The 115,343-nt window shown below is 41.2% G+C and carries 99 protein-coding genes and 1 tRNA gene (2 of these 100 cut by a window edge); 43 read left to right on the forward strand and 57 right to left on the reverse strand.

Features of this window, described 5'->3' with window-relative positions:
* Positions 1–287, forward strand: partial view of a formylglycine-generating enzyme family protein gene (locus LA313_RS14210; RefSeq protein WP_228916142.1) — the end only. Its footprint begins 493 nt before the window's first position; only the last 287 of its 780 coding nucleotides appear in the window; its start codon lies beyond the left edge, outside the window; the stop codon is at positions 285–287.
* Between the two features lie 2 nt (positions 288–289).
* The gene (locus LA313_RS14215; RefSeq protein WP_228916387.1) at positions 290–910 is read left to right on the forward strand and encodes an SCO family protein; all 621 of its coding nucleotides are present in this window, start codon (positions 290–292) and stop codon (positions 908–910) included.
* A 53-nt stretch (positions 911–963) separates the two neighbouring features.
* Here LA313_RS14215 and LA313_RS14220 read toward each other — a convergent pair whose 3' ends face one another.
* The 6 genes from LA313_RS14220 to LA313_RS14245 form a co-directional block, all read right to left on the reverse strand.
* Positions 964–3,660 (reverse strand): cation-translocating P-type ATPase, encoded by a 2,697-nt coding sequence (locus tag LA313_RS14220; RefSeq protein WP_228916144.1) that lies wholly within the window; start codon positions 3,658–3,660, stop codon positions 964–966.
* The gene (locus LA313_RS14225) at positions 3,651–3,926 is read right to left on the reverse strand and encodes a hypothetical protein (protein ID WP_228916146.1); all 276 of its coding nucleotides are present in this window, start codon (positions 3,924–3,926) and stop codon (positions 3,651–3,653) included. The genes LA313_RS14220 and LA313_RS14225 overlap by 10 nt, the downstream gene beginning before the upstream one ends.
* 379 nt (positions 3,927–4,305) lie before the next feature.
* Entirely contained in the window at positions 4,306–4,533 is a 228-nt protein-coding gene (locus LA313_RS14230; protein ID WP_228916147.1) for a hypothetical protein, read from the reverse strand.
* Between the two features lie 407 nt (positions 4,534–4,940).
* Entirely contained in the window at positions 4,941–7,310 is a 2,370-nt protein-coding gene (locus tag LA313_RS14235) for a heavy metal translocating P-type ATPase (protein ID WP_228916149.1), read from the reverse strand.
* A gap of 131 nt (positions 7,311–7,441) precedes the next feature.
* Positions 7,442–8,335 (reverse strand): YihY/virulence factor BrkB family protein, encoded by an 894-nt coding sequence (locus LA313_RS14240; protein ID WP_228916151.1) that lies wholly within the window; start codon positions 8,333–8,335, stop codon positions 7,442–7,444.
* Between the two features lie 95 nt (positions 8,336–8,430).
* Entirely contained in the window at positions 8,431–9,681 is a 1,251-nt protein-coding gene (locus LA313_RS14245) for a cation:proton antiporter (protein WP_228916153.1), read from the reverse strand.
* 141 nt (positions 9,682–9,822) lie between these two features.
* On the opposite strand from LA313_RS14245, the gene LA313_RS14250 reads away from it, so the two are divergent.
* Positions 9,823–10,590 (forward strand): XRE family transcriptional regulator, encoded by a 768-nt coding sequence (locus tag LA313_RS14250; RefSeq protein ID WP_228916155.1) that lies wholly within the window; start codon positions 9,823–9,825, stop codon positions 10,588–10,590.
* A 92-nt stretch (positions 10,591–10,682) separates the two neighbouring features.
* On the opposite strand, the gene LA313_RS14255 is transcribed toward LA313_RS14250, so the two are convergent.
* The 6 genes from LA313_RS14255 to LA313_RS14280 all read right to left on the reverse strand — a co-directional run bounded on the left by LA313_RS14255 (position 10,683) and on the right by LA313_RS14280 (position 14,911).
* Positions 10,683–10,853 (reverse strand): hypothetical protein, encoded by a 171-nt coding sequence (locus tag LA313_RS14255; protein WP_228916157.1) that lies wholly within the window; start codon positions 10,851–10,853, stop codon positions 10,683–10,685.
* Positions 10,854–10,968: 115 nt separating this feature from the next.
* On the reverse strand, positions 10,969–11,205 hold the full coding sequence (locus LA313_RS14260; RefSeq protein ID WP_228916158.1) for a hypothetical protein: 237 nt from the start codon (positions 11,203–11,205) through the stop codon (positions 10,969–10,971).
* Positions 11,206–11,400: 195 nt separating this feature from the next.
* The gene (locus LA313_RS14265; protein ID WP_228916160.1) at positions 11,401–12,015 is read right to left on the reverse strand and encodes a penta-EF hand family protein; all 615 of its coding nucleotides are present in this window, start codon (positions 12,013–12,015) and stop codon (positions 11,401–11,403) included.
* A gap of 71 nt (positions 12,016–12,086) precedes the next feature.
* Positions 12,087–13,778 carry a hypothetical protein gene (locus LA313_RS14270; protein ID WP_228916162.1) on the reverse strand — a complete coding sequence of 564 codons (1,692 nt, stop codon included), beginning with the start codon at positions 13,776–13,778 and terminating at the stop codon, positions 12,087–12,089.
* Positions 13,779–13,912: 134 nt separating this feature from the next.
* On the reverse strand, positions 13,913–14,308 hold the full coding sequence (locus LA313_RS14275) for a response regulator (protein WP_228916163.1): 396 nt from the start codon (positions 14,306–14,308) through the stop codon (positions 13,913–13,915).
* A gap of 105 nt (positions 14,309–14,413) precedes the next feature.
* A complete protein-coding gene (locus LA313_RS14280) occupies positions 14,414–14,911 on the reverse strand; it encodes a DUF456 domain-containing protein (protein WP_228916164.1) in 498 nt (165 codons plus the stop codon).
* Positions 14,912–15,019: 108 nt separating this feature from the next.
* Here LA313_RS14280 and LA313_RS14285 point away from each other — a divergent pair, with 108 nt between their 5' ends.
* The 3 genes from LA313_RS14285 (at position 15,020) to LA313_RS14295 (ending at position 17,572) form a co-directional block, all read left to right on the forward strand.
* Positions 15,020–15,379 carry a BlaI/MecI/CopY family transcriptional regulator gene (locus LA313_RS14285; protein ID WP_228916165.1) on the forward strand — a complete coding sequence of 120 codons (360 nt, stop codon included), beginning with the start codon at positions 15,020–15,022 and terminating at the stop codon, positions 15,377–15,379.
* 2 nt (positions 15,380–15,381) lie between these two features.
* Positions 15,382–16,752 (forward strand): M56 family metallopeptidase, encoded by a 1,371-nt coding sequence (locus LA313_RS14290; RefSeq protein ID WP_228916167.1) that lies wholly within the window; start codon positions 15,382–15,384, stop codon positions 16,750–16,752.
* Positions 16,753–17,092: 340 nt separating this feature from the next.
* On the forward strand, positions 17,093–17,572 hold the full coding sequence (locus LA313_RS14295; RefSeq protein WP_228916169.1) for a hypothetical protein: 480 nt from the start codon (positions 17,093–17,095) through the stop codon (positions 17,570–17,572).
* A 59-nt stretch (positions 17,573–17,631) separates the two neighbouring features.
* On the opposite strand, the gene LA313_RS14300 is transcribed toward LA313_RS14295, so the two are convergent.
* From LA313_RS14300 to LA313_RS14310, 3 genes are read right to left on the reverse strand one after another with little or no spacing between them, the layout of a single operon-like run.
* Entirely contained in the window at positions 17,632–18,504 is an 873-nt protein-coding gene (locus LA313_RS14300; RefSeq protein ID WP_228916171.1) for a hypothetical protein, read from the reverse strand.
* A 54-nt stretch (positions 18,505–18,558) separates the two neighbouring features.
* Entirely contained in the window at positions 18,559–19,686 is a 1,128-nt protein-coding gene (locus LA313_RS14305) for a glycosyltransferase (protein WP_228916173.1), read from the reverse strand.
* Entirely contained in the window at positions 19,683–20,651 is a 969-nt protein-coding gene (locus LA313_RS14310) for a hypothetical protein (RefSeq protein ID WP_228916175.1), read from the reverse strand. Before LA313_RS14310 ends, LA313_RS14305 begins: the two co-directional genes overlap by 4 nt.
* A 76-nt stretch (positions 20,652–20,727) precedes the next feature.
* Here LA313_RS14310 and ruvC point away from each other — a divergent pair, with 76 nt between their 5' ends.
* The 3 genes from ruvC to hemW all read left to right on the forward strand — a co-directional run bounded on the left by ruvC (position 20,728) and on the right by hemW (position 22,892).
* The gene (gene ruvC / locus LA313_RS14315; RefSeq protein WP_228916177.1) at positions 20,728–21,285 is read left to right on the forward strand and encodes a crossover junction endodeoxyribonuclease RuvC; all 558 of its coding nucleotides are present in this window, start codon (positions 20,728–20,730) and stop codon (positions 21,283–21,285) included.
* Positions 21,286–21,314: 29 nt separating this feature from the next.
* Positions 21,315–21,620 (forward strand): four helix bundle protein, encoded by a 306-nt coding sequence (locus tag LA313_RS14320; RefSeq protein ID WP_228916179.1) that lies wholly within the window; start codon positions 21,315–21,317, stop codon positions 21,618–21,620.
* Positions 21,621–21,770: 150 nt separating this feature from the next.
* Complete coding sequence (hemW, locus tag LA313_RS14325; RefSeq protein WP_228916181.1) at positions 21,771–22,892, forward strand: radical SAM family heme chaperone HemW; 1,122 nt, start codon at positions 21,771–21,773, stop codon at positions 22,890–22,892.
* Here hemW and LA313_RS14330 read toward each other — a convergent pair.
* Together LA313_RS14330 and LA313_RS14335 are read right to left on the reverse strand one after the other, a co-directional pair.
* Positions 22,889–23,200, reverse strand: coding sequence for a type II toxin-antitoxin system RelE/ParE family toxin (locus LA313_RS14330; protein WP_228916182.1), 312 nt, complete (start codon positions 23,198–23,200; stop codon positions 22,889–22,891). The genes hemW and LA313_RS14330 overlap by 4 nt on opposite strands.
* The gene (locus LA313_RS14335) at positions 23,188–23,376 is read right to left on the reverse strand and encodes a hypothetical protein (RefSeq protein ID WP_228916184.1); all 189 of its coding nucleotides are present in this window, start codon (positions 23,374–23,376) and stop codon (positions 23,188–23,190) included. Before LA313_RS14335 ends, LA313_RS14330 begins: the two co-directional genes overlap by 13 nt.
* Positions 23,377–23,591: 215 nt before the next feature.
* Between LA313_RS14335 and LA313_RS14340 the strand changes: the two genes are divergently transcribed.
* From LA313_RS14340 to LA313_RS14375, 8 genes are all read left to right on the forward strand, one after another.
* Positions 23,592–24,344, forward strand: a complete 753-nt coding sequence (locus LA313_RS14340; RefSeq protein WP_228916186.1) for a cyclase family protein — start codon at positions 23,592–23,594, stop codon at positions 24,342–24,344.
* Complete coding sequence (locus tag LA313_RS14345; RefSeq protein ID WP_228916188.1) at positions 24,341–24,730, forward strand: DUF4260 domain-containing protein; 390 nt, start codon at positions 24,341–24,343, stop codon at positions 24,728–24,730. Before LA313_RS14340 ends, LA313_RS14345 begins: the two co-directional genes overlap by 4 nt.
* Before the next feature lie 18 nt (positions 24,731–24,748).
* Entirely contained in the window at positions 24,749–25,105 is a 357-nt protein-coding gene (locus tag LA313_RS14350; protein ID WP_228916190.1) for an MmcQ/YjbR family DNA-binding protein, read from the forward strand.
* A 6-nt stretch (positions 25,106–25,111) separates the two neighbouring features.
* Positions 25,112–26,884, forward strand: a complete 1,773-nt coding sequence (locus LA313_RS14355; protein ID WP_228916192.1) for a MutS-related protein — start codon at positions 25,112–25,114, stop codon at positions 26,882–26,884.
* Positions 26,885–27,084: 200 nt separating this feature from the next.
* Complete coding sequence (locus LA313_RS14360; RefSeq protein WP_228916195.1) at positions 27,085–28,086, forward strand: metal-dependent hydrolase; 1,002 nt, start codon at positions 27,085–27,087, stop codon at positions 28,084–28,086.
* 55 nt (positions 28,087–28,141) lie between these two features.
* The gene (locus tag LA313_RS14365; protein ID WP_228916197.1) at positions 28,142–29,854 is read left to right on the forward strand and encodes a DUF885 domain-containing protein; all 1,713 of its coding nucleotides are present in this window, start codon (positions 28,142–28,144) and stop codon (positions 29,852–29,854) included.
* A 541-nt stretch (positions 29,855–30,395) separates the two neighbouring features.
* Positions 30,396–31,295, forward strand: coding sequence for a DMT family transporter (locus tag LA313_RS14370; protein ID WP_228916199.1), 900 nt, complete (start codon positions 30,396–30,398; stop codon positions 31,293–31,295).
* A gap of 188 nt (positions 31,296–31,483) precedes the next feature.
* Positions 31,484–32,059 (forward strand): PhnA domain-containing protein, encoded by a 576-nt coding sequence (locus tag LA313_RS14375; protein ID WP_228916201.1) that lies wholly within the window; start codon positions 31,484–31,486, stop codon positions 32,057–32,059.
* A gap of 125 nt (positions 32,060–32,184) precedes the next feature.
* Here the strand turns inward: LA313_RS14375 and LA313_RS16390 are convergent, their stop codons facing one another.
* The 3 genes from LA313_RS16390 to LA313_RS14390 form a co-directional block, all read right to left on the reverse strand.
* A complete protein-coding gene (locus tag LA313_RS16390) occupies positions 32,185–33,711 on the reverse strand; it encodes a M56 family metallopeptidase (protein WP_270049264.1) in 1,527 nt (508 codons plus the stop codon).
* 2 nt (positions 33,712–33,713) lie between these two features.
* Complete coding sequence (locus tag LA313_RS14385; protein WP_228916203.1) at positions 33,714–34,079, reverse strand: BlaI/MecI/CopY family transcriptional regulator; 366 nt, start codon at positions 34,077–34,079, stop codon at positions 33,714–33,716.
* Between the two features lie 293 nt (positions 34,080–34,372).
* Positions 34,373–35,770 carry a dipeptidase gene (locus tag LA313_RS14390; RefSeq protein WP_228916205.1) on the reverse strand — a complete coding sequence of 466 codons (1,398 nt, stop codon included), beginning with the start codon at positions 35,768–35,770 and terminating at the stop codon, positions 34,373–34,375.
* Positions 35,771–35,988: 218 nt separating this feature from the next.
* On the opposite strand from LA313_RS14390, the gene LA313_RS14395 reads away from it, so the two are divergent.
* The 5 genes from LA313_RS14395 (at position 35,989) to LA313_RS14415 (ending at position 46,976) form a co-directional block, all read left to right on the forward strand.
* Positions 35,989–36,070 (forward strand) — tRNA-Leu (locus tag LA313_RS14395).
* A gap of 385 nt (positions 36,071–36,455) precedes the next feature.
* Complete coding sequence (locus LA313_RS14400) at positions 36,456–37,616, forward strand: helix-turn-helix transcriptional regulator (protein WP_228916207.1); 1,161 nt, start codon at positions 36,456–36,458, stop codon at positions 37,614–37,616.
* A gap of 236 nt (positions 37,617–37,852) precedes the next feature.
* Positions 37,853–38,398, forward strand: coding sequence for a hypothetical protein (locus LA313_RS14405; RefSeq protein ID WP_228916209.1), 546 nt, complete (start codon positions 37,853–37,855; stop codon positions 38,396–38,398).
* Between the two features lie 355 nt (positions 38,399–38,753).
* Positions 38,754–46,049, forward strand: coding sequence for an FG-GAP-like repeat-containing protein (locus LA313_RS14410; protein ID WP_228916211.1), 7,296 nt, complete (start codon positions 38,754–38,756; stop codon positions 46,047–46,049).
* 39 nt (positions 46,050–46,088) lie between these two features.
* A complete protein-coding gene (locus tag LA313_RS14415) occupies positions 46,089–46,976 on the forward strand; it encodes an outer membrane beta-barrel protein (protein ID WP_228916213.1) in 888 nt (295 codons plus the stop codon).
* 199 nt (positions 46,977–47,175) lie between these two features.
* Here LA313_RS14415 and LA313_RS14420 read toward each other — a convergent pair whose 3' ends face one another.
* Positions 47,176–49,176: a TonB-dependent receptor plug domain-containing protein gene (locus tag LA313_RS14420; protein ID WP_228916215.1), complete on the reverse strand. Its 2,001-nt coding sequence runs from the start codon at positions 49,174–49,176 to the stop codon at positions 47,176–47,178.
* A gap of 69 nt (positions 49,177–49,245) precedes the next feature.
* Entirely contained in the window at positions 49,246–50,088 is an 843-nt protein-coding gene (locus LA313_RS14425) for a FixH family protein (RefSeq protein WP_228916216.1), read from the reverse strand.
* Positions 50,089–50,707: 619 nt separating this feature from the next.
* Here LA313_RS14425 and LA313_RS14430 point away from each other — a divergent pair.
* Entirely contained in the window at positions 50,708–51,370 is a 663-nt protein-coding gene (locus LA313_RS14430; protein WP_228916218.1) for a spermidine synthase, read from the forward strand.
* Positions 51,371–51,828: 458 nt separating this feature from the next.
* Here LA313_RS14430 and LA313_RS14435 read toward each other — a convergent pair whose 3' ends face one another.
* The 11 genes from LA313_RS14435 to LA313_RS14485 form a co-directional block, all read right to left on the reverse strand.
* A complete protein-coding gene (locus LA313_RS14435) occupies positions 51,829–52,470 on the reverse strand; it encodes a hypothetical protein (protein ID WP_228916220.1) in 642 nt (213 codons plus the stop codon).
* Between the two features lie 124 nt (positions 52,471–52,594).
* A complete protein-coding gene (locus LA313_RS14440; protein WP_228916222.1) occupies positions 52,595–52,996 on the reverse strand; it encodes a hypothetical protein in 402 nt (133 codons plus the stop codon).
* A gap of 261 nt (positions 52,997–53,257) precedes the next feature.
* Positions 53,258–54,376, reverse strand: a complete 1,119-nt coding sequence (locus LA313_RS14445; RefSeq protein ID WP_228916224.1) for a DUF6544 family protein — start codon at positions 54,374–54,376, stop codon at positions 53,258–53,260.
* Between the two features lie 225 nt (positions 54,377–54,601).
* Entirely contained in the window at positions 54,602–55,642 is a 1,041-nt protein-coding gene (locus LA313_RS14450) for a Tll0287-like domain-containing protein (RefSeq protein WP_228916226.1), read from the reverse strand.
* A gap of 95 nt (positions 55,643–55,737) precedes the next feature.
* Positions 55,738–55,962 carry a YgaP family membrane protein gene (locus LA313_RS14455; RefSeq protein ID WP_228916228.1) on the reverse strand — a complete coding sequence of 75 codons (225 nt, stop codon included), beginning with the start codon at positions 55,960–55,962 and terminating at the stop codon, positions 55,738–55,740.
* A 46-nt stretch (positions 55,963–56,008) separates the two neighbouring features.
* Entirely contained in the window at positions 56,009–56,314 is a 306-nt protein-coding gene (locus LA313_RS14460) for a hypothetical protein (RefSeq protein ID WP_228916389.1), read from the reverse strand.
* A 401-nt stretch (positions 56,315–56,715) separates the two neighbouring features.
* Complete coding sequence (locus LA313_RS14465) at positions 56,716–59,961, reverse strand: efflux RND transporter permease subunit (protein WP_228916230.1); 3,246 nt, start codon at positions 59,959–59,961, stop codon at positions 56,716–56,718.
* A gap of 120 nt (positions 59,962–60,081) precedes the next feature.
* Entirely contained in the window at positions 60,082–61,164 is a 1,083-nt protein-coding gene (locus LA313_RS14470) for an efflux RND transporter periplasmic adaptor subunit (protein ID WP_228916232.1), read from the reverse strand.
* A 237-nt stretch (positions 61,165–61,401) separates the two neighbouring features.
* Positions 61,402–62,718 (reverse strand): TolC family protein, encoded by a 1,317-nt coding sequence (locus LA313_RS14475; RefSeq protein ID WP_228916234.1) that lies wholly within the window; start codon positions 62,716–62,718, stop codon positions 61,402–61,404.
* Between the two features lie 556 nt (positions 62,719–63,274).
* Positions 63,275–65,197, reverse strand: a complete 1,923-nt coding sequence (locus LA313_RS14480; protein WP_228916236.1) for a UvrD-helicase domain-containing protein — start codon at positions 65,195–65,197, stop codon at positions 63,275–63,277.
* The gene (locus LA313_RS14485) at positions 65,179–67,257 is read right to left on the reverse strand and encodes an ATP-dependent nuclease (RefSeq protein WP_228916242.1); all 2,079 of its coding nucleotides are present in this window, start codon (positions 67,255–67,257) and stop codon (positions 65,179–65,181) included. The genes LA313_RS14480 and LA313_RS14485 overlap by 19 nt, the downstream gene beginning before the upstream one ends.
* A 778-nt stretch (positions 67,258–68,035) precedes the next feature.
* On the opposite strand from LA313_RS14485, the gene LA313_RS14490 reads away from it, so the two are divergent.
* Positions 68,036–69,091, forward strand: coding sequence for an NAD(P)-dependent alcohol dehydrogenase (locus tag LA313_RS14490; RefSeq protein WP_228916244.1), 1,056 nt, complete (start codon positions 68,036–68,038; stop codon positions 69,089–69,091).
* Between the two features lie 378 nt (positions 69,092–69,469).
* Complete coding sequence (locus LA313_RS14495) at positions 69,470–70,093, forward strand: DUF6448 family protein (RefSeq protein ID WP_228916246.1); 624 nt, start codon at positions 69,470–69,472, stop codon at positions 70,091–70,093.
* Positions 70,094–71,053: 960 nt separating this feature from the next.
* Here the strand turns inward: LA313_RS14495 and LA313_RS14500 are convergent.
* From LA313_RS14500 to LA313_RS14550, 11 genes are all read right to left on the reverse strand, one after another.
* A complete protein-coding gene (locus LA313_RS14500; protein WP_228916248.1) occupies positions 71,054–71,533 on the reverse strand; it encodes a hemerythrin domain-containing protein in 480 nt (159 codons plus the stop codon).
* Between the two features lie 433 nt (positions 71,534–71,966).
* Positions 71,967–72,533: a GNAT family N-acetyltransferase gene (locus LA313_RS14505; protein ID WP_228916249.1), complete on the reverse strand. Its 567-nt coding sequence runs from the start codon at positions 72,531–72,533 to the stop codon at positions 71,967–71,969.
* Between the two features lie 436 nt (positions 72,534–72,969).
* Entirely contained in the window at positions 72,970–73,878 is a 909-nt protein-coding gene (locus tag LA313_RS14510; RefSeq protein WP_228916251.1) for a DMT family transporter, read from the reverse strand.
* A gap of 86 nt (positions 73,879–73,964) precedes the next feature.
* Positions 73,965–74,978, reverse strand: coding sequence for a glycosyltransferase family 2 protein (locus LA313_RS14515; RefSeq protein ID WP_228916252.1), 1,014 nt, complete (start codon positions 74,976–74,978; stop codon positions 73,965–73,967).
* Positions 74,979–75,154: 176 nt separating this feature from the next.
* Entirely contained in the window at positions 75,155–75,628 is a 474-nt protein-coding gene (locus LA313_RS14520; RefSeq protein WP_228916253.1) for a hypothetical protein, read from the reverse strand.
* A gap of 192 nt (positions 75,629–75,820) precedes the next feature.
* Positions 75,821–76,810: a hypothetical protein gene (locus LA313_RS14525; protein WP_228916254.1), complete on the reverse strand. Its 990-nt coding sequence runs from the start codon at positions 76,808–76,810 to the stop codon at positions 75,821–75,823.
* A 366-nt stretch (positions 76,811–77,176) separates the two neighbouring features.
* On the reverse strand, positions 77,177–77,584 hold the full coding sequence (locus LA313_RS14530) for a hypothetical protein (protein WP_228916255.1): 408 nt from the start codon (positions 77,582–77,584) through the stop codon (positions 77,177–77,179).
* An 18-nt stretch (positions 77,585–77,602) separates the two neighbouring features.
* Positions 77,603–78,244 (reverse strand): DUF6064 family protein, encoded by a 642-nt coding sequence (locus LA313_RS14535; RefSeq protein ID WP_228916256.1) that lies wholly within the window; start codon positions 78,242–78,244, stop codon positions 77,603–77,605.
* A gap of 255 nt (positions 78,245–78,499) precedes the next feature.
* Positions 78,500–78,667 (reverse strand): hypothetical protein, encoded by a 168-nt coding sequence (locus LA313_RS14540; RefSeq protein WP_228916257.1) that lies wholly within the window; start codon positions 78,665–78,667, stop codon positions 78,500–78,502.
* Between the two features lie 4 nt (positions 78,668–78,671).
* A complete protein-coding gene (locus LA313_RS14545) occupies positions 78,672–80,141 on the reverse strand; it encodes a serine hydrolase (protein WP_228916258.1) in 1,470 nt (489 codons plus the stop codon).
* A gap of 385 nt (positions 80,142–80,526) precedes the next feature.
* Positions 80,527–80,871, reverse strand: a complete 345-nt coding sequence (locus tag LA313_RS14550) for a hypothetical protein (RefSeq protein WP_228916261.1) — start codon at positions 80,869–80,871, stop codon at positions 80,527–80,529.
* A 489-nt stretch (positions 80,872–81,360) separates the two neighbouring features.
* Between LA313_RS14550 and nrfH the strand changes: the two genes are divergently transcribed.
* The 3 genes from nrfH (at position 81,361) to ccsA (ending at position 86,932) form a co-directional block, all read left to right on the forward strand.
* Positions 81,361–82,023, forward strand: coding sequence for a cytochrome c nitrite reductase small subunit (gene nrfH, locus LA313_RS14555; RefSeq protein ID WP_228916264.1), 663 nt, complete (start codon positions 81,361–81,363; stop codon positions 82,021–82,023).
* A gap of 42 nt (positions 82,024–82,065) precedes the next feature.
* Positions 82,066–83,562: an ammonia-forming cytochrome c nitrite reductase gene (nrfA, locus tag LA313_RS14560; RefSeq protein ID WP_228916266.1), complete on the forward strand. Its 1,497-nt coding sequence runs from the start codon at positions 82,066–82,068 to the stop codon at positions 83,560–83,562.
* A 127-nt stretch (positions 83,563–83,689) separates the two neighbouring features.
* Positions 83,690–86,932 (forward strand): cytochrome c biogenesis protein CcsA, encoded by a 3,243-nt coding sequence (ccsA, locus tag LA313_RS14565; protein WP_228916268.1) that lies wholly within the window; start codon positions 83,690–83,692, stop codon positions 86,930–86,932.
* Between the two features lie 315 nt (positions 86,933–87,247).
* Here the strand turns inward: ccsA and LA313_RS14570 are convergent, their stop codons facing one another.
* Positions 87,248–87,643 (reverse strand): hypothetical protein, encoded by a 396-nt coding sequence (locus LA313_RS14570; RefSeq protein ID WP_228916270.1) that lies wholly within the window; start codon positions 87,641–87,643, stop codon positions 87,248–87,250.
* Between the two features lie 178 nt (positions 87,644–87,821).
* Between LA313_RS14570 and LA313_RS14575 the strand changes: the two genes are divergently transcribed.
* The 6 genes from LA313_RS14575 (at position 87,822) to LA313_RS14600 (ending at position 96,877) form a co-directional block, all read left to right on the forward strand.
* Positions 87,822–89,117: an L-lactate MFS transporter gene (locus LA313_RS14575; protein WP_228916272.1), complete on the forward strand. Its 1,296-nt coding sequence runs from the start codon at positions 87,822–87,824 to the stop codon at positions 89,115–89,117.
* Between the two features lie 288 nt (positions 89,118–89,405).
* A complete protein-coding gene (gene pflB, locus LA313_RS14580) occupies positions 89,406–91,643 on the forward strand; it encodes a formate C-acetyltransferase (RefSeq protein WP_228916274.1) in 2,238 nt (745 codons plus the stop codon).
* A 107-nt stretch (positions 91,644–91,750) separates the two neighbouring features.
* Positions 91,751–92,539, forward strand: a complete 789-nt coding sequence (gene pflA, locus LA313_RS14585) for a pyruvate formate-lyase-activating protein (RefSeq protein WP_228916276.1) — start codon at positions 91,751–91,753, stop codon at positions 92,537–92,539.
* Positions 92,540–92,787: 248 nt separating this feature from the next.
* On the forward strand, positions 92,788–94,410 hold the full coding sequence (locus tag LA313_RS14590) for an aspartate:alanine exchanger family transporter (protein ID WP_228916278.1): 1,623 nt from the start codon (positions 92,788–92,790) through the stop codon (positions 94,408–94,410).
* A 150-nt stretch (positions 94,411–94,560) separates the two neighbouring features.
* On the forward strand, positions 94,561–95,907 hold the full coding sequence (locus LA313_RS14595) for a serine hydrolase domain-containing protein (protein ID WP_228916280.1): 1,347 nt from the start codon (positions 94,561–94,563) through the stop codon (positions 95,905–95,907).
* Between the two features lie 199 nt (positions 95,908–96,106).
* On the forward strand, positions 96,107–96,877 hold the full coding sequence (locus LA313_RS14600) for a PepSY-like domain-containing protein (RefSeq protein ID WP_228916282.1): 771 nt from the start codon (positions 96,107–96,109) through the stop codon (positions 96,875–96,877).
* Positions 96,878–97,016: 139 nt separating this feature from the next.
* On the opposite strand, the gene LA313_RS14605 is transcribed toward LA313_RS14600, so the two are convergent.
* From LA313_RS14605 to LA313_RS14635, 7 genes are all read right to left on the reverse strand, one after another.
* A complete protein-coding gene (locus tag LA313_RS14605; protein WP_228916283.1) occupies positions 97,017–97,541 on the reverse strand; it encodes a nuclear transport factor 2 family protein in 525 nt (174 codons plus the stop codon).
* Positions 97,498–97,938: a hypothetical protein gene (locus LA313_RS14610; RefSeq protein WP_228916285.1), complete on the reverse strand. Its 441-nt coding sequence runs from the start codon at positions 97,936–97,938 to the stop codon at positions 97,498–97,500. Before LA313_RS14610 ends, LA313_RS14605 begins: the two co-directional genes overlap by 44 nt.
* A gap of 561 nt (positions 97,939–98,499) precedes the next feature.
* Complete coding sequence (locus tag LA313_RS14615) at positions 98,500–99,081, reverse strand: DUF1989 domain-containing protein (protein WP_228916287.1); 582 nt, start codon at positions 99,079–99,081, stop codon at positions 98,500–98,502.
* Complete coding sequence (locus LA313_RS14620; RefSeq protein WP_228916289.1) at positions 99,065–99,676, reverse strand: FMN-binding negative transcriptional regulator; 612 nt, start codon at positions 99,674–99,676, stop codon at positions 99,065–99,067. The genes LA313_RS14615 and LA313_RS14620 overlap by 17 nt, the downstream gene beginning before the upstream one ends.
* Positions 99,677–99,679: 3 nt before the next feature.
* Positions 99,680–100,363 (reverse strand): guanitoxin biosynthesis heme-dependent pre-guanitoxin N-hydroxylase GntA, encoded by a 684-nt coding sequence (gene gntA, locus LA313_RS14625; protein WP_228916291.1) that lies wholly within the window; start codon positions 100,361–100,363, stop codon positions 99,680–99,682.
* Between the two features lie 105 nt (positions 100,364–100,468).
* The gene (locus LA313_RS14630) at positions 100,469–100,735 is read right to left on the reverse strand and encodes a SemiSWEET family sugar transporter (protein ID WP_228916293.1); all 267 of its coding nucleotides are present in this window, start codon (positions 100,733–100,735) and stop codon (positions 100,469–100,471) included.
* Positions 100,735–101,592, reverse strand: a complete 858-nt coding sequence (locus LA313_RS14635) for an SDR family oxidoreductase (protein ID WP_228916295.1) — start codon at positions 101,590–101,592, stop codon at positions 100,735–100,737. Before LA313_RS14635 ends, LA313_RS14630 begins: the two co-directional genes overlap by 1 nt.
* Positions 101,593–101,718: 126 nt before the next feature.
* On the opposite strand from LA313_RS14635, the gene LA313_RS14640 reads away from it, so the two are divergent.
* Entirely contained in the window at positions 101,719–102,954 is a 1,236-nt protein-coding gene (locus tag LA313_RS14640; RefSeq protein WP_228916297.1) for a BaiN/RdsA family NAD(P)/FAD-dependent oxidoreductase, read from the forward strand.
* Here LA313_RS14640 and LA313_RS14645 read toward each other — a convergent pair.
* The gene (locus tag LA313_RS14645) at positions 102,935–103,750 is read right to left on the reverse strand and encodes an SDR family oxidoreductase (RefSeq protein WP_228916299.1); all 816 of its coding nucleotides are present in this window, start codon (positions 103,748–103,750) and stop codon (positions 102,935–102,937) included. The two genes, LA313_RS14640 and LA313_RS14645, sit on opposite strands and share 20 nt — an antisense overlap.
* An 87-nt stretch (positions 103,751–103,837) precedes the next feature.
* Here LA313_RS14645 and LA313_RS14650 point away from each other — a divergent pair, with 87 nt between their 5' ends.
* The 7 genes from LA313_RS14650 (at position 103,838) to LA313_RS14680 (ending at position 112,007) form a co-directional block, all read left to right on the forward strand.
* Positions 103,838–104,923 (forward strand): diphosphomevalonate/mevalonate 3,5-bisphosphate decarboxylase family protein, encoded by a 1,086-nt coding sequence (locus tag LA313_RS14650; RefSeq protein WP_228916301.1) that lies wholly within the window; start codon positions 103,838–103,840, stop codon positions 104,921–104,923.
* Between the two features lie 235 nt (positions 104,924–105,158).
* On the forward strand, positions 105,159–106,097 hold the full coding sequence (locus LA313_RS14655; protein ID WP_228916303.1) for a mevalonate kinase family protein: 939 nt from the start codon (positions 105,159–105,161) through the stop codon (positions 106,095–106,097).
* Between the two features lie 8 nt (positions 106,098–106,105).
* Positions 106,106–107,011: a geranylgeranylglycerol-phosphate geranylgeranyltransferase gene (locus LA313_RS14660; protein ID WP_228916305.1), complete on the forward strand. Its 906-nt coding sequence runs from the start codon at positions 106,106–106,108 to the stop codon at positions 107,009–107,011.
* 532 nt (positions 107,012–107,543) lie between these two features.
* On the forward strand, positions 107,544–108,449 hold the full coding sequence (locus LA313_RS14665) for a pseudouridine synthase (protein ID WP_228916307.1): 906 nt from the start codon (positions 107,544–107,546) through the stop codon (positions 108,447–108,449).
* A 262-nt stretch (positions 108,450–108,711) separates the two neighbouring features.
* Positions 108,712–110,109, forward strand: coding sequence for an arginine decarboxylase (locus LA313_RS14670; RefSeq protein ID WP_228916309.1), 1,398 nt, complete (start codon positions 108,712–108,714; stop codon positions 110,107–110,109).
* Positions 110,110–110,167: 58 nt separating this feature from the next.
* Positions 110,168–111,043 carry an agmatinase gene (gene speB, locus LA313_RS14675; protein WP_228916311.1) on the forward strand — a complete coding sequence of 292 codons (876 nt, stop codon included), beginning with the start codon at positions 110,168–110,170 and terminating at the stop codon, positions 111,041–111,043.
* Positions 111,036–112,007 (forward strand): deoxyhypusine synthase family protein, encoded by a 972-nt coding sequence (locus LA313_RS14680; RefSeq protein ID WP_228916313.1) that lies wholly within the window; start codon positions 111,036–111,038, stop codon positions 112,005–112,007. The genes speB and LA313_RS14680 overlap by 8 nt, the downstream gene beginning before the upstream one ends.
* 144 nt (positions 112,008–112,151) lie before the next feature.
* Here LA313_RS14680 and LA313_RS14685 read toward each other — a convergent pair whose 3' ends face one another.
* On the reverse strand, positions 112,152–113,333 hold the full coding sequence (locus LA313_RS14685) for a glycosyltransferase 87 family protein (protein ID WP_228916315.1): 1,182 nt from the start codon (positions 113,331–113,333) through the stop codon (positions 112,152–112,154).
* 15 nt (positions 113,334–113,348) lie between these two features.
* Here LA313_RS14685 and LA313_RS14690 point away from each other — a divergent pair, with 15 nt between their 5' ends.
* A complete protein-coding gene (locus LA313_RS14690; RefSeq protein ID WP_228916317.1) occupies positions 113,349–113,495 on the forward strand; it encodes a hypothetical protein in 147 nt (48 codons plus the stop codon).
* 103 nt (positions 113,496–113,598) lie between these two features.
* Here LA313_RS14690 and LA313_RS14695 read toward each other — a convergent pair whose 3' ends face one another.
* The 3 genes in view from LA313_RS14695 to LA313_RS14705 are tightly spaced (at most 56 nt apart) and all read right to left on the reverse strand, a layout consistent with a single transcriptional unit that may run on beyond the window.
* A complete protein-coding gene (locus tag LA313_RS14695) occupies positions 113,599–113,922 on the reverse strand; it encodes a type II toxin-antitoxin system PemK/MazF family toxin (RefSeq protein ID WP_228916318.1) in 324 nt (107 codons plus the stop codon).
* Positions 113,913–114,158, reverse strand: coding sequence for an AbrB/MazE/SpoVT family DNA-binding domain-containing protein (locus LA313_RS14700; RefSeq protein ID WP_228916319.1), 246 nt, complete (start codon positions 114,156–114,158; stop codon positions 113,913–113,915). The genes LA313_RS14695 and LA313_RS14700 overlap by 10 nt, the downstream gene beginning before the upstream one ends.
* A 56-nt stretch (positions 114,159–114,214) precedes the next feature.
* A protein-coding gene (locus tag LA313_RS14705) for a cellulose synthase family protein (RefSeq protein WP_228916320.1) crosses the window boundary here: on the reverse strand, positions 114,215–115,343 show its 3' portion. Its footprint extends 383 nt past the window's final position; the window shows 1,129 of its 1,512 coding nt (coding positions 384–1,512); its start codon lies off the right edge, out of view — the gene reads right to left on this strand; the stop codon is at positions 114,215–114,217.

Below are 115,343 nucleotides of genomic sequence, written 5' to 3' on the forward strand. Positions count from 1 at the left end.
ACACTATAGGTAATACCTTTAGGAACTATTGGGGAGTGTCCGACCTTCACGGGTTGGTATGGGAGTGGACATCAGATTTTAACTCTGTGATGATTGGTGGGGAATCCCGACAGGATAGTACGGGAGATAATAACCTCTTTTGCGGAGGGGCCGCAGTTGGCGCCACAGATCTTATGAACTATGCAGCTTTTATGCGCTATGCCTTCCGCGGAAGTATGAAAGCAAAGTACTCAATCAAGAACCTTGGGTTTAGATGTGTACAGGATATTGAAAAATCAGAACTATGATCATGAAAAAAGTTGTTTTTATAATGCTTTCAGTTTTACTTTTTGCAGCGTGCAACGATGCCGGAAAGAAAGAAACTGATGCTAAAGAAGAAGTCGCAGTGAATACAGAGGAAATCAAGGGAGAAATTCCGGAACTTTCAATCTACAATCTGCCCTCCACCTGGACCACCCAGGATAATGAGAATATTCAGCTGGAAGACCTTCGGGGGAATGTTCTGGTCATGGTAATGATCTACACTTCCTGTAAAGCCGCCTGTCCCCGACTTATCGCAGATATGCGGAATATTGAAAAGCAGGTGCCGGAGGAGTATCTCGACAAAACAAAGTTTATCATGGTGAGCATAGATCCTGAAACCGATACACCCCAACGTCTTAATTCCTTTGCTAAAGAAAATGTGATGGAAGATGATCATTGGATGTTCCTTCGCGGTACGCCCGAAGATACCAGGGAATTTGCAACCGTACTCGCAGTGAGTTATAAGCAGATCTCTCCCATTGATTTTTCCCACTCCAACATCATTAGCGTATTTGATGAAGATGGAGTACTGGTCCACCAGCAGGAAGGCCTTGGTGTAGATAATACGGAAACAGTTGAAGCCATTAAAACCGAAGTTTCGAATTAAGAAGATTTCATGTCAGATAGAAAAAGGCTGCTGTTTAGCAGCCTTTCTTGTTTCTATACTATTGTGCCCCGGCCATTGAAGGTTCGCTGCTTTTCAACTTCTTTTTTAGCAACTAACAATTTAAATAATTCCATCGCCACCAGTATCAAAGAAGCAGAGAGAAAAAGGTACAGCCAGTGCCTTGATGGCAGGGGATTGAGGCTTAATAATGTTTGCATAAAAGGGACCTGCAAAGCCAAGATATGAAGACTTTGAGCTCCTAATACTCCAAAAAGTAAAAACAGGTTCTTTTTAACCGGAATTCTAAATGCAGATCTGGTCTCCGACCGGCAATTAAAGGTGTGGAAGTTCTGAAGTAAAACCATTAGCATTAGCACCGCATTTCTTGCAGGTTGTTCCTCCCAATGAAGTTGGTTAAGCAAGTGATACCACAAGCCAAAAGCCAGCAATGCTATCACTGCAGCAGAGAGCAGGGTTTGTTTTATCATGAGGGGGTCAAAAATGGGCTCATCTGGTTTTCTGGGAGGTTGAAGCATAACTCTCTTCTCTCCTGCTTCAAAGGCCAGGGCAACATCCTGTATCCCGTTAGTGACCAGATTAAGCCACAATAACTGTACGGGGAGGAAAGGCAAAGGTAACAGGAAAGCCAGGGAAAGACCAATAGTCAATAATTCGGCCGCCCCTGTTGAGATGAGCAGATAAATGATTTTCCTTAAATTACTATAGGTATAACGCCCTTCCTCAATACCTGCAGCGATAGATGCAAAGTTGTTATCGCTAATAATTATAGATGCGGTGTCTTTTGCCACATCTGTTCCATAGCCCATTGCGACTCCTATATTTGCCGTTTTTAGTGCCGGGGCATCATTTACTCCGTCTCCGGTTACCGCAATCAGATGTCCGGAATCTCTTATGGATTCCACTATCATTTGTTTCTGTTGCGGTGTGACCCTTGCGAAAACCCGCTTTGTCCGGAGGATATCGGTTAACTTTTCGGGAGTTTTCTCGATATTACTTAATTCAGCTCCGGTAATGACTTGCTCCTGCATGTTTGCAATGCCTACTTCTTTAGCTATGGCAAGGGAAGTTGCAGGATGATCTCCCGTAACCATTGCGACCTGCACTCCTGCGGCATGGCATTGTTTCACTGCAGGTGCTGCTTCGGGACGTAATGGATCTAAAAGGGCAATAAACCCTAACAGTTCCAGGTGAGGGAGCTCTCCTGCAGGTAATACTTTATCTGCAGTTCCTCCCGCAACTGCGATTATACGATAGCCAGTTTCAGCATGTTTGGCGGCCTCTTCCAAAAGAGGTGCATATTTTTCACCGTCAATATGCTCTTTAATTTTCTCAACAGCTCCTTTGACTGCAATTTGGAGCTCCTTAGTTCCCTCCTGTTCATAATACACTGCAGCAAATTGTCGGGCCGATTCAAATGGTACCTCTTTCACCTTTTTAATTTGAGCCTGAAATTTTCCCGGGGATGTTCCGGCTTTGAAAGGAAGACCTAATAAAGCCACATCTATGGGATCTCCGGAAAATGACCAGTTGTCATCAATATAATTCAGGTTGCCTTCATTACATATGGATACGGCCTGAAGTAGGTTTTGAAGATCGATCGATTGATCTAAAATTACTTCGTCACCACCCCGTGAAACAATTTTCCCTTCGCCATTATAACCTTCACCTGTGACCTTGAGTGCTGTTGGCCCTGGCAATATTAATATTCTTGCTGTTTGCTGGTCAACAGTAAGTGTTCCTGTTTTATCTGTAGCAATGAAGGTGCAGCTGCCAAGGCCCTCCACGGCAGTGAGTTTTCGAATGATCACATTTCTTTTTGCCATCCTTGATCCACCTATGGAAAGCGCAACTGTCATGGCAATAGGTAAACCTTCCGGAATGGCCGATACTGCCACGGCCACTACAAAAAAGAAGATCTCTTTTACAGGAATGCCAAAGTAATATCCCATAATTCCCAGAACTATACTGGCAGCAAGAACGATATAGGTTATTTTACGCGTAAAGATCTCCATTCTCTTTACCAGTGGCGCTTTGCCTGTCTCAAGTTCCTGAAGCGAAGATGCAATCTTCCCGATTTCGGTTCCAGTTCCTGTAGAGACAACTATTCCGGTACCTCTTCCGGTTGTTATGGTGGTGCCTGCAAACAGCATGTTGGTTTGATCGGGCACTCCAACATCTTCTTTTTTGATAGCGCTGCTGTCCTTCTCTATGGCTTTTGACTCCCCGGTGAGAATAGCTTCTTCTACAGTTAAATTGTTGTAATCGATCACCCTGATGTCTGCCGGTACCTTGTTCCCCGATTCCATCAAAACAACATCACCGGGCACTAGATCTTCACTGTCAATCACACTAATTTGGTTGTTCCTCTTTATTTTGACGCGCAGCTTGATAAGGTTTTCCAGGGCAGATGCTTTTTCTTCTGCCTTCCACTCCTGGAAAGTTCCTATGCCCGCATTAACCAGCAGGACCAAAAAAATAAAGATAGCATCTGAAAATTCTCCCAGTACCAGAGCAACAAAAGCTGCTGCCATTAAAACATATATAAGGGCGTTGAGGAACTGGGCGAAAAACAGTTTGATGAGGGTTATTTTCTTTTTTTTTGGCAGTAGGTTTTTCCCATATTCCTGTTGCCTGCTACCGTGTTGGGTAGTTGACAAGCCATTGGGGGAGGTGTCAAGTTTCTTCATTACCTCCTCGGAATTCATTTGGTACCAGGAATTCATTTCCATTTTTCCTGATTTTTTAAAAGGCTGCCTAAGAAATCATGATGCAAAATTTCCCTTTGCTCTAACGTGGTGCCAGATCTAATTAAATTTAGAAAATCGGTGCGTGTAAAATAATGATATTTAGCACCTTTGATAAATTTAGGATTAGTTGGTAATAGGTGCAACTTCATCTGGCAAAGGTCAAAACCCGGCGCCAAGAAAATCTTTCGTAAAATGCCTTTTTTGAAAGCCCGTTTATAAAATTTTTCTGCTTGGCGGGTTGTCCTCACTACGATCTTTTTCGCAACGGGTTCTTTGTGAATTTCTTAGATCCTAAAAAACGTAAGCTCCTTTTGAATTTCCAGTCTTTGAAACGCAGGGTGAGCTCCTGTCAAATTTCCCGAATCGAATCCAAACTTCTGTCCTCCGGAAGCAAGAATGCAGCCCGGTCCTTCTTCAACATTAGATGCTGTGCTCCATTTTCCAAATGCTCCTCAACGTACTTTACTTCGGAAGGCTGTAAATTTACCGTGAGAGATTAAGTACCTGTTCCCTATCCTGTTCTTTGGTCTTCTTAATGCTGAATAAATCCCTTCCGCAGGATTTCTGAATGCACTTCTTCACCCACTTTATTAGTTTTCCTGAAGTTTAAACGCTCCAGTGAAGTGATCATCCTGAAATTTTTCCGAGAGGTAACCCCCAGTGAATGCTTTCCCCATTGAGACAATCATTTTCAATCCTGTGAAGCATCGCTGCAGCTTCGGTTCCATTTTGGGCGTGTTTTCCGTCGTAGAAGGAGATAATGAGAATTTCCGAAAGTTCTTCAGGCTTAATCCTTCTGCGAAGGATCTCTTCAGAAGCTATTTTTGGATACTCGGGGTAAGGAGGTTTTTTCATGGGTCGTCAAAAATGTCATTTTTGGAACCTCTTGTTTTAAAACCTGTTTTCTTTTCTTCCTATTCCAAAAAGCAGAACAAATCCGCCGCCAATAAGTCCGCCTAAGATGAAGGGAGAGAAAGCAGATTCAAAATTAGAAAACCGTAAGACTATTCCGCCAATTATAAATAAAAGACCGGTTAGTTTCAATAAAAGATTCTTTCTAAAAAGCATGGCGGGAGGAAACGTTTGGAGGTGAAACAACAAGAAGCAAGTAGGGGTTGCTTACTCGTTGGCTCTCCCTGCAAAAGCAGGGAAACAAATAATTTAATCACAGTCCCAATTTACCCGATTTTCCTTTTTATCTCCAACTTTTTTATAAGAATTTTTTCAGAGTGAAAAGGGATAAGAATTTTGACGGGAATATTCTAAATCCTGCGGCCAATGAAATTAGTGCATACTGTAGTGAAAGCAATGATACTTATTGAACTTAAAGGCATAAGAATAGCCGCGATAATTGGGGATAATTGCCCAGTAACCGCAAAATAAAGACCCACAACATTATAGAGGAAGGACAGAAGCATGCTTATCTTGATCACCTTCATTGCCGACTTTGAAGCTTTAATGAACTTAAAGAGACTGTCAAACCTGCTTGCATCAAGAATAGCATCACAGGCGGGGGAGAAGACATTTACATTTTCTGAAATTGCTATTCCCACCTCACTTTTTGCCAGGGCACCGGCATCATTAAGACCATCGCCCACCATGATGGTTTTTCTTCCCTTTTGTTGAAGAGAGGCGATGTAGTCAAGTTTATTCTCAGGTTTTTGGTTGAAGAACATTTCAGTATTTTCCGGTAACAGATTTTCAAGTCTCTCCTTTTCTCCTTCATTATCGCCCGATAGAATTGAAAGGTGGTAATGTGGGGCCAGTTCAGAAAAGAGATCTCTTACCCCTTCGCGGTATTCATTGAAAAAGACGTACCTGCCTTTGTATTCATTGTTCGAGCTAATATGTACCGAAGTGTTAAGGGTTGGTGCTACCACAGTACTCCCCACAAATTCAGCCGATCCCACTTTCATCGCCTGCTTTTGGTGTACGGCTTCAATTCCTTTCCCTGTGACTTCCCGAAATTCTTCGGGCGCAGTAATATCATATTCGGCCAGCATATCATATAATTTACGGCTCAAAGGATGATTTGAGGCGCGAAGCGTATTCTTCAGGAGAGATTCTTCTTCAGCAGTAAGGGTGATCCCTTCATAACTAATGCTGCTTTTTTTATTTGAAGTGATGGTTCCTGTTTTGTCAAAGATCAAAGTGTCGGCTTTTGCTAGTTGCTCGATCACACCGGCATTTTTCAGATAAAACTTTTTGTTGCCAAAGATCCTCAGGAGATTTCCGAGGGTGAACGGGGTGGACATTGCAAGCGCACAGGGACAGGCAATAATTAATACTGCTGTAAAGACATTGATCGCGGTGGCAAAATCCAAAAATGCCCACCAGGCCGTTGCCGTAAAAGCGATTAAAAGCAAAACAATAGTGAAATACTTGCTTATATGGTTGATGAAAGAGGTGAAGGAGTCTTCCTTTTTAACCTGAAAAACATCATTGCTCCATAGTTTTGTAAGATAGCTTTGAGAGACCGATTTAAGAGCTTCCATCTCGATCATGCCCGAAACCTGCCGCCCTCCTGCATATAATTTATCTCCGGATTCCTTCTGCACAGCTTCAGATTCTCCTGTTACAAAACTGTAATCAATACGCGCATTGCCATTGATAAGAATACCATCCACTGGTATAAGTTCTTCGTTCCTTATTAAGATCCTGTCGCCCTTTACAATATCGTGCACATGTATACTCTCCTCTTTCCCGTCGGGATTTATACGGGTGATACCAATGGGGAAATATGATTTGTAATCCCTCTCAAAAGAGAGGAAATTGTAAGTCTTTTGCTGAAAAAATTTCCCCAGAGTAAGGAAAAATACAAGACCTGTAAGACTGTCAAAGAAGCCCGAGCCCCAGTCAAAAATTATTTCTAATGTGCTGCGTACAAAGAGAACCAGTACCCCCAGAGCGAGCGGCACATCAATGTTTAAAATTTTTGCACGCAACCCTTTGTAGGCAGAGATAAAGTAATCCTGTGCGACATAAAAAACTACCGGGAGCGAAAAGGCAAACATTAGCCATCTAAAAAGGCCTTTATACTGTTCCAGCCAGTATTCATTGACATCAAAATATTCAGGAAAGGAGAGGAACATTACATTTCCAAAGGCAAAACCTGCAACCCCCAGCTTATAAATGATGCTGCGGTTGATCTCCTTTTTTCCGGTTTCACTGTCATCAAGACTTATGTAAGGCTCGTACCCAATACTGCTGATAAACAGGATCAGATCTTTTAAACTTAATTTTTCTGAATTATAGGTAATGCGAAGACTTTTCTTCGGGAAATCCACCTGTGATGCGGTGATCTCCGGTTTCAGCTTGTTGAGGTTCTCGAGGATCCAAATGCAGGAACTGCAATGGATATGAGGAATGTACAGGGAGATAACCTGTATGTTCCCGTCATTGAACTCCAGCAGCTTATCTGCAATTTTTTCATTGCTAAGGAAATCATATTTCCCTTCAAACTGTGCCGGTGCCGCACCGGGTGTGGCTTCCATGTCGTAATAGGAAGAAAGCCCGTTTTCTGAAAATATTTCATAAACGGTCTTACAGCCATTGCAGCAAAAAGACTTATCATCAAAGCTAACACATGACTTAATCGTATCACCACAGTGATAACAAGAAAGTTCCTCCATAAAAATTGCTCGTTTCGTACCGGGTACAAAGGTTGAAAATGAGCGGATTGGAAAATATGACGTAGGTCATATTCTCGAAATGCTTTTCAAAAATGACATTTTTGGAACTCTTCTACCATAGAAAATGGGAATTAAGGCTTTTCTCGCCCGACACCTGAGTATTTTTCAATTTCAGAATTTAATTCGGCGCCAATAAGAATGATAAAACTAGTAAGGAATAACCATAACAGCATAACAACTACTGCCGAAATAGAGCCGTATACTTCCCCATAACTTCCGAAGTTTTGAACATAAAAGGAAAAGCCCCAGGAAGCGATTAACCACAAAAGCGTGGCCAGGAGCGCTCCGGGAAATACCCATTTGTAGGCCGGTGTTCTTCTATCGGGAGCATAACGATACATCGCAGCCAGGAAAAATACTACTATGGCGGCCAGGAGTACCCATCTTAGCCAGGTGATCAAGATTTCCAGACTGGAAGGAAGGGAAATAAAATTAACAATGGCAGGCCAGACTACAATAAGACCGAGACTAATGATGACCAGGATGATGGTACCAAGTGTAAAGAGCAGGGTAAGGGCATTTTGCTTTATGAAGCCCCGGTCATTATTGGTGTCGTAAGCGACATCCAATCCTGTGAACATTGATTTCGTCCCTTTGTTGGCACTCCAAAGACTAAATAGGATCCCAATAATTAAACTCCAGCTTAAGGCGCTTCCCGATGTGGAAACTACATCCTCAAGCTGGGATTCTATGATATTGAAAGCCTGTTGTGGCATTACTTGAGAGATAGTTTGTAGTTGATCCTGAAGGCTCTGCGGGTCCATCGCCAGGCCGTAAATGGAAACTAAGGCCCCAATGGCAGGAAAAACTGCAAGAAATGCATAGAACGCAACTCCGGCAGAAATGATGGAAACATTATTTTCACCAATTTCATCTTTGACACCAAGTCCTATAGATTTCCATCCTGAAAAAGGGATCTTTGATGGTTTTTCCATTTTTCGTGGAGGATTGTAACCTTTGCTCATTACTTTTATTTTTGAGTTATCTTTCTTAAAATAAGAAATTCATAAAGCAGAGCTTAAGACTACAGCTATAAACATTTGTTAATCCTGCGGGATGCTCAGCTTTTTTGCTTCACCCTGTCTCTTTTTTTAAAATGCCCAATCACAGAAGGAGCTGTAAAACCATGTATGATTATGGAGATCAAAATAATGTAGGCGGTAATTGCATATAATTCATTTTTGTGGTCAAAATAATCAAAGGTGACAAAAGCCCAGGATAAATAGAAGATAGACCCTATCCCCCGTATCCCAAAGAAGCTCACCGCCAGTTTGCTCTTGAAACTTCCTTTCACTCCAAGTAACCCAATTAAACCTGCAACTGGCCTAATTATTAGCACAAAGAGAAAAGCGAATACTACTCCTTTCCAATCGGTCAAAGTGAGCATTCCGTTCATGATGGATCCACCGAATAACAAAATATAGATCACCATGAACAGGTGCTCCATTTCCTGGACGAAATCGTGAAGTTTTTTCTTGTATTTCTGATCGACTTTTTCATAATATCTAAGGCTGAAACCGGCAAAGAAAACCGCCAGAAAGCCATACCCATGCAGTAGTTCTGTAACACCGTAAGTCATAAAGGTAAGCGAGAGGGCAAGGAAACCAACAAAAGTTTTTACCCCGGCATATTTATGGATCCTATCCATTAAGTGTCCTATTAACCACCCAAGGAATAATCCGCAAATTACTCCAATGACCACCTTGAGAAGTAATTTATCCCAAAGCCAGTCTGTAAAATTAAATGCGGCCCAGCTTCCCGCCTGTGCTACCAGGACTGCCAGGTATGAGAAGGGATATGCAATACCATCATTAAGACCTGCTTCGGCAGTGAGGGTGAATCTAATATCATTTGCGAGTTCTTCTTCCTCCATAGGGTCATCCAGTTGCACCTCGGCTGCGAGAACAGGATCTGTAGGAGCCAGTACTGCGGCCAGTAAAAGGCTGGACGGTAAACTGAGTAACAGGAAGTATTGTCCCAATAAAAAAGCCGAGATCATACAAATGGGCATGGTGACAAAAACCAAAAGGAGAGGCTTTCGCCAGGCACGGAGACTGTAATTTGCACCTATTTTAAGACCGGCGCCCATGAGGGAAATGATAACAAGGGCTTCGGAAAAGTACATAAGATGTTGGTCCTTCCATAGAGGATCTGGCCAGTTTAAAGGCAGTCCCACAGCAAAAAGCCCAAAACCAATTAATAAAAGTACGATTGGAGAGCTTATTTTTAGCTTTTTGGAAAAAGCGGGCAGCCACGCCATTATTATGGTAGCAAATCCAAGGCCGGCAAGGATCAGGTAATGTTCTTCCATTACGGGAAAATAGGATTTATTCTTTCTTTCCCTTCATAAAAGAATGTTACTTCTTTATAACCATACCAAAAAACGTAGTTTTTTAGGATTTTATCCAATGCACAAGTAGGATATTTTCCAAAAAGGATTAAATTTGTTAGTATGGGAACAGATGTATCACAAGAAATCAAACGGTTCAAAGAGGTAAGGGATGAAAATAACTTTACCCAAACCGAATTTGCCCAGCTGCTGGGCATTAAGAATTCTACAGCCGATATTGAAAGAGGCCGCACAAAACTTTCTGGTAAGGTAGTGGCCGAACTGCTTCGGCAATTCGCGATCAATCCTTTGTGGTTGTTTGGGGAAAGCAATCAAAAATACCTGCAGTTGACTAAGGGAGATATAAGTCCTAAAGTAGTAAGTCTTAATAGTGCAGAGGAAGAAAACATTGTACTGGTAAATGTAAAGGCAGCGGCGGGATATCCACAAAACGTGCAGGATGTGGAATGGTACCAGCAGCTTCCGGCTTTTGATATTCCTTTGCCCGAATATCGCAATGCGACCCACCGGGGCTTCCAGGTAGAAGGAGACAGTATGTTACCAAACTTCAGGCCGGGCGAATGGGTTCTGGGAAAAGCAGTTCCCACCATTGAGGAAGCCAGCAATAACAGGATTTACGTGGTAGTGTTATATGATTCAGTCCTTGTAAAAAAACTTCAGAAGTTACCCGATCCTTCCAAACTTCTTCTCATCTCTCTTAATGAAGAGTATTTACCTATTGAAGTGAGGGTAAACGATATCCAGGAGTTATGGCAGGTGAATTCCAAGCTTACTTTTAATCTCGACGCACCTTCAGAAAGCGGTTTGCTAAAGCAACTCCAGCAGTCTATGGAGGATCTAAAAAGTGAGTTTAAAACCCTTAAACATTAAAAAACGGCCTGAGAACTTCAGGCCGTTTTCCAGGATCTAAAGATCCTGTGGTTGTTGGTTAGTTGTATTAAATTATATTTCTTAATACAAGATTAGACATCATCGTCCATCTCATCATATGCTTCCTCTACTTCATCACCTCTTTCTTCAAGTTCGTCAGTAGCTTCTTCGATTCTATCTCCTCTGTCCGGCTCATCACGACACGATATGAAAGATGAGCTTACCGTGAAGAGTAGGGAAAAGATTAAAATAAACTTTTTCATGGTTGTGTTTTTAAGATTAGTTCTAACAAATTTATAGAAACCTGCTCATAATAAGCATTTTGCTTGCTAAACTTTTCTTAAAACAGCCTTAAAAGCCGTATTTTAGTGCATATTTCTAGTTATCATCTCCTATTTTGTCGATTTCCTCGTTAATCTCTTCATTAACTTCCTGGTCAACTTTTTTACCGGTTCTTTCAATGATTCCTTCATTGTCCTCTTCCACCTCGACTTCTTCTCTTTCTACTTCCACCTCTGTTTCACGAACAACTTCTCTTTCTGTAACAGTATCACGGCAGGAAGTGAACAAAATAGTTCCCATAGCCATTATTGCGAAAAAACTTTTAATCTTCATAATTCAATATTTAATGTTTGAAGGAGCCAATGTATAAAACCCGTTCACGTCATTGTCACAATTTTTCAATAATTTAATATAATGTTTAAAAATAGTTCTAAAAATGATGCTGTAAAACATCATTTTTAGAACTTATTTTAAATATCAAAGCCATCCGAAAAGGATGGCTTTAATTAATCTGACCGAACTCAGGGATTACATTTCCCTGGTTGTACCGGTAAAGTTGTTATATTCATTTTCGTCAAGAAAACCATCGTCATTGGCGTCCCAATCGTCAAACAACCCCGAATTCCATTCATTGTTATCTACAAAACGGTCATCATTCTCGTCAAAGTCATTAAACCAGTTGGAATTCGCAAAGCCTTCATTCCATTCGTCACTACTTAAAAAACCGTCTTTATCTGTGTCAAACAGGTCCCAGTCTTCTTCACCGGCATAATCTGTATACCAGTTGTTTCTACCTTCATTCCATTCGTTCTCGTCAATCATGTCATCATCGTTGACATCTGCCACTCCAAATGTTGATTCGTAGAACTCTTCATCATCAAAAGTAGAACTGTCGTCTTCATCCCATTCAGAAAAAACGGTGTTGTTTGCCTCTCCAAATTCATTCTCATCAAGCATTGAATTATCATCGGCGTCATAAGCTCCAAAACCTTCGTCCATTACTTCATCCTCTTCGTAAACCTCAGTTTCAAGTTCTTCTTCTATCACCTCTATTTCATCTGCTTCCCTTTCGGCATCTTTACAAGCCATAAAGGAGGTGCTCACTGTAAATAAAAAAGTGAATACTAAAATTAATCGTTTCATAATATCAAATTTTAATTCGATTTGTTTAAAAGCTGCGGAAGGATTTTCCTTATGCAGGTATCTTTAAGCTACTATAGAATTCCTTCAAGTGCAAGCATACCACCAACTGCCGATGCAACGGCGGAAACTATTCCGGTAGCAACCAGCCACCATGCAGCGGTTGCGGCTGCTTTTCTGGATTCTTCGGCTGCAATAAGAGCCTTCTCCCTGGCTTCGGCTATTTTCTCATTCACCTTGATCTGTACTTCATAAGCCTTTTCCAGAACGGAATCTCTTGCGCTTACAATTTTATCAGCGATAGGTTCTGCTTCGCTTCGGCTAAGGGAGGTTCGGTCGGTGATCATTATGATCATTTCTTCCTTGTTATAATGTTCAAGTTTATATTTAAGATCGGGACCGGCTCCTGAATCCTGAAAAATAGCAGTGAAATCTGAATAAATCCTGTTAAGGTCATTTGTCCCGCCGGAGAACATGGCTTTTACTTTTGCCTGCAGGTCACCTTTTTTCTGTTGTAATTCACCTTTTTTCGCCTGTGCATTATCCTGTCCGTCACTAAAGTAAGCCTGCACCTTATTCAGGACCTTTTCTGCCTGGGAGATCCTTTTATCTGCTTCTCTTTCATCCATGTCCTGAGACGCAAGAAGTTTTACAAGGGTCTCTCTGTCTATTGCACTTGCTTTTGCTTTAGCAATATTGGTCGCTTGTTTTGGTTCATTGAGAATCTTCTTAAGGTCTTGCTCCAGTTGGTCTGGTTGTAATTCTTTCTTGTTGGTGTTTTGAAGAGCACCTTTAATTTGATCCTGATATTTATTGATCTGCTCTCTGTCGGCAGGAGTTAGATCTTCAATTCCGGCCTTAGCTTTATCCTCGGGAGAGGCATCGCTTTGAGCAATATTTTTAATGCTGTTCACATGGTTTTTAACAGCCTCTTTATCTTCTTTGGAAAGAGTGCTTTTGTCGGCTTCTTCCAGAATCAATTTTTTTACTGAATTTGGATAATCAAAATCGGCTTTTTCTGTTACCTGTAAGTCGGTGATAAGATCCTTGATCTGTTTTTTCAGGTTTTGAATATCTACGCGCTGTGGCTTAAGCTGTTTAACGTAGTCATCTACTTTCTTATCTACATCGTGTGTAGAGAAAAGTTTTTCAAACTGCTTACGCATATCTTTTGCTTCAAATTTCGCCTTTGTTTTTGCGACATCTTTGGCCACGCCTGCATCTGATTTCTGAAAGACAGAACCTGCAGATGAAAGACTATTTTTAACTGTAGATGCCAGTCCACCTACGAGTGAGGTTACCATATTGATCTCAAGGTATGTAACCACCATAAAAAAAGCTGCCCAAATTACCAGTCCAAGAGTGGCTCCGATAAAGTTTGCACCTATAAATCCTAATTTTACGGCCAGAAGACTTGCAAAGAACAGGGCGATGGAAGTGGTGATCATTGTCCATGCACCAAGACCTGTAGAAACTTTTTGACCCACATTCATACCATCGTCATCGTCATCATGGTCTTCATTTGCTTTTTGCCTGTCTTTGGTGGAATCACTGTGGCCTTTCTTTCGAATGTTACCTACTGCAGTAATTCCTCCGGCAACAGAAATTGACGTTAATAATAGCTGAAATCCCAAAGCGAGTAGTACCCCTGCAACTACTGCAATGAAGAAATTTGTCTCCTCAAGCAGAACGGCTGCTCCCATTCCTTCCTGAGCAAATAAATTCAAAGGGAATAATGCACATAATAATAAAGTATACCTCTTCATAGTTGATTTTTAATTGGTTATACACCTAAATTAAAGTTTTAAGAAGGGTATTTTTTTAAATTAATCTTAAATCCGGGTTCTTTTAAGGAGAACTTAGTGTTTAGAACGGGAACCGTATGGAAATGATAAAATAATTAAGAATTCAGCAAAGGAAGAAGTTTAATATAGATATCCTCACAGTCCTGTTTTGAAAGGGGTTTCTCACGAAAACCAATAACCTGGGGAAATCCTGCAGCTCTTTTTCGGTCACTTTCATTAATTGAGGAGGTGACCATTACTACATAAATTTTATCTGCTTTTGGTAAACGCGCCACTTGCTCAAGGAATTCCCAGCCGGTGCATTGTGGCATATTAATATCCAGCAATATTAATAGTGGCTTGGTAGGGGGATGATTGCTTAAAAATTCCAGTGCTTCCCGGGCATGGAGAAAATCCAAAACATTGGATGGTAACTTACTTTTTTTGATAAGCACCTTGTGCAGGAATAGGACGACTGCATCGTCATCAATAACAACAAGGTCTAAGTTCATATAATAAGTAAATCAAAGTAGCGGAGCAACCGGGAATTTTAATAGGAAATGAATTCTTTAAACAGGGGCAAAGATATGAAAATAAGTTATCCCTTGATTCACAATTTAAAGGAGCACTGTCCTGAACTCCCATACTTTATAAATATAAAGCAGAAGAAAAATTGCAGTTACCACAAACTCCATAAATGTAGATGCCAGTAACCCTATAAATGAACCCGATGCTGCCTTGAGGGCGGTTTTTGAATCGGCCTTGTTCAGGATCTCTCCAATATAGGCGCCAGCGAATGGAGCAATAAGAATAGCAAAGGGGATGGGGATAAAAATTCCCGCAAATAGACCTATTGTCGCTCCCATCATTCCCTGTTTACTGCCTCCAAGGTATTTTGTGCCCAAAGCCGGTATGGCATATTGAAGTGCAAAAATAATGATGGTTATGATTAAAGTAATCCCCAGGTAAGCGTAATCCATGGGTATGGCAGATGTTAGATGCAATAATAGTAAACCCGCCCAGCTAACCGGGATACCGGGTAACATCGGGAGAAAACTTCCAAGAATTCCTACCAACATAAGAATGCCTGCAAGTACTATAAAAATAAGATCCATAAAACTAATTTTTGGCTAAGATAGAGAAAGAGCAGACATAAAAAACAACTAAAAGATTAGTTTAAACTAAATAATTAGTTATATATTAGCGATAACAAAGAAAGAATTATGAAGCAATTGACCAAAGCCGAAGAAGAGATCATGCAGATCCTTTGGAATTTAAAGGAAGCCAACGTCGCCCTAATAATAGAGGAGATGAAGGAGCCGAAACCGGCTTATAATACAGTTTCCACTATTGTTCGCATCCTGGAAAGCAAAAAGTTCGTAGACCATCGAAAAAAGGGAAAAGGATATATCTATTTTCCGCTGGTAGATAAGGAGACCTATACTAATCAAAGTATGAATAAACTCATTGATGGATACTTTAACGGCTCCTTTAAAAGTATGGTTTCCTTCTTTATGAAAGAGAATAAAATGGACACCAAAGAATTGGAATCGATCCTTAAAGAGATCAACAAAAAGCAATAGTTATGTTCCACTACATTATACAGGTTGTCGCTTTTCAGCTCTTATTTTTAATAGGTTTCGAGCTGTTTTTAAAGAAAGAGACCTTTTTCAATTATAATCGTGCTTATCTTTTGATAACTCCGGTACTGGCAATGCTTTTACCATTGCTAAAGATACCCTTCCTTCAGGCTGCAATTCCTACGGAAGACTTTGTGATGCTGCCGGAAGTATTAATAGGTGCAAGCAGTGAATCACCTGTAACTTTAAATTCTGAAACTCCTGAAGCTGTTCAAACCATCAATTGGTGGCTTCTGGCTTACAGCGGCGGATTTATTTTTAGCCTCGGGATTTTCTTCAATAAGTTCAGAGTTTTAAAACAGCTTTTTACTCATAAACCAGTTCGCCAAAACCACGGGATGAAGATCGTGGAGGTGCCCCAATCAAAAATTGCCTGTACTTTTTATAAAACTATATTTCTGGGAGCCGAACTTTCAGAAAAAGAGCGGGAACAGATCCTTTCTCACGAACTGGTTCATGTGAAACAAAAACATACGCTGGATCTTTTACTGTTTGAATTTTTGAAGATCATTTTCTGGTTCAATCCGCTTATCTACATCTATCAATCAAAAATTTCAGCCATACATGAATATATCGCTGATGCCGGGGTAGTAAAAAATGTCAAAAAACAGGATTATTTCCAGCAGCTCCTCAATTCAGCTTTTAATACCGAGGATATTTCATTTGTCAATCAATTTTTTAATCATTCAATCATCAAAAAACGAATAGTTATGTTACAAAAAAACAGATCAAGATCAATTTCAAAGTTTAAATTTTTAATCATTCTGCCGCTTATGGCAGTAATGCTGACTTATGTTTCCTGTAGTTCGACACAATCTCCGAATAGAGAAGTTGCAGCCCCGGAAACTCCGCAACCGCCATCAACTCCTCCTTCAGCAGTGGTTACAGAAAAACAAAAGGACAATGATCCAGGCCTGGCCATTCCATTTGCGGTGGTTGAACAGGTTCCCGTTTTTCCGGGGTGCGAAGGATTGGAAACAATGGAGGAACAAAAAGAATGTATGGCCAGGAATATAAACATGCATGTCAATAGAAATTTCAATGTAGGTTTAGGGAAAGAATTAGGATTAACAGGTATCAACAGGGTTTACGTTCAATTTAAGGTTTCGAAAAAAGGAGAAGTTACCGAGGTAAGATCGAGAGCACCACATCCCGAGCTGGGTGCAGAGGCCGAAAGAGTAGTAAACGATTTACCAGATATGGAACCGGCCATTCATGGTGGAAAAGAGGTAGCAGTACTTTATTCTCTTCCTATAACATTTCAGGTTGCCGAGCCTGAACCTACAGAAGAAGGGAAGGAAGAAGATCAGAATTAAAATTTAAACAAAAAATTCATTTTATTTAATATTATTTTCAGCCACTAAAGCCGAAGCTCAGCCTTCGGCTTTATCTATTCTGGAGTAAATTTTTCCGAAGCCATTGATAGTATTTCAACAGTCCGAAACATCAAAATTTATGCTTTGAGTGAAAGAGAAATAAAACGAGAGGGAGAAAATGAATTTTTTGAAAGCCCATGACAGATCTTTCCTTTTTAATTTGATTAGGGCTGTCCTAAATTAGGTTAAGATCGTAATGACTTAATTATGTCATATCCACGGGAGAAAACTTTTCCTCAAACTCCTTAAATTCACTATTTTTGAAAAGTTTCTGTCCCGAATGAAGAAAATTCTACTCTTACTGCTGTTGCCTTTTCTGTTTGTCTCCTGTGAGGAGTTTCAGACGCGAAAGATATCTTCGGAAGAAATACTTTCAGAAGAGACCCGCGATTTTAACTGGCATGAGGTAGATCAATATCCGGCCTTTGAGGAATGCCGGAATATTATGGAAGTTGAAGCTGCAAAAGCCTGTTTTGGCAATAAAGTCGCACAATACTTCTATTCCAGGCTCGAAGCCAAACAACCTGTTGTGACCGAAGCTTTGAATGATACCCTTTACCTCTACTTAAAAATTTCTGAAAAAGGAAAACCGGCCATAGACTCCATGGAAATAGACTCCCTGGTGCTGGACCAGCTGCCCGGGATAAAGAACTGGCTTTCCCAAAGTGTGGATTCCCTGCCAAAGATCTATCCGGCCACTAAACGCGGTATTCCGGTGAAAACTACCTTTAGAATGCCGGTGGTTATTAAGGCGGAGTAGTGGTCAGTGATCGGTGAGAAAAATGGATGCAGTACGCCGCCGGATTCCAGCCAGTCCAATTAAAGATTGTACTTATATCCCACGGTAAAATCAACAGGAAACCTGCCGTTACTGTCAAGAACAATGGCAAAAATGTCATTATACCCAACAGTGATAAAACTGTTAGGGGTGACCTTAATGTCGCTGCCTATTCCAAAACTTAAGGGTGCAGTAAAGGTGAAGCCGCTGTCATCTTTTACGGCGACTACTTCCCCTGTATCATTGGTGATTGTAATGGTCTCTTCGGAATAGAACAAACTTGCCAGCCGGGCGTCCACATGGATGTCAAAATATTTTAAATAAAGCGCCTTGAATCGGTAATTAATGGACAACTGAGTAGAGGTGTAGCGGTAATCATTCCCTTTGAAGCTATGCCGCAACTGGAGAAATGCAGAGTGACGCGGCGCCAGATTAGGATCATAAAATTCATATTCCAGGCCTGCCACCGGCACAAGAATATTTTCAGGATTATCGGTGTAAATATTATTGGAAAATCCCGCAAAAAAGGCAATTCTCTGTTTGATGTTTTTGGTGGATTCATTCTTTACATAATCCTCCTGGACCAGGGAATTATAGGTGTTAGTAAAATGCCGCAGGCTGTAAAGTACAAATAGAACATCTTGCGTCCTTATTTTCGCATCTGTAGTTAATTGAAGAAGCTGTTCTTTATATTTCCCGTTCCCATTAGGGTTGAGCAATTCTACCATGCGATTGCCCTTTTGCATAAAGTACCTGTAGTTATGATCTTCTTCTGACCAAAAGAGGCTAAGAGGTCCTTTAACTTCCCGGTTAAGTTGCAGCGTATCATTATTAATAATATAGGTTTCCTGCGCAGCCATGGGGAGTGCGAGACAAAAGAATAAACCGAATAAGAAGGCTTTTATTTGTTGCATTTTAAGGGAAAACAATAAAATTAAAGATAAGAAAAAATCGGGTGTGCCTTATTTTTAAAAGTTGCGGCCTTTCCATTTATAACCGGAGAATAAAGAAAATATTGCCACAGCACTGCTAAAGAAGGGATAAAGTAAGCTGCTTAACACATAGGTTTTCATGGCTCTTTCCCGGTTAAAGAACTTTGCGCTGCTGTAAATGAGATAAAAATCAACATTAAACTTGAGCAGGAAACAAATGAGCAGCAATATAGGTTGTATAAGGCCCAAAAGCACAAGAATGCTAAAGGTGACAATTAATAGATTCATTAGGAACACAAGCATACCCAGGCCCCTGGAGAAAAAACTTTTATAGGCAGTAGTTTTTGAAGCCCATCTTACCCGTTGGAAGAATAGTTCTGTCCAGGAGCCGGTTGAGGTCGTCAATACCACTGCTTCCCGGGATCTTAAAAATGCGGTTTTTAAACCTGATTCTTGAAATTTCTCCAGCAGGAAAACATCATCGCCACTCGCCACCTCTCTATTTCCTTCGAAACCATTCACCTTCAAGAATGCCTCTTTTGAGTAGCAAAAGTTAGCGCCGTTGCACATAAATGGGAGGTCTACGCCAAATCCTCCAATGGTGGCAGCCTGCAAACTAAAAATATCCAACTCCTGAAAGTGGTCCAAAAATGTCATTTTTGACCCTTCAGTCTTTAAAGCGACCGGGGCGGCAATGGCAGCTGCACTGGACTCTATGATCAGGGAATTGTATTCCTTAAGCCATTCCTGCGGCACCTCACAATCGGCATCTGTGGTTAAGATGTATTCATTTCCTGAAGTCGAAATCGCCAGCTCAATCCCATCTTTTTTGGGACTGCCAGATTTCCGGATATTCTCCAATAACCCGATGTTGAGTTGAGGGTGCTCCTTCAGGAATTCCTGCCATAATTCTGCTGAATTATCTTCGGAAGCATCATTGACTGCGATGATCTCAAACAGTTCCGGGGGATAATTCAGCTTCAGAAGAGATTTAAATAACAGCGGAAGATTTTCAGATTCATTGCGGTAAACTATGACAATTGAAAAAGTGGTTTCTGGAGCTGAATCTTTTCCGGAGAAATTTGGCACATGAGTGAAACCGTACAGGAGAAACAACATGGTTAGGACGTAGAGTAGCGTGATAACTACAACTCCCGCGATCATGCTATGGCGTGCTTGGACTTTTTGTACCTAAGGATGTAGTAACTTCCGGCAAGACCGGGCAGGCCAAAATTGAGGATCCACACGGTAAGAACTATCGTAAACACAATGATTTGTGGCACTTGCAATAATCCGAAGATCCACACCGCAAATCCACCTTTTATAAAGGCATCAAAAATGATCATGGTGGGAATGATGGAAGCCAGAATATAGGTGCTGAATACAGCCGAAATTAGTAATGGATAAGAGACATCAACCTTAAATTGCAGCAGCAGGAAATAGAACTGGTGGGTAAATATCAGGAATCTTATGCTGGCAAAAATGAGGGTGTTCCACCGAATTTTTTCAGAAACATTGTGAAAAGATTCTTCCAGTCTTTGAATGGAATAGCCTTTGATCCGAATCCTGAATTTCTTCATAACCACATATAGAATAAATGGCGCAAACAACAAACCCGTTACCAGGATGATATTGAACACGGGAAGGGCAAGATGATCCAGCGAAGTGATGAGAAACAGAAGTCCTGCAATTCCAAAGAAATAAGTAGCGAAAAGTTGAGCGGTATTCCCAAGAAAGTTGAGAAATATGATCTTCCTCCAGGACGAGCGGGTATAGTAAAGACACTTAGCCCCGTACTCCCCTATGCGGCTGGGGGTAAAAATAGCAGCAGTGAAAGAAGCCAGACTTTCGCGTGTGGCAGCTTTAAATGAATTCTCCCGCACATGGGAGCTTAAATTTTGCCATTTCAGGATCTCGAAGTACCAGTTAAGTACGGTGAGAATTATCAAAACCATTATATTGGTAAAGGAAAATATCCTGTAATCATTGAGTATATCAACAAAACTGTCAAAATCCATGGCCTCATCATTGGTCACTTTATACCAGATGAACGATACTGCTGCCAGGACCACCAGGATCTTGATTACTAGTGAGAAGAATTGATTAGCTTTGTGCGAGGTTATTCGCATGGATTTATTTAAGAACCGGTTGAATTTCCCGGCATTTCATCACCGGCAGGTTTGATCTTGCAATATTACGAAGCTTTTGAATACCGAAAAAATCATTTTAGGCATTGATCCCGGAACCACGATCATGGGCTTTGGGCTAATTAAGGTTGTGAACCGCAAAATGTCTTTCCTGCAACTTAACGAACTGCACCTGCAAAAGTATGATGATCCTTATATCAAGCTGAAGCTCATCTTTGAGCGAACAGTAGAACTTATTGACACCTGGCATCCCGATGAAATTGCTATTGAAGCCCCTTTCTTCGGAAAAAATGTACAATCCATGCTCAAGCTGGGGCGGGCACAGGGAGTCGCCATGGCAGCGGGATTGAGTAGGGAAGTGCCGGTAACCGAATATTCTCCGAAAAAGATAAAAATGGCCATCACCGGAAACGGAAATGCCAGCAAGGAACAAGTCGCCGGAATGCTGCAGAGCCTTCTTTCACTTAAATCCCTCCCCAAGAACCTCGATGCCACCGACGGACTCGCAGCTGCGGTCTGCCACTTCTATAACTCCGGAAAAGTGGAGATCGGAAAAAATTATTCGGGTTGGGCGGCTTTTGTAAAGCAGAATCCGGATAAACTCAATAAACAATGATCAATTAGCAATAATCAGAAAGTTTTGCAATGGAAAGAAAAGAAAATGTTCTGGATGAGAAATCCTTTGAATTTGCGGTTAAAACCGTGAAGCTCTATAAGAAGATCATTAAGGAAGAAAAAGAATACGTTCTGCCTAAGCAATTTCTGAGATCGGGGACATCAATTGGTGCAAATGTAGCCGAAGCGAATGGAGCAATATTAACTGCAGATTTTTCTTCAAAAGTATCCATAGCTTACAAAGAAAGTCTGGAGACCAAATTCTGGCTAAGGTTGTTCGAAGCTACAGATTACATTGAACGTACAGAATTTGAGGAAATGTTCGGGAAAAGCTGATGAACTCTCCAGGATAATGTACAGTATTTTGAAATAGACCAGAATGAACAAGTAAGTTATTAAATGATAACTGAAATACTTCAACTGGTTGTTGTTAATTGCTAATTGGCTCCTGATAATTGGTTATTGTTAATTGTTAATTGTTAATTGATGTATATACACATTCCATTTTGTAAACAAGCCTGTCACTACTGTGATTTTCATTTCTCGACTTCCGTAAAAAAGAAACCGGAAATGGTGGAGGCCATTTGCAAAGAACTTCAGCTGCGAAAAAGTGAAATTTCGGACGAGGTGGAGACGATCTATTTTGGAGGGGGAACTCCGTCGTTACTTTCTGCTGAAGAATTGCAGCAGATCTTCACTGTTATTCATGACCAGTTTAAGGTCACTAAAGATCCGGAAATCACTTTGGAAGCTAACCCCGATGATCTCTCAGAAGAAAAATTAAAGATGCTGGCAGCTTCTCCTGTGAACCGGCTGAGTATTGGAGTGCAGTCATTTTTTGAAGCAGACCTGAAACTGATGAACCGGGCACGTAATTCAGCTGAAGCTTTGGAGTCGATTAAGATGGCAAAAAGGTATTTTGAGAATATCTCCATTGATCTCATTTACGGTATCCCCGGGATGAGCAACGATCGCTGGAGGGAAAATCTCAATATTGCCCTTGAGCTTGGAGTTCCACATATTTCCAGTTATGCCCTCACCGTTGAACCGCGAACGGCATTGAAAAGCATGATCGAAAAAGGGAAGGTCGCTCCGGTAGAGGAAGAGGCTGCAAAAGAGCAGTACGAGATCATGATCGACATCTTATCTGCTGCCGGCTTCGACAATTATGAATTCTCCAACTTCGGAAAACCCGGCTACTTTTCCCGGAACAATACCGCATACTGGTTTGGGAAACCTTATCTGGGGATAGGGCCTTCGGCACACTCTTTTGATGGATTTCACAGAAAATGGAATGTTAGTAATAACACACTCTACATCAAGGCGCTTCAAAAAGGGGAAATTCCGGCAGAGGTTGAGAAACTTTCTGTTTCAGACCGGTACAACGAACTTGTTATGACCCGCCTGCGAACCAGGTGGGGGATTTTAGTAGATGAGGTGGAAAGGAGCTTTGGGAAAAAATATAAAGATTACCTGCTTCGGGAAGCTGCCGCTTTAGTTGATAGCGGAATGCTGGAGTGGGATCAGGAAAGGCTGCAGGTTTCCAAAAAAGGGAAATTTTTGAGTGATGGTATTGCCTCGGAGCTATTTTGGGTGGAGGAGAACTAAATCTTCTTTAAAAACCGGAGTAATTTTGCAGGATCCTTTCTGTTATCCCAAAAACCGGTAATAAAAATTTTAGGCAGATTAATTTTGTAAATGATACTGTAATGCCTCAAAATTAAGACGCGGGAATAGGGAAAACTAGTTGGCTTACCTACCTCCGGATTTGATCTAAGAATTTCAAGCCTTTCCCTTATTGCGAGGTTTAATTTTCGGGAATAGTTGGTATTTTCATTTCTCTCGTTCCAGTACTGAAAGACTTCATCTCTCTGTGCTTTAGCCGTAAAAGTCCAGAGGATTTCTATTTCATCCATTCGTCGTCCTGTTTCATCAAATCTTTTTCAGAAATAAGTCTATCCTCTTTGATGTCCACTTCACTCATTTGAAGCATCTCAATTTGTTCAGAAGTTAAATTTATCTCTTCCTTCTCCTGAGTAGCGCTAAAAAGAACTTCAATGGCATTTAATAGCTGTTCATTTTCGCTTACCATAATCCGATCGATCAGTCTACTTTTTATTTTTTGAATTGTATCCATTGCCTTCTCTAATTAATTCCGCCTAGTAAAGATAATAATTATTAAAGGTTTAAACTTTAAATACTATTGATTGAGACTTCTATCCCTAGGAAAGATTGTTCTTTGGAATAGTAAATATTGATAATCAGAAAAACGTTCTATTTTTACAACATCCCAAAGTAACATTTTCAATGCAGGCAAGCATTCAGTACAACAATCAAAACTACCAAGTCAACCTCTCCAAACCCCTGGATATCTCCCTGAGTTTACGGGGAGACGACAAAAATCCCGTTGTCTGGTATCTAAAAGCACCAAAAATTGCACCTGTACAGGAAGGAAACTGGATTGGGAAAGTGAGCAAAGGTGGATCTGTCAACTTCAATAATATTTATTTCAATCCCCACGGGCATACTACCCACACCGAATGCGTGGGGCATATCACCCCCGAATTCCACAGCATCAACGAAAGTCTCAAAACCTTCTTTTTTGCTGCTAAACTGGTCTCAGTGGAGCCTGTTAAGATTAACGGGGATGAGGTGATAACTAAAGAGCAAATAAAAGCACATTTTAGTAAAGGGGAAGCCCAGGCGCTTATCATTCGTACGCTCCCTAACAGCATTGCCAAGCGCAGTAAACACTATTCCCATACCAACTGGCCTTACTTGCAGGAAGAAGCGGCAATTTACATCCGGGAATGCGGCGTGGAGCATTTATTGATCGATCTGCCTTCTGTTGACAGGGAAGAAGACGGCGGAAAGCTGCTGGCGCATAAAGCCTTTTGGAATTATCCAAAAAATGTCCGACTTAATGCGACTATAACAGAGCTTGTTTACGCTCCTTCAAGAATTGAGGACGGATTCTATTTCCTCAACCTCCAACCCGCATCTTTTGAAAATGATGCTGCACCTTCCAAACCAGTACTTTATAAACCTGAATTAATATGAAAGCAACTATAAAACTTGAGGAGCTTGCAATGCTCCTTCTGGGAATCTATGCCTTCGGATTTCTGCATTACGAATGGTGGTGGTTTTTGGTATTGTTCCTGGGGCCAGATCTCGGGATGATTGGTTATGCCTTTGGGAATAAAGCCGGAGCCGTTTTATACAATCTTTTTCATCACAGAGGATTGGCTATTATGATCTACCTCGCGGGTGCCTTTTTTCTTATTCCGGTGTTGCAGTTGGCTGGTGTCATTTTGTTCTCCCACGCTGCTTTTGACAGAATGCTGGGCTACGGACTTAAGTACAAAAAAGGCTTTAAATATACACACCTGGGGGAAATTGGAAAAGAGAAAATGACAAAGAAGGAACAGGGTCCTCAACTGTCCTGAAGTTCTTATCTTTGGGCTATGGATATTGAGGCCGTTAGAACTTATTGTTTAGCTAAAAGGGGCGTGACCGAAGAATTGCCTTTTGGTCCCGATGTTCTTGTATTCAAAGTGGCGGGGAAAATGTTTGCACTGGCAGCCCTGGAGACGATTCCTTTTCGGGTAAGTCTTAAATGTGATCCCGAAAAAGCGCTCTCACTTAGGGATGAATATCCAGATCATATTGAAGGCGCCTATCACATGAGTAAAAAGCATTGGAATAGCCTACAAACAGAGAGCCTTCCGCCAAAATTAGTCAAAGAACTTATTGATCATTCATATTCGCTGGTGGTCTCCGGTCTTTCAAATAAACTTCAGCAGGAATTACAAAATTTATAGATTTAGATGCAGGATCCCGCCATTTTTTATAATACCCAGATAGAGAAATATCGTAGTCAGCTTCATGCTGCTTCCCGCAAACTAGGTTTATCCAGTTTATTGCGACTCCTTATATTTTTGGCGGTGGCCTATGCTGTTTACGCCTTTTGGGGAAATTCTACTGCTGTTATTGCTTCCATTCTTGTTGGGATCGCAATCTTCATACTTCTTGTTTCCCGGCATTCCGATCTGCGGTACGAGCGGGATAAGTTCCGGGAGTTAATAAGGATCAATGAGACCGAGCTGGAGGTCCTTAAGAGGAATTTTCATCAATTACCCACAGGAACTGAGTTCGCCGATCCATTACATCCATACAGTCAGGATATTGATCTCTTCGGAAAAGGTTCCTTTTTTCAGTATTTGAATCGTACCACGCTTTTGGAAGGAAAGGATAAACTTGCGCAACTGCTGATTTCAAATGATATTGATAATATCAACCTGAAGCAGGATGCTGTAAAAGAGCTGGCTGAAAAAGCCGACTGGCGACAGAATTTCTCTGCCCTGGCCACGCTTGTAAAAACTGAATCAAGAACAGCTGTAATAACGGGCTGGCTTAACAACTACAAAGGTTTTGTTCCCGGCCTTATGAAGTGGCTTCCTTTACTTTTCTCTACCATTTCGGGGATTGTCATAGCTGCTTATTTTCTTGATTTGATTGGGGGAATTGAACTGGCGTTATGGTTTTTTGCAGGCCTGCTCATCACAGGATTTTTCCTAAAGCGCATTAACCTGCTCTCTTCCAGTGTAAGCAAGGTGCAGGATACTTTTCACCAGTATTACCAATTGCTCGGCCTTATTGAGAACACCACTTTTGAATCTGAATTGCTACGGAAGAACAAGGATGAGATAGCTTCCGAAAAACAGAAGGCTTCTGCCATCCTTAAGAAATTTTCCAAAGCTATAGATTCTTTGGACCAACGCAACAACATGATCTTTGGAGTTCTTGGGAATGGTTTTTTGCTGTGGGACCTGTGTTATTCCTGGAAACTGGAAAAGTGGATCCAGGAACATGGACAGGTGGTCCAAAAATGGTTCCGCGCGATAGAATTTCTGGATGCCTATAATTCCCTTGGGAATTTTGCCTTCAATCATCCCGCTTATGTTTTTCCCGAACTGCATCACGACTCCCATATTTCTGATGCCACTCAACTCGCACATCCTCTTTTAGATCCCCAAAAGCGGATTGCCAATAACTTTTCTATAGAAAAAGAACAATTTTTCATCATCACGGGTGCGAACATGGCCGGGAAAAGCACCTTTTTAAGAACCGTAAGCCTGCAGATCCTCATGGGGAATGTTGGCCTTCCGGTTTGTGCCACTTCCTGTCATTACACACCTATAAAGCTTATCACCAGTATGCGTACAACAGACTCGCTTACAGATGATGAATCCTATTTCTTTTCTGAATTAAAGCGACTGAAGTTTGTAGTGGACGAGATCAAAACCGATAAATATTTCATTATTCTCGATGAGATCCTGAAGGGAACTAACAGCACGGATAAGGCAATCGGCTCGAGAAAATTCATTGAAAAGCTCGTTCGCTCCAATTCCACCGGAATTATCGCTACTCATGATCTTAGCCTTTGTGAAGTGACAGAAGAGCTGCCGCAGGTAAAAAACTACTATTTTGATGCCGAGATCATCAACGACGAATTAAATTTCGACTACCGCTTTAAGGAAGGCGTTTGCCAAAATATGAATGCTTCTTTCCTGCTGAAAAAGATGGAAATTGTGGACTGAAGTTAGACTTTAGAAGTACGATTTTAGAAGGGAAATTTATATAAACCTCACAGGTTTCCAAAACCTGTGAGGTTTGATTGAATAGCGGAGAATACAATGGTGTGGACTTGAAATCCGTGCCGCCTAATTTTGTCAGGTCGAGCGAAGTCGAGACCTCTGGAATAATTTTGAACCTTGAATTTTGAATCTTGAATTAAAAGATGGATAGTTTAACTCAAATAGTACTCGGTGCGGCAGTAGGCGAAGCAGTTCTTGGACGTAAAGTGGGGAATAAAGCGATGTTGTATGGAGCCATTGCCGGTACCATCCCCGATCTCGATGCACTTGCAGGAAATTTTACAGACACTATTACTGCGATCGAGGTCCATAGAGGATTTTCACATTCCATAGTTTTTGCAGTACTGGCAGCACCTGTTTTTGGTTACCTTATCTCCAGGATCGAAAGGAAGAGCGGCTTAGGCTGGAAAGACTGGTCATGGCTTATGTTCTGGGGACTGTTCACACACCCTATTCTCGATTCATTCACGACCTGGGGAACGCAGCTATTCTGGCCGCTGGACATAAGGCTTGCATTTAAAAGCATCTTTGTAATTGACCCTTTATATACCCTTCCCTTTCTTACTTTTCTCATTCTGGCCATGCGCAGGAAAAAAGAGGATCCAAAAAGGGCAAAATTCAATCGTTTTGGTTTAATAGTAAGTACGGGTTATTTAATGCTTACCCTGGTTTTAAAATTCACGGCTCATCAACAGTTTAAAGAAAGCCTGGAGCAGCAGGGAATGTTTTATTCCCGGCTTGATACACGTCCCACGCCTCTTAATACCATTTTATGGGCGGCCAATGCCGAAGCAGAGAACGATTTTCTCATTGGCTATTATTCTTTTTTTGATGAGGAGATGATAAGGTTTGAGGCGGTGCCAAAGAACTGGCATTATCTTGGGAGTCTCAAAAAGGATAAAAATGTGCAACGTTTAATTGAAATCTCAAAAGGCTGGTACACCATTTCAGAAAAGGACGGATTTTTATATTTTAATGACCTGCGTTTCGGAAAGCTGAATCCTTCAGACGAAGATTCGAACTTCGCCTTTAGCTATAAGCTAATTCCGGAGGGAGGGACCATAAGGGCTGAAGAAGAGCCGAAAAGTCCTGGCGATGGAAAACAGATCCTTCTTGATCTTTGGGAAAGGATCAAGGGTAATTAAATTTAAGTAACTGCAAATGCAATAGGCTGTATTTAATCTTCTAAAAAATTTGATTATGAAATACCCTTTTTGGAGCCTCATACTTTTTGTCTTTTTAAATTTTCAGGTCTTTAGTCAGAATTTTTCCAAAGCCCTTGACCAGGTGATCGAAAAGGTGGATGGACACGAGGGTTATGATCAAAAAGCTTATCCCTTGGGCCTGTATACTGAAGAATATTATAAGAATGAAGCAGAATTTGCGCAGGAGAGGCTAAAAGAGCTGGAGAAGATCAATAGAGAGGAATTATCTGAAACCGAAAATATCTCTGCTGAACTCTTGAGGTACAAGCTTCAGGAAACTGTGGATTTTTATGAGTATGAGGCGTATTTAAATCCACTTTTATCAGATGCCGGGTTTCATGTGAGCTTACCTTATCATGTGAGGGATTTCAGTAATTATAAGCAGGTGAAAGAATACCTGGATAAGCTAAATGCAATTCCTGCTTACGTAGATCAACATCTTGTGTTGCTTAGAAAAGGGATCAAAAAAGGTATTTTGCAGCCAGCTGTAATATTTAAGGGTTATGAATCAACTTACAACGACCAGCTCGTTGATGATCCCAAAGAAAGCTATTATTATTCACCATTTCTAAACCTTCCGTCAATTCTTACGCAGAAACAAAAGGATTCAGTTTTAGCTGCGGCTGAAAAAGCAGTTGCAACGAATGTGATCCCACAATTCAGGCGCATAAAGACCTTTTTTGAGACTGAATATCTTCCGGCAGGAAGAAAGAGTATAGGTGTTTCAGAAGCTCCTCGCGGCAGGGAATATTATCAAAATCGCCTGAACTATTATACTACCCTGGATCTTTCCGCAGAAGAGATCCACCAGATGGGTCTTGAAGAAGTGACCAGGATCAATGCCGAAATGAAGAAGATCATTGCCGAAGTTAGTTTTGAAGGCAGTTTTGAGGATTTTATCCACTATCTACGGACAGATGAACAGTTCTATGCAGAGACAGGAGAAGAGCTGCTTAAGGAAGCCAGAGACATTTCAAAACGAATTGACGCCCAGCTCCCCGCTTTCTTTAACACGCTCCCCAGAAGACCTTACGGAGTGGCGCCGGTGCCCGATGCTATTGCACCAAAATATACTACCGGGCGTTATATTGGCGGGGGAGATGATACACAACCCGGGTATTATTGGGTGAATACTTATAACCTCCAGAACCGGCCGCTATACGTGCTTCCGGCATTGACAGCGCATGAAGCAGTACCCGGTCACCATCTTCAAATATCACTCAACAAGGAACTGGGGGATAGTATTCCAAAATTCAGAAGGAACTTCTATTTATCGGCTTTTGGAGAAGGTTGGGGTTTATATTCTGAAGCTTTAGCCGAGGAAATGGGTATTTATAGAACTCCGTATGAACGTTTTGGCAAACTCACTTACGAACAATGGCGCGCCGGCCGACTAGTAGTGGACACCGGAATTCATGCTTTAGGCTGGACCAGGGAGCAAGCGGTGGAATTCCTTCGCTCAAACACAGCCCTTTCCATGCACAACATCAATACAGAAGTGGACCGTTATATCTCCTGGCCGGGACAGGCAGTTTCTTATAAGATTGGTGAAATGAAAATAAGGGAGCTGAGAAAAAGGGCTGAAGCAGCTTTGGGACCTGACTTCAATATCAGGGAATTTCATGAAGTGATCCTGGAGCAGGGAACTGTTACTTTACCTATTATGGAAGAAAGGGTTGAGGCTTATATTGAGAGAAGTTTAAAATAGTTAAGACAGGAGATCGCTGCGCTGCTAGAATCAAGAACCAAGACTAAAAATTCACGCTATCAAAATTTGGAAACAGAGCTGGCGCGGATCTGTGATCCGTGACGAGTTTTATTCTTTTTTTGTACTCAGCACGGATTGCAAATCTGCGCTATCAAAATTTGGAAACAGAGCTGGCGCGGATCTGCGATCCGTGACGTGATTTCAATTGAGTTAACTCAGCACGGATTGCAAATCCGCGCTATCGAAATTTGGAAACAGAGTTGGCGCAGATCTGTGATCCGTGACGTGATTTTAATTGAGTTAACTCAGCACGGATTACAAATCCGCGCTATCGTAATTTGAGAATGGGTTGGCGCAGATCTGTGATCCGTGACGGTTATGCTATCCAAAATTTTACAGGCAAATAACATTTATAAAAATCTTTTTCCACTTTGCTAAAATAGCCTACTTTTGCACCCGCAAAAAAAAATTGCTATACACTGGTTTTTCCAGATACTTCCAATCCTTAAAATCACTTGCAGACCTACTGCAATCTCTATTTATGAATAACTCTTTACTTAAAGGCAGCCTTTTTGTTGCACTTGGGGCGATTAGCTATGGAATGCTTACCACTTTCGTTAAACTGGCCTATGCCGAAGGATATACCTCTCATGAGATCACTTTTTCACAAATGGCACTGGGCCTTGTGGGATTAGTTATCATAAACTTTTTTATCGGCAAAAACAAAGATGCGGCTCCTGTTCAAAATAAGTCAAAAAGCATCTTAAAGCTTATGGCCGCAGGCACTTCGCTGGGGCTTACCAGTACTTTTTACTATCTGGCCGCCAAATACATCCCGGTTTCCATTGGTATTGTGCTGTTAATGCAAAGCGTTTGGATGGGGGTAGTACTGGAGGCAATTCTCGACAAGAAAACTCCTGGGGCTAAAAAAATATTTGCAGTAGTTGCCATTCTTGCTGGAACCGTGCTGGCTACCAATCTTATGGCCGATTCTTTCCAGCTGGACTGGAGAGGAATGGGGTGGGGACTGCTTGCTGCCATGTCCTATACTGTGACTATTTACACTTCCAATACTGTTTCATTGCACCTGCATCCTTTAAGGAGGAGTCTGTGGATGATGGTTGGGGGTACTCTAATTGTCGGGATCATTTCCTTCCCTTTCCTAATAGAACAGTTTGATTTGACGATATTTCAGAAATGGGGATTGATCCTTGCCCTTTTTGGAACCATTCTCCCCCCCATTCTCTACACCCGGGGAATGCCCATCACAGGGGTGGGGCTGGGAGCCATTGTTTCCTCCATTGAATTGCCTGCAGCGGTACTCATGGCCTATTTCCTTTTAAGTGAAAGAGTGGATGTTTTTCAATGGGCAGGTATTGTCTTGATCCTCATAGCCGTAATCCAGATGAATTTGCGAGGTTTTAGACAAAAAGAAGAGTAAGAGCTTCTGAATAGGTGGAGGTATGGAGGTTTCTAAATAGTTTTTACTTCGGAAGCCTGGGGTCTATTTAATTTTTCAACAATCTTTTTTCCTGAATTTTTCAGCAGAACAAAAAGGAAGTTTCAATAAACCTGAAGCTGCCTTATTACGCAGGGAAAACAGTACCTTTGGCTTAAAATTTTCTTAAAATGAGCTTGGAGCAGGATTTATTTCAAAGAAGCGGATCCCAGTGTGAACTTTGCGGTTCAAAAGATGATCTACAAGTATACGCAGTTCCGGATTCTCCCGATGGTGTAGAAAATCACATCCTTATTTGCGGTATCTGCAAAGAACAGATAGAAGATCCTGAAAAAACAAACCCCAATCACTGGCGTTGCCTTAATGATAGTATGTGGAGCCCTGTGCCGGCAGTACAGGTGATGGCGTGGAGAATGCTCAACAGGTTAAAAGCCGAAGGATGGCCGCAGGACCTGCTGAACATGATGTATATTGGAGAGGATCAATTGACATGGGCCAAAGCGGGACAGGCAACCGGAGAAACATCCGGGGGAGTGGAGCACAAAGATAGCAATGGTGTTACAATTGAAGCAGGGGATACTGTTGTTTTGATAAAAGATCTTCCGGTGCGGGGTTCCAGCCTTGTAGCCAAAAGAGGAACTTCGGTGAGAAGGGTTTCTCTGGTGCACGACAATCCGGAGCAGATAGAAGGGAAAGTTGAGGGTCAACAGATCGTTATCCTTACGAAGTACGTCAAAAAGGTATAATGTAGCAATGCGGGATTCCGCAGCTCTAATTGTGAAGAAGATATAAAAACAGAGGCGCGGAATATCCGCGCCTTTACTACTAACAGGACCTCACATGTCTCCGACATCTGTGAGGTCTGTCTTTTTTATCTTTTTTTATCTGATAATCTTACTATTTTTCCTGAAGCATTTTCTTCCACCTGTACGCTCAGATTTTTACCATTACTTTCTTTTACTACCTCAAGTGCCGTTTCGCCGGTGACTTTCTTTCCGTTGAGGTAAAATTCAGCTCCCTCTTCCATCCAGGTTTTCATAGACTCTATGGGAGAAGGCGGAGGTGGCGGCGGCATAGGCACATCAATATTTTGTGGAACCGAAGGTGGGGACGGAGGAAGAGGTGTTTCGATCTCCTTTGGAGTAGGGGGAGCAGGTGGTGCCGGGGGTGGAGGTACCTGCCTTTGTCTTTCTCTTCTTTCGACCTGCATTTCACGGCGTTCAGTCTTTTCAACTTCCCGTTCTTCTCTTTGTTCTTTTCTTTCTTTGCGAATGACCTCCCTTTCCTGTCTTACTGCAGCCCGATTTTTATCACTGTCTTTATTTTCCACAACAGTTAGAATTTGTTGTGGATTTAAAGAAGGAAATTCTTCAGCTCCTTTTCTTTGGTCAGGAGTCATGATTCTATAGATATATTTCATTCTATCCCAGACCTTTTTTTGAATCAGAGCATCTTCATTATTGCTATAATGCTTTGCCCATTTATTGTATTCGGCTAACATTTTGGGGGTCGCTTTTTCCTGAAATAATTCCTCGTTCGGCTTATTATCTTCTAACACTACTGTTTCGCGGCTACTAAAGCTGTAGAGAAGCACGGCCAGAAGGGGCAGGAAAATAAATGTCCGCACCAAAATGGCTTTTTGAGAGGGTTGTTTTTTCATAACTGTAAATCGTTTTTTGATTGATTGATAATTAATTGAATTGACAAGTTCATTCTGCTCCTGCGATGAGAATGAAAGCAGGATCTGTTGATAAAGGCCGATATTTTCTGTTTTACGCAATGCTGCGCTATCGGCTAAAAATTCATGATTTAGTTTAACAGCCTTTTTTAGCAGGTATATTAAAGGGAGGAACCAAAATAGGACCTGCAGTATCTCCATAAACAGAATATCGGCGGTATGTTTTTGCCTTACGTGGGCCAGTTCGTGGTCCATAACTTCCTGTGGAATTTGTTTTTCCACAAACTTCTTCTTGTTGAGGTATATGTAGCTCCAGAAGGTATGAGGAATGACTTGCTCTTTTAAAAGTACATGAGTTGCCCCGGTAGCTTCTACTTTAGGATTATTTCTGGCCCGCTTCAATAGAGATCTCAGGTTAATTACAAACCTGCTTCCGAAAAAAAGAATTCCAAAAATGTAAATGCTGCTCACCAGGGTTTCAAAAAGGGGAAATTCATCTGCTGTTTCAGAGACTGAAATCGAATTGAAGGTGGCTGTGCCTTCAGAAGTAACTGTAATATATTCAGGAAAACTAATGACCGGAATTCCGAAAGAAATCATCGGTACGGCGAGCAGATAGAATCTTTTTAGCACATGCATATTCTCTTTCTCCAGCAGCAGCTTATAAAAGAGCAGTAAAAATGACATACAGGCGGCCGATTTCAACAGGTACATTTCCATAATTATTTATTTTCTATTTCACGGTCTATAAGACTTCGCAATTCCTCCAGTTCCTCCTTACTCAGGTTTGTTTCCCTGGTAAAGAAAGAGGCGAATTGCGAAGCAGAATCGTTGAAAAAATTCTTGATCATGCCATTTACTTGCTTTGAGAAGTAATCTTTCTTTTTCACAAGCGGAAAATATTCCCGTGACCTGCCGTATTGTTTGTAATCGACAAAGTTTTTATCCTGCATCCGCTTCAGCAGTGTTGCAACAGTGGTTTGGGCAGGTTTTGGATCGGGATATGCGTCGATGAGATCTTTCATAAATGCTTTATCCTTCTTCCAGAGGATCTGCATGAGTTGTTCTTCGGCCTTTGATAACTGCATTTGTTCTACAACTTTAGATGGATATCTACAAATGTAGAATAAATATTTAATTCTACAAACATAGAAGGTGAAATTTTCGAAGAATGATCTGCGATATTTTCCTGGTCTAATGTTTATCAGGCTGTAACACAAAGCCCTGAAGGCTTAAATAAGATCTTGCAGGTGAGGAATGAAAAAAAATAGAAACCCTGTCAGCGGCTTTATGCCCTGACAGGGTTATTTTAATCAATAAAAAAACCTAACAGGTCTCCCAGACCTGTTAGGTTTGAATTTAGTTTTTATAAAACTGATTACTATTTTTCAGCTTGTTTTAGCTTTGTAAAATGCTTGTAGAAAAGTGGAATGGTCTCAATTCCCCTTAAATAATTCCATATTCCGAAGTGCTCATTTGGAGAGTGAATGGCATCTGTATCCAGTCCGAAGCCCATTAGAATGGTCTTGCTCTTTAATTCCTTTTCAAAAAGGGCAACTATGGGAATGCTTCCGCCACTGTGCTGCGGAATTGGATCTTTCCCAAAGGCTTCAGCATAAGCGTCATTTGCAGCCTGATATTCCAGGGTGTCAATAGGAGTTACATAAGCCTGACCGCCATGGTGTGTATTCACCTCGACTTTTACACTTTTTGGAGCGATATTTTCAAAATGTGCTTTAAACAGAGCGCTGATCTCTTTCCAGTCCTGATCTGAAACCAGTCTCATGGAAATTTTTGCATAAGCTTTTGAAGGTAACACTGTTTTGGCTCCTTCGCCGGTATAGCCGCCCCAGATCCCGTTTACATCAAGAGTTGGACGAATAGAAGCACGTTCCAGAGTGGAGTAGCCGGCCTCGCCATGAACATCATCAATATTCAGTTTTTCTTTATATTCCTTAAGGTCAAAAGGTGCTTCGGCCATTTTGTTGCGCTCCTCTTCACTATACTCCCGTACTTTATCATAAAACCCGGGAATGGTGATGCGGTTGTTCTCATCCTGCAGGGAGGCGATCATCTTCGCAAGCACGTTTATAGGATTGGCAACGGCTCCTCCGTAAAGTCCGCTATGAAGATCCCGGTTAGGTCCGGTAACTGCCACTTCCATATAACTTAATCCTCGTAATCCTGTAGTAATAGAAGGAGTGTCTTTGGCGATCATCCCGGTATCGCTAATGAGAATTACATCATTCTGCAGCTTTTTCCTGTTCTTTTCTATGAACCAGCCCAGGTTTTCACTGCCCACTTCTTCTTCCCCTTCGATCATGAACTTCACGTTGCACGGAAGCTTATCGTTTTTTGTCATATACTCCAGGGCTTTGACGTGCATGTACATCTGGCCTTTGTCGTCACAGGCTCCCCGGGCAAATATGGCACCTTCGGGATGAATTTTAGTTTCCTTTATTACCGGCTCAAAAGGCGGACTCTCCCAGAGCTCCACTGGATCTGGGGGTTGCACATCGTAATGCCCATAGACCAGGACAGTAGGAAGGTTTTTGTCGATGATCTTTTCCCCATAAACTACAGGGTGACCGGGAGTTTCATGAAGCTCTGCCACATCGCAACCGGCATCGAGTAAGCTTTGCTTAACAGCTTCGGCAGTATTTAAAAGGTCCTTTTTATACTTGGAATCGGCACTTATAGAAGGTATTTTCAGTAATTGTATCAACTCATCAATAAAGCGCTCTTTATTGTTTTCAACGTATTCTTTTATTTCTTGCATGTTGTGTCTTTTGGTTAAAAGTAAAGGTAAAAAATAGATTTCAGATATGGAGGGTGAGACCGGAGAGAAGCTCTCAATCCTCTAATCTCGGAGCTCACATCTGAAACGAATTTTTTTTGCTGTTGACAGAAAAAAAATTCGTTTTCCTATTTGCAGATTCAAACTTATACTTATATTTGCATCCGCTTACAACAAGCAAACATATTGAAATTACCAACGCGGGCGTGGTGGAATTGGTAGACACGCTAGACTTAGGATCTAGTGCCTCACGGTGTGAAGGTTCGAGTCCTTTCGCCCGCACAGAAAGCCTCTCAGAAATGAGAGGCTTTTTTATTTCCGATAAATTGTAAAAAAGTGGGTCCAAAGGACGGGAAGGTTGTCCTGCGAACAGTGGGGAACTTTGCAATTCCAATTTCCAAATATTCTGCAGTAAATTATATTTTCATTGACCTGACCAGGGAAATTTCGAAACCCCGTGAGGGTGACTCTATGTGTTTAGGGATGAAATACTGAACTAAAATTTTCATTTGAAAATATTAGATGATAAATGTGAATTGTCTTGTAAGAAAACTATCCCTTCTTTATTTTTGGCAACTTATCTCGGGAGAGACTTATTCTAAAATGTTAATTTTCGAGAGGATTCATAAGAATGACATAACCCTTCTAATGCTGAAAAAGAAATAATTTGATCCTTATCCTACTGATAGCCGCCATCTTTGGCCTGGTCTTATCTACTACATTATTTTTTAAAAGGTCAACTAATACTGTTGCAACTAAAATTTTAGGAAGTTTTTATTTCCTTTTATCTATATATGCATTACAGGCTTTTATTATTGACGGGGGTTATTTAGAACACTTTACCTGGTTTTTCCTTTGGCCATTGCTCCCTTATCACCTGATTTTTATTCCAATCTATTATTATTTTAAAGTCATACTTACAGATCAGCTGAAATGGCATAATGCTGAAATCATTCTTTTCATTCCTTTCTTTTTAGGTTTGATAGACATTATTTACGTCTATCTCCAGCCGGAAGCTTTCTATAATAATATTATTTCCCAAACGATTTCCAATCCCGAGAAAAGATTGAATGTTCATTACTGGCTTTTAGATCTTGATCAACACCTGCTTATACGACATGTTTGGCAATTAGGTATTTTAGTAGTACTACTACCTCAAGTCTGGAGCTTTATCAAAAAAGGGAAGAATGATGAACTAAAATCTATACTTAATAAATGGCTCATCACTTTCTGGAGCATATTAACAGTTATGGCAATCTTGGCTATACTTTATGCTTTTGAAAAAATGTTCCAGGAGAACTTGTTTCACTCTTTGTTGGTCATAGGCAAAGGTGGAGGTATTATTACTTTCTTTCTCTATATCGCGTTATTCCTTATTGGAATCATCCCTATTTATTTTCCCAGTATTTTATATGGATATCCGCAGCAGGTAAAACCTTCTTCAAACCCCGTTGCAAAAGAACAAACTGATGACCTGAAGTTTGGACTGGACGAGCAGGAGGTAAAATTAAAACTTGAAGGTCTTAAAAAAAGTAAATCTTACCTAAATCAAAGTTTCACTCTCACTGAATGTGCTCAGGAACTTGGAATGCCCTCACATCATATTTCCTATTTCCTTAAAAGCTATTATGGGCTGAGTTTTTCTTCCTTTAAGAATAACTTGCGAATGGATCATGCAAAAAAATTAATAGAAGATGGCTACCTCCAAAATAATACTATTGAAGCTTTGGCCGGGGAATGTGGATTCGCCAGCAGGACCTCTTTTAGTAAAGCCTTTAAAAATGCATCAGATGTAAGTCCCAGTCAATACGCTCTGGAAACAAGATAGGCACTGTTACTCCCTAAAAACCTATTCTTAATCCCTTTCTTCTTCAAATTTGGGCTGTTGAGTTCGTATCCAAATACAATTTGGACACCATAAGGCCTTCGTTCTATCCTGATTTTTATTCGTTTTAACCTTCTTTTGTAGCCTGTGAAGAATTATTCATAAAATACAGGCAAAGTTTTAAAATCGTGGGATAAAAGCTCAATTATAAAAATGTGGCAGGGATGAATATTAGTGACATGAAAATAGAGAAGTGGGGAGAAATTCCTGCCCAATTGGAAAAAGGCCATCACGAGATTATCAGGAAATCCTGGAACATTTATGATAAAAGATGGATTGGGCTGCTGGTGTTAGGTGCTGCAGTAATAATACTGGGGATCTTCTTTTTTTACATTTCCACCTATATAAATAGTAAAGCTTTTAGAGGGTTGGGGATCATGGCGGGCGCCTTGGTGCTGAATATTTGTATGGAGTTTGCGATGATCAAAAAGAGAAGGTTTCCAATAAATGAAGCTCTAACGAATTACAGGCAGCAGTTGATTAGTTATTATGAGACGAGGAAATATCTGCATTTCATTATGGCTCCTTTGTTGTTGATTTCCTATATCTACGGATTCTCTATGCTGCTCTCTATTTTCGAACAGGAGCTATTGGGGGAGTCCCATTCCTACATCATTTATTTATCGTGGGTTGTTTTCTTTGGATTGGTCGTTTTAATTGACATACAATTAAGAAAAGAGCTTGAGATCCTGAAACTGTTAATTGGAGATAATAGTCTTTCTTAGGTCTTCCTGATAGATTTCCGGAAAGAATGTACTGCTGAAGATTTTTATGAGTGGGAGCCTGAAAGATTCATAGCTCTCAGAACCCCCAAAATGGAATGCATCTGAATTTCCAGTTCAAACCTGTTGAACATTGCGCCATCAAATCATACTTATTCACTTCCTTCCTTAAATTCAAACTGTTAAGTGCGTGTCCAAATCGCATATGGATACGATTATACCTGTATTTCATCCTGTTTTTTATTCCTTTTAACGTTTTTTTGCAGGAAAATTACATTCCCTTTAACAGGTTTTTCTCTCGACGAGAAAGAGGGAATAATATGAATTTATCGCTCTTAATCTACCAACCTATTTTTACATGAAACAAAACTACGTTACAAAGATTCTAATTTTATTCAGTTTATGCCTGGGAAGTAAAATGGCCTTTGCGCAGACTTTTGAACAGATACTGCCTCCCCCACCTGCCCCACAGATCCTTCCTACCTTTGAAGGAGTGCAGAACAGTTCCATTGCTTTTGCCGATGTAGATCGAGATGGCGACCAGGATGTTTTGATAACCGGCGGTTCTGGTGATATGAACGGGGGTACGATGGATGGCGAAGGAGCTAAAGCTATTCTCTATCTCAATGACGGCACCGGAAATTACATTGAGGACACAGGAACTCCATTTGAGGGAGTACAAAATGGTTCCATAGCTTTTGCCGATGTAGATGGAGATGGAGACCAGGATGTGTTGATCACAGGTGGTACTGGTGGTGGAATGGATTCGACAATGGGTGGAGGTGAGCCTATTGCAAAGCTCTATGTCAATGATGGATTTGGCAAATTCACCGAACTTTTAGACACCCCTTTCGAACCAGTGCAAAATAGTTCCATTGCCTTTGCCGATGTTGATGGGGATAATGACCAGGATGTGTTGATAACAGGATTTTCAGGTGATCCCTGGAACGGGGTTGCCATTTCTAACCTCTATCTGAATGATGGTTTTGGTAACTATATTAAAGACAACAGTAATTTCTTTGATGGAGTGCAGTATGGCTCCATAGCTTTTGCCGATGTAGATAGAGATGGCGACCAGGATGTGCTTATTACCGGAATAGCCGGTAGTGAGTGGCAGGGAGTTCCCGGCTCCAAGCTTTATATTAACGACGGTTTCGGAAATTTTTTGGAAAATATAAATACTCCTTTCCCGGGTGTAGGAAATAGTTCTATTGCTTTTGCCGATATAGATGGAGATAATGATCAGGATGTATTGATCACAGGCAGGGATAATAATTACAATTCTATCGCCAAATTTTATAAAAATGACGGTGCGGGTAATTATTCAGAATCCACAGAAACTTTTTTCGAAGGAGTGCAAAATGGTTCCGTGGCTTTTGCTGATATAGATGGAGATGGCGATCAGGACGTTTTCATCACAGGTAGGGATCATTCTTATAATAGTATCGCTAAACTTTATAAAAATGATGGTTCTGGAAATTACTTGGAAGAAGTAAATAATTCCTTCGCAGGAGTGCAAAATGGTTCCATTGCTTTTGCCGATATAGATGGAGATAATGATCAGGATTTATTTATTACGGGTGGGGGTGACTCCCATAACTCTATGGCCAACCTATACGTTAATGATGGTACCGGTAATTGTGTAGAACCCACAGGAACGTTTTTCACAGGAGTGCAGAATAGTTCTATAGCTTTTGCCGATATTGATGGAGATGGTGACCGGGATGTTTTGATCACAGGCCAGGACAAAAACTATAATAGTTTTGCTAAAATTTACGAAAATGACGGCTCGGGGAATTATTCCGAAATTACAGGAACGCCTTTCCCAGGAGTGTCTGATGGTTCCATAGCTCTCGCCGACATAGATGACGATGGTGACCAGGATGTGTTGATCACAGGCCGGGATAAAAATTATAATCGCATTGCAAAACTTTATAAAAATGACGGCTCCGGCCATTATTCCGAAGTCACGGGAACAACTTTCACAGGAGTGGAGGATAGTTCCATAGCTTTTGCTGATGTAGATAAAGATGGTGATCAGGATGTAATGATCGTTGGTAGGTGGGGTAACTCGTCCTCCAATGTCAGCGCTAAAATTTATAAAAATGACGGTTCCGGCAATTATTCAGAAGTTACAGGGACATCCTTTACAGGAGTGCAGCAAAGTTCCATAGCTTTTGCAGATGTAGATAAAGATGGTGACCAGGATGTGTTGATCACCGGCTATAGTTACACCTACAGAATACCCATTGCCAATCTTTATAAAAATGATGGTGCCGGTAACTATTTGGAAGTAGCAGACACTCCTTTCTTAGGAGTATATGATGGTTCTATTGCTTTTTCTGATGTAGATGGAGATAATGACCAGGATCTTTTAATCACCGGCTATAGTAACACTTCCCATAGACCTACCGCCAAACTCTATAAAAATGATGGTGCCGGCAATTACATAGAATCCACAGAAGCACCTTTTGAGGGAGTGCAAAATAGTTCGGTGGCTTTTGCTGATGTAGATGGAGATAGAGATCAGGATGTATTGATTGCAGGCTATAGTTACAACTCCAATGAAGCTATCGCCAAACTTTATAAGAATGATGGTGTCGGTAATTACGCTGAAGTTTTAGGCCTCCCTTTCTCGGGAGTGCAATATGGTTCCCTCGCTTTTGCCGATATTGATGGAGATAATGACCAGGATGTGCTTATTACAGGTAACACTAGCGAAGGTCCCGTATCAATGCTGTACAGAAATACAAGTATTACAACCATACCCCCTGTGGTAGATGAAACTGGACCGGTTGCGCAGACTTTTTCTCCAGCTCATCAAGCTACAGGTGTGCCACTGCAACCTACTTTATCGGTCACTTTTGACGAAGCGGTAGAGCTGAATTCAAGTGGCACCTTTACCCTGAAAGATGCTACTGGAGTGGAACAAACCTATGATCTTTCGGTTCAGGATGACCGGGAAAAATTTCTCTTTTCTGAAGATAAGTTGACCTTATCACTTAATATTGATGAGAACCTTCCTGCAAATACCACTCTTTCTGTGGGAATCAGTAACAGTTTTGTAAAAGATGAATCTGGTAACGGTAATGAGGCATTAGATGCAAGTAGCAATTCATGGACGTTCACTACAACTAAGCTGGATCAAACCATTACTTTCCCAGAAATTTCTGCAAAAACCTACGGAGATGATGAATTTATCCTTGGAGATGAAAAAACTAATAAGGATCTGGTTGTTACTTATACTGCTCAGGATCCTGATATAGTATCAATTTCGGGTAACACGGCTACAATTTTAAGAGCCGGAACTACAAAAATTACGGCAACACAGGCAGGAGATGACACTCATTTTGCAGCTACACCGGTAATACAAACTTTAACAGTAAATAAAGCAGCGATCACTGTTGTGGTAGATGCGAAATCCAAAGTATATGGAGAAGAAGATCCCGAGCTTACTTACGAGATTACTTCGGGTGCTTTAGTAGGAGAAGATTCTTTTTCAGGAGCACTGACTCGATTTACAGGTGAGGATGCAGGTGCCTACCTTATTGAACAGGGAACTCTTGCCTTAAACAGCAACTATAATCTTACTTATAACAGTGCAGATCTTACTATCAACAAAGCGGAAGGCATAATCACTGCGGAAGCTATTCAGACTTCTACTTACGATGGTTCTGTAAAGAACGTTGAAGCTACGCTGAATCATTCAGAAACTGGATTGATGTACGCTCCGGCGCAAGGCTACACCGATGCAGGAACTTATAAAGTGACTGTGGCTTCAGCAGAAACTGACAATTATTTGTCCGCTTCAAAAGAAGTGTCGTTGGTCATTGAAAATGCAGAAATCACAGGATTGGCTTTTGCTGGCGACACTTTCATTTACGACGGAACTCCGCACAGCATTTTTATAACAGGACTTTCTGAGGGAGCGACAGTAACGTATGCCGATAATGGGCAAATTAGCGCAGGGACTTATACAGTGACCGCAACCGTAAGCCAGGAAAACTACAATGATAAAATCCTGACTGCTGATCTTGTGATCAAAAAAGCCGAAGCAATAATCACTGCAGATGCCACCCAGACATTCACTTATGATGGAACTGTTAAGAATGTTGATGCAAGTCTGAACCATGAGGAAACTACGTTGAAGTATGCTCCTGCACAAGGATTTACCAATGCAGGAACTCATCCAGTAACAATTTCTTCGGAAGCAACCGACAACTACTTATCAGCTTCAAAAGAATTTTCTCTGGTCATCGAAAATGCAGAAATCACAGGAGTAACCTTTGAAGGTGATACTTTCACTTATGATGGAACTGCACACAGCATTGCCGTTACCGGACTTCCGGAAGGCGCCACCGTAAAATATGTCGATAATGGGCAAATTAATGCAGGGACTTATACAGTAACCGCCACGGTAAGCCAGGAAAACTATAATGATAAAGTACTGACTGCTGATCTTGTGATTAAAAAGGCTGAAGCCATAATTACTGCTGAAGCTCTTCAGATTTTTACTTATGATGGTACTGTGAAGCATGTTGTAGCTAGCCTGAACCATTCAGAAATAGCATTGACTTACGCTCCTCAACAAAGTTATACCCCTGCAGGAACATATGAAGTAACGATTTCTTCCGAAGAAACTGACAATTATTTGTCCGCTTCAAAAGAAGTGTCGTTGGTCATTGAAAATGCAGAAATCACAGGAGTGGCTTTTGAAGGAGCTACTTTCACTTATGATGGCACTTCGCACAGCATCTCCGTTACCGGCCTTTCTGAAGGAGCTACAGTAAAGTATACCGATAATGGGCAAACCAATGCAGGAACTTATACCGTGACTGCAACCGTAAGCCAGGATAACTATAATGATCAGGTGCTGACTGCAGATCTTATTATTGAGAAAGCAGAAACCATCATCATTGCGGAAGCTATTCAGAATGCTACTTATGATGGAACTTTAAAGAACGTTGAAGCTGCTCTGAATCATTCAGAAACTGAATTGACGTACGCTCCGGCGCAAGGTTATACTAATGCAGGAACTTATAAGGTGACTGTGGCCTCCGAGGAAACTGATAACTATCTGTCGGCTTCCAAAGAGGTGTCTTTAGTGATCGAAAATGCAGAAATCACAGGAGTGGCTTTTGAAGGTGATACCTTCATATATGATGGAACTCAGCACAGTATTTTTGTAACGGGTCTTCCGGAAGGAGCGACCGTAGAGTATGCCAATAACGGACAAATTAATGCAGGTGCTTATGCAGTGACTGCAACTATCAGCCAGGAAAACTATAATGATCAAGTTCTGACTGCCAATCTTGTTATCGAGAAAGCTGAAGCCGTAATCACTGCAGACCCTGTTCAGACTTTTACTTACGATGGTACTGTGAAGAATGTGGCGGCGAGCCTGAATCATGAAGAAACTACATTGACGTTTGCTCCACAACAAGGCTATACCAATGCAGGTAATTATTCTGTTACTGTTGCTTCATCCGAAACCGGCAATTATTTGTCAGCTTCAAAAGAAGTGTCTCTGGTTATTGAAAATGCAGAAATCACAGGAGTGGCTTTTGCTGGCGACACTTTCATTTACGACGGAAATGCGCACAGCATTTTTGTAACAGGACTTGCGGAAGGAGCGACCGTAAAGTATGCTGATAATGGCCAAATTAATGCAGAGATCTATACCGTGACTGCAACCGTAAGTCAGGACAATTTCAATGATAAAGTGCTGACTGCAGATCTCATCATCAACAAAGCGGAAGGCATAATCACTGCGGAAGCTGTTCAGACTTCTACTTACGATGGTTCTGTAAAGAACGTTGAAGCTACTCTGAATCATTCAGAAACTGAATTGACGTACGCTCCGGCGCAAGGTTATACTAATGCAGGAACTTATGCTGTGACTGTGGCTTCCGAAGAAACTGACAATTATTTGTCCGCTTCCAAAGAGGTGTCTTTAGTGATCGAAAATGCTGAAATTACCGGAGTTGATTTTGAAGAAGATACTTATTCTTTCACCTATGACGGAAGCGAGCACAGTATTTTTGTAACCGGATTGCCTGAAGGTGCGACAGTAACCTATGAGAACAATGGGCAAACCAATGCCGGAACTTATAAAGTGACTGCAACCGTAAGTCAGGAAAACTATAATGATAAAGTCCTGACTGCTGATCTTGTCATCAACAAAGCAGAAGCCCTAATCACTGCGGAAGCTATTCAGACTACTACTTACGATGGTTCTGTAAAGAACGTTGAAGCTACTCTGAATCATTCAGAAACTGAATTGATGTACGCTCCGGCACAAGGCTACACCGATGCAGGAACTTATAAGGTGACTGTGGCTTCCGAAGAAACTGATAACTACTTATCGGCTTTCAAAGAGGTGTCTTTAGTGATCGAAAATGCGGAAATTACTGGAGTTGCTTTTGAAGAAGATACTTATACTTTCACCTATGACGGAACTGAACACAGTATTTTTGTAACCAGTCTGCCTGAAGGTGCGACAGTAACCTATGAGAACAATGGGAAAACCAATGCAGGAACTTATACAGTAACTGCGACCGTTAGCCGGGAGAACTATGATGACAAGGTACTCACAGCAATTCTTGTGATCGATAAGGCTGCGCAAAACATCACTTTTGATGCGCCTGAGGATAGGATCCTTGAGACAGATGAGAATTTCCTGCTCGATGCTGCTACAACTTCAGGCTTAGCTGTGACCTATTCATATTCTTATGAAGATGCAGAACCCGCAGCTACAGTTAGTACGTCTGGATTTGTAAACCTGCTTGCAGCAGGGGAAATTAGTATTACAGCTAAACAGCAAGGAAACCAGAATTATGAAGCTGCAGCTCCTGTGACCAGGACCCTGAACATAAAAAGTAGTAAGGCAAGGTTGAACGAGGTGGTTATCAACGGTACCTCCTACTCAAATCCATCTGAAGAGATTTACTACCTTATTGGTTGTGGTAGTGATGAGAATGAGGTGCAAATACAATTGGAGCCAAACAGAGGTTCTTCTGTAGACCATGCAGAAATGTTCACAATCGCAGCACCTGCTCCCGGAATTTATCGCGAAACCATAACCGTAACTTCAGGAGACCAGACCACTAAGAAAGTGTACCATATCACAGTTGAGAAAACTTTCAATTTTGATGACATCGTGGTCCAGAAATTTAATAATGTGTTGCTGGTAAACAATAACCCCCAAACTAATGGAGGCTATAAATTCACTAGCTATAAGTGGTACAAAAACGGCTCGGTAATTGGCACCGGACAATATTTCTCTGAAGGTGATCATGCCAGCGATCAACTGGATACCGAAAGCAGTTACTACATTGAAGTGGTTACTGAAGACGGAGAAGTACTGAAAACCTGTTCTACAGTTATTCAGCTTCAAGAGTCTTCTACTGTAAAATTGGCTCGTAACCCTATAAGATTAGGAGAGCGATTAGAACTTCTTGCTGATTTCCCTCAGGAAGAACTGGAAACAATGCAGCTTTCTATTCATGATCTAAATGGTATACTAATTAAAACGATCAGGTCAAACAGCAAAACCACTAGAATTGAATTGCCATTCAACATTCAGTCGGGAGTATATATTCTCAATTGCAGAACAAAAACGCACAGTAAATCTTTAAAGTTTATTGTTCACTAATGAATGATGGCATAAAATTAAATTATCAAACAAAGAATAATGAAAATTAATAATAATAGTTCCAGGCCTCCATATAACTGGCAAATTTTACTAGTCTTACTAATTTGCGGTGCGATAAGCAGTTCTTATGGACAATCCAAAAATGAAGTTTCTGTATACCTAACGGGAGCCTTTTCCAAGCTCGATTATGAAGTCCTGCAGGAGAAAAGCGATATGGAAAACGGCTTTAGTATTGGAGCGGGATATTCCTATTATCTTTCCCACAACTGGAGTATAGGTACAGGTGCCGAAATGCAGTACACAGAGGGTTCAGCTTATCTTTCCTTTTTTGGAGATGCGTATCAAACAGCCGACATGGAGGGAGAAGAGTTTGAATTTAGATACAACCTGGAAAATTTGCGGGAAAAACAGTCTGCCTATTTCTTAAATATACCTTTAAAAATTCAGTATGAAACCGGGGGCATTATCCGATTTTATGCCGCTGCTGGCGCAAAAGTTGGTTTTGTAGTGGAGTCCGAATATGATCTGGAGGCTTCTTCTTTGACAACCAGTGGATATTACGAGCAGTATGATGTAGAGCTTAGCGATCCAAAGTTTGCCGGCTTTGGAGATTACGGTAATATCAAGACCTCTAAATCTAAACTTGGGCTTCAAACGAACTTTGTGCTCAACCTGGAAACAGGCGTTAAGTTTAAGCTGAAAAATGAGCAGGCATTTTACATGGGCTTGTTTGCAGACTATGGTTTGAAAAATATACAACCGGAAGAAAGTCAGCAAAACTTAATCAACTATAACAATGAAGACCCAGGAAACTTCATTAGGAATAGTCTGCTCACTTCGGCAAGTAATTCTAACGATACATCCTATGTGGATGAAGTAAAAACCCTTGCGTTAGGTCTCAAAATTCAGTACGCTTTCCAGTTCTAGAGTAAGTGAAATAGGTAACTTTGAAACAGCCCCTTCACAAAATGAAGGGGCTGTTTTATTCAATCTACAGACTTTTTTTAAGAAAATTAAAAGTTTTCTTCTTCAGGAATTATGTAGTAGAAAACCGGGTTACTTGTTAGTGTCCCGACGCAGCAGTAGGAGAAGGAGCATCCCGGGAGTGCTTTTCGCCGGGCTTATGTTAAAAAACTACATAATTAAGGTTTACAAAAAGGTTGCGTCCCCTTCTTGGGATGTTGTTCCAGTCCGAAAAAGTTGAATAATAGGTATCAAATAAATTTTCCGCACCTACCTTAATGGTCATTTTTTGCTGATTAAGATAAAGGATTTGAGAAGCCGATAAATTAACCATGGCATAAGCGGGAGTTTCGTTTTCGCCAAATTCCCGACTAAATTCCGATTGTTTTAAAGCCCCTTCAACCGAAGCTTCGGCAGAGAAGAAGCCTTTCTGAAATTGCAAAGCCGAATAATAGGTAAAAGGCTGTACCAAAGGAAGGTTTTCTTTATTGTAATCCTTACCATAATTGTAAATAACCTTTCCATTAAAATTCCAGTTCTGGTCTATCAAAAAATCCAGGGATAAATCGGTATTAAAAAGACTGGCATATTCCAATTGTTCATATACCTTGACCCCATTTGCTCCTATTGTCATTGGACTTAAGGTGGGATCGGGTTTCCCAAGGATGTAGTTGCTAATATGAAAATAAGAACCCGATGCTATTATGCTCCATCGTTCTTTATTGATACCTGCAGAAGTATTAAGTTCTACAGATCTTTCATTGAGTAAATCGGGTTTCCCTATGTAATCAAAACCATCAAAACTATTAAAAAGATAAAAACCATAACCTTCAGAAACCGAAGGTGCACGTTCTCCATAACCTAATCCCATTGCATAAACAAAATCCTTATGGTGCAACTGTAGCTTTGAAGACAACCCCGTAAGAATTCGCTGTTTTTCTTCAGCCATTTCAGGATAAAAGATCCTTAGGCTTTGAAGCCCGGATTTACTTTCTACCGAATTGGTGTGGGAGCCAAGACTTCCTGAAAGGTTTAGATGAAGGTAGTCGGTTAGCCTTATCCGATCTTCCAGGAATATTCCGGTGTAGAATGTGCGAACATCTGGCCAGGTATACATGAACATCTCCTTTTCATTAGGATCGTTAGGGTACATGGTCATCTCTGCCAGGGATTTATTGTAAAAGCTGCTGAGGTTCACTTTTATCTCATGCCGTTGAAGGGAAGTACTTATTTTCGAATAAAAGCCATAGGTGTCACTCCAGCCGGGCATATCCATACGAATAGGAACATCAGGTCTTTTTGAATCATCCATTATATGTTCAATGCTGTTGAAATAGATCTTTGTTTCCCAGTGATCTATGTAGTTTATTGGTTTATGGTGCTCATACTTTAAGGAGGTGATCACTGCCTCTGCCGAGGATACATCCATAGGAAGGGCAGGATAACCCACATCTGTAGCTTTATCAAAAATGAGCGATCCCTGCAGAGTTTGATGTTCTGAAAGCCGGACCCCCGAGACGGCAGAAAAATTATATTTTGTGAACTGGGAGTACTGTACTTCTTGATTTCCGCCTGCGTAATAATTTTCGGCGTCCCGGTACATAAAGTCGGTATTCAAGAAGAAAGAGTCTTCTGCATAATCCAATTTGGCTCCTGCTATTTTTTGTTCCCCATTGGACTCCAGCCCCGAGCTTAAACCTATATTCCAGCCCGATTCTGTAAATCCTGTTTTATGGAGCTCCATGTTAACGGCTCCGCCTATTGTAGCACCATATTCGGCGCCTTCCTGTCCGCTTGAGATCGAAGCTTCAGATAAGTTGGAGATCTCAACATATGAAGTTACAGGATCCATTTTATCTGTACATGCACTAAAGATCCTCATCCCGTCAATGGTTATCACCGTACGTTCTGTAGCCATTCCGTTAATCATAGGTTCCCAGGCGTAAGCTCCTCTCTTGATCATGGAGATTTTTGACGATCTTTCTAGGTATTCATCTACAGTTGCCAGAGACTTTACTGCTTTTTGTGAGACTGCTCTTTTATCTCCTATTACAATGATCTCCTTCATTGGAATATAATTCGTGGTATCAATTTCTTTTTGCTGAGCAATAAGTTCATTTCCGAGGAAAGGGCACAGTAAAAGAATAAATGCTAATTTTTTCATTGAGTTGTAGTATTAAAAAGCTGCCTAAGCACAGATGTTCTCCAGGTTCTCAGGCAGCTTTTGAATGTTTTAAAATTCCAGTTCAAAGAAGATACTGCTGGCTTCATTCGTGCCCTCTACCTTTTCACCTTTCATTACTTCTCCTTCCGGATTTTCCACCTGCAGGTTGATCTTCCAGTAGCCCGACATGGTGAGGTTAAGTTTTCCCTCATACAATTCACCTGCCCCACTTTGTGTTAGAGGTACATTATTTGGGGAGCTGTGGTTGTCCATTCCGGGCATTCTTGGATCAATTAAGATTCTGTAGTTATTAACAACAGGAAAGCTTTGCATATTTTCCATTCGAAAAAGAGCAGCGCTAATATCATTGGTGGCGATCTTCGGGGTAGTGGGTTCGACCAGGGCCAAAATATACTTGACATCATCGGTGCCCAGGAATACTGCTACTCTTCTTTTTTCGGAAGCAGGAACACTTATTTTATCTCCCATACTGTAATCATTTCCGTCAAGGGAGTAATTGAGAGTAAGGCGCCAGAATTCTATTTCATTCTCCGGCATCTGGAAGACGATATATCCTTCAAAAAGGGTGTTTGTGCCGGGGATTTTTAAGACTTCAGATTTTGGTGCAGAATGTTGCTTTGTTTCCATATGCATCATCGGGTTCCACTCGATATCGGCATCCTGAACAAATTCCTTAGTGCTTTTATCCATAAGACGTAACACCATTTTATTGTATCCTGTTTGTAAACCGCCACTTTCAGAATATAATTCTGCCTCGTGGGTCTCATTTTCTATGGTCTGTATTTTTATAAGACCTTCAGTTTCATTTACCGGTTTTAGATCTTCAGAATCTGTTGAACAAGAGGTGACTGCAGCCACTAAAAGGAGGCTGATATATTTAAATAATTTCATTTTTTGTTATTTAGAATTAAGGCAATACTTCTCTGCATTCAGTATTAAAACTGAATGGAATCCTTGAGAATGTTTTTTTTTGAAATTAGGAAATCCTCATTGGAGGATGGGCGATTTGCCTTGTGAAAAGAAAAGAATAATCATTTAAATACCGATAGGTTGGAAAGTGGTTTGTCTTACCAGAAAAACTCTCTACCGGCATGGAGAAATCTACGTAAAAGGTAATTTCCTTTTGAAAAAAATTGAGGGTTAGATCATTTTTTTCCTGATTTATGTCTTTACTTGCTTTGGTAATGGCGCATTTACCATTACACTCCATTTCAGGCTTATCCTGATTTTCACAAAACAGTTCTGTAAAACTTTTGTTGTTGAAAGTGTAAAAACTAACCAGGTAGGTAAACCTTAAATTGTAGAATAAGGTTGCGATTAAGAAGGTAAAGAGCAGACCATATTTTAGTACGGTATTCAATGCCTGATTTGTTTTTGCAAAGATACTTAGTTTTTTATGCCTAATTGTATGATCCAGATCATTTTAATGCCTCCTCTAAGTCTTTAATTATTTCTGAATTTACCATACCTAATCTGCTTCCTTTTTCTAAAATTGTATTTTTGCATTGCTATGAAAAAATCACTCAGTTACCTGTGGCCACTTACTAAAAAATTAGAATCAAAATACAGCGGAAGCCTTGAAGTTACGTGGGTCAACGGCCGCAAGGTACTGGACAGCTCCAATGCAAATTACTCCTTTGGTGCCCTGCAGGAAGTGCTCGACCTTGGAATCGCAGAAGTGCGTGCAGATCGCGGTGCACCTGTTCTCCTCCTGGGCCTCGGCGGGGGAAGTGCTATTCATTTGCTTCGGAAGAAATACCATTACTACGGAAAGATCACAGCTGTAGAGATCGATCCTGCTGTCATTGATGTGGCATACAGGGAGTTTGAACTGGGGGAGCATGAACCTCTGGAGATCATTTGTATCGATGCGCTCGAGTTCGTAAAGAACTCATCTGAAGAATTTGGGCTTATAATTATTGATCTTTTCCTGGACCTGGACGTGCCGGTCCAGTTCTTTACTGTTGATTTTTGGGAGGATATTTCAGCTCTGCTGTCTGCTGAAGGTAAGTTGCTTTTCAATGCCGGCATCAATTCAGCAAACGAAGAGGAAATAGATTTCCTACTTAAATATGAGCGTCTGGGAATAAAATTCCGGAAGAAAGAAGATGTCTATGGCAGCAATACCCTTCTCTTGGGTGAAAAAGCTGAAATTGGGGAATTGTATAGCTGAAATTTCTTTATTCGGGCATTTGGGGTGTGATCTTAAAATTAATTCTTTGTATAACAACCGGGATATTTTGGGAAAAATATCTACCTGAAATGGATGAGATATAACAGAAACCTGATATATCTCATAGCCTAAGAACTATATTTTTGATACATTTCTCACTTCCATCTTAGAACACTTTTATATTTATGTCATGGAATATAAGATCTATATAGCGGGAGGAATTTTGACCATTCTAGTTGTCGCCCTTTACTGGATCTTTATCAACAGGAACAGTAAATAAAAATCTTCCTTTTATTAATCAGGTTGGCATTCGCCTGCTTTTATTGGTTGCGGGTTTGGATTTTGAGTTTAACAAAATCAAAGTTCCGGAGGAGGGGCAAAAATGTTATTTTTGAATCACTTCCTTAAACAGAAGCAGACTTTCGGTAGTAAATGCTGTTGTTAGCAGAGAAAGAGCTTTAGTTATTAGCACTTAGGGCTGGTACAAATCTGTCTCTTAAGAGACCAAAAATATGCCCTATTCCTATCCCCACGTAAACCTTGTCTTTATTGAGTTGAACCATTGGGGAAACAGACAAACCGTAAAATCTGGTGAGCGGAAATTCAATTTTAGGATTTATAATTAAGCTTATCGTGTGATATTTGTCATAGTCCCAGGTATAGTTCTCCTTTAGCAGGTGGCTGCCGGTTCTTTGCCAGTTTCCCGGTTCCTTGATTGTGGTGTAGCCGAGTCCTAAAGATAGATTGGCTCGAATCGTTCCCTTATTATTCAGTTTATAGATTCTGCCTGCAGCCAGTTGTAAATTCCCCAATTGGTCAGCGGGACTGCCCAGTCCCAGGAGCATAGTTTTAAAAAATCCAGCAGAATAATCATATGGTTGGGTCTCAGCTTTTCTAACGTTCCAGCTATATCCTAATCTAAGGGAGTATTTTTCCAGATAGGCATAATTCACATTGAAATCCAGGCCAAGGTAGTTTCCAGCGTTAATGTCATTACCAATATATATGGCATGATTTGATTCAGATTGTGGATGTGCCGTATTGCACCAGGTGATCAAAATTAAAAGAACAAGTACCTTCCTCAAGTAATTTTTCATCATTTGCTAAATTTCTTCTATAGTTTCTCTGAGGTGATGTAGAATAATGTTCAATTTATGTAAATCTATTAATTTCAGTGGGTATTCTGCCGTTGGAAAATAATATAAAGCAACGGTAAAGGAATCTCTATTTGGGCCTATCGTACAATTCGTAAAAAGATTTCTGGTATATCATCCAGGGGGTGTCACCCAATATCAAATCTCCATTTGCTGAAATCTGAAAAATCAAATCCCTGGAAAACTCGTATGTTTCAGGTGAGGATTCTACGATTAATTGTCCGTTTTTTATATAGAAGGTAGTGGTGTAGAGAATATCTGTGACCATAATCTCAACTTCAGAATCACTGATGATCTCTAAGGTCTGGGCACAATTCATGAAATATTTCTCCCAGGAAGCTTCACATTCTTCACGGGTATCAAAGAGTAAATTAGCGTACTTATTGCCAACAAATTTTTCCTCCAGGTTATCCTCTTTAGAACATCCTGTGAAAACTAAAAAGGAGAACAGAGCTATAAAAAGACGTTTCATAAACACATTTTATTATTAAAGATCATTGTTTGTCACTGTTACCCCCAGTCGACCAGAAGCAAAATGTTTTTTAACCAGCACAACTAAAGAATGTTTTTATAAATCTATAAAAATCTTACAGTAAATTAACTGCATATCAGGGAAATAAAACATGTAAGGTGCTGAAAATGACATTTTGGAGAAGAAATTTTCTGGTTTTTTTCAGCCCATCTGGAAGTTACTGCCAGATAATTGTTGCAAATAATTTTAATAAGATTGTTATTAAATTTTTTTAGAGTTTTTGACCGGAGCTTTGACATTGTAGTCAATGTTTTTAATGTCCAGTTTCAACCAGGTCCAGTCTTGGTTTTCCAGCTTCCAGGTGGCAGTCATTTTCGACGGAACCCTTATGTCTTCAAAACTTTTATGTTCCTGCACTTTTAAGACCCACGGGTAACGTTTGGCATCGGCTTCGTTACCCTTAAATCGCATTGCTGAAAATATGGTGAAGTCTCCGTCGCTATTGAAAGTAAAAGTACCGCTGCCTTTGGTGCCCATATAATCCAGTGTAGCAATTGCTGTACAGTCATTCACTTCTTCCCAACTTACGTGCGGACTAAGGGCTAGAGTTGGGAGCCACACCATTTCCCCCAGATATCGCTGCAGGCTTCCCTCGTCAAGTTTCTCTCCTTTTTCATCCACCACATTCACCAGTCCCTCCAATTTGATCAACATTTCCCCTTTTCCTCCTTCGAATTTATCCCTGCCTTTGAAACCGATAAGACTGTTCATCCTTGCATCTACACTCCAGATAAATGCAGGGACATCTACCGTGGAATATTGAACTGCAGTTGCCTGTAGCCATTTCTCCTGGCCGGGCTTCATTTTCATTTTAAGATCTTGCAGAATTTTGCCATTACTTATAAAAGGTTTCCCGATGATCCCGGAATGGCGGAGCCATTTTTGTACGGGTTGAGGTAAGCCTTCAAGATCCTTTTTAGAAACTACTTTTTCATTAACTACTTTATTCCCGTAAAGGATTCGGTTAGTATCTGTCTGCACCATCTTATTAAAATTGTAGGAGCCAAGGGAAACGATTGCCACAACAAGAATAATAAGATTAGGAAGGGTGGCTGCTTTGGCATCTTTCCAGTAGAGAATTACAAGCACCTGGGAAACAACCACAGCTATAAAAGCGAGAAGCCAGCTGAATTTATAACCGGTCCACCAGGAAATTCCGTATACCAGGAAGAGGAGCCCTGTCGCCAGCCAAATTAGGCCTACAGGTTTAGAAATTGTAAGACTGAGTTCTTTTATGTCAGCAATGCCGAAGCCTTTTAAAAATCCCAAAAAATGGATTAGACCGTGTAAAATTATAAGTACTAAAAAGGCAATTCTCATGGAGTGATTTTTTCTGCCAATCATAAGCCGATTGGCTGCTACCTTTTGCTGTATAAATTTATCAAATCTTTACTTGTTACAACTGGGATTGATATTATTTATTCAGTAAAAAACAATTAAGAAGAGGCAACCAGCAGGAATTTACCAGGCAAGGAAATGATATAATAAAAAAAGCCCCTCCAAAAATGACATTTTTGAAGAGGCTCAAAGGAAGAATTTTTTCATCTACCTCCTGTTCTCAAATTCAATCATCCAGATCCCGCGCACCTCATTTTCGGAATAACCTATCGCCTTGTCCTGCGGATAAAGTTTCAGGATCTTTTCTTTTACCTGCGACTCAATGTCCCCTGGCTTTCCGTGGCATTGCAGGCACATGCTGTTGGTGACTATAGGATAATAGAAGCGGGTAGTACCATTTTCAGGAATCAAGACCGGCTGCGGATCTTTACCTGCGTTTAACTGTGCTGTGAAAAGATCAATGATTTCTGCTTCTTCGGGAGTGGCTTGATTCTGCGGATTCCGGTACTTGTCTGAAACCCTTTGCACAGAGGCGTTGTACTTTTCTGCCATGGAAGCGGTGAGCGGGAGTGCTTCGACATTGCAGAATTCCAGAGCATGCAGAGTCCCTTCTTTCTGAATTGCCTGCATAAGGTTCTTACCCAGCAGCTGTTTGGTTTCCAGCGCGATCTCCAGCCCTTTATCTGCCGGATTCTGCCGCTGCATACCCATTCCTCTGCCCATCTTGCCCGGACCTTTTCCCTGTCCCATTCCTTTTCCCATTTGTTGGCCCTGCTGGCGATACTGGCCTTTCCCGGGGCCCTGTTTCCAATGTTCGGCGAACCATTCGGGTTCTTCGATCTGATATTCATATAGATATTCAGCGATCTGTTCAACGGCCCCATCTGGAAATTCCTGGTACGGCATAAGTCCGAAGCGGTTAATTGCTCCCCGCATTTGGGATTTTTCTGCAGATGGTTCATCCACAAAGGAGACGATTTGTTGTACAAATTCCTCCCGGGACGGTTCACTCATTAAATAATGCGCTTTTACCGCAGCCATAGGTGGGCCAATCCTGCCTTCATTCATAGGAGCACTTGGACTATGACAGGTATAACAGTAGGTCTCCATTAGCTTTTTACCAGGATGCTCCTGCTGTGCGGTTGCAATTTGCATTTCAGCTTTTGCAGGTGTAGTGTAGTCTGTCTTCTTTTCCTGGCAGCCGGCGAGGAAAAAAAGAGCAAAAACAGGAAGGAGGAGATTTTTCATAAGAAATGATTAATCAGATAAATGTATGAATCTGCCTGTTCCCTTAACATGCTATTTGTCATGTCCGGGAAATTTCAGCTGTACCTTTTAAAACCCTATGCTTTTGAACGGGAATCTTTCAAAGATGTCTGTTTCTCATCCTTTATCCCGAATTTCTTCAGAATGTCCTCCATCAAACACCAGCGGGTCATTGAAGATTGCAATAAGTTCACCCCCACAAAGGCTGTAAACCAAAGCCAGTTGATGTTTACATATACTGCCAGTAAAAGGCTTATCAAAATAAATGTTCCGGCGATGCCGCGTATGACTCTGTTTAGCATAATCTTTAAATTTTAGTGTTAATTGTTAATTGATCATTGTTCATTGTTAGATCGATTGTTCTATAGGTACTACCACCGCGCGAACGGGGTTATTGGTCTCCAGTTTATTATTGAATTCCCGTACATGATTAAAGAACTCGGTGATCTTCTCCTCATCTGTAAAAGAGAAAAACATGGAGGACTCGTTTCCTCCTTTTTCCCCGGGGAACCAGCTTTGAGTAGCGATTAGGGAATTCGTGTTTTTGTAGCCGTCAATTTCCGAAGAACTGAAGGCTTCGATTTTAGCTTTTTTGAATAGTTTCAGAACATCCTTCTGGTATTCGGAAACTGTAGTGACTAATAATAGTTTCATCATTATTGGTTTAAGGTTCAAAGTTTTCGGTTCTCAGTTCTCAGTTTTCGGTTCTCAGTTTTTGGTTAAGGATTTGTCCTAAATCTCTTTTTTCGTTTTGCCCCGTCCTAAAGGGAGCCGAAAAAAGTATTTTGATAAAAAGTTTTTATTTTTTCATTCCTGCGTACTTTTAAACACGTACTTCGTTTAATCCCCGGCCCCCAAAAGGGGGAGGAGGGGATTTTTTTAACTTTTTAAAGACAACTGTTGCAACCGGGGCAGATCTCTCGTCGCATCTCCTTTCTGCCGAAAGAAGATGCTCTGTCGAGATGACATCGTGCAAATTTTAGAGTCTTCAAGTCACAACCCGCAACCCGCAACCCGCAACTTGCAACCTGCAACCTGCAACCTGCAACCGTTATTTACTCAACTTTCTCAGTTTCTCTTTCTTCCAAAACCTCCGGTTTCTCCTCCCTGTCCTCATACTTCTTTCTCTCGATCATGTAGTACACCAACGGCACTACCAGCAACGTAAGGAAGGTGGAGACTATGGTTCCTCCCATCAGAGATATTGCGAGTCCCTGGAAAATTGGGTCGAAGAGGATCACGAAGGCTCCTATCACTACCGTACCTGCAGTCAAGAGGATAGGAGTGGTCCGTACAGCTCCGGCTTCGATCACCGCCTGCTTCAACGGAATTCCATCTTCCAATCTCAGATTTACAAAGTCGATGAGCAGCACCGAGTTCCGCACCATGATCCCGGCCAGCGCGATCATCCCGATAAAGGAGGTGGCGGTAAAGAAGGCGCCCATGATCCAGTGGCCCAGCACGATCCCTATCAGCGATAGCGGAATAGCTACCATCATCACAATAGGAGCTCTAAAGTTCTGGAACCAGCCTACGATGAGGATGTAAATGATCACGATCACTCCCAAAAATGCGATCCCAAGGTCACGGAATACTTCTAAAGTGATCTGCCACTCTCCGTCCCATTTCACGGTATAGTCATCTTCGTATTGTGGCTGACCCATATACAGGTCACTGATCTCATAACCTGCCGGCATATCAATTTCCTTCAGCTTATCTTCCATTCCGAGGATAGCATACACCGGACTCTCCAGTTCTCCGGCCATATCGGCCAGCACATAAACCACTCGTTTCTGATTCTTACGATAGATGCTCTTGTCCCTTATAACTTCCGTCGGCGTTACCAGATCGGCTATTGGGATCATTTGACCACTTTGGGAAGCGATCTGGATATTCATGATATCCTCAACCGAAGATTTTTCCTCTTCATCCAGGGTCAGCACGATACCCACTCTTTGGGTAGCTTCTTCATCATAAAGCTGCGTAATGGCTCTTTCCCCCATCGCAGAGTTCAGGGTATAAACGATCTGCTGGGGAGCAATGCCATTGAGCATGGCTTTTTCCTTATCTATTTCGAATTCGTACTCTTTTTGATCGGCTTCGACCATCCAGTCTATGTCCACCACGTCCGCTGTGTTATGAAGGATAGTCTGGATACTGTCAGCAAGTGCGATCTGTGTCTCATAATCGGGTCCGTAGACTTCCGCGACTATGGTAGACAATACCGGAGGTCCCGGAGGAACTTCCACCAGCTTGATGTTGGCACCATATTTATCTCCTATCGCCTGGATATCCGGACGCAGCAGTTTCGCGATGTCGTGACTCTGCAGGCTTCGGTCGCCTTTAGGAAGCAGGTTCACCTGAATATCGGCAGTGTTGCTCGCTCCGCGCAGGTCATAGTGACGTACGAGTCCGTTGAAGGTGATAGGGGCAGAGGTTCCAATGTAAGTCTGGTAATTCACTACCTGCTCGCTTCCGCTCAGGTATTGACCTATCTCTTTAGTCACTACCGCTGTTCTCTCTAGAGTTGTTCCTTCAGGCATGTCTATGACCACCTGGAATTCATTCTTGTTATCGAAAGGCAGCATTTTCACGGCCACATCTTCCGTAAAGAACAAGGCAACAGATCCCAATAGAAGGACAATTGTAATTCCGAGGAAGGACCAGCGGATCTTTTTATTATCGATAAGTGGTTCTTCAAAGCGCTTATAGATACGGTAGATCATGGAATCTTCAATCTTCTCTTCAGGCTTTTCAGGTGCTCCTTTTTTGGTCTTTTCCCTAAGAAAAATAAATCCAAGGTATGGCGTGATGGTAAGTGCCACGAATAGTGACAGGATCATCGCGATAGAAGCTCCAATCGGCATCGGACTCATATAAGGCCCCATCAGTCCGCTTACGAAAGCCATCGGCAGTACCGAAGCAATTACCGTAAAAGTTGCAAGGATAGTTGGGTTCCCCACTTCGTTGATGGCATAGAGCGCAGCCTGTTTAAACGGCAGGCGTTTCATCTTGAAGTGCCGGTGCATATTCTCGGCAATAATGATCGAGTCATCCACCACAATACCGGTAACGAATACTAGTGCGAACAAGGTGATCCTGTTCAGGGTGTAATCCAGCATATAATAACTCAGCAGGGTAAGGGCAAAGGTGATAGGTACCGAAAGGAATACTACCAGTCCGCCGCGCCAGCCCATTGCCAGCATTACCACAAGCGTTACTGCTATGATCGCACCTATAAGGTGCAGCAATAGTTCCCCTACTTTGTGCGAAGCAGTTTCCCCGTAGTTACGGGTTACTTCCACGTGCACATCTTCAGGAATTAGGTTCGTTTGCAGGTGTTCCACTTTTTCAAGGATCACATCGGCGATCTTCATCGCATCGGCTCCTTTGCGTTTTGCTACAGATAATGTCACCGCAGGATATTCCCCGGGATATTCCGAAGCACCTATTGCCTGTCCAAATCCAAAATTCACGTAAGATTTAGAGATCTCAGGCCCATCCTGTACCGTGGCAATTTGCTTCAGGTACACCGGTTGCCCGTCATTCACTCCCACGATGAGGTTCTCCACATCCTGTGGGGATTCCAAAAAGCTTCCGGAGCTAACCAAAACTTCACTGTCGTTACGGTCAAAACTTCCGGAGGAAAGCTGTTGATTGGAAGCCTTTATCTTTTCAGAAACTCCGAGAAAATCCACTCCACTGGCAGCCATCCTGTCCTTGTCGAGCACCACGCGCAGTTGCCTGTCACGCCCCCCAATAGTGTTCACAATAGAAACATCCTCGACCTTTTCGATCTCATGCCGCAGCTCGTTGGCCATTTGCCGAAGCTGGTAATCATCATAATTTTCGCTCCACAGGGTGAGCCCCAGTACCGGAACATCGTCAATAGCCCGGGTCTTCACCAGCGGCTGACTCACATTGGGCGGGAACTGGTCCATGTTCTTCATGAGCTCGTTGTAGAGTTTCACATACGAACGTTCAATATCCTCGCCCACGTAGAACTGCACGATCAACATTCCCTGTTCCTCCATGGAGGTAGAGTAGACATACTCCACACCCGGAATGTTGGAAACCATCTTTTCCAGGGGTTTGATAATACGCTGTTCCACCTCGGTAGGGCTGGCACCCGGGTAGCCAACAAAAATGTCGGCCATGGGCACATCGATCTGCGGCTCTTCCTCGCGTGGAATTAAAAATGACGCGTACACACCCACGATCATGAACACGATCATGAGCAACACCGTCAATTTCGAATTTATAAAGCCTTTGGCAATCTTGCCTGCTAATCCTTCTTTCATATTTTCTATGGTTCTTTGGGCGTTTCCCCACCTTCGCTAAAGCTTCGGTGGGGTCAGGCTTTCGGCGCTATCTCCCTTCCTCCGGTCGGGAGGATAACTGCCTCAATCCTTAACGCATCTTTACTCCTTTACACTAATTTTTGCTCCGTTGAACAATTTTCCGTCTGCCGAAACTATATAGGCCTCATCGGGATTGAGCCCGCTAAGAACTTCTACACGGTCTCCGTATGTTCTTCCAAGTCTTAGCCATCTCAGCATCGCGGTATTCTGTTGACTCACGGTATAAACTCCTTTCAGGTCGCCTCGGGTCACAATTGCTTCTGTGGGGATCATTACCGCTTCAGCAGTGTTTTCCTGCTTCTCTACCGGAAATCTCACTGTAGCATACATCCCCGATTTCAAATCTGCTTCAGTATCTTCAAGAGCTACTTTCACCAGGTATTGTCCGCCGGTGTTACTGGCCGAAGTACTAACTTCCGCCACGGTGCCGGGAACAGTCTGCTCAACAGACTTTACAATGACGTCCACTTTGGTTCCTGTTTCTATCCTTGAGATATTGGACTCCGCAACTCTTGCGGTTACTTCAAAATTCCCCGGAGCTTCTACGGCTAAAAGCGGCTGACCCGGATTGGCCATAGTACCTTCCTCGGCAAATTTGTTAGTGATGACTCCGCTAAAGGGAGCACGTATGTTCACATAGGCGAACTGGGAGTTCACCTCATTTCTCATTTGTTTGGCTGCTTCAAGTCTGGCCTGAGCCATTTCAAAACGGGCGGTCTGGTCATCCATCTCTTTTTGGGAAGCCGACTGCTCTTCGAAAAGGGCCTTAAAACGCTCGTAATCTTTTTTAGCATTATTGTAGGCGGCTTCAGCTTCGGTGATTCCGGCGTTTACCTGGGCACGTTTGGCCTGCAGGTCAGAGTTGTTGATGGAAACCAGTAACTGGCCTTTTTCCACCTTATCTCCCACATTTACGTGAATATCATCGACAAAGCCCATCATACGGGTACTCAGGGTGGCGCTGTTTACCGCTTCAATTTGTCCGCTGGCAGTGAGAAAACGGTCTCCCGTCCCCGATGGTGTTTCCACCTGCACGGGCACTACCGGCCCCTCATTCACTGCCTGCTTTTTATCATCGCTGCCGCAGCTCGTCGCGAATAATCCCAGGGAAGCTAATGCTATTGTGTATATTGTTTTTTTCATTTTCTATGGTTTGTTGTTCGTTGTTTCTTGTTTGTTGTTCGGAGTTTTGTACTCTTCACTCCCTTTTTCCCCCCGCCCGATAGCTATCGGGACTAAAGGGGGAGAAGGGCATTGTTATTCTAATTTTATTTTCGTTTCCTATTTACCTCTCGACTCCGCTTGAGGTGACACGTTGGAGCTTGGAATTTGGTGTTTGGTGCCTGGAATTTTTCCTGTCCACTGTCCACTGTCCACTCTTTATTCAATACTACTCGTTAAAAACTCCACATACGCTAATGCGTAATTATATTCATACACCGTCTGGTAATACTCCAGTCGTTTTTCAGAAAATTGTGTTTCGGCGCCTAGCAGGTCCGTGGTTTTTTCGAGGCCTTGCTCGTATCGGTTGTTGCGAATTCGCAGGGCTTCTTTGGATTGTTCCAGTGCCAGCCTGGTAAGGTTCAGTTTGTTCTCTGCATCCCTAAGGGCACGGGTGGCGCGGTTTAATTCCAGCTGACTCTGTTGTACGTGTTGTTGGAGTTCTAGTTGTGACTTTTCAAATTCAGCTTTGGACTCCTGTGTTTTTCCGAAGCGCTTGCTTCCGTCAAAAAGATCCCAGGTCAAAGCGACTCCTGCGAGATAACCGGTGGCATCTCCCTGGAAGATCTCATCATCATAAAGCTCATAACTTCCGAAGGCATTAAGTCGGGGCAAAAATGACATTTTATCGGCCCTGTACATTTTCCTGCGGGCCTCGGTAGCCAGTTCCATCGCCCGTATATCTGCACGGTCGCCGGGAAGGGCTGGTGTGGAAACGGAATTTATTTGTACGCTTAGGGAATCCTTTGGGACCAATACCACATCAAGGGAATCTCCCATTAGGAACATGAGGTAATCACCGGCGTTTTTGACATTGCTCCTGGCGTACTGCAGCTGATTATCCACCTCGGTCACGCGGACTTCCACCGCGAGCACGTCACTCTGTTGCAGGTATCCCTGCTTAAAATTGTTTTCTGCCAGCCTCAAGTTGGCCTGTGCTGTTTCCAAAGCCTGCTCCAGTACTGCTACCGCTTTATGGGCCAATTGCAGCTGCATATAAGCTTTGTTGGTTTCCAGTTTCATATGGTCCCCGGTTCGCACGCCTTGCAGTTCTGTAGCCTGCATTTTGCTCTTTGCAGCGCCTCTTTGGTAGATCCCGTCAAGGTTTACCAGAGGTTGCTGAACTTCCACTTTGGTAGCGAAATTGTCGATACGATCGGGATCATTGAGCCTTGCCGGATCAAAATCGCTTTGGGTGACGATCTCCTGGTTTAGCTTTGACCCGAAAGCCATTAATGGATTATTGGTGGTCATCCCGGTGTGGGATGCGCTTATGTTAGGTAAAAAGACCGCATTGGTCTGCCGGTATTGGGCACGGGCTGCCAGGAATTCCTGTTGGGAGATCTTTAGCTGGCTGTTATTCTCCTGTACCCGTTCCTGGACTTCTTCTTTCCCAATGGTAACTGTCTCCTGTGCCGAAAGCATCCAGGAAAAAAGTATTGCCGGAAGTAGAAAGATAAGTTGCTGTTTCTTCATTTCTTAAATTTTATGGTACAAAAGTACTCTCAGAATTGGGCGTGGTCAGTAACCATTGTTACCAAGTGTTAAAACTCTCCCGGAAGTTTATTTTAATAGGAGAGGAGGATCGAGGGGGGAAGACGGTGACTTAGAAGCTGTGATATTTCATAGGCCTCCTTTTAAAGCTCCTTTAAAGGTCTGGACTTTTTTGAAGAAAAAGAATGACATATGTCAGCATGCCGGAGTAGAATTGCGGCTGCACTTTGAAGCTAAAGTAATCTTAGAGAAGGTGGTGGGCAGTAAGAATGGTTAACTGCCGGTGTGGGATTAGTTATAGAAGGGGTGTCAAAAATGGGTTTTTTGGCGTGGGGATATTGGGAAGGAGATTTCGGGCCTGATTAGGTGAGATTTCTAGTATTTGTCAACGGTTTCAATTATCGCAAGTTGGCGGATTTGGGGAGGAGGCTTTGCCGACTTAGACTTGGTTTGTTGGTGAATTTAATTATTTTCTTACTAGCGGTGCCGTCTATTTGCGATGAATAGTTGTTAGCTGTAGGCCATTACTCATTACTCATTACTCAATACTAATTACATTTTCAACTCCAAACCAGTCTTTAGCTTTTACTATAACTTCATCACTTGGACTATGAAAGAAAACTGCTAAATTTTCTTTGGCTCTCGTACAGCAAACGTAAAATATCTTTTGTGTTCTATCCATTACAGATTCAGAGGCTGTGCCTAAAAACATTTTTTCAAAATTGTAATTATTCCAACCACCATTATCGAGAAGCACTAGGATATTGTCCAATTCTGCTCCTTTAGTTTTATGTTGTGTTGAAAAGGGTGTTTGCCCTTCTAAATATTCATATAACTTTTGAAATTCGCTAAATTTGACATCTTTCACACGATTATACAAATACTCCTTTTTCTCTTTAAAATCATTTAGCTTATCATCAATAATACAAATACCCTTCTCATTAGCATCAGTAATTACTTCCTCAATTGTCTTATCGCCTACTGCAATGAGGCTTTCAATATTTTCTTTTAAAGTTCTTTTGCTGGCTATGCTAGTAATTTTATAACGAAAATCTGTTGCTCTCAAAAACTCGTTATATCTCTTATTTTGATATAAGGAAATATTATTTTGAATTTTGAATAAGTGTTTAATCAAACTATCTCTTTTTGAGTCTTTCTTATTCTCATCATCCTCATCTTGTTTTTTATCATCAAGCAGTTGGTCCTTATCAACGTAGATTTTTGAAAATTTAGAGTAATTTAAAGTTTTGGCATAATTGAACAATTCTTCATTATCATCAATAAAGGCTTGCATAGTATTAGTAGGACTTACTTTTTTCAAATCCGGCCCTGTTTTTCCTTGCTGTAAAGTATTAATTACTTCCCCAAAACTATTTTCAGAAAAATCTGTTGAAATTCCTTTGTCTTTTATGTAATTTTTAATTCTGTCTTTAAAACTTAAAATATGATCTTTGTCGTAAATAAGCATTAATGATTTAAAACCCGCTTTTCCAGCTATTAAATTGTGGGTAAGATTCAGTTCCTTTGTATCTTTTGAATTTTTAAAATCCCAACCATAATTTACTTCCAGAAATTTTTCAACTTTACTAATATCATTATCATTAGAATGCAAAAACAATAGAGTACCCGGCTTTACTACACCTTCTTCCATATTGGGTGCATTGGGATCGGTAGAAGGTTCTTGAGTAATCCCGTCAGTCCGAAGTTTATTTGCCAAATCAATAATGAGTTGGGGATTTCTTCTATTTTGTTTCTTTGCAATTTTCTTAATTACATCATCATCATATGCATCTAAATTCCCGACAGTATCTGGATAAATGTTTTGCATAGCATCCCCAAAAAAACCTATTATATTTTTCCTTTTACTTTTTTTAAAATGAGTTAGGAATGTTTCCACAACCATCCCACTAGTATCTTGATACTCATCTAAAAAAATGAATTTGTATTTATCTTTTACGACACTATTAAGTTTAGGGTATTTCTGAAAGAGATAATTTGCAACAATAATTAACTCATCATGAGAGATTATACCTTCTCTTATCCTTACAAATTCTTTGTATTTTATTTTTTCTTCTAGGTCATCAAAAAAATTATCTGGTACAGGATTTAAATCATTAATTTTTATTCTAGTAATATTTTCATCGTTTGCCAGTGTTATAATAGCCTCTTTAAGCTCTTTTTGAAAGTGCTTAATGTTATCCCATAGGAAGTCGTGGATGGTTGATACATTAAGGTTTTTGTGATTTACTCTTTCTTCGATTTCCTTTACTGCGGCATTAGTGTATGTCATACAGGCAACTTTAATAGTTGGATTTTCAGCTATTACCTGACGAATAACACTTACCAAAGAGTAAGTCTTACCACTTCCTGCACCTCCACTTAGAAGAAAGTTTTTCCCATCATCAATTAATTTAAAAATTTCCCGCACTTCAGGCTCTAACTCTAATCTTCCTTCAACCATAGTAAGCCATTTTTGATGTACTCTGGAATATTCCAATTACTAAAACTCTCATTGCTATGATATAAAATATCTAATGCAAAATGAGTTTTCTTTTTAATACATGAATCAGCTAACACATAGGCATTTGCACCATCATCAAATAACTTTCTATTTTGTAAGCCTCTAAATTCATCTTTTTTGCCGTCTATAAACGCTCGATTTATATGAATAAAAGCATCTTCAAAGCTCCTTGCATGATAATTATCTTCTTCTTGTTGATAGCATATACAAACGTTAGATGACCCAACAAGGATTGTTCTATCAGGAACTGGCAGGGCTTTTAAATTATTCCAAGTAATTTCTTTTAGAAAATGATTAATTGCCGAATTACTTGTTTTTGTACCCTCATTAACAGGACAAGCACCCCAAACGTCTTGTCCTTTCTCGTTTTGTTTTATTACCTTGATAGCATCAATATCCGTTAGAACCAAAGATTTAATTCCCAAAAACTCGATAAACTTCTCAAAGATTTGTGAATAAGCCCCAACTTCAATGGTAGATATATTCTGTGACAATAATGGAAGAAAGTCATCAGCTTTCCCTTCTGCTTTTAATCGTTCTTCTTCCTCAATATCAACTTTTCGCATAAAAGTCGGTATCAAAATTCTTTCTGTATCTCCTTCGATAAGAACCGCTTTGTCTGCAAAGAATATTTTTGCCCTGCTTATGGTTAAATATTGTTTAAGGAATTGGTATTGATTTGGGTCGGTATCATATTCTTTTTTTAAATCGATAAGATTTTTTGATACAACATTATTTTTATCTTCACTTTTTAAGTACTTAATATCATTGAAATCACTATCGGCAACTATGTGAGATGAATGTGTAGTTATTATATACTGCAGAGGTCTATTTATTCCATCTTCTCGTTCAACACCTTCTGCAAGCAAAGTTTTGATATTTTTTATAAAAACATATTGCATTTGAGGATGGGTATGGGCTTCTGGCTCCTCAATCACAAGTAAATTAATATCCGATGGTTTCTCATCTTTTTTTCTTTTAAATTCTTGTCTAAGTATTTCAATTTCAAAAATCATACTTATCAAATTCATATACCCAAGACCATTGTATTGTTCGGGCAGTTTATCAATATCGTGATTATAAACTACAGTGGTGTTGCCTTCTAGTAGATCTCGATGTTGAAGTGTAGAGATTATATCTATAGTTGTTTCATTAAGTTTTACACCTCCAAAAGTGCTCACGTTTTTTACAACATCTTTAAACAAGTCAGAATAAATGCTACTCAATTTTAAATCAGTTTCTGATAGCTGGTCTATAAAATCTTCTGTCGCCTGGACTTTTTCTTCACTATCTTCATTCTTATTGTATAAACTAGAAGTTTGTCTAGAAAGAGTATTGTCTCTATCCTTATTTGTCACGTCCCTTCTCGCGGGAATATGTTTAAATGAGATTATATCAGAGATACTAATTTTCTGCTCAACTAAATCTATGTATTTTTCTTCATTGACTTCATTTCTGGCCAAAACATAATCAAAAGACAATTTCCGAATAGTAAAATATCTATTCAATCTTTGCTTTAAAAAATTTTTAATATCTCTTGCTATAGTTTTAGTTCCGCCCTCTACCTTTTTTTTCTCTTCTACTGCAAAACTATTGTAGTCTGTTCTTAATTCTAAATACTTTGAATATGTAAGAACATATTCAAAACCCAATACAATATTATTATTATCAGGATCTAAATCCATCAAAACTCGACTAACATTAGATAAATCATCTTCATCATCATATTCTATAAAAATTTTTAATTTGAGTCCTTTAGCAGAAAAATCTTCAGGAGGATCAGATAATTTTATTAAGTCTTCCAACTCTTTTTTAAAGTCAATATTAAAATCATCATAAGTGAACTTGGCTTTTTCGTTTAAGAATTTATCTAGAACCGAAAGAATTGATGTTTTTCCTGTATTATTTTTTCCAATAACTAAGGAAAGTTCTTTTTCCAAATCCATAGAAAATCTTTTTAGTAACCTGAAATTCTCAACTTCTAATTTTTTTATTTTCATGATTTTAAATATTCCTAGATGATTTTACGGCTTACAGCAAACGTCCTATATCACTTAAATCCTCAGTTATTATCGAATTCAGCGGCGGGATAACAGCAGGATTTGTGGTTCTTCCGTAAATCTATTAAAATTCTGTTAAAGGAAGTTACGGGAAACCGTAAAATCAACGACCAATTATCAATGAACAGTGAACAGAAATTCTTCTTGGCCGGGAGATTTTTCTGTCGCCCAAAACCTTATTGAAAATGACATTTTTGGCACCTTTTCTTTGTGAGCTTAGTGTGAAAGTAGTCGGGAGACTTTAGACGGTAGTCAGTAGTTGAGATTTGACTACGTCGAAGCTGCGCTTTCTCAGTCGCAAAAAAGCTCCTTCGAAATGACATTTTGAGCAAATCCCAAATTACAAGTACCAAATACCAAAATTGATTTGAAAATGTGAGGGTTTGAAAATTTGAAAATGAGAGGAAGAGGAGTATGATTAAAAAAAATATCTGTGCATCCGTGGCTTTTTAAATAGACGAGAGACGGTAGGAGGTAGTCGTAGTTGAGATTTTTAAGTCCCAAAAAAGCTCCTCTGCCCGTCCGGCAGGTGGGTTCAAAATGACATTTTTAGCCCTCAATATAAATCCACTCTCGCGTCGCAGCACTGGGCTTCAGCATTACATGTTATTTGTTTAAGGCATAACGGGCTACAAAATTTTTTTTCAGAACTACGCTCCTATGCCGGGTCCAGATGTCCTTTCTTTTATTTAACTTAGATAAATTTAACTTATTGATTATGAGTAAAGTAAAATCGTTTGCGGCCCGGGAAGTGGGAGCACCGCTCAAACCCTTTGAAATTGAGAGAAGAGCGGTACATGAAAATGATGTCCTTATTGACATTGAATACTGCGGCGTATGTCATTCAGATCTTCATTTCGTAAGGAATGACTGGGGAATGTCTGAATATCCTCTTGTACCCGGGCATGAAATTATTGGAAGGGTAGTCCAGGTGGGTGAAAAAGTGAAAGACTTTAAAGTCGGTGAAAAGGTAGGAGTGGGCTGCATGGTCGATTCCTGCAGGGAATGTAGCGCCTGTGATGAAGGGCTGGAGCAGTATTGCGAAAGAGGTTCGACTTTTACTTACAACGGGCCCGACAAATATTTAGGCGGAATGACCTTTGGCGGATATTCACAAAAAATTGTGGTCGATAAGGATTTTGTTCTTCATGTTCCTGAACATCTGGACAGCAAAGCTGCTGCACCTCTGCTCTGTGCGGGGATCACCACATACTCTCCTCTTAAGTACTGGAATGTGAAGAAAGGGGATAAAGTAGGAGTTATCGGCCTCGGTGGACTTGGGCACATGGGAGTCAAATTTGCCAGTGCCATGGGAGCCGAGGTGGTGATGATCACTTCCTCTCCTTCAAAGACAAAAGATGCCGAAGAATTGGGTGCAGACCATGTGCTCATCTCAACAGATGAAGGACAAATGGCAAGTCACGCCAATACCTTTGAGTTCTTGCTGAATACCATTCCGGTAGGTCATGATGTGAATCCTTATGTGAGCCTTTTAAAACGCGACGCTACCATGGTGATAGTGGGAGCAGTAGAACCGGTTGACCCCGTTCACGGTGGACAATTGATCTTCCAGAGAAAAAGTATTGCAGGTTCGTTGATTGGCGGGATCAAAGAGACCCAGGAAATGCTGGACTTTTGTGGAGAACACAATATTGTCTGCGATGTTGAAATCATTCCTATGCAGGACATCAATACTGCATATGAGAGAATGCTAAAGAGCGATGTGAAATACAGATTCGTTATTGATACTAAATCTCTGGAGAGAGAAAATTGATCTTCAAAAAGATCCAAAAACTAGGTTCAAGCACCAAATTCCAAATTCCAAATTCCAAAAGTGGAAATTGGGGATTGGTTAATTAGTGATTAGTTAATCGGATTAGATTGTCAAAAAAAAGTTTCCCGAAGATATGCGTGATCTTCGGGAAAGATTTTCAATTTGCATTGATCAATAACCAATGGACAGGATTTCTTCGGGGCCTGGAGATTTTTCAGTGGCGGAAAAACTTTTGACAATTTAATATTCCGGGACTTAAGGTGAAACCAACCCCTAATTCGTTCTTCTTCATGACAAATCTCATTGTTCCTGGTTTTGATAGTTCTTAATTTGATTTGTCCATAAAACCTTTTAGGGGTTAATTAAAAAACAATAGCAATGAGAAATTTTAATTGTACAAATCTACATCAGCGCAACGGAAAAGGTTTTTTCGTTTTATTGCTGATCGTTATGTTCTGGTTTGCGGGCTCGCAGGATGTTTATGCTCATTGTGACAGAGAGAATGGGCCTGTGGCAGTTGCTGCAAAAGATGCTTTAAAGACCGGAGATTTTAAAAAGATCCTGATTTGGGTAGGTGAAGATCAGGAGCAGGAGTTGCGGGAGAAATTTCAGCAGAGTCTTGAAGTTTTCCAAAATGGAGGAAAGTCAGCTCAATTGGCGGAGAAGTACTTCATGGAAACCGCGGTTAGATTACACCGTGCGGCAGAAGGAATGCCCTTTGAAGGCCTTAAACCGGCCAGTCCTAATCCACCTGATATAGAAAGTGCGGAGAGTGCATTGGAAACCGGAGACTTTGAGCCGGTCAAAGTTTTGCTGTGTGAAAAATTAGAAAAGGAAGCACTAAAGTGGTTCGAGGAGACCAGGGCTAAAGCAGAAAATAAGGATGACAGTGTTGCTGCAGGAAGAGTTTGGGTAAACAACTATGTTAAATATATTACTTATATCCATACCCTTTATAAGGCAATCGAGGCAGGACCGCCACACGGCGTTGATGTACACTAGGTCACTAAGTGGAAATGTTTAAACATTCCTCAATAGTGGAAGACCGGTTCATCAATGGAAATTGGAGATTCACGAATTCCGGAAGAAATAGAAAGCTATGAGTAAAAAGAACAGAGACCGTTGTTAAAGCATGAGATTTCTCAGTCGCAGAAATGCTCCCCTGCCCGTCCGGCAGGCGGGTTCGAAATGACATTTTTAGAAAAAATTTCAAATTCAAGCACCAAATTTTTACCCGCCGGAGCTTTTTAGCGGAGGAGGGCCAAAATGTTCTGTTCTCGATACAAATCCGCCCCTGCTCCCGCAGGTCCGGATTCACCTTCCTAGCGGCAGGCAGGCTCGAACTGACGGGGAATAATTCTCAATTCAACCTGTATATTTTCGAGATTTTAAGCGGCCTATCGAAAATTGATCGTCAAATTCGAAGTGAGATGACGTTTAAATTTTCTGCTGTTTGAGCGAAACGCACCTTTATCGTCCTAAAAATTTTTCCCGCGAGTTCAGAAAATTTAGGCATTGAACGAAAAATTTAGATCCATTTTCGTAAGCCTAGATTTTTTGGTTCTTTTTCATCAATGGAAAAAGAACAGGAGATAAAGATTTCTCAGTCGCAAAAATGCTCCCCTGCCCGTCCGGCAGGCGGGTTCGAAATGACATTTTTAAAAAAATCCCAAATTACAAGCACCAAATTTCAAATTAGTTAATTGGGGATTGGTCAAATAGTTAATGGAGATTAGTCGTTCTGCGAAGATATGCGTGATCTTCGGGAAAGATTTTCAATTAGCAATGATCAACTAATAATGAACAGAATTTTCTTAATGGACTTTGCAGATTTTCTTTGGGGCCTTTGCGTGAAAATAGTTAGTAGTCAGTTGATTTAGACAATAATCATCAGTCAGAAATAAGATTTCTCAGTCGCTAAAAATAGCTCCTTCGAAATGACATTTTGATAAGCTGTTTGTCCTATTCTACCTCCTCGCCTGAACCGGGAATCGATTCCGGCCAACCTTTCTTGTAGTCTTCCCTGGACTTCTTATAGTTTTCGGCAAGCTCTTCGCTCTCTTTTTGGGTGTAGACCTTTTTTGCCTTTCCAAAGAATTCCTCCTCCTCGTCCTCCAAATGGTGGTGCACCTTATCGCTCAATTTCTTCATGGTTGCCAGCCAGTGAGGAGAATCCATTTTAGTGGCCTCCAGTTCCTGAATAAGTTCATCGATCTCATGGTGCTCTGCCATCCCATGACGTGCATCTTCCTGCATGCTGTCGGTGTCAATGAGGGGTGAATAAAAGTAGCGTTCTTCGGCTACTTCATGGACTTCCAATTCTTTTCTAAGCTCAGGCCAAAGCTCTTTACGCTCTTTAGACTCCCCCGAAGTTTTTAATAATTTGTCACAAAGATCTCTTTGTATATCGTGGTCTTCCTTAATTGCTTTGTAGATGTTCATCGTGTTAGAAAGTTTATAGTTGGTAAGGCTTTTTGATCAGGTTTTTCCTGAAAATCCTAATTTACCCATTTTTGGCCAAATGCCGCGTGTGCAGATGGATCTTTCGTAGAGATTTAGCTGAATTTATTGTTTTCCGGAAAAATTCTGTGGCATTTTTCAATTAACAATGATCAATTAGCAATGAACAGGATTTCTTTGTAAGAAATTTTCATAGCACATGATGAGATTTCTCAGTCGCAAAAAGCTCCCCTGCCCGTCCGACAGGCGGGTTCGAAATGATATTTTTAAAAATTCCAAATAACAAGCGCCAAATTCCAATTTGAGACAAAAATCTTCGCGGCCTTTGCTGATCTTCTTTGCGGCTTTGCGTAAAACATTTGAAGCCAAACATGAAATTTTCCGTGGCCTCTTTTTTTTTCAGGTGTGAGATTTTTTACTTCCTCAAAAAATCCTTCTCCAGCAAAGAATAGATCTCGCTGTCCAGGAACTTTCCATTGTAGTAATAATTCTCCCTGAAGTAAGCCTCCTTTATAAAACCCATTTTTAGGAGGAGGGCGCGGGAGGTGTCATTAGCGGGATTGATATTGGCTTCGATGCTATGGAGAGCGAGGTCATTAAATCCAAAAGAGATCACTGCACGCATGGCTTCTTTCATATAACCGTGGCCCCAGTAATCGGGATGAAGGGTGTAGCCAATCTCGGCGCGGGCATTGGTCCTGTCGATCTTGTGTAAAATGATATCTCCCATAAAATTTCCGGACTCCCTCTCCGTGATCACCCAGAAAAATCCGCTTTTCTTTTCATAGGTTTCGAGGTTCCTTCCTATAAAAGCTTCCGAAGTTTTAGTATCAAGATGCTTATCTGAATCCATGAATTTCATCACTGCATCGTTGGAACGCAATTGCTGCAGCGAAGCCGCATCCTTCAGCTCCTGCTTCCGAAGAAACAGCCTTTGGGTCTTTAGCTGGGGAAATTCCTGAAAATATTGCTCGTTGATCATAAGGAGATAAAGATAATGTTAATCCAATTTGAAGTTGTGGTGATTTGAAAATTTGATGATGAAGGGAAAAAGTGGTCAGTGGTCGGTGGTCAGAAACGAGGAAAACAGAAAAAGAACACAGCCTCCAAACTCTTTCAGGATTAGGGAGAGATTAAAAAATTATCTATGCACCTGCCCGTCCGTAAGGCGGGTACGTAGCTTCTTTTCAATTAGCAATGATCATCAACCAATGAACCGAATCTCTTTGGGCCCTTTGCGGTTGGACTTTTCGAGAAAATTTTCAACCTCATGAGATTTGACTTTGTCGAAGCTGCGCTTTCTCAGTCGCGAAAAAGCTCTTTCGAGATGACATTTTTCAGACCCCGTACAACATGAGCTTCCGCAGGGGCGATCAGCATTATTTTTCCGTTGCTGTTATCGCGATGTGAAGGATCTTTTATGATTGGCTATGGGTTTTTTCTTTTGACTTGGTTCTGGAGGCCATTACAATTCCTGCAAGTACTATGGCCATTCCTAAATAATCAACAAGCTTAACCTTATCGTCAAAGGCCAGCCAGGCCATGAACATGGTCACCGGCGGACCGAGGTAAAACAGACTTGCAACACGGGTAGCGTCCAGTCTCTCAATTAAGCGCCACATAAGGAAGTATGCCCCGAGGGAAACGGCGAAGACCAGCCACAACATTGCATAAGTAAACTTGGGAACCCATTCAACTGCCAGGCCTTCCACAAAAACAGCAGGTAGTGCCAGGGCAAGCATGGTGGCCAGACTTTGATAGAACAGGGTTTGATCAAGTGGTAATTTTTCTGCTTTATCATTGATCTCTATTTTTCGCTGAACTAAAGTAGCAATAGTAATTCCTATAACAGACCCAAGGGGAATAAGATAACCGAAAACTGAACCCGAACTGCTGAAATCTATTCGAAAAGCCACTGTTATCACTACTCCAATAAAGCCTAATATAAGACCCAGCCACTGTAAGGAGCCGGTTTTCTCTCCTGTAACAAAACCAGAAAAAGCACCGGTCGCCAGAGGTTGAAGGGCAACAATAAGGGCTACAATTCCTGCCGGAACTCCGTTATCCAGAGCCAGTAAAACACAGGTTAGCCACACGCCGTGCGCAAGAAAACCCAGGAACATATTTATGGACGCTGTCTTTAGCCCAACCCATTTTAATCTATTTCTTAGCAAAAGGTATTCCAGCAACAATACAGTTACTGCAACGTATCTCAGGAAGATCAGGGTAAAAGGCCCCGTATAGGGCAATCCATATTCAGCTCCAATAAACCCGGAATTCCATAATAAAACGAAACCTGCTATTAATAAAAGAGTGTCCCTTTTCATAGTTGCCGATTATAAAAGAGTCAGGAATCTCCTGTAAGGACAGGGAGTTCTTAATTTTTTAGAGATTAAATTTCAGTCTTACAGAATTACGCAAAAAACCAGAAATCAATAACAGGGTTTTTATCCCATGCAGCCAGTTTTTGTTCTATCTCCTTTTTCCCTTCCGGAGAGGCCACTACAACCATTATCTGAGGATCTTCCATCGTCATGATCTCCTTATAATGTTCCAAACGAACCCCGTAGATATCCTTGCCTATTTTTCTGCGGTTATCACATACCCAGTGAAACTTATCATCGTATGACTGTAAAAGTTTGGCCATGTCCTTACCATTCCTGCCTGCGCCCCACAATACCAGAGGCCGGGAATTATCCCTGTCCAATTCATAGAAAAAACGCAGTTTGAGGTCAAAATAGCGGTTGTCTTCATATTCTTCCCAGGTACGGGAGATCCTTTCCGACCGATCCCGCCAGTAATGCAGGATGCGGTCTATTCCAATGACATTCAGTCCCCGTTCATAGAACCTGAAGCACAGGTCATAATCTTCGGGATATACAATGGGATCAAAGGCTCCCGCAGCATCGAGATCCTCTTTGTGAAGGAGCCAGCAATGTGACGGGATCACGCACTCCCTGTAGATCTCCCGGTAATGGGTACTGGTCCTGGCAACTTCGTTAAGCCAGTTTTCATATTTGATAAATCCCTCACCTACCTCTCCTTTATCTACAAAATGTTCGGTACCACCCGCGATCACAGTTCCTTTTCCATATTTAAGCCATTCTTCCACGAGTACCTGTAGCTTATAGTCCGGCATCTTATCATCGGAATCCATTCTGTTGATCAAGCTGCCTTTTACTTCCCGATATCCTCTTTGCAGCGTCGGGATCAGTCTTGGTTGATTAGAGTTGAAAAACCGGATTCGGGAGTCTTTTGCAGCATATTCCTTTAAGATCTTAGGGCTATCATCTGAGGAATGATCATTAACAGCAATAAGTTCCCAGTTCTCATAGGTTTGTGCCATCACCGAATCCAGACAATCCCGCAGATAAGGGGCAGTATCTTTGACTGCCATGATTATAGTTACCAGGGGTTGGATTGCCATTATAAAAAGGTTTTTTCCGGGATTCAATACTAATTGAATTAAAGGTTTCGCCTTTCCCGGGTTCCCGGAGTGTAGAAAGCCAATTGTTCCTTTAAAAGTTTTTTTAAAGGTAGTAAAAATGGCATTTTTAAATGGTCATTTCCTATTTGCCGGTCAACCGTTGTTGTAAATGGTCTTTACCTTTCTAAATAGGTTTCTGTGTAGGCCTTTGTTTTATTCCCGTTTTCGTGAGTGACTTCCTGACTCATGGGAGATCTTAAGATTAGTTCTGTTTGATTTAATTCAAGGATGGTATTTTCCGGGAAAAAATAAATGGTCCCGTACCCGGTTGAGGAACCCGGCTCTAATTTCAAATCGGTTTTTAAATTTTTTTCATTTAAAAGCCATTTCCCTTTTATTGGTTGCGTTATACCTGGATCTGAATAAATAACTTCCTTATCCAGATTGAATTTCAACTGGGAATAAGGTTCTTCGCTGATGGATTCTTCAATGGCATCGACTTCTCCATTTAGATACTTGTAGGTTACAGCTTTTTTGATCGTCCAGGTCCCATTTAATAATTCCTCGTCCGTTTTATCCGGTTCCACGTCCTTGCTACATGAAATAAGCGCTAATAGAATTATAAATATTGATAGGAAGATTTTTTTCATAGTGTTGGGTGTAGGATGAATTGTCCAAGGTTTACGGTTATGGACAAGTGGTGGGAATAGGAATTCAAATTTTTCGATCTGGTATTAGTTTGTTGATCACTTAATTTGTTTTTCTAAGGTTGCCGCCCATTGGCGATGAACCGCGGTTGTAAACCGGAGCAAATACATCGAAATTATAAAGACGAATCATTTTTAATCCTCGTAATAAATATCGAAAATTAAATTTAACTCGATTTCCTGTTGAGATCCGGCTATTTCTTCAAGGTGATATGCGACTTTTAAGTCGTAATTCATCACATCTGAAATTATATTCTGCTCTAAGTTTCCCAATTTCTGAATGTTTCCCGGCATAGGGCTTTCTTCAAAGGAACCGGGATATGCAACGCCCAAAACATCAAAAGGATAAAAGGTACTTTGGGGGTTTATTTTATCATCGTAGCCTATGATTATGCTGGAAAAGGGATTCGATCCGTCCTCTCTAAAAGTTTTGAATGTAACCTGAAATCCAACGAGGTTCACGACTTTAATTTTTTCAAAAGGAATTTCATTAGCATCTGCTATATCCGACAGTCTGTAATTTGGAAAGGAAGTAACCCCGGAATAATAATGATGATCTTGTTCTTCTGTAATGAAGCTCAAATTATAAATTTCTGAAACAGTTTTTTTATTTAGATCCCCGGCAGGTACTATGATAAATGATTTTATATTAGTCCATAAACTATAATTTTTTACCATGTTAACATCGGTCGATCGTGCTCTATAGCTAACAAAAATCGTGTCCTGATATGATAAACTTTGTGGACTGCTATAATAATGAACATATTGATAACCATAACCAAATCCATCATTTTTAAGCTCATGAAATTTATAATAGTCATCGCAACTAAAGGGTTGGCTTGTTTCTATAAACTGGATTTCTGTATTCCATAGATCTCCGGGCAAACTCCATTCAATATCCATTCTTTCATTAGAATAAAAAATATGATCTTCTTCTAAGGTGATTATTGGAGGATCATAAATCCCTTCGAATCTTAAGCCTTCTGGTGTTGGTGTGACCAATTCACATGGATCAGTAGAGAAAGGTAATAGGTCATCTTCATTTTCGTCGGTACTGCACGATAAAAGGAGGAAGCTGAATATAAAAAGCAATATTGGTTTAATAAGACCTGAATTTGTATTCATACGGGATAAAATTAATAGATCTAAAATTCAATAACATCTTAATCAATTTTATCCTCTTTTTTGAACATTTAGTATTCTGGAATTTGATAATATCCAATTCTCAATATTATAATTTTCAAGGAAGTAATTCCAGGATCTGTAAGAAGTTATCTCTTAATTCGAAAGGGAAATTAAATAAAAAATCTATTACTTTTTCTTTGAAGAGAAATTTTTTCAGAAGGTGTTGTTTACGAGCTTTCCGGTTAACGAATGGGACCTGTAGCTAAGATTCGCTTTGACTCTGTGGGCTTTGTGTGAAAATTTACTACTGCCTGAGATTTCTCGAGGTGGCTATTCTGGAGTATTCATAATCATTTAGATGAAGACTTAAATTTTTTTTCGCCGGGTGGTAAGGGCGAGTCCGAAAAAAGTTTGTAGCAGGCCGGTTGCGAAGTAGAGCGGTTGCAGGAAATCTTTATAACCTATCCAGATCACCTGTGCTATGATCCATGCCAAGAGAAAAAGGCCAACTAAAGTCCCAAAGGCTGCGCGGTTTTCTTTCCGGTTAAAGATGAGCCACATTCCCCAGCCATTGGTTACTCCCATCAGCAAAAAAAGAACGATGCCCGGGATCAGATAATTGGGGAATGGAGTTGTTTGCAGCCATTCCACATTTAGGTCCAGGCTTTTTCCGCTGGGATCTGTGATGAGCATGTATCCGCCCAGCAAAGCTCTTAGACCGTTAATTGCCTGAAGACTGCCAAGAAATCCATTCAAAGATGTGCTTTTTTGCATCTTAGAAATTTTGGGAGTTTAAGCAATAGCCGGCACCTTCTCTTTTTTCAGCAAATAAAAATTAGCAATTACTGCAGCGATCAACATGAGAAAATCCTGATATACCCCAAAGTTTACAGCAGCAAAAGTTCCTATGACCGCCCAGATACTGGGAACAATTAAAAGGTACTTCGGAAACCCCTTTTTGGAGAGCATCAAAAATCCAAAAGTAAGGATAGTCGTGGGACATGGTAATCCCAGCGAAATTGTGACATTTAATTTCGCGCCTAACAGGTAACCTATAATTGGATAAAAAATAAGGCCAAAGAGTATAAAGAAATATCCCAGGAAGGTTCTCCCGTTCTTTTCAGAATCAAAATTTAGATGAGTTCTGAAAATCTCCCTCATGAAGAACAACCCCTGAAGTATAAACAGGATCCCAAAACCATAGGCGGCTTTGTTTATTGAAGTGAAAAAGCTTAAATGGTAGACAATACCTATCCAGAGCCAGAGAAGTCCCAGAAAACCCGTGATGAAGTAATTGCTGTTTTTTCTTCGGGAAGTAATTAACAGCAAAGCGATAATGCCTAAACAAAGGAAGATGAGCTGGGCCGGAAATACCGAAGTATTGTATCTCTCGAATACCTCAAAAAATTGTTCTATTGTAAACGGAGTTTCCATTATCCATACTTTAGATGAAATTCCGGTGTAATTGAGGAGCAGAGAACAGCTCTTTTCCCTTTCCTTACTAACAGAAATAACTTAATTCTACACCAGTAATTACGCTCCTCTCTAATTTACACCCTTTTAGCTCCTGAATAAAGTTTTCACCTGTTTTTGTTAGGCTGCAAAAACCTTCCGGAGGAAAAAAGGCATAGAAAAACCTTCCGCAGCGGGAAGGTTCTTTTGTTTGAATGCCTGAAAAAACATTTGGCTTCAGAATTTAATTCCCCTTTTATTCATTTCCTCTGCAAGTTTGCCTTCGATCTTGCGGCAGCTACAGTTTTGCGCATGTTCCAGATGCCAGGCGATCCTTTGATCCATACTGGGATTTTTGGGCATCTTATGTGAGGCATGCCATTCTTTGTTGACCTTAGCTTCCATGCGTCTAAGGCTGGGACCTTATTTTCGCCAGCATTTCTTTCCCATTGTCATTGTTGGGATTCATTTCTATGGATTTCTCATAGTTCTCAATAGCTTTCTCTTTCTGCCCGTCCATCATATATCCTTCCCCAAGGCTGTCATAGGTATTCCAGGAATCAGGAAATTCAGCTACATTGATCTTAAAGACTTCAATAGCTTCTTTGGTTTTTCCGTTTTGCAGGAGTCGGTATCCAACCTGGTTCATTTCACCTTCCCGCAGGGCATAAGTGTCATTAGCTTTCAGCTCCTGGTATTTAGCCAGGCCGGCATTCACCCCTTCGTCCATAAACACTGGAAGTACCTCCATCGCTACAGATTTTTTCGGCATTTCTGCCTCCTCCCCGTGCAGGATATTGTTTATGCCAACAGCCATGTCCCTTAACCTGGTGCCGCCGGTATTGTTGAGTAGTACGACCAGATCATCTTCTTCGGGGAAACGAACGATGAGGGTATTAAAACCATTGATGCCGCCCCCGTGGGCAACAATTGGTATACTGTCATTCGAATTACCTAAAGGCAAGGCTCCAATGCTCCAGCCGTAGCCGTATTTTGAATCCCCATCGGGCATTTGAGGAGTGAACATGAGTTTTTTGGATTCTTCGGAAAGTATCTCATTTTCATACAGCGCCCTGTCCCACTTGTAGAGGTCTTCCACGGTAGAATAAAGGGAACCTGCGGCATAGGGGAGGGACATATCCAAATAAGGTGCATTAACGTAACCATCGCCATTTTTTTCATATCCCGTAGCCCTGTTCTTAATGATCGTACTATGGTGGTCATAGCCGGTGTCGTTCATGTTGAGTGGATCCAGTATATTTTCCTGCAGCACCTGCTCATAAGATTTGCCTGTCACTTCCTCAATAATATGGCCCAGCAGGAAATATCCCGAATTATTGTAAACAAACCGCTCCCCCGGAGTGAATTGCAATGTAGAATCGGAAAATACTTTTACAAATTCCTTCGGAGTGCGGGGATCCCGGCTTTCTTCCTCAAAGAAGTTCGGAAAAGAAGTGTAACTGGGAATGCCCGAGCTATGGGTGAGCAGGTGATGAATGGTCACAACATCGGCTGCAGGTCCTTCATAATCGGGGAGGTAAGTTGAAATGGGCTTATCCAATTCTAGTTTTCCCTGTTCTGCCAACTGCAGGATCAGGACTGCAGTGAATTGTTTGGTTATGGAACCTATACGGTGTTTTGTTTTTGGGGTGTTAGGAATGTCGTGTTCCATGTTGGCCATTCCATAACCATCGGAAAAAATGATCTCCCCGTCATCTGCTACCAGAGCAGAGCCGTTGAATTGATCATATTCATGGTATTTGCTTAGCAGGTTTTCGATCTGCTGAGCTTTGTCCTGCGCAAAAAAGATTCCGGTGCTCAGGAAGAAAACAGCTGCCAGAAGGCCGTTTTTCTGAAGGGTTTGAATTACTTGCTTCATAACTATAATGAATAATTGGTTATTTGAGAAACCGATCTGGGAGGGAAGTTCTAAGTTAGTTTAAATTTTTAATATCCAGTGGATTGGGAAATTTTCAATTAACTATTAGCAATTAACTATGAACAGAAATCATTTGAAGATGTGGTGATTTGAAGATTTGAAAATGAAAAGGACAGGAGTATGAGTAAATAAAGAGTTATCTGTGCACCTGCCCGTCCGTCAGGCGGGTCTGTGGCCTTTTTCTGTTAATATCTACCAATAAACAATGAACAGGATCTATTTACGGCCTTTGCGGGAAATTTTTATAGTACATCATGAGATTTCCCGGTCGCGAAAAGGCTCCTTCGAAATGACAAAGAAATAAAAGATCGGCCGGTCCCAAGGTTTAGAAAACTTCAAAATGCCTCAGCAGAACCAAAGCTACTCCCAATAAATAAATAGAAGTAAAAATTTCCTTGTTGTACTTTGCCAGCCACTCGGGTAAAAAGATGTCGAAATTTGCCTTTTCTGAATCTGAATATCTCCTGGCTATAACCGTTAGCGGACAAAACATTTTGAACAGGAGCAGCACCAGCCCTTCAACAATGATCAAACCAATGGAGATCCAGGTAAAAGTGGTGAGCTTATTTGCAAGACCCGAATAAACGATATAGAAAATGATGGTCACAAAAAATGCCCACACCAAGGTGTGCAGGAGTTTTATCGCCAGGAGCTTTTTATCCATTTCCATAGCTCATGATGTAAAGAGGCAACCGGTTCTAAGTTAAGCAATAAAGCCTTTATTTAAGTTTTTACTGAAAAGAATTCCGGTTCCCAAACAGGTCCCAAAAAAGGCATTTTGCGCCCCTTTCTCCGCAGCAGCCATGGAGAAGAAGTTTTTACCTGCTAATCTTTCTGGGACTTGCCGGGCTACTGCTATATGCTATAACTGCAGCCTATTTTGAACCGGCCTCTCTTTTTCCTGTGACTATGGAATGGTTTGCTTATTTATGTCTTTTCTATCTTTTACTTCTCGCTGTCATCATTTTATTTCCAATTCAACGGGGAGAGGGCACAGAGTCCTGAGAAAATAAGCCACTCCAAAGAAATTAAGCGAACTTCAGTCTATGGGATTTTCTAAAAATAATTTCCAGTTTGTCAGGATTTTCAGTTCTAATCTGATAATTATCATATTTTAAAAAGCATCGGGAGGGTATTTTTACACCACAAATAGTAGGTTATGACAAAGCCTTCCAAAAAGAAGCCCTTTTTCCGTCGTCTTCTGCCTCCCAAAAAATGGGGGCTTGCTGCGGCGATATCCATGGGGGCATTTCTGGGTCTCGGATTTTACGTTTTAAAACTCAGTAACGCTACTTCTTATCTCTCCGATGATCCTAAAGCCTGTATCAATTGTCACGTCATGACACCTCAATATCTAACCTGGAACAAAAGTTCTCATAGAGAGGTAGCAAGTTGTAACGATTGTCATGTGCCTCAGGATAATGTTTTCAATTCGTATTACTTTAAAGCAATGGATGGTCTTTATCATTCCACCATTTTTACATTACGGGCAGAACCTGAAGTGATTAAGGCGCGGGAGCCATCTGTAGAAGTAATACAGAACAACTGTATTCGCTGCCATGATGCCCGTATCACAGATCCTAAACTCACGGCTACCGTTGTAGATCATGAGGTACATAGAACAGACCGCACTTGCTGGGAATGCCACCGGGAAGTACCTCACGGAAGGGTGAAAAGTCTATCGGCAGTGGGATATCAAATAGAACCTGTTGAAATGCATGTGCCCGAAGACCGCGATGTCATTCCTTCCTGGTTAAAGGATTATATAGCCGAAGACAAAGAAAAAGATACTGTTTCGACAGTTCAACCAACAAATCCATAAAAACAATAAACGTCTGCACAACCTGATACTAACCATAGAATTATGAAAAACTGGATCATTTTTATAGTAACCGTAATAGCTGTATTTCTGCTGGCGCTGCTGGCCTATACGATCATGGACCGGAGAGCCGAAGCCCGCTTTGCCTATCAGCCCAAGGTAGAGATAGAAGGTATAGAGCCAAGGGATTCTGTTTGGGGTCTTAACTACCCGAGACAATACCAATCCTATAAAAAAACTGCCGACACCACTTTTAAAGGACTTTACAGTACCAGCGGTTTTGCCGATGTTCTCGATGCCCAACCCGAATTGGTGATCTTATGGGCAGGATATGGTTTTAGTAAGGATTACAACCAGCCAAGAGGTCACGCGCATGCCCTGACTGATATTAGAGCTACTGCAAGGATTGGCTCCCCATGGGAAAAAGGAGAAGGCCCCATGCCCAGCACCTGTTGGACCTGTAAAAGTACAGATGTGCCAAGACTTATGGATGAAATAGGAGTGACTGAGTTTTACAGCCATAAATTATCTGATTTTGGAAGTGAAATGATCAATCCTATTGGGTGTGCAGACTGCCATGACAGCCAGACTATGAACCTCACTATCACCCGCCCGGCTCTTGTTGAGGCTTTTGAGGCCATGAACAAGAATATAAGTGATGTCTCCCACCAGGAAATGCGTTCCCTGGTTTGTGCCCAATGCCATGTGGAGTATTATTTTGCTAAAGACTTACCCGGTAAGGAAGGGGCGGCTTACCTCAAATTCCCATGGGAAGGCGGTTTAACCGTGGAAGCCATGGAAGAATATTATGATAATATCGATTTTGCAGACTGGGTGCATCCCTTGAGCAAAACACCTATGATAAAGGCGCAGCACCCCGATTATGAGATCTTCTCCATGGGCGTGCATGCCAAAAGGGGAGTATCATGTGCAGATTGTCACATGCCATACAAAACCGAAGGCGGACAAAAATTTACCGATCACCATATAGGTTCTCCTCTCTCAAATGTTGAAAATTCCTGCTTTGTATGTCACAGGGAGAAAAAAGAAGATTTGGTGAACGACGTTTATGAGCGGCAACGTAAGATCAAAGAAGGCACCGGATATTTACAAAAGCAGCTTGCACAGGCGCATATCGAAGCAAAAAAAGCCTGGGAGCTGGGAGCTACAGAAGCTCAAATGGAAGATATTCTGCTTAAAATAAGACATGCCCAATGGCGCTGGGACTTTTCTGTAGCCTCTCATGGAGCAGCTTTCCATGCGCCGCTTGAAACCAGCAGGATAGTAACTTCTGCTACCGGAAAAATTCAGGAAGCCCGTATCGCACTTACCCGTCTTTTGGCTGAATTAGGGCAAATTGAACCAGTGGAAATGCCCAACTTGAATGATAAGGACGTGCTGCAAAAATATATTGGACTTGATATGCCAGAAGAACTGGAAACAAAAGAAAAGTTTCTTGAGGAGGTAATTCCTCACTGGATAAAAGAAGGTAAAGAAAGGGAAGCAAGAACCCTTTCAGTTAAAAAAGTGAGCAGTAGATAATTAGAAAGTTTGTAGTTGCCGGCCGGCCTGAAAATAACAGTTACCGGAATTTTCAGGCTGGCCTTTTTTATATAAAAAATTGAGGGCAGTACTGCTGCCAGAGGTGTCAAGGTTAAAATTGATCAAAATGAAATTAGGTAGAATCTTATTGTCCACTAAAGTGTCTTTTTTACTCATAATTGCATTTGCAGGAGCTATGGCAGTTGCCACTTTTATTGAAAATGATCACGGTACAGCCGTTGCCAGGGAGTTGATTTACGAGGCATGGTGGTTTGAAGTGATAATGGTGTGGCTGGCAGTAAATTTTTTAGCCCATATTGGGAAGTACAAATTGTTCTCAAAAAAGCGCTGGCCCCTGGGTCTTTTTCATATTGCGTTTGTGCTTATGATCCTGGGAGCCGGAGTTACCAGGTACTTTAGCAATGAAGGGATTATTCATATTAGGGAAGGAGAAACAAAGAACACTTACTATTCGGCAGATAAATTTTTGCAGCTTAGTGATGACTGGGTAGGAGAAGGAAACTTACGGTTTGAAAAGCCGCTTGAGATAAGCTCTTATGAATTTGAGCCCCAGGAAGTGGTCGTTAATTTAAATGAGAAGATTTTCACCGTCTCCCTTGACAGGTATGTTCAAGGAGCCCGGGGAGAATACCTGCCGGGAAAAGATACTCTTGTGGATATTGCGATGGCCTTTGGGGCAGATCGTGAAGATCATCTCCTGCCAATGGGGGAAGATCTCCCGTTTGGTAAAATGAAACTGTCCACAACCAAAGAGGGAACAGGAAATATTAAGGTGTATAAGGAAGATGGAAAATGGATGATCTCAAGTGACAGGAATATGCATGTGGTCGAGATGACAACCCAGGCAATGGGTGTGTTAAAAGCCGGGGAGATTTCTCCGTTACAGGTAAGAAATCTTTACCAGGCCGATAGCTCTGCTTTTCTTGTAAAAGGGGTTTATGAAGGTAAGCAACTAGTTTATTTTGCTGAAGAAGACGAAGAAATTGCCAAAGAACTGCCTACCATGCTAAGGCTAAAGGTAACCAATGCAGAGGGAGAGGAATTATTAAGCACCTACACTCCCATAGTTACAAGGGATCCCCAGAAACACGTATTCTTTGCAGATGGTAAAAAATATTCCCTTTCATATGGTCCCCGCCAGGAAACTTTACCTTTTGCTTTACAGCTCCGGGAATTTCAATTGGAACGCTACCCCGGTAGTCAGAGTCCTTCCAGCTATGCCAGTGAACTCCAGGTAATAGATGAGGAAGCCAGTTTCCCATACAGGGTTTTTATGAATAATGTTCTCGACCATAAAGGCTATCGTTTTTACCAGGCTTCCTATGATACCGATGAAATGGGGACCGTTCTTTCGGTGAGTCAGGATCGGCCCGGTACTTACATTACCTATTTGTCCTATACGCTGCTTACCATTGGAATGTTCTTCACCTTTTTTGTGAAGGGCAGCAGGTTCAGTATTCTTAACCGCAGGATCAAAACTATAAATGAAAAGGGTCCAAAAATGCCCGGCGGGATCAAAGTTTCAGAAAAAGGATCTCTAAAGGAAGAGGGTAGAGAGACCTTGCCTAAATTTGTATTTCCAAAGGCTACCGCTCTCACTTTTCTAGCCCTTCTGCTTTCCCTGTTTATTGGGATGAAGATGTATGGGCATAATGAAGTGCCGAATATACGGGAGGCTGTAGTTCCGCTTTCCCAGGCACAGGCGTATGGCAATCTTGTTGTTCAGGATCTTGATGGGCGTATGAAACCTCTCAATACCCTCGCTAACGAGATCACCAGGAAATTAAGCGGTCGCTCCACCATTAGCATTGATCAACCCGGAGGAGAGATTGAACTTACCGCCGAACAATTTTTACTTGCCGTGCAGCTTGACCCGGGAAGATTCAGTGCTTTGCCATTGATCAAGGTTGATGAAAAGAAAGGAACCGCCATATTTGAAGCTATAGGACATGCGCCGGTAAGCAGTGTGAGTTTTCAGGAATTGATCGACCCAGATGGAAATTATCTTCTGCAGGGTTTGGTAGAGGAAGCCAACAGACTCAAACCTTCAGAAAGAAACGAAGCGCATAAAGAACTTTTGAAAGTAGATGAGCGGTTCAATATCTTCTATGCGATCTTAAGAGGTGACTTTTTAAAGCTCTTTCCAAACCGGTTGGATGAGAATAATACCTGGTTTACTGCTAACCAGCATAACATGGGATTTGATGAAGAGGATGCACTCTTCGTGAAAAGCATCACCCCTCTTTATTTATCGGCACTTAATAAAGGTATTGCAACAGGTAACTATGCAGAGGCTAACGAAGTGCTGTCTTATATAGAACTGTTTCAGGAAAAAGCCGGGGCAGAGGTGCATCCCGGAGAAGAAAGGCTGCAGACAGAAATTATTTATAATAAACTTAATCTTGGAAACAGGCTGTTTGGGATCTTTTGGATCTTGGGGGCAGTAATGCTGGTGCTGGCAATTATTAAGTTGTTTTCACAACCAAAATGGTTACGCTATTCCTGGATTGCAGGTCTTGCAGTTGCATGGGCAGGATTGGCACTCTTTACAATCCACCTTGGATTGCGATGGTATATCGCGGGACGCGCTCCCTGGAGTGATGGTTTCGAAATGCTGGTTTTTGTGGCCTGGTGTATTCTCCTCTTCGGATTAGTATTTGAGAAAAAATCACATTTTACAGTACCTCTGGGGATCCTCTTTTCCGGAACCTTACTTTTCGTTGCCTTTCTTGACTGGCTAAATCCCGAGATCACTAATCTTATGCCGGTACTTCATTCTTACTGGCTTAAAATACATGTAGCAGTTATTGTAAGTGGATATGCACCGCTTGCCCTTGCTGCCCTGCTGGCTCTGCTGAGTTTAATACTGCTGATATTTAAACCCTTAAAACCTTCAGCAAAATGGTGGAAGAGCATGCAGGAGCTTAGCATGGTTAACGAGATGTCTATCACAATTGGTCTATTTCTTCTGGCTGTAGGTACCTTTTTAGGCGGGGTATGGGCCAATGAAAGCTGGGGCCGTTACTGGGCATGGGACCCAAAGGAAACCTGGGCCTTAATTTCAATTATGGTCTATGCCTTTGTGCTCCACCTGAGGCTTATTCCTAAACTCAAAAACTCTCTTGTTCTCAACATTGCCAGTTTGTGGGCATTTTCATCTATTCTTATGACCTCATTCGGCGTGAATTATTATTTGTCTGGATTGCATTCTTATGCTTCGGGAGATCCTGTTCCAATTCCGGGATGGATCTATTGGATGACCGGGATATTGCTGGCTATTACTTTTATAGCAATCGTGCGTTATAAAAGAATGTCGAAGCAGGAACAGAAAAACCTGCTGGCAGTATAGATAAGTTGATTTTAAACAAGAAAAACCTTCCCTTGGGAGGTTTTTCTTTTTGCCTCCCATTCAAATTTTAAATTTGGAGCCAATCTTGTTTTTTTCTGAAAATGTTTCTCCCTAATTCCAATAATCTAAGAAATAAGAGCACGAAGAAAAGATTGAGAAAATGTCATTTCGAAGGATCTTTTTCGCGACTGAGAAATCTCATGATGGTTAACCTGTTATCATTTTCACCGGGGATCCTGGAATTTATTTACCAGATTTCTCGAAGAGTTGGCTGTTTATTTTTTTCTGCCTACTAACTGCCCACTGCCCACTTTTTTACATGCTTCCCATCACCAACAGGAAGAATAACAAGGCAATCCCCACGGAAATTAAAGTAGGTTTGATCCAGCTTTTCTTTTTATAAGAAAATTCACTGCCAATGAATTTGTTCCAGAAGAACTCGTTTAGAATAGCGGCTCCAATAACATTGGCTATGATGGTCATACTTGGAGCAAGGCCAAATACCTGCATGACAAGGCCGGTAGCGATAAGATAAACAATAGCGAAGATCAATACCCAAAAGGCTTCTTTTGTCTTTCCCAAAATTCTTAGGTTGACGATAAACAGGGCAGCTGCAAAGATCGTGGAGAAAAGAATAGCAAAGATGAGGATGAGCATTTTTGAATATAATTCGGGTAATTTTTCTTCCCTGTACTCTTCCTGTTCTATCATTTTAATGTTTTTGGTTAGCGGGCGTAAATTTACAGGTTTTTCCTTGAAAAGAGGAGAACGGAATTGATTTCAGCAGATATTCTTTAGCATTTGTACCGGGCTGACCGCAGTCATATTTTTTTACCGGTGACTGTCATTATTTTGTTGAATTATTAAATTTCTTATAAAACTTTCTCTCATGGGAAAAATTAAAAATAGATGGCTTATAGCCGCATCTGCCGTGGGTATCCACATTTCTATTGGTTCTGTTTATGCATGGAGCGTTTTTACCAAACCCCTTATTCAAAAATTTGGGTGGGAACTCGCCGATACCCAATTTACTTTTAGTCTGGCAATATTCTTTTTAGGGATCTCAGCTGCATTCCTGGGGCATTATCTGGAAAAGAAAGGCCCTCGAAAATCGGGACTGCTGGCCGCAATTTTCTTCGGAATTGGAATAGCGGGTTCGGGTCTCGCAATTTATCTTGAATCTATTTACCTGCTCTACCTTTTCTACGGGGTATTTGGAGGAATAGGTCTTGGTCTTGGGTATATCACCCCGGTATCTACCCTGGTAAAGTGGTTCCCCGATAAACGTGGTCTTGCCACAGGTCTCGCCATTATGGGTTTTGGTTTTGCCGCACTTATAAGTAGTCCGGTAATAGTTTATCTTATTTCTGCAGTAGGGATAGCCAGTACTTTCTTTATTATGGGAGGTCTTTATTTCATTATCATCTTTTTCTCATCCCTTTATCTTGCGCCTCCTCCTAAAGACTGGGTGCCCAAAGGTTTTCATGCTACAGAAGCTTCGGGAAAGAAAAGGGTACAACAGGACCTCTCTCAGTTAACAGCTAATGAAGCTGTAAAGACCAAACGTTTCTGGTATTTATGGCTCATGCTTTTCATCAATATTTCCTGCGGAATTGCAATTATTTCGGTTGCCTCGCCAATGGCACAGGAATATGCGGGCATGACTGTGGTCGCAGCGGCTACCATGGTAGGAATTATGGGACTGTTTAATGGTGCCGGTCGAATAGGATGGGCAAGTTTCTCAGATTACATAGGTAGGCCGGCAATGTACACGATCTTCTTTGCGATTCAGGTAGTAGCTTTCTTTATCCTTCCAACAGCAACAAATCCAATTGTTTTTCAAGGTATCATATTTTTGATCCTTTCCTGTTACGGAGGCGGTTTTGCCACTATTCCCGCATATATTGGAGACGTTTTTGGCACAAAACAACTGGGAGCTATCCATGGCTATATTTTAACGGCCTGGGCAGCAGCGGGCATGGCAGGTCCTTTGTTCGCAGCCTGGACCAGAACGGTATCAGATAACTATAATGTTACATTGTACTTCTTCGCAGGACTTCTTGTAGTAGCATTGATCTTCTCTTTCCTTATTCAAAGAGATATTAAGAAGCTAAAGGCAAAAAATCTTAAAACCGAGATAAAGGCAGAGCCTGTAACCCCGGTATTGGAAGTTTTGGAATCCTAATTAATCCTTTTAATTCATAGAAAAAGATGAAGCATTTTGCTTCATCTTTTTTTTTGATCTTTTCTAAGATGTAGGGAAGGTTTTTTTAATTGCCATGCTGTTAATTCAAACTTTATAAAGTTTTTTATTAACTAAAACGATTGAAAATTTACGCGGGCTGTCAGGAATGCCAAATCCTGATAATTGTCATATTAGAGCTGTGATTTCTGACGGAAATTTGCTTTGAAATTAAAGGAAGAGGTACTTATCAAAAAAGGGAAAATACCTTCTTCAGCTAAAACAAAAATTATGCTTAGCCTATCTCAAGAAGTACTCGCGCTCCGCGAAGGAGCCTGGAACAGGAAGATCGATGTCAGGGATTTTGTGACATTAAATGTGAGTCCATATTATGGGGATGCTTCTTTCCTGGCCGGTGCCACCGAAAGAACAAAAGAACTGTGGGAAACCTGCCTTATCGCAATGAAGGAGGAGAGGGAAAGGAATGGCTGCAGGGCAATTGATACAGAAAATATCTCCAGTATTACAAGTCATGGACCCGGTTATATCAATAAAGATCTTGAAGTAATAGTAGGTCTGCAAACAGATGAGCTTTTAAAACGAGCCATGAAGCCTTTTGGCGGAATTCGTGTGGTGGAAGGAGCTGTGGCCGAAAAAGGTCAGCAGGTAACGCAGCGTGTTAAAGATGTCTTTAATTATACTAAAGACCATAACAACGCTGTGTTTGCTGCATACGATGAGGAGATAAGAAATTATCGTTCTCAGGGAATTCTTACTGGATTACCCGACAACTACGCTCGCGGAAGGATCATAGGAGATTACCGCCGTTTAGCCCTTTATGGAATTGACCGTCTTATTGAAGCAAAAGAAGAGGACAAGAGACTTGTGGATGGTGAAATGACCGAACATAAGATTAGGTTAAGAGAAGAGATCACAGATCAAATCATTGCTCTTAAAGACATTAAGAAAATGGGGGAAATGTATGGTCTCGATCTTGCAAGACCTGCACAGAATGCCCGGGAAGCGGTACAGTGGGTATATATGGCCTATCTGGCCGCTGTAAAAGAACAGGACGGTGCGGCTATGTCTTTGGGTAACGTTTCTTCTTTCCTTGATATTTTTATTGAAAATGATCTTGCTGAAGGTATTATTACTGAAGAAGAGGCACAGGAATTTATTGACCAGTTCGTAATGAAGTTGCGTATGGTCCGACACCTGCGTCCGGAAGCTTATGATGAGATCTTTGGTGGAGACCCTACCTGGGTGACCGAAGCTATCGGCGGCCAGTTCAATGACGGAAGAACAAAGGTTACAAAAACTTCTTTCAGGTTTTTACAGACTCTTTACAACCTTGGAGCTTCTCCCGAACCAAACCTTACTGTACTTTGGTCACAGGATCTTCCTGAAGGATTTAAAGAATTTTGTGCACAGGTATCTATTGATACTTCCTCAATACAGTATGAGAATGATGACCTAATGAGAGAGGTAAGAGGTTCTGATGATTATGGGATCGCATGTTGCGTTTCCTACCAGGAACTCGGGAAAAGAATACAGTTCTTTGGAGCGCGTGTAAACCTTCCAAAAACTTTATTAATGGCTCTTAATGAAGGTCGCGAAGAAAATTCGGGTCAGTCCTTACTGGAAGGAATACCTGCCCTGCAGGATGAATATTTGGAGTACGAGGCAGTAATGGCCAATTTTAAAAAGTCTATGGTGGAAGTGGCAAGGGTGTATTCCAAGACCATGAACATCATCCATTACATGCACGATAAATATTACTACGAGAAAGCACAATTAGCTTTTGTAGATTCAGATCCCGGCATTGATATGGCTTATGGAATAGCCGGAATATCGATCATTGCAGATTCTCTTTCGGCAATTAAATACGGTAAAGTAAAACCTGTACGTAATGAAGATGGGCTTACTGTAGATTTTAAAGTAGAAGGGGAATATCCAAAATTTGGAAATGACGACGAAAGGGTGGATAACATTGCTCGTGAGATCACCAAATTCTTTTCTCAGGAACTGGCAAAACATAAATGTTATAAAAATGCATTTTCCACGCTTTCCCTGCTTACCATTACCTCAAATGTGATGTATGGTAAAAAGACCGGGTCTACTCCCGATGGCAGAAAAGCAGGAGAAGCATTTGCTCCCGGTGCAAACCCTATGCACGGTCGCGATGAACATGGAGCTATAGCTTCTTTGAACTCTGTTGCCAAACTGGATTACCGTGACGCACAGGATGGAATTTCAAACACCTTCTCGATAATACCCAAATCTCTTGGCAGCGACAGGGAAGCACAGATCGATAACCTAACAGGGTTGCTGGATGCTTATTTTGGATTGAATGGTTTCCATCTTAATGTCAACGTGCTCAACAGGGAGACCTTGATGGATGCTTATGAGCACCCCGAAAATTACCCACAATTAACAATAAGGGTTTCGGGATATGCCGTGAATTTCATCAGGCTTTCAAAAGCACATCAACTGGAGGTGATCGCAAGGACCTTCCACGAAAGAATGTAAATTTAAGTTTAGGATTGAGTTTTTAATTGACATCAGGAGATTTCAGCCTTCCCCCCTAAAGCGATCTCCTGATGTTTTTTTTATTACTTTATACAAAATCGAGGATTATGATAAAAGATGGTTTGCTGGTTGCACAGGAAGTAGAACAATTGAATCTGGGATCATCTCAACAGCTTAGAGTGCATTCCATTGAATCTTTTGGAACCCACGATGGTCCCGGCATTAGAATGGTAGTATTTGTACAGGGTTGCCAGTTTCGCTGTCTTTACTGTGCTAATCCCGATACTATGGATATAAAGGGCGGAAATTTGTTGGAGATCGAAGAGCTTGTAAGCAGGGCAATAAAGCAGAAACCTTATTTTAGAAAAAAAGGCGGGGTGACCGTTTCTGGTGGAGAACCGCTACTGCAGCGCAGCATCATTAAAAAGCTTTTCGACAGGCTGCACGAAGAAAATATTAATACAGTACTTGATTCCAATGGCCGACTCATTGATCAAGCCGCAAAGGACCTCCTGGATGTAACCGATTTGCTAATGCTGGACGTGAAGCATTTCAACAACGAATGGCATAAAAAACTCACCCGCGTTTCTAATACCAGCACTTTTAAAGTAGCCGAATACAGGGAGTCCACGGGAAAACCTATGTGGCTAAGATATGTACTGGTTCCCGGCTGGAGTGACCAGGAGGAGCATCTGCACGAACTTGGACAACATTTTAGGAACTACAAAACAATAGAGCGGGTAGAGATCCTGCCTTATCACCAATTAGGCGTTCACAAGTGGGAAGCTTTGGGAATGGAATATAAGCTTAAAGATGTAGATCCACCCGACACTCAAAACCTGGAAAAAACCGCTGCCATTTTTAGGAATTACTTTCAGGATGTGCGGGTGAATTAGGGAAATCTATTAGACCGCTTCACCAGCCCGGCCGGTAAGGAAGGATAACCTAAATATCAAATCGGTTATGGGTGAACACATTAGCTTTCTGTGTCTAAATGACCGTTCTTAAAGAGATGTTTTTTTTACAAGCCCCGCATACATTATTCATTCAAATAGTTGAATCTTTGCAGCGGTAAAATTGTTTTTCGAAAAGCCATTTTTGAGTGGTTTATCGACGGTTGAAAATAATTAAAATCAGATCTTAAATGTCTTCACTCCTTGACTTTCTTAGCGTTGACTATGTTGCTCTGTTCATAATCATTGGTATAGGTATTATTCTGGGTAAGGTATCCTTTAGGGGTCTCTCCCTGGATTCTTCGGCCGTGATTTTTGTTGCCATGTTCTATGGCTATGTAATGTTTTCCCAGGGCATCGAGTTTGCCTTCCCGGGAATCATTCAGCAAATAGGGTTATTGCTTTTCATCTTTACTATTGGAATGCAGGCCGGGCCCACTTTTTTTGAAGTTTATAAGTCGCAAGGAATGAAGCTTATAAGTATGGCTTTTTTGACCGTTGTGGTGGGTGCTATTACAACATTTGTCTTAGCCATTGTTTTCGACATTGACTACAGGCTCTCTGTAGGACTGTTTTCGGGAGCGCTAACCAGCACTCCGGGTTTAGCAGCAGCTATTGAAGCTACCGGCTCCTCTTTGGCATCCATTGGATATGGGATCGCTTATCCTTTCGGGGTAGTAGGGGTGATCCTTTTTGTAAGGCTGATTCCGAAAATTTTTGCCACCAATATGGCTAAGGAAGAACAAAAATATGCCGAAGAAACTCAAACCCAGATCCCTGAAGTTACCCATAAGAATTTCATTATAACCAATGAGAATGCCGACGGGAAAACCATTAGGGAATTAGATATTAGGTTAATGACCAAAGCGAATATTTCCAGGGTCATGAGGGCAAATGAAACTTCCATTCCGCCGGCAGCAGACCTCGTTCTCCGAAAGGGTGATCTCGTACGTGCTGTAGGGACGAATGAAGCGCTTAAAAGAGTAGAATTGCTTTTAGGAAAGCCAACAGAGGTTGATATCCCCGAGAGCGGTATGTTCGAAGTAAGATGGTATGTAGTTTCAAAACGAAATGTGGTAAACAAAACATTAGGGGAATTAAACTTAAGAGAAAATTATAAGGCTACCGTTACCAGGATTCGAAGGGCTGGTATTGATCTGCCTGCAAGACCATCTGTAAAACTGAAATTCGGCGACCGACTTTTTATTTCCTCAACCAGGGGAAATGTCAATGGTCTCAGCCTGCTTTTTGGGGATAGCATGAAGGAAGTGGAAACTACCAGTTTTTTACCGGTAGCACTGGGTATTGTAATCGGCTTGATCCTGGGAGGTATTGAAGTACCTCTTCCCGGGGGAAGCTCGTTTTCACTGGGTCTTACAGGAGGGGTTTTGTTAGCTGCCCTTGTTTTGAGCAGAATTGGAAAAACAGGACCAATTTTATGGAATCTTCCGGGAACCGGAAATCACATCCTCCGGCAATTTGGTCTTTTACTCTTTTTAATTCCTGTAGGCCTGGCTGCCGGAAGCCAGTTAGGTCCTACGATACAGGAGTATGGGCTGAGTCTTTTTGCAATAGGGGCAGCGATAACTTTAATCCCCATGATCTTTGTAGTCCTCGTAGCCAGACTTATTCTTCAAATGAATTTTCTGTCAGTGCTGGGAGCTTTGACAGGTGGGATGACCAGTACCCCGGGGTTAAGTGCTGTTGATTCAATGACAAGTAGCGAAGGCCCACAGGTAGCTTATGCGACTGTTTATCCTTTTGCACTGGTTGCCATTATCATTTTTACCCAGGTTCTCAGTTATATTTTATAGAAAAACTGACAAAGTTTCTCTAGTTAGGAAGGTTTAAAAATTTCCAAACCACTGCTCCCTGTATTTAATTCTTCAAAAATCCGGTATTATTCCCTCATTTTTGGAGGGTATTGGGATTTACGTTTATATTTAAATTCCCAATATTTCTCCATGAAAAAGATCTTTACTGCCGTTCTTATCTTCATTCTCCTCGGGCTTGGAATTGTCGCTTACATCTACTATCCCCGTCTCAATCTCATCACCGGTTTTGCAGCGAAGAACCAGTGTTCCTGCGTCTTTGAAGCCAATCGTGATCCCGGGACCGTAGCTTCTCAGGACAATGGCTTTGATCCTGTGGATCTCGCAGAGTATGAAATAGATTATGAAAAACGTTCAGCTTCAGCCACTGTCTTTGGGCTTAAAAAGCGTACTGCACAGTTTAATCCCGGACTCGGTTGCACTCTTCTTCCGGAAGGAAGTGACAAAAATGACCTGCCGGAAGCAAGTCCTGAACGGGTGCAAACTCCTGTTGCAGCGCCTTATCCTTATGGACATGAGAGTCCGCAGGATACAGTTTTTGCTGAAGTTGATACCGCTCAGCTGGAAATAGCGCTTGAAAATGCCTTTTTAGAGGAGCATAAAACAAGAGCTGTTGTAGTTCTTTACAAAGATCACCTAATAGCCGAAAGATATGCCCCGGGTTTTTCTGAAGAAACTAAATTATTGGGGTGGTCAATGACAAAAAGTATTACCAGTGCCGTACTGGGGGTGTTGGAAAAACAGGGGGAAATTGACCTGGAGCAGGACCACCTGTTTCCCGAATGGGAGGAAGATGAAAGAGCTCAGATCACGATCAATGATCTCCTGCACATGAACAGCGGACTCGCCTGGGAGGAAGATTACACTAAAATTTCAGATGTTACAAACATGCTTTTTCTGGCCGAAGATATGAGTGAAGTTCAGCTTTACAAACCCCTGGTTGGCGAGCCCGGCAGCATCTGGAACTATTCTTCGGGTATTTCTAATCTTTTATCAGGTTTTATTCGGGATCAATTTAATTCCTATCAGGAATACCTCGACTTTTGGTATAAAGAACTTATAGATAAGATAGGAATGCATTCCATGACCCTGGAGACAGATCTTGCAGGGAATTATGTAGGATCTTCCTATTCCTGGGCCACTGCCCGCGACTGGGCCAAATTTGGGTTGCTGTATCTCAGTGAGGGCAACTGGAATGGAGAACAGATCATCAACAAAGATTGGATAGATTACACGGTAAAACCTGTGGAGGGCTCCAATGGGGAATATGGCGCACATTTCTGGCTCAATGCCGGCGGATTATATCCCGATGTGCCGCGCGATCTGTTTTCAGCCAACGGTTTCCAGGGCCAACATGTTTTCATTATCCCTTCTAAAGACCTGGTAGTGGTTCGACTGGGACTGGTGGAGCACCCCGATTTTAATATTAATACATTTCTGCGCGAAGTAATAAAAGCTGTAGACTCTTTTTCTGAATGATTCGTAATTCAGAACGCTACGCAATTAGATTTTCAGGGATGACGGCGTGAGGCAGGCAGGCCTGGAGCAATTTTTTTCCGAATAAGCAAAAGTTAACAAAACCCGGTTAATGCTAAAATTGTGCTAAAACTGAAGAAGTTTAAAATTTGAAGCCGGTTCCCGCGTTTTACAGGCGCAAACCACTATAAATAAATGTATTATGAAAGAACTGAAGCTTTTTAGCCTGGCAATCGTGGCCATGCTCACTTTTAATTCCTGTTCCAGTGACGATGATGGCGGCGATAATGGAACAGATGTGGATCTTAACCTCACAGCGCCACGAGCTGATAATCATGTGAACACAGCTGCGCTACCACAGGTGATCCTTGATTACATAAGTACCAATTATCCCGAGAACACCATTTACGAGGCAGAAATTGAGGATAACAATAATTACGAGGTAGAGCTCAACGACGAAACAGAACTTATTTTTGATCAGCAGGGGAATTTCCTGGGAATTGATGACGATGATGACGATGATTTTGGAGATGAGCATATTGCACCCGCAAATCTTCCTGAAAACATCCGGGATTTCGTCACCACATATTTCCCCGGTACCACCATTGAAGAAGCTGAAATCGAAAACAATGGAAATTATGAGATCGAACTTTCCAATGATGTGGAATTGATCTTTGATGCCGACGGGGAATTTCTGGGTCGTGCAGACGATGATGATAACGATGACAAGGATGATGATGACATCGCAGTATCAGATTTGCCGCAGGTGATAAGAGATTATATAACAGAAAATTATCCGGACAACAGCATCATTGAAGCCGAAAAAGAGGATGACAATTCTTTTGAAGTTACTTTGAACAATGGCATGGAGCTAAAATTTGATTCCCAAGGGGCCTTCGTGAGCGTTGATGATCACAATGGAGATGACGACGATGATGATGAGGATGATGACGATGACAATAGCGATGGCTAATCTGGAACTTAATGTAAGTTTAAAAGGCCGCAGAAATTCTGCGGCCTTTTTATTTGATCCCGAAAAGGATTCAGTTCATTTAAAAGAGAAGAATAGAAGTGAAAATTAATTGACAGCAGAAAATGCTTTTTTTGAAACCCTAGCCTTTGTGATCATAGCTCAGTACCCGTTTTAGGATCCATTTTTCATCTTCCAGGAGCCATACATGAGTAAAAAGAGCAGTACTGGTTTGGTACAGTTCCTTCCCCGGCTCCTTAATAAAGAAATCATGCCGCCCCTTTTGAATTGCGCCATATAATTTGCCGTTCTGGTACAATGGATAGACCTGCAAGCTTGGTGCATCTAACTTTCTAATCGGCTTTTTATCTGGGGAGGAACAAATGTTGTTTCGAACATTGTTCAAAAAATCCTGCTTGTTCGTAGTAAGGCCTCCCTCTTCGTGATAAAATTCCAGATCCTCACCTATGAGGTGCTCAAATGCTGCGATGTCGCAATGGTTAAACCCTGCATCGAATAAAAGGCTGTCGTTCTTTTTTAGGATTTGGAAAAGTTCAGAATCTCTCGCTTCCTGGGACAGAACCGGCAGAGTAATGAAAAATGCGAGAAGGAAAAAAAATGCTTTATTTGGCCTTTTTAGAAGGTATTGATGAAAGTAAATTTTCAAGTTCTTCAGGCTTTTGGGTCCCAAGACAAAATTTCTTACCGTCTTTTAGTTCCACCGCCAAACCCTTACTCCCTTTTACATTATAGATTGTCCCATAAGAGGTGAAAAGCCGTATCCCCCAACCACCCACGAAGCCGTAATCTACCACCCTGGCAGATGCTATTTCGTGCCAGGGATAATGCCTTTTGATAAATGGGAAAAACCGGTACCTTATCCCTTCTTTGTCAACTTGTATAACTAAACGCATAACCAGGAAGAGGAGGCTTACCACAAGAAGTATTAAGGCTCCCAGGTTGGCAGGACCCATATAGAAAAGTAAGGCGCCAAGAGACAGCAATAATAGCCATAACCACCATTGGGAGAATTTTTGTGATTCTTTGAAAACGCTCTCTCTCATTCTTTAAAGCTAAGAAAAATTATGTTTTTGTCGTTTTACAAGTCCCTGAGAAGATTAGTGGAAAGATGAAACAAAAAACGGGAAGCCACTCTTAATATTAGAATCTTAAACTTTTCTGAGAAAGATTTGGGGCTTATAATCGTCATGGAAGCACTGCAATATTATCTTATCAAAGGTTAAATCTATTTCGCATTATTCTTCTCCCTTTGTATTGAAATGCTAAACATAAGAATAAGGAGCAAGCAAAAGAAATCTGCTACAACCTAACCGTTTAACGTTAAAAATGAAGAGTTCGTCGAATATGGATCGAAATTAAACTAAACCTTTGTTAATGATCTTCCTCAAAAAAATGTATTTTTTACATTTAAACAAAAATTGAATTTTAATGAAGTTTAAAATTAATAAAGCGGTTGTTCTTGCTGTATCGGTGTTTGGAATAGTGGCAGCTTTTTATATGAGTTACTTATTTTCACTCATTTAAAATGGGTCGTGAGAAATAATTTGCAAAATAAATTAAACCGGAGGAAACTCCGGTTTAGTTGTTTACTCTATACTCTAAAATTAATCCAGAATTTCGAAGTGAATAGGCTTGAAGCTGCCGTTGTTGCTGTCCTCGGCAGAGCAGGCAGTGAGGGCAACTATCAGATCCATTTCGGCTTCAAAGAGAACAAAATCTCCAGCTTTACTCATAGGAGGGTCCACACTTAAATTTCCCTTCTCATCAAATTGCACATTCATAAAAATATTGAACGCCGTAGGAACATCATCGGGTTCTATTCCGAAGGGAGCGAGATTGGTGTACAGGTTTTCAAAGCAACTGGGATGATAGTCGGGATTGTTGTACATGATCTTAAAAGTTTCCGGGCTGCATGGAGCCAGTAGAAAGTCATTGCGACCATTGGTGTCCTCCAGGATCTTCATCATTTTATGGCTTCGGTTACTCCACAACCAGTCGCCTTTTGAAATTAAAATACTTTCCTCAAAATCAAGAGTTTTCCCCGAAGAGATCTTTTCACGTGTATCTTCAGCATTAAATAAAACCATGTCGCTTACCTGTTCCCCCTGCGGATCGATCACCTTTAATTTTTGCCCTTTTTGAAGCTTGAAGGCTGCGCCGGTTTGTTTTTCAATGATCTGTACCATGTTCTTTTTTCAAATTCTTACTTAATGCTATGTCTTGTCTCTTTTCCAAATGACTACACACCGACTTTACATCATCTTTATCAAATCCCTGGTGTAATTTTGCGATCGCCTGCACCTTTACCGGTTCACACCAAAAACCTGTAATGAGCGGCAGATGGTCTTCTATCATGTCCCTGGGAAGGTCTTTGTAGTAGATTGGATCTTGTTTGTCGTTCTCGAATCTCTCAATAAGATTATCCAGGCTGTCCTCCAGCTCTTCAGTAGTCTGTAATTTAAGCTTTACGTTCACGTGTACGGCTGAATAATCCCATGTACTTATATTGATATCCTTATACCAGGAGGAAGAGACATAACCTTGTGCTCCGTGAAAGATAAGCAGGGCTTCAAGGCCGTCTTTTAGAAATTTGTACTGCTCATTGGCTTCCGCAATATGACCGTACAAAAGGAATTTTTCCGGAGTACCTTTCAGCAGGACCGGGATGTGAGTAGCCAGCAGGTCTTCCCCATTCAGGACAAAAGTTGCGAATGGGTGATGCTGAATAAAATCAAAAATGTATTGGGGATCTTGTTTAAGGTATTTCTTCTGCCGAAACATATTTTATTTCTTTCCGTGAAGAAAAGGACATTTCCATTCTTCTCCAACTTTTCGGCCACTATACTGCCGTGCCTCACTGTTTTCTCCAAAATCTTCGAGCATGGGATTAATGTCTCCCTGCAGGGCAGTATCTCTTTCCCGTATCTTATCCCTTACGGTATGATACGTGTTCATTTCCCTTAATTTCTCGAACTGCCAGTGTAGATTAAAAGCAATAGCAGGATAAGGTGCCTGCCTGGCTTTGCGGGAACTGTTGGGGTGTAAACCCACAATGTAAAAGGCTTTTCCGCCCAGGCTAAAGCTAAAATTCTTATTTTCGGGATCGGGACTTACTGCTTCATCCCATTCGGTATCGTCTACCTCGTGCAAATGTTGTAATTGTTCCCACAGTGTTTTTTCAAATTCTTCTTCGGTATAATCCTGCTTCCCTTTAAAGGCCACTAAAAAAGTCAAAAATTCATTGCTCTCGAAATCATAAGCTGCGATGTACTTCTTCAGGTCTGCCAGAATTGCTTTTGCAGTTTCCCTGCTTCCGAAGTTATCATATTCATGAAAGTCAACCTTATCCATACTAAAGACCGTTTGGGCCATTAAACATGGATGGTCCTTAGCTATGATAAAATCTTCGAATTCTGTTTTGGAAGAAGATGAATTATTATCAACTTCTGGGGTTTGTACACGTGACATAAATAGGATTTCTGTAAAAATAAAGCCTGAAGTGCTTTTTATCAGCAGGTTTAAGAATCTCTTAATTGAGTTTTAAGTAAGATTAACAGCTAAATGCGAAATGGGTTATTTTTTCTCCCGATAGCGGTAAATGAGAAACAGCATAAAACTATTAAGTGTGAATGCAACCCCATTTGTGGCAATAATAGGTATGTCTTTGGTAATGATCCCATAAGCCACCCAAAGCGCCAGTCCTGTTATAAGTACAAAGAACATTCCCAGGGAAACGTCATCCACCTCTTTCGTCTTCCAGGCCTTCCAGATCTGCGGGGTAACTGCGGCTGTTGTAAAGACTCCGGCGGTGAGACCTAATATTTCTGTCCAGCCTAACATTAAGCTCCAACAACTTCCCCACCATTAACATGGATCACCTGCCCTGTGATATAGCTGCCGTCCTTGCTGGCCAAAAAGACATAAGCGGGCCCTACTTCGCTGGGCTGTCCTGCTCTTCCCATGGGGACTTTTTTCCCGAATTCTGTTACGTGTTCTGCATCGAAACTTGCGGGGATGAGCGGAGTCCAGATAGGGCCCGGCGCCACACCGTTCACCCGAATGTTCTTTTCTGCGAGCATCTTGGAAAGGGAGCGGGTATAAGCCGTAATTGCGCCTTTAGTACTGGAATAATCCAGCAGGTGTTCACTACCCCTGTAAGCAGTTACCGAAGTGGTATTGATGATACAGTCCCCATCTTTAAGGTGCTTTAAAGCTTCTGTTACGGTAAAGAAATAAGGATAAATATTAGTTTCAAATGTTTTTCTCACCTGGTTTGAAGAAACATCTTCAGGATCCTCCTGTGGGAATTGCATGGCTGCATTATTCACCAAGATGTTAAGTCCGCCGAATTTTTCAACGGTCTTCTGTACCACTTCCTTACAAAAAGCTTCTTCTTTAAGGTCGCCTTTTATGGCCAGGCATTCAGAACCTGCTTTTTCAACCAGATTTTTAGTTTCTTCTGCGTCTTTGTCTTCAGAAAGATAGACTATAGCCACTTTTGCGCCTTCTTTGGCATAATGCACGGCAACACTTTGCCCAATCCCGCTGTCGCCGCCGGTAATAAGAGCCACTTTTCCCTTTAATTTATCGCTGCCCTTATAATCTTTCCTAATCACCTCGGGCTCGGGCTGCATTTTTTGCTGTTTCCCGGGTTGTTTTTTCTGCTCCTGCTTCGGAAGGTCTTTTGGTTTGCTCATAATTCAACTTTTGAAATTTAAAGTTATAGAAGCGCTCTCAAGGCTGCGGAAGGTTTAAGAAAGATTTAGCGCTGTCTTTAACAAAGAATAACGTCTTGCAGAAATCTCTACCTTTGAGGCTGAAAAATGACATTTTTGGAACCTCTTTCTTACGACATAATAATTATTGGTGGCGGTGCTGCCGGGTTTTTCACCGCAATAAATGCTGCCGAAATGGCGCCTGAAGCCCGCATTTGTATCCTCGAAAGGGGAAAGGAGCTGCTTACGAAGGTCCGGATCTCCGGCGGTGGCCGCTGTAATGTCACCCACGCCGAATTTCTTCCGAAGGAGCTCACACGCAATTATCCCCGGGGAGAAAAAGAATTACGTGGACCTTTCCACAGCTTTATGACGGGAGATACCATAGAATGGTTTGAGAAAAGAGGAGTTCCGCTAAAGATCGAAGAAGACGGCAGGATGTTCCCTGAGTCCAATTCTTCAGAAACCATCATAGATCTTTTTCTAGAGGAGTCAAAAAGGTTAAATATTGAAGTGCTTACAAAAAGGGCGGTGCAGGGCCTTAAGCAGAAGGATGGACGATGGGAAGTCACGACTTCGCAGGAAAATTTTACTACAGAAAAAGTTCTTGTAGCCACAGGCAGCAATCCAAAAATGTGGGAAATGCTGAAGGATCTGGGTCACACGGTTGTGCCCGGAGTACCTTCTTTATTCACCTTCAAGATCACAGATGCCCGAATTAAAGATCTCCCCGGAGTGGCGACAGATGCCGTGGTTCGAGTAAAAAGAGAAAAACTTGAAACTTCAGGACCGCTGTTGATCACCCATTGGGGCATGAGCGGCCCTGCCATTCTTAAACTTTCTGCCTGGGGCGCCAGGGAACTCAGCGATAAAAAGAATTTTGAGATCGAAGTCAACTGGCTGCCCGAAGTTTCTCCTGAAGAAATTACTAAAGAACTGCAACGCCTCAAAAAAGAAAACGCAAAACAGCATCCGCAGAATTATGCACAATTCGGTTTACCAAAACGACTGTGGCAAAGTTTGGTGAATGCCTCAGGAATTGGTGTTGAGGTTCGCTGGGCCGACCTTAATAAGCAACAGCTGGAGGAATTAACAAACCAACTTAGTTGTGGCACTTTTCAGGTGCACGGAAAAAGCACCTTTAAAGAAGAATTTGTTACCGCCGGCGGAGTTGAATTAAAGGAAGTTAATTTTAAAACCTTTGAAAGCAAGGTCTGTAAAAACCTCTTTTTGGCAGGTGAAGTTTTGAACATCGATGCCATTACCGGCGGCTTCAACTTCCAGAATGCCTGGACCGGCGGATTTCTTGCTGCAAAGGCTATGACTACCGACTCTGTTGCTTAAAAACCATTTTATTGAACCAGGAAGTGGGAAGGATCTTCCGGGCAAAGAGCACCGCCCCGGCACCTTTTCCGGCAGGATATCTTAATTTCTGAGATCCATCTGTAGCGGCTTTAAAAACTGTTTTTGCAACTACTTCGGGTCCGGGTGCTTTTTCATTTCTTTTCCTCATTCCGCTTAGAATATTTTTCTCCATTTTATTGTAACCTTTGACGGCATCATTTTCAAAAACTTTGAGAGACCTGCCATGGAAATCGGTTTTAATAGCGGCAGGTTCAATCATTTTCACTTTGATGTTGAACTGCTTTAGTTCATACTGCAAAGCTTCAGTAAAACCTTCGAGTGCCCATTTACTGGAGCAGTACAAACTGTAAAGCGGAATGGTGAACCGGCCTACCACAGAGGAGGTATTGATGATCATGCCTTCCCCTCTTTTTTTGAAGTAGGGAATAAATTCCCGGGTGAGATCCATAACTCCAAAGACATTAACCTGAAACTGGTGCAAAACCTGTTCCTCTGAAGATTTTTCAAAAGCACCTACGGCACCGTAACCCGCATTATTAAAAAGTACATCAATGGATGAGAAATCCTTTTCCACTTCAGAAATTATATTTTTCAAATGCTCTTTTTTAGTGACATCCAGCGTATAAAGCTTAAGATTTGGAAGCTCTTTCAGCTCTTTTTCTTCTTCGGGAGAACGCATGGTTGCTGCAACATTCCAGCCTTTTTCAGTAAAAAGTTTTGCTGTTGCCCTGCCAATTCCGCTGGAGGCACCGGTGATCAATATGGTCTTGCTCATAGTTTTATTTTTATTGCCTCTCTAAAATAGCATTTTTAAACGGCTTTAGCTTTTTCAGGAAAATCTATCTTTGCGTAAACTGCAAGCATGACCAAAAAAGATTTCATTCCGAAGCCATACGAGTCTTCTGTACAGCAAGGAGAAGTGACATGGGAAAGTCCGAGTAATATCGCTCTTGTAAAGTATTGGGGGAAACTGGAAAATCAAATTCCGGCAAATCCTTCAATCAGTTTTACATTGGATCATTGCCGGACCACCACTACACTGAATTTTCAGAAGAAAGAAAACCCTGCTTCCGATTTTGATTTTGAATTGCTTTTCGAAGGAGAGAAAAAAGAGTCTTTTCGTCCCAAGATCGAGAAGTTTTTAGAAAGGGTGGAGCCATATTTACTTTTTTTGAAAGATTATAAATTCAGCATAGAAACATCCAACTCCTTTCCTCACAGCAGCGGAATAGCATCTTCTGCCAGCGGAATGAGTGCTTTGGCGCTTTGCTTGATGAGCCTTGAAAAGCAGTTGGATCCCAAAATGGATGAGGAATATTTCACCCGAAAAAGCTCATTTTTGGCGAGGCTGGGGTCGGGCAGTGCCTGCCGCAGTATTGAAGGAGAGCTCGTTGTTTGGGGAATGCACAACACTATTTATGAGAGTAGTGACCTTTACGGAGTGCCTTTTAGAGATGAAGTTCACGAGAATTTCAGGAATTACCGCGACACAATTTTGCTGGTCGATAAGGGAGAGAAACAGGTGAGCAGTACCGTTGGTCATGATCTAATGAACGACCATCCTTACGCCGAAACCCGTTTTCGCCAGGCACATGACAATTTGGATAAACTCAAAAAGATCTTCCGCAGTGGCGATCTGGAGGAATTTATAAAAGTGGTGGAAAGTGAAGCATTAACGCTGCATGCGATGATGATGACGAGTCAGCCGTACTTTCTCCTAATGAAACCTAATACGCTGGCGATCATCAACAAAATTTTCAGGTTTAGGGAGGAAACCGGCCTGCACGCATGTTTTACTCTTGATGCGGGTGCGAATGTACATTTGCTCTATCCAGATAACGAGGCAGAGCAAACCCTGGAATTTATAGAAAACGAGCTTAAGCAGTACTGCCAGAACGGGCAGTATATCAATGACAAGGTGGGCAGTGGAGCGAAAAAACTGGCTTAAAATTTGATTGTTTACCTCCTGAAAATCAAGACTATTGCACAGATTTATAATGGGTGCTATATTTGCGGTTTAATAGGTGTTGCTTCTTTCTTTAACAGGATTTTATCATAAACTGATCATAATCATATGACTTAAAGAAGGTTGGAGGCCAAATGTTAATTAGTTTTGCTAACTTTGGTTAGACTTAAAAAGGAGTTTTTCAGCTTAGAAAGACCTCGCCCCAAACAGAAATGGTATGAAAGGACCTTTATTTTATTCAAAAATCTTACTCTTCGGAGAATATGGGATCATTAAAGATTCCAAAGGTTTATCTATTCCCTATAATTTCTATAATGGGGCTTTAAAGGTTGATGAAAATCCATCTGAAGAAGCACAAAAATCTAATCAAAGTCTCAAAAGATTTGCAGATTATCTTGAGGAGCTGCAGGAGAAAATGCCGGAGCTTGTCCAGTTCAATTTGAAAGAACTTAAGGCAGATATTGAAAAAGGTATGTATTTCGATTCCAGTATTCCACAAGGATATGGCGTTGGGAGCAGTGGTGCTTTAGTGGCTGCGATCTATGATGAGTATGCGGTAGAAAAGATCACGGTGCTGGAAAACCTTACCAGAGAGAAACTTTTAAAATTGAAAAAGATCTTTGGGGAGATGGAGTCTTTCTTCCACGGAAAGTCCTCTGGACTGGATCCCTTGAACTCTTATTTAAGCATTCCAATTCTTATAAATTCAAAAGACAACATAGAACCTGCCGGCATTCCGTCACAAACGCAGAACGGGAAAGGCGCGGTGTTTCTTCTCGACAGTGGGTCTGTTGGAGAGACTGCTCCCATGGTGAATATTTTCATGGAGAATATGAAGCAGGAGCCTTTCAGAAAAATGCTGAAAGACCAGTTTGTAAAACATACCGATGCCTGTGTCGATGATTTCTTAAAAGGTGATGTAAAATCCCTTTTTGGGAATATGAAGAAGTTGTCTCATGTTGTGCTTGATAATTTTAAACCTATGATCCCTGCTCAATTTCATAAACTTTGGAAAAACGGGATTGAGACCAACGACTATTATCTTAAGCTGTGTGGTTCCGGTGGGGGTGGATACATTCTCGGATTTACTGAAGATATTGAAAAAGCCAGAAAAGCATTAAAGGATTACCGCCTGGAAGTAGTCTACAACTTCTAAAGCGATCCATGGCTTCTATTTCCAAAAAGCGGCTTCTGCTTAAGATTCTCAGCTTTATTTCGGTCATTAGGGGCTACAATATCCTGGTGCTTGTCATTGCCCAGTATCTCACTTCTATATTCATCCTGGCACCCGATCATCCCATGGGGGAGGTGCTTTTTGATCCCAATTTATTTTTTATGGTGCTGGCTACGGCTTCTATTGTGGCTGCAGGATATATCATCAATAATTTTTACGACAGCGAGAAAGACCTGATCAATCGGCCGCAAAAGACGATGCTCGACAGATTTGTAAGTCAGCGTACCAAGCTTTCTGTATATTTTATTCTTAACCTTGCCGGTATATTTTTTGCCAGCTACCTCTCTTTTAGGGCAGTATCTTTCTTTGCTATATATATTTTTGTGATCTGGTTTTATTCCCACCGTCTCAAAAAAATACTCTTTTTCAATAATTTGGTGGCCTCTGTAATTACTATTACCCCATTCTTTGCGGTTTTCCTGTATTACAAGAATTTTGATACCGTGATCCTGGTACACGCGGCCTTTTTGTACCTTATCATCCTCATGCGCGAACCTGTAAAGGACCTTGAGAATATGAAGGGCGACATAGCGCAGGGCTACAGGACCATTCCTATTGTTTATGGCGAGAATGCCAGTAAGAGCTTAATTACCGCACTTACTTTTCTATCTATGATCCCGGTTCATTTTCTCATTTTTCATTTTGAGATCGGGAAGATGTATTACTTTTTTTACGGGGCTTTGGTTGTGCAGGTAATTTTCCTGCTGGTGCTCTATTTCAGCAAAGCAAAATGGCAGTATGTATTGTTGCACAACCTGTTGAAATTTATCATTGTCGCAGGTGTTTTTAGTATCCTCCTAATTGATGTGGATGCATTGCTTAGCAGAGTGTTTTAATTGAATATTTTAGAAGGTTTTCGAGTATAGAACCAGAAAATCTGAAATAAAGGCCACAGATGCACAGATAATTTTTTATTTCTCCTGAGTGGTATATTAGGAGCTATAATGAAGTGACATTGTCATTTCGATGGAGCTTTTTCGCGACTGAGAAATCTCATCATTATTACTCTAATATTAATAAAAAAAATGGGGCCTGCTTAGAGGGTTCGATGTTTTACACAAAGACCACTAAGCCAAAAAAATGAAGAGCACGAAGAATTTTGTCTCAAATGGAATTTGGTGCTTGGGATTTTTTTCATTTTTTCCCGCAGATCACGCTGATCTTCGCAGATTCTTTAATTGAATTTAAAATCCCTAATCACTAATCTCCAATTAACCTTTTTGGAATTTGGAACTTGGAACTTGGAATTTCATTTTTCATTCATCTTCAAATTTTCAAATCCCCACATCTTCAAATCTTGTATTGGATTTTGGTGCTTGCAATCGTATTGTTAAACAAACCACTATCTTTGTACAAAATTATTTTAATATGAGTAGAAATGACAGGTCATCCGGAAGCAGGGGAGACCGCTCTTCCAACAAAACGAGTAGCGGAAGACGGGGCGGTGCTGGCCGTTCCAAATCCCATTCCCGTGGGAATGCTCCGGTTAGCCGAGATGAAAAGGATCCTAAAAATATGTCCCGTGGCAATGCTCCTGTAAAAAAGAAGCAGGGTGCAGCCAAGAGTGAAGGAATAAGACTAAATAAGTTTGTAGCAAACTCTGGAGTATGCTCCAGGAGAGATGCCGATATCTATATTGCAGCAGGAAGCGTGACAGTGAACGGGCAGGTGGTTACAGAAATGGGCCATAAGGTGCAACTAAAGGACGAAGTGAAATTTGACGGCAGGCGTATCTATCCCGAGAAACCGGAGTATATCCTTCTCAACAAGCCAAAAGGGTTTTTCGTGACAGGAAGTCTTGATAACAAGAATAGAACTGTTATGGACCTTATTGCCGGGGCTTCAAAATCAAAACTTGATCCTGTTGGTAAACTTGAGACACAATCGACAGGTTTACTGCTGTTTACCAATGATGGAACTATGGCAAAGAATCTTGCCAATCCTAAAAACGGAATTAGACAGATCTACCACATAGAGCTTGATAAGGATCTTGCCTATGATGATCTACAAAAGATAAAAGAAGGTGTTAAGCTTGAAGATGGTATTGCTAAAGTTACAGAGGTAAGTTATGTAGAGAACAAACCGAAGAGGGAGATAGGTCTTGAGATAAAAAGTACCAAACCCCACATTGTTCAGAGGATTTTCAAAAGTCTTGGATACGAAATTATGAAACTTGATCGTGTAGTTTATGGAGGGCTTACAAAAAAAGATCTCACACGCGGCCACTGGAGAGTATTAAGTAAACAGGAGGTGATCAACCTTTCGAATATTTAATTTCACTCTGTAATAAAGCATAAAATTAAGGCCGGAAAGTTCTGAAAGGAGATATGAAAAAAATCCTTCAACTTTCCGGCTTTTTGATACATTTGCTTTAGCTTAGCAAATATGATGAAAGAAACACCACGGGCGCTACCCGGTTGGTTTATAGCATTTTCCCTCCCTGGCTATTTTCGCCTTAACAAACTTTTATCACCTTATTTTTTCAGCATTGGCTTATAATTTCTACTTTTTAACTTTAAACATTATTACGTAAAAATTGAATACGAAGTACAGCGATTTAATCGACCAGACATATTATTTCCCCCAGGAAGAATTTAATGTTGAAGAAGGCGAACTGCAATTTCATGGCATTGATCTTATGGAACTTGTAAAAGAGTACGGTGCGCCTTTAAAGTTTACCTACCTGCCTAAGATCTCGCAAAATATCAACAGAGCAAAAGATTGGTTTGCCGAAGCTTTAAGAAAGCATGATTATAAGGGTAGTTACAATTATTGCTATTGTACAAAAAGCTCGCATTTTCAACATGTTCTTAATGAAGCTTTGAAGAATGATATCCATATAGAAACATCAGCTTCAGTAGATATCAATATTGTGGAGAACCTTAAAAAGAAAGGGAAGATTACCAATGACACTTATGTCATTTGTAACGGTTTTAAAAGGAACGGCTATATTGCCAATATTGCAAACCTTATTAACGGTGGTCACAAGAATTGTATTCCCATAATTGATAATTATGAAGAGATCGATCTGCTTTCCGAAGCTATTGATGGGAAATACAAGATTGGGATTAGAATTGCTTCTGAAGAGGAGCCAAAGTTTGAATTTTACACCTCCCGGTTGGGAATAGGTTATAAAAATATTGTTCCTTTCTTTAATAAACAGATCAAGGACAATGACCAGGTGGAGCTGAAGATGCTACACTTTTTCATTAATACCGGAATTCGTGATACTGCCTATTACTGGAATGAATTGCTAAAATGTCTCCGGGTTTATATTAATTTGAAGAAGATTTGCCCTTCCCTTGACAGTCTTAATATTGGTGGAGGTTTTCCCGTAAAAAACTCTCTTCATTTCGAATATGATTATAAGTATATGGTGGAGGAGATCGTAAACCAGATCAAGATCGCCTGTGATGAAGCCGAAGTGGATGTGCCGAACATATTTACAGAATTCGGATCCTTTACTGTAGGGGAAAGCGGTGGTGCTATTTATGAAATTCTATATCAGAAACAGCAGAATGACCGGGAGAAATGGAATATGATCAATTCATCTTTCATTACAACCCTGCCCGATACCTGGGCAATAAGCAAGAAATTTGTCATGCTGGCGGTGAACCGATGGAATGATGAGTATGAGCGGGTATTACTTGGCGGCCTCACTTGTGACAGTGATGACTATTACAACTCCGAGCAGAATACTAACGCCATTTATTTACCTAAATACAAACGAGACAAGCCCCTGTACATTGGGTTTTTTAACACGGGAGCTTATCAGGATACCATTGGCGGTTTTGGTGGGTTACAGCATTGCTTAATTCCGCAGCCAAAACAAATTTTAATTAACAGAGATAAAGACGGAAACCTTGAAACTACCTTATTCAGCGAGCAACAGGAGCCTCAGGACTTTCTAAAAATACTCGGTTACGAGAAATAATATTTTTATATTTTTAATCTATAGTTGAAGCAATTAGAACACACCAATCGCTAATAAAATGAACAAAAAGAATTACGCCGGCATTCCGGACAAGTATGCACGTTTAGATGACGCAAAAGTAGTTTTGATCCCGGTTCCCTATGATGGGACAAGTACCTGGGGTAAGGGCGCCGATAAAGGTCCCGACGCTTTTCTTGAAGCTTCAGAAAATATGGAGCTTTTTGATATCGAAACCCGTACAGAAGTCTATAAAAAAGGAGTCTATCTCGCACCACCGGTGACCGAGGATTCCTCTCCGGAAAAAATGGTGGAAGCGGTTCATAAGACCGTGAAAAACTATATCAAGCAGGACAAATTTGTTACCATTTTTGGCGGTGAACATTCAGTTTCTATTGGGACTATTCGTGCTTTTAATGAAAGCTTTGAAGATCTTACTGTTGTTCAAATTGATGCGCATGCAGATCTTCGTCCCGAGTATGAAGGTTCGACCTGTAACCATGCCTGCGCGGTACATGAAGCGAGTAAGAAGACTAACCTTCTCCAGGTAGGGATCCGTTCTATGGATGTTTCCGAACTGGATCATATGGACGAGAATCAGGTGTACTGGGCACATGATCTTTATGAAGACTGGATGGATGATGCGATTGGCCAAATGACACCTAACGTTTTCATTACCATCGATCTTGATGCTTTCGATCCTTCGATCCTTCCATCTACAGGTACGCCCGAGCCCGGCGGAATGTTCTGGTATGAGACACTGGAATTTTTAAAACTGATGTTCAAAAAGAAGAACGTGGTAGGGTTTGACATTGTAGAGCTTAATCCAAACGAGAATGAAAGATCATCAGATTTTCTTGCGGCTAAACTTTACTATAAGATGTTGAGCTACAAATTCAAATATTTAAATCATAACGAAGACGAAGACGATGAGTAAAGGACCGGTTACGGAATTTATAGAAAAACATTTTAAACATTTTAACTCAGCGGCTCTTGTAGATGCCGCAAAAGGATATCAGGATCAGCTTGACAAGGGCAACAAAATGCTTGTTACCCTGGCAGGTGCGATGAGTACTGCCGAGATCGGAAAAAGTTTTGCTGAAATGATCCGTCAGGATAAGGTGCAGTTCATTTCCTGTACAGGTGCAAACCTGGAAGAGGATGTGATGAACCTTGTGGCACATTCACATTATGAACGCGTGCCTCACTATCGGGATCTTACTGCCCAGGACGAGTGGGACCTGCTGGAGCGTGGTTTAAACAGGGTAACCGATACCTGTATTCCTGAAGAAGAAGCATTCCGAAGAATTCAGAAGCATATTGTAAAGATCTGGAAAGATGCTGAAGCTGCAGGGGAGAGATATTTCCCTCATGAATACATGTATAAGCTGTTGCTTAGTGGAGTGATGGAAGAATACTATGAGATCGATCTAAAAGATTCCTGGATGTATGCCGCAGCCGAAAAGAACCTGCCAATGGTAGTTCCGGGCTGGGAAGACAGCACCATGGGGAACATTTTCGCTTCTTACGTTATGAAAGGTGAATTGAAGGCAAGCACCATGAAATCTGGAATAGAATATATGGGCTTTATCGCCGATTGGTATACCAAAAACACTGATAAAGGTGTTGGATTCTTCCAGATTGGAGGTGGTATAGCCGGTGATTTCCCTATTTGTGTTGTACCAATGTTATATCAGGATATGGAAATGCATGATATTCCTTTCTGGAGCTATTTCTGCCAGATATCAGATTCTACAACCAGCTACGGAAGTTATTCGGGTGCTGTGCCTAATGAAAAGATTACCTGGGGGAAATTGGATAAAGATACTCCGAAGTTCGTAATAGAAAGTGATGCTACTATTGTGGCACCGCTTGTGTTTGCTTATCTGCTTGGTTGGTAAACTCAAGATTAAAGAAAAATAAAGAACTCCGGAAGCAGCAATGTTTCCGGTTTTTTTTGTCCGCAGATTGCGCAGATTTTCACTGATTTTCTTCGTTACCTTCTTTTTAAGTCATTGTGAGCTTAGTGTGAAATTATCTCGTCTTCATCTGCGGGAATCTGTGAGATCAGCGGGAAACTTGCCTTTTTGATGTCTGAAAAGTTCGTAGGATACTACTCCGAATACAACGACGTATTCAAGTGCAATAAACCACAAATTCTCCTTGTAATCGTGTTGCGAATATGCAAAATAGCTCAGCACAACCATTAAACTCCAAACCTGTACAAATTTATATCTGGTAAAAATCGAAAGTAGCAAGGGCGTTGCCAAATACCAGGGATGCACAGTAGTGGAAAGCATCAAATAAACAACACTGCCAAACATCATGCTTAGGATTAGCCCGTTTATCCTGAGATTTTGCTTAAGAGTTGACAAAGCCAGAATTAAAACAAATACAACAATCGCTATTGCCGGACCTGCATAAGCAATAATGTTATAGCCTTCAACCTGGTAACCTATCCACCTGATGAGGTAATAGAAGCTCGCATTAAACTCAAACTTTTGAAACCAGAGATTAATGCTGCTGAAGAAATTCTCCGAAAATGCTCCGGAAAGGAACGGTAGGAAAAACAACAAGAGTAAAGCTCCGGTGATTGAGTAATATAAGATTGCTTTTTTCCACCCCAGCCTTTTAAAAAGTAATGGAAGGAACATTAGCGGTATTAATTTTACTGCAATAGAGCAGGAAAATAAGAGCGCGCTAAAAAGCCATTTTTGACGCTGCAGTAAATACAATCCTGCCAGGAGAAAAAACAGAATTACCCCTTCGAAATGTAAATTTCCGGTGAGTTCAATGATGATCAGCGGATTGAGCAGGTAAAAGAAGATATTGCTTTTAGGGAGGTTGAGATTTTTAAGTAATTTTCTTCCAAAGTAGAAGATCCCGATATCGGCCGCAATGATGAAGACTCGCAGCCAGACCACAGATGCGAGGATACTTTTTCCGCCGAGAAAGGCAGCAAGAGCAAAGAAAAGCTGGTTGAGGGGTGGATAATTAGTTGGATTCCCGGCGCTAAGACTGCCCATTCCATCATAAAGTTCTTGTGCTCCCAAAAATGGTAAATTCCCGGCTGCGAAATATTCAGCCGGTGTCATCAAATAGGGATTGATCCCTTCCAGCAATAATCTGCCGTCCCAAATGAACCTGTAGAAGTCCTTGGACAAATTGGGAACGGCAAACAGAAACAGCAACCTAAAAATAACTGCTGCAGCTAAAAGTATTTTCAAATTGTACCTCTGCATTTGGAAGAACTTCCAGCTCAGGAAAAAGAGAGCGAACCACAGGGTCAAAAGCTTGAGAAATTCGGTCCTCTCCAGGTCGTACGCGAAGGCAAAATAAAAGGCGCAGCAGCTAAGGAATATGAGAAAGGGGATCTTGTAGAGGAGTAGGAACTTTTTCATGCTTCACTTCATAAGACCTCACAATCCCGATATCCAATGGGATTGGAAATCTGTGAGGTCTTATTTACACCACTACTTCCTCTTTGTAACATTAATCTACAAATGTTTCTTTCATCACCTCTTTGCATTTCTGTATTTCAGATTTGCTCAGAGAATCAAAAACTTTAATTATTCTCATTCTGTCAATGGTCCTGATCTGGTCAATTGCAATCATTCCTTTTTTATCATTCGTTTTAAGGGGAATTCTGGTTGGATACCTCTTGAGATTTGTTGTCATCGGCACGACCACAATAGTCCTCAAAAACTTATTCATTTCGTTAGGGGAGACAATTACACAAGGTCGTGTTTTTTTAATCTCACTTCCCACCGTTGGATCAAGGTTTACGAGAATAATTGAATATTGTTTCAGTTCCATTCATCGAAATTTTCATCCTCAAACACCTCGTCAATAAGAAGCTCATCGTCCTTATTTTCTGCCATGTCCCTGAACTTCTCTTCCCAGTTTTTTCTTGGCAAATCGATAGGTCGTAGAACAATTTGATCTTCTTCTAAGATTAATTCTACTTTTTCTTTGATCTGATATTTATCCAGGATCGTTTTGCTCAACCTTAGACCTTTTGAATTTCCGATCTTGATAATGGGAGTTTCCATAATTTAAGTTTGTAAGTACAAAGTTATTACTTTTTCCTGAATTTCAATTCCGTGTCTCACAAGATCTGACAGGTTTTAGAAACCTGTGAGGTCTGATTTTTTCCGGGATATATTTCCACATTAAACGAAGCTAAAACAACATATGAAAACCCGAAAAACATCATTAAATGGAACGGGAGCAGGCTGTAACTTTCAATTCTAAAAGCTGAAAAGATTCCAAAAGCGAATAGCAGCATCAACAGGATCTCCAGAAGCAGCTGGAAGTTGATCTTCACCGGAGATTTAAATTTAACATCAGGTCTATTTTTCAGGTTGAACTTCGGGGTTCTTATGAACTCACTCTTCTTTCCGAAGTGCCCTTCCAGAATTGCAACGGAATTGTGCAGCGAAAGCCCCATTGCGATCGAAAAGAAGGTGAAAAAGATTCCGATGAATTTAAAAAGGGAAAAACGTTCCTTTTGATGCAGTTCTTTATAAGCTGCATAATAGGTGATGAAAAAGATCACAGGACTCAGGACACATATGGTCATTCCTGTAAAAATGGTGGAGTAGGTTGGGTCGTCCAGTAAAAAAAGTACAGGAATACTTAGAATTCCCATGAGAAGTACCACAAAAAAGAAGCTGCTGTTAAGGAGGTGAAAAAAGCTGTGAAAGCGGGTTCCGAAGCTTACCTCTTTACTTTTAAGAACTTTCCTGTAATTCTTCTGAAAATTCTCTGCCGCCCCTTTATTCCACCTGAACTGTTGGGAACGTGCAGCAGCAATGGTGATTGGCAGTTCTGCCGGCGTCTCAACTTCTCTGAGATATTTGAACTCCCAGCCTTTTAACTGGGCCCGGTAACTTAGGTCAAGATCTTCGGTAAGGGTGTCACCTTCCCAATTCCCTGCATCGAGAATGCAGCTTTTTCTCCAGACTCCCGCGGTACCGTTGAAGTTGATAAAATGTTTTCCAAAGTTGCGCCCGGTTTGCTCCAGGATAAAATGGTAATCGAGTAGGAATGCCTGTAATTTAGTGAGCAATGAATAATCTTTATTTAGATGTCCCCAGCGGGTCTGCACCACTCCCAGATTTTCATTTTTGAAGTAGGGGAGGGTCTTTTTAAGCCAGTCTGACTGCGGTACGAAATCTGAATCGAAAATAGCAATGAATTCTCCTTTTGCAATTTCAAGTCCGGCTTTTAATGCT

Source organism: Salinimicrobium sediminilitoris, assembly GCF_020866905.1.
GTDB lineage: Bacteria > Bacteroidota > Bacteroidia > Flavobacteriales > Flavobacteriaceae > Salinimicrobium > Salinimicrobium sediminilitoris.

Excerpts from the sequence above, each read along its gene's own strand:
- LA313_RS14250 (WP_228916155.1), top strand. The coding sequence starts at position 9,823 with ATGGGAACAGATGTATCACAAGAAATCAAACGGTTCAAAGAGGTAAGG.
- pflB (WP_228916274.1), top strand. The coding sequence starts at position 89,406 with ATGCTTAGCCTATCTCAAGAAGTACTCGCGCTCCGCGAAGGAGCCTGG.
- LA313_RS14680 (WP_228916313.1), top strand. The coding sequence starts at position 111,036 with ATGAGTAAAGGACCGGTTACGGAATTTATAGAAAAACATTTTAAACAT.
- hemW (WP_228916181.1), top strand. The coding sequence starts at position 21,771 with ATGTATATACACATTCCATTTTGTAAACAAGCCTGTCACTACTGTGAT.
- LA313_RS14440 (WP_228916222.1), bottom strand. The coding sequence starts at position 52,996 with ATGAAACGTCTTTTTATAGCTCTGTTCTCCTTTTTAGTTTTCACAGGA.
- LA313_RS14405 (WP_228916209.1), top strand. The coding sequence starts at position 37,853 with ATGAAAATAGAGAAGTGGGGAGAAATTCCTGCCCAATTGGAAAAAGGC.
- LA313_RS14640 (WP_228916297.1), top strand. The coding sequence starts at position 101,719 with ATGACATTTTTGGAACCTCTTTCTTACGACATAATAATTATTGGTGGC.
- LA313_RS14300 (WP_228916171.1), bottom strand. The coding sequence starts at position 18,504 with ATGCAACAAATAAAAGCCTTCTTATTCGGTTTATTCTTTTGTCTCGCA.
- LA313_RS14365 (WP_228916197.1), top strand. The coding sequence starts at position 28,142 with ATGAAATACCCTTTTTGGAGCCTCATACTTTTTGTCTTTTTAAATTTT.
- LA313_RS14505 (WP_228916249.1), bottom strand. The coding sequence starts at position 72,533 with ATGATCAACGAGCAATATTTTCAGGAATTTCCCCAGCTAAAGACCCAA.
- LA313_RS14575 (WP_228916272.1), top strand. The coding sequence starts at position 87,822 with ATGGGAAAAATTAAAAATAGATGGCTTATAGCCGCATCTGCCGTGGGT.
- LA313_RS14525 (WP_228916254.1), bottom strand. The coding sequence starts at position 76,810 with ATGAATACAAATTCAGGTCTTATTAAACCAATATTGCTTTTTATATTC.
- LA313_RS14275 (WP_228916163.1), bottom strand. The coding sequence starts at position 14,308 with ATGAACTTAGACCTTGTTGTTATTGATGACGATGCAGTCGTCCTATTC.
- LA313_RS14230 (WP_228916147.1), bottom strand. The coding sequence starts at position 4,533 with ATGAAAAAACCTCCTTACCCCGAGTATCCAAAAATAGCTTCTGAAGAG.
- LA313_RS14550 (WP_228916261.1), bottom strand. The coding sequence starts at position 80,871 with ATGGAAATGGATAAAAAGCTCCTGGCGATAAAACTCCTGCACACCTTG.
- LA313_RS14330 (WP_228916182.1), bottom strand. The coding sequence starts at position 23,200 with ATGGATGAAATAGAAATCCTCTGGACTTTTACGGCTAAAGCACAGAGA.
- LA313_RS14320 (WP_228916179.1), top strand. The coding sequence starts at position 21,315 with ATGGAAAGAAAAGAAAATGTTCTGGATGAGAAATCCTTTGAATTTGCG.
- LA313_RS14350 (WP_228916190.1), top strand. The coding sequence starts at position 24,749 with ATGGATATTGAGGCCGTTAGAACTTATTGTTTAGCTAAAAGGGGCGTG.
- LA313_RS14245 (WP_228916153.1), bottom strand. The coding sequence starts at position 9,681 with ATGGAAGAACATTACCTGATCCTTGCCGGCCTTGGATTTGCTACCATA.
- LA313_RS14665 (WP_228916307.1), top strand. The coding sequence starts at position 107,544 with ATGAGTAGAAATGACAGGTCATCCGGAAGCAGGGGAGACCGCTCTTCC.
- LA313_RS14305 (WP_228916173.1), bottom strand. The coding sequence starts at position 19,686 with ATGATCGCGGGAGTTGTAGTTATCACGCTACTCTACGTCCTAACCATG.
- LA313_RS14655 (WP_228916303.1), top strand. The coding sequence starts at position 105,159 with ATGAAAGGACCTTTATTTTATTCAAAAATCTTACTCTTCGGAGAATAT.
- LA313_RS14520 (WP_228916253.1), bottom strand. The coding sequence starts at position 75,628 with ATGAAAAAAATCTTCCTATCAATATTTATAATTCTATTAGCGCTTATT.
- LA313_RS14515 (WP_228916252.1), bottom strand. The coding sequence starts at position 74,978 with ATGGCAATCCAACCCCTGGTAACTATAATCATGGCAGTCAAAGATACT.
- LA313_RS14410 (WP_228916211.1), top strand. The coding sequence starts at position 38,754 with ATGAAACAAAACTACGTTACAAAGATTCTAATTTTATTCAGTTTATGC.
- LA313_RS14530 (WP_228916255.1), bottom strand. The coding sequence starts at position 77,584 with ATGCAAAAAAGCACATCTTTGAATGGATTTCTTGGCAGTCTTCAGGCA.
- nrfH (WP_228916264.1), top strand. The coding sequence starts at position 81,361 with ATGACAAAGCCTTCCAAAAAGAAGCCCTTTTTCCGTCGTCTTCTGCCT.
- LA313_RS14460 (WP_228916389.1), bottom strand. The coding sequence starts at position 56,314 with ATGAAACTATTATTAGTCACTACAGTTTCCGAATACCAGAAGGATGTT.
- LA313_RS14435 (WP_228916220.1), bottom strand. The coding sequence starts at position 52,470 with ATGATGAAAAATTACTTGAGGAAGGTACTTGTTCTTTTAATTTTGATC.
- LA313_RS14390 (WP_228916205.1), bottom strand. The coding sequence starts at position 35,770 with ATGCAAGAAATAAAAGAATACGTTGAAAACAATAAAGAGCGCTTTATT.
- LA313_RS14385 (WP_228916203.1), bottom strand. The coding sequence starts at position 34,079 with ATGCAGTTATCAAAGGCCGAAGAACAACTCATGCAGATCCTCTGGAAG.
- LA313_RS14290 (WP_228916167.1), top strand. The coding sequence starts at position 15,382 with ATGTTCCACTACATTATACAGGTTGTCGCTTTTCAGCTCTTATTTTTA.
- LA313_RS14255 (WP_228916157.1), bottom strand. The coding sequence starts at position 10,853 with ATGAAAAAGTTTATTTTAATCTTTTCCCTACTCTTCACGGTAAGCTCA.
- LA313_RS14510 (WP_228916251.1), bottom strand. The coding sequence starts at position 73,878 with ATGAAAAGGGACACTCTTTTATTAATAGCAGGTTTCGTTTTATTATGG.
- LA313_RS14240 (WP_228916151.1), bottom strand. The coding sequence starts at position 8,335 with ATGAGCAAAGGTTACAATCCTCCACGAAAAATGGAAAAACCATCAAAG.
- LA313_RS14420 (WP_228916215.1), bottom strand. The coding sequence starts at position 49,176 with ATGAAAAAATTAGCATTTATTCTTTTACTGTGCCCTTTCCTCGGAAAT.
- LA313_RS14650 (WP_228916301.1), top strand. The coding sequence starts at position 103,838 with ATGACCAAAAAAGATTTCATTCCGAAGCCATACGAGTCTTCTGTACAG.
- pflA (WP_228916276.1), top strand. The coding sequence starts at position 91,751 with ATGATAAAAGATGGTTTGCTGGTTGCACAGGAAGTAGAACAATTGAAT.
- LA313_RS14695 (WP_228916318.1), bottom strand. The coding sequence starts at position 113,922 with ATGGAACTGAAACAATATTCAATTATTCTCGTAAACCTTGATCCAACG.
- LA313_RS14645 (WP_228916299.1), bottom strand. The coding sequence starts at position 103,750 with ATGAGCAAGACCATATTGATCACCGGTGCCTCCAGCGGAATTGGCAGG.
- LA313_RS14475 (WP_228916234.1), bottom strand. The coding sequence starts at position 62,718 with ATGAAGAAACAGCAACTTATCTTTCTACTTCCGGCAATACTTTTTTCC.
- LA313_RS14480 (WP_228916236.1), bottom strand. The coding sequence starts at position 65,197 with ATGGTTGAAGGAAGATTAGAGTTAGAGCCTGAAGTGCGGGAAATTTTT.
- LA313_RS14235 (WP_228916149.1), bottom strand. The coding sequence starts at position 7,310 with ATGGAGGAACTTTCTTGTTATCACTGTGGTGATACGATTAAGTCATGT.
- LA313_RS14430 (WP_228916218.1), top strand. The coding sequence starts at position 50,708 with ATGAAAAAATCACTCAGTTACCTGTGGCCACTTACTAAAAAATTAGAA.
- LA313_RS14535 (WP_228916256.1), bottom strand. The coding sequence starts at position 78,244 with ATGGAAACTCCGTTTACAATAGAACAATTTTTTGAGGTATTCGAGAGA.
- LA313_RS14360 (WP_228916195.1), top strand. The coding sequence starts at position 27,085 with ATGGATAGTTTAACTCAAATAGTACTCGGTGCGGCAGTAGGCGAAGCA.
- LA313_RS14260 (WP_228916158.1), bottom strand. The coding sequence starts at position 11,205 with ATGAAGATTAAAAGTTTTTTCGCAATAATGGCTATGGGAACTATTTTG.
- LA313_RS14620 (WP_228916289.1), bottom strand. The coding sequence starts at position 99,676 with ATGTTTCGGCAGAAGAAATACCTTAAACAAGATCCCCAATACATTTTT.
- LA313_RS14335 (WP_228916184.1), bottom strand. The coding sequence starts at position 23,376 with ATGGTAAGCGAAAATGAACAGCTATTAAATGCCATTGAAGTTCTTTTT.
- LA313_RS14610 (WP_228916285.1), bottom strand. The coding sequence starts at position 97,938 with ATGAGAGAGAGCGTTTTCAAAGAATCACAAAAATTCTCCCAATGGTGG.
- LA313_RS14285 (WP_228916165.1), top strand. The coding sequence starts at position 15,020 with ATGAAGCAATTGACCAAAGCCGAAGAAGAGATCATGCAGATCCTTTGG.
- LA313_RS14345 (WP_228916188.1), top strand. The coding sequence starts at position 24,341 with ATGAAAGCAACTATAAAACTTGAGGAGCTTGCAATGCTCCTTCTGGGA.
- LA313_RS14375 (WP_228916201.1), top strand. The coding sequence starts at position 31,484 with ATGAGCTTGGAGCAGGATTTATTTCAAAGAAGCGGATCCCAGTGTGAA.
- LA313_RS14215 (WP_228916387.1), top strand. The coding sequence starts at position 290 with ATGAAAAAAGTTGTTTTTATAATGCTTTCAGTTTTACTTTTTGCAGCG.
- LA313_RS14445 (WP_228916224.1), bottom strand. The coding sequence starts at position 54,376 with ATGAGAATTGCCTTTTTAGTACTTATAATTTTACACGGTCTAATCCAT.
- LA313_RS14545 (WP_228916258.1), bottom strand. The coding sequence starts at position 80,141 with ATGAAGCAAGTAATTCAAACCCTTCAGAAAAACGGCCTTCTGGCAGCT.
- LA313_RS14660 (WP_228916305.1), top strand. The coding sequence starts at position 106,106 with ATGGCTTCTATTTCCAAAAAGCGGCTTCTGCTTAAGATTCTCAGCTTT.
- LA313_RS14600 (WP_228916282.1), top strand. The coding sequence starts at position 96,107 with ATGAAAGAACTGAAGCTTTTTAGCCTGGCAATCGTGGCCATGCTCACT.
- LA313_RS14635 (WP_228916295.1), bottom strand. The coding sequence starts at position 101,592 with ATGAGCAAACCAAAAGACCTTCCGAAGCAGGAGCAGAAAAAACAACCC.
- LA313_RS14500 (WP_228916248.1), bottom strand. The coding sequence starts at position 71,533 with ATGAACATCTACAAAGCAATTAAGGAAGACCACGATATACAAAGAGAT.
- LA313_RS14280 (WP_228916164.1), bottom strand. The coding sequence starts at position 14,911 with ATGGATCTTATTTTTATAGTACTTGCAGGCATTCTTATGTTGGTAGGA.
- LA313_RS14630 (WP_228916293.1), bottom strand. The coding sequence starts at position 100,735 with ATGTTAGGCTGGACAGAAATATTAGGTCTCACCGCCGGAGTCTTTACA.
- LA313_RS14450 (WP_228916226.1), bottom strand. The coding sequence starts at position 55,642 with ATGAAAAATCTCCTCCTTCCTGTTTTTGCTCTTTTTTTCCTCGCCGGC.
- LA313_RS14495 (WP_228916246.1), top strand. The coding sequence starts at position 69,470 with ATGAGAAATTTTAATTGTACAAATCTACATCAGCGCAACGGAAAAGGT.
- LA313_RS14595 (WP_228916280.1), top strand. The coding sequence starts at position 94,561 with ATGAAAAAGATCTTTACTGCCGTTCTTATCTTCATTCTCCTCGGGCTT.
- LA313_RS14455 (WP_228916228.1), bottom strand. The coding sequence starts at position 55,962 with ATGCTAAACAGAGTCATACGCGGCATCGCCGGAACATTTATTTTGATA.
- LA313_RS16390 (WP_270049264.1), bottom strand. The coding sequence starts at position 33,711 with ATGGAAATGTACCTGTTGAAATCGGCCGCCTGTATGTCATTTTTACTG.
- LA313_RS14615 (WP_228916287.1), bottom strand. The coding sequence starts at position 99,081 with ATGGTACAGATCATTGAAAAACAAACCGGCGCAGCCTTCAAGCTTCAA.
- LA313_RS14465 (WP_228916230.1), bottom strand. The coding sequence starts at position 59,961 with ATGAAAGAAGGATTAGCAGGCAAGATTGCCAAAGGCTTTATAAATTCG.
- LA313_RS14485 (WP_228916242.1), bottom strand. The coding sequence starts at position 67,257 with ATGAAAATAAAAAAATTAGAAGTTGAGAATTTCAGGTTACTAAAAAGA.
- LA313_RS14310 (WP_228916175.1), bottom strand. The coding sequence starts at position 20,651 with ATGCGAATAACCTCGCACAAAGCTAATCAATTCTTCTCACTAGTAATC.
- ccsA (WP_228916268.1), top strand. The coding sequence starts at position 83,690 with ATGAAATTAGGTAGAATCTTATTGTCCACTAAAGTGTCTTTTTTACTC.
- LA313_RS14415 (WP_228916213.1), top strand. The coding sequence starts at position 46,089 with ATGAAAATTAATAATAATAGTTCCAGGCCTCCATATAACTGGCAAATT.
- gntA (WP_228916291.1), bottom strand. The coding sequence starts at position 100,363 with ATGTCACGTGTACAAACCCCAGAAGTTGATAATAATTCATCTTCTTCC.
- speB (WP_228916311.1), top strand. The coding sequence starts at position 110,168 with ATGAACAAAAAGAATTACGCCGGCATTCCGGACAAGTATGCACGTTTA.
- LA313_RS14425 (WP_228916216.1), bottom strand. The coding sequence starts at position 50,088 with ATGAAATTATTTAAATATATCAGCCTCCTTTTAGTGGCTGCAGTCACC.
- LA313_RS14340 (WP_228916186.1), top strand. The coding sequence starts at position 23,592 with ATGCAGGCAAGCATTCAGTACAACAATCAAAACTACCAAGTCAACCTC.
- LA313_RS14700 (WP_228916319.1), bottom strand. The coding sequence starts at position 114,158 with ATGGAAACTCCCATTATCAAGATCGGAAATTCAAAAGGTCTAAGGTTG.
- nrfA (WP_228916266.1), top strand. The coding sequence starts at position 82,066 with ATGAAAAACTGGATCATTTTTATAGTAACCGTAATAGCTGTATTTCTG.
- LA313_RS14570 (WP_228916270.1), bottom strand. The coding sequence starts at position 87,643 with ATGATAGAACAGGAAGAGTACAGGGAAGAAAAATTACCCGAATTATAT.
- LA313_RS14370 (WP_228916199.1), top strand. The coding sequence starts at position 30,396 with ATGAATAACTCTTTACTTAAAGGCAGCCTTTTTGTTGCACTTGGGGCG.
- LA313_RS14295 (WP_228916169.1), top strand. The coding sequence starts at position 17,093 with ATGAAGAAAATTCTACTCTTACTGCTGTTGCCTTTTCTGTTTGTCTCC.
- LA313_RS14590 (WP_228916278.1), top strand. The coding sequence starts at position 92,788 with ATGTCTTCACTCCTTGACTTTCTTAGCGTTGACTATGTTGCTCTGTTC.
- LA313_RS14270 (WP_228916162.1), bottom strand. The coding sequence starts at position 13,778 with ATGAAGAGGTATACTTTATTATTATGTGCATTATTCCCTTTGAATTTA.
- LA313_RS14490 (WP_228916244.1), top strand. The coding sequence starts at position 68,036 with ATGAGTAAAGTAAAATCGTTTGCGGCCCGGGAAGTGGGAGCACCGCTC.
- LA313_RS14265 (WP_228916160.1), bottom strand. The coding sequence starts at position 12,015 with ATGAAACGATTAATTTTAGTATTCACTTTTTTATTTACAGTGAGCACC.
- LA313_RS14540 (WP_228916257.1), bottom strand. The coding sequence starts at position 78,667 with ATGGAAGCTAAGGTCAACAAAGAATGGCATGCCTCACATAAGATGCCC.
- LA313_RS14470 (WP_228916232.1), bottom strand. The coding sequence starts at position 61,164 with ATGAAAAAAACAATATACACAATAGCATTAGCTTCCCTGGGATTATTC.
- LA313_RS14355 (WP_228916192.1), top strand. The coding sequence starts at position 25,112 with ATGCAGGATCCCGCCATTTTTTATAATACCCAGATAGAGAAATATCGT.
- LA313_RS14220 (WP_228916144.1), bottom strand. The coding sequence starts at position 3,660 with ATGGAAATGAATTCCTGGTACCAAATGAATTCCGAGGAGGTAATGAAG.